The sequence below is a fragment of the Methyloversatilis discipulorum genome, from assembly GCF_018780585.1.
In the GTDB taxonomy this organism is placed as follows: Bacteria; Pseudomonadota; Gammaproteobacteria; order Burkholderiales; family Rhodocyclaceae; genus Methyloversatilis; species Methyloversatilis discipulorum_B.
This window is the reverse complement of the sequence record NZ_JADMJL010000016.1, coordinates 334,488-448,177: the sequence shown is the minus strand read 5'-3', so window position 1 is coordinate 448,177 and position 113,690 is coordinate 334,488. Positions and strand designations below refer to the sequence as shown.

Below are 113,690 nucleotides of genomic sequence, written 5' to 3'. Positions count from 1 at the left end.
CGCGATAGACCTGCAGCAGACCCGGCACGCCCAGCATGGAATCGGCGCGGAAGGCGAGCGGGTCGAGGAAGTCGTCGTCGATGCGCCGGTAGATCACATCGACGCGCTGCGGTCCCTGGGTGGTGCGCATGTACAGGTGCTCGTCGCGCACGAACAGATCCTGGCCCTCGACCAGTTCGACGCCCATCTGCTGGGCGAGGAAGGCGTGTTCGAAGTAGGCCGAGTTGTAGGCGCCGGGCGTCAGCACGATGACGGTCGGATCGAGCACGCCGGCCGGTGCGACCGCACGCAGATTGCTCAGCAGCATGTCCGGGTAGTGCTCGACCGGCGCCACGCGGTAGCGCGAGAACAGTTCCGGGAACAGCCGCATCATCATGCGCCGGTCTTCCAGCATGTAGGACACGCCGGACGGCACGCGCAGGTTGTCTTCCAGCACGTAGAACTCGCCGGCCCCGGCGCGCACGACATCGACGCCGGCAATGTGCGCGTAGATGCCGCCTGGCACGTCCACGCCCTGCATCTCCGGCCGGTACTGGCTGTTCGAGAGCACCTGCTCGGCCGGAATCTTGCCGGCCTTGATGATTTCCTGGTCGTGGTAGACGTCGTGCAGGAACATGTTCAGCGCCTTCACGCGCTGGCGCAGGCCGGCGGCCAGCTGCTTCCATTCCTGCGCGGGGATGATGCGCGGCACGACGTCGAACGGAATCAGGCGCTCCTTGCCCTCCTCCTCGCCATAGACCGCGAAGGTGATGCCGACCCGGTGGAACACCAGATCCGCTTCGGCACGCTTTTGCGCGATGCGCTCCGGCGGTGTTTCCGCCAGCCACTTCTGGTAGCCGGCGTAGTGAGCGCGCACCGTGCCGTCGGCGCCGTTCATTTCGTCATAGATCGAGGACGGGTTGGCCATGATCGGGTTGTCTCGTGTGATTGTTTGGCGCGTACCTGCATGCAGCGAAAAATGTGCCATGCCGGAAAACGGCGCCAGGACTGGAAACCTTCCGCTTCGAAGGGTTTTACGCACCAAGCGGGTGCGGAGCCCGGATTCATGTGGTGCAAGGGTCTGAAACGAAAACGCCCCGCACTGGGCGGGGCGTTTTTTTCAGACCGGTGAAGCGGCGATCAGATGCGTTCGATGATGCCGGCAATGCCCTGGCCACCGCCGATGCACATCGTGATCAGGCCATAGCGACCACCGGTGCGCTGCAGTTCATACAGGCACTTGACGGTCAGGATGGCGCCGGTGGCACCGACCGGGTGACCCAGACCGACGGCGCCGCCGTTCGGGTTCACCTTGGCCGGGTCCAGACCCAGTTCGCGCGTGCAGCACATGGCCTGCACGGCGAAGGCTTCGTTCGATTCGATCACGTCCAGATCGGAGGCCTTCAGACCGGCGCGCTGCAGCGCCAGCTTGACGGCCGGGATCGGGCCGGTGCCCATGATGGTGGGATCGACGCCGGCAACGGCGTAGGACACCAGACGGGCCAGCGGCTTGGCGCCGGCACGGGCGGCCGCACCGGCTTCCATCATGACGATGGCGGCAGCGCCGTCGTTGATGCCCGAGGCATTGCCGGCAGTGACCGAACCGTCCTTCTTGAACACCGGGCGCAGCTTGGCCATGCCTTCGAGCGACGCGTCGCGGCGGAAGTGCTCGTCGGTGTCGATGACGGTGGTGCCCTTCTTGGTCACCACTTCCAGCGGCGCGATCTGCGACTTGAAGTGGCCGGCGTCGGTCGCGGCCGCGGCCTTCTGGTGCGAGGCGACGGCAAAGGCGTCCTGCTCCTCGCGGTTGAAGCCGAACTGGCTGGCGATGTTTTCCGCGGTGATGCCCATGTGCACCGTGTCGAACGGGTCGGTCAGCGCGCCGACCATCATGTCGATCATCTTGGTGTCGTTCATGCGGGCGCCCCAGCGGGCGGCCGGCATCAGGTAGCCGCCACGGCTCATCGTTTCGACGCCACCGCCAACTGCGCAGTCGGCATCGCCGAGCTGGATCGCGTTGGCCGCCGACACGACGGCCTGGAAGCCGGAGCCGCACAGGCGGTTCACGCCCATGGCGCACGATTCCTTCGACATGCCGCCGTTGATCGCCACGACGCGCGACACGTACATGTCACGTGCTTCGGTGTGGATCACGTTGCCCAGCACCAGGTGCTGCGCTTCCTTCGCATCGACGCCGGCGCGCGCGAAGGCGGCCTTGACCACGTGCGCGCCCAGATCGCAGGCCGTGAAGTCCTTCAGCGAGCCGCCGTATGCGCCGATCGGCGTACGTGCAGCACCTACGATCACCACTTCTCTCTTGTCAGCCATCAGTACCACCTCCGTTGAAATCAGCTACCGACATAGCCAGCCAGCGTGAGCAGGCCGAGCAAAAGAAGACAAAATATAAGTGTGCGCCAAACAAGGCCGATCGCGCTTTGCATGAGATCAACATCGGCGTCGTCGCCCATGCCCAGTTCGGGCCGGTCCGCGACTTCGCCGAGTTCGAACAGCGGTGCGCCGAGCTTCACGCCGAGCGCCCCGCCGCCGCTGGCGAGCAGAATGCCCGCCGCCTGCTCAGGCCATTTTGCGGCCTGTGTGCGCCAGCAATGCACTGCGTCCTCGAAGTCGCCAACGATGGCGAAGGTCGCGGCAGTCATGCGCACAGGGATGAAATCCAGCCATTCGTAGATGTTCCGCGCGAAGCGGCCGAAGGCACCGAATTCGATGTTTTCGCGCCGAGCCCACGACCACGACAGGCGTTCGGTCAGGCGATAGAGCAAGGGGCCGGTCGGCCCTGGCAGCAGCGCGAACAGCGCCAGCGGTGCGAACACATGGCGATGCGCCGCCAGCAGGCCCTGCTCGATCGCCAGGCGGGCGATCTCCTCCTGCTTCATCCGGTCGGTGTTGCGCGACAGCCAGTTGCCCAGTTCGCGCCGCGCGGTGTCGGTGTCACCGGCACGCAGTGCGTCGGCGGTGGCCTCGAAATGGTGGCTGAACTGGCGGAAGCCCATGGTCACGTAGAGCACGATGACATTGAGCACCCAGCCGAGCACCGGGTTGATCCAGACAAGGAAAAGATAGAGGAACCAGACGGCCGCCACCGGCAGGCCGACGGCCAGCGACCACGCGACCACACCGTGGCGCGCCTCGCCGGCGTTCAGGCGCTGTTCGAACCAGGCCGCATAGCGGGCAAGAGGGCCTGCGACGACGCGCTCATAGGAAAGCGGTTTGTACTGCTCGATCAGCAGTGCGACGAAAAGAGACAGCCAGGTCATGTGATGCGTTATCGCCTTACGAGCACCCGGACGATATCACAGTGAAGCTTGCGGGAGCCTTGCAAGCCGTCATCCCGTCGAAACCGGCAGGTCCGGTCAGCCGGGTGACCGTCACCCCACCCGGCAGCTTCAGTCCTTCAGCAGGTGCTCGGCGAAGCTGACGATCATGCCGGCGGTGGCGCCCCAGATGTCGTAGCCCTGCCAGGGCATGGCCCAGAACTCGCGGGTGATGCCCTGGTGTTCGATGCTGCCGCGCCGCCGGTTGGCCGGATTGAGCAGGAAGGACAGCGGCGTCTCGAAGGCCTCGGCCACCTCGAAGGCGTCGAGCTGCAGCTGCAGCGGCGTGCGCAACAGCCCGACCACCGGGGTAACGCGAAAGCCGCTGGCGGTGATGTAGTAGTCCGGCAGGCGGCCGATCAGTTCGACCTGCTCCGGCGACAGGCCGATTTCCTCCTGCGCTTCGCGCAGTGCGGTCGCCTCGGGCGAGGTGTCGCCGGCATCGACGCGACCGCCGGGGAAGGCGATCTGGCCCGGGTGATCGTGCAGATGGGCGCTGCGCCGGGTCAGCAGCAGCGTCGGTTCGTCCCCGCCGACCACCACTGGCACCAGTACAGCCGCCGGCGTGAAACCGGCGAAGCGCACGTCTGGCTGCGCCGCCGGCAGAGACAGTCGGGTACGCAGGCGATCGATGTCGAAGCCTGCAGCGGGCGCGGTAAAGTCCATCAGAAGCGCTGCCTCAGGGTCATGACCTGTCCGTTGCGCTGCATGTCCATGCGGTTCAGGAAACTCATGCCGAGCAGCACCTGCGGCATTTCGGCGTCCATCACGGCCGCTTCGACATTGGCCTGGGTCACGCTGCCAAGCTTCACGCTGGCCAGCCGGACGCGCCAGGCGCGGACCACGCCATTGGCGGTCTGCACCCGCATCGCTTCGGCACGTGACAGATCGACGCCGGCACGGCGCGCCTGATTGCGGTCCATCGCGATCACGGTAGCGCCGGTATCGAGCAGGAATTTCATCGGCACGCCATTGATCGCCCCGTCGGCGGAGAAGTGTCCCTGCTGATCCGCGTTCAGGTGGATGACCGAGGCCGACGTTTCGGCACTGCGCTGCGACGCCACGTTCTCGCCGATGCGCAGCTGCACGCGCCGGCCGTCGATGTCGACCCAGGCTCGGTCGCCCTCGACCGACAGCAGCTTCACACCTTCCGGCGAACGGGCACCCGGTGCCAGCGTGCGCGGCGCGCCGCCGTCGATCACCAGCACCGCCTTGCCGCCGAACACACCGGCCAGCGAAACGTCGGCCGCATGCGCAGCGCTTGCGCCAGCAAGGACGGCGAGCGCGAGCGTGGCTAGAATGCGGCGAGGAGGTATTTCGATGAAACCCATTGCAGTGTTCCGTCACAGTCCGACCGAAGGACCCGGTCATTTTGCTACATATATCAACGGCCTGGGCCGTGAAATCCGCCTGTTCGCGATGGATTGCGGCGATCCGGTGCCCACCGATCCGTCGGCCTTCGCCGGCCTCTGCTTCATGGGCGGGCCGATGAGCGTGAACGATCCGCTGCCGTGGATTCCGCCGGTGCTCGAACTGATCCGCAAGGCGGTCGCCGCCGACATTCCGGTGATCGGCCACTGCCTGGGCGGCCAGCTCATGTCGAAGGCGCTTGGCGGCACCGTCGGCGCCAATCGCTGCAAGGAGATCGGCTGGCTGGACGTCCATGCCACCGACCCGGCAGCGGCCGAATGGTTCGGCGACCGGGCACGCTTTCCGTCCTTCCACTGGCACGGTGAAACCTTCACCGTGCCGACCGGCGCCACCCGTGTGCTGGCCTCCGCCGGCTGCGACAACCAGGCCTGGGCCATGGGCAAGCATCTGGCAATGCAGTGCCACATCGAAATGACCGAGGATCTGGTGAAGTCGTGGTGTACCGGCGGCGCCGACGAGATCGCCGAGGCAGCGGCCCAGCCGACAGTGCAGCAGCCGGCGGACATCCAGCGCGACCTGGAAGCGCGCATCGCGGCGCTGCACGCGGTGGCGGAAACCGCCTACGCGAAGTGGGTCAAAGGTCTGAAGGACTGAACCGGGGAAACAGGCCGCTATCGCAGGGCGCGGTAGCGGCAGCGCCTGAATCGGCGCTCAGTCGCGGAAATTGCCGAACTGCAGCGGGATGTCGGTCACCTGCTTGCGCAGCAGCGCGATGGCCTCCTGCAGCACGTCGCGCTTGGCGCCGGTGACGCGCACTTCCTCGCCCTGGATGCTGCCCTGCACCTTGAGCTTGCTGTCCTTCAGGATGCGCACGATCTTCTTGGCGGATTCGCTCTCGATACCCACCTTGAGCTTCAGTTCCTGCTTCATCTTGTTGCCGCTGATCTTCTGCGCGTCGCCGCGCTCGACCGAGCGCACGTCGATGCCGCGCTTGGCGAACTTGCCCAGCAGCACGTCATAGACCTGGTCGAGCTTGAAGTCGTCGTCGGCGAACAGCGTGAGCAGCTTGTCGCCCTGCTCCACGCGCGCGTCCGAACCCTTGAAGTCGAAGCGGTTGGTGATTTCCTTGTTCGCCTGGTCGACCGCGTTGCGCAGTTCGACCATGTCGATTTCGGAACTGATGTCGAAGGACGGCATGCTGAAAACCTCGTGTGCTGCGTGCGGGCGCCAAGCGGCGCCCGGTGATGCGGATCAGCCGAAATGGCAGACGTAGTGGTAGGGCTCGCCACTCACTTCGATGTCGAAGGACGAATTGCCCGGCACGTTGTAGGACTCACCCGCACCATAGGTCTTCCACTCGGTCTCCCCCTTCAGGCGCACGCGGCAGCTGCCCGCCACGCCTTCCATGATTTCCGGCGCGCCGGTATTGAAGGTGAGCGTGGCCGGCAGGATGACGCCGACCGACTTCTTGGTGCCGTCGGCGAACTGGATGCTGTGGCTGACGCACTTGCCGTCGAAGTACACATTGGCTTTCTTGACGACGCTGATGTTGTCGAACTGGGACATGTTCTTTTCCTGTTGTGATTACTTGCCGCGCTTGATGGCCGCGTTGGCGGCGATACGCATGCGCAGCGCGTTGAGCTTGATGAAACCGGCGGCGTCCTTCTGGTCGTAGGCACCCGCATCGTCCTCGAAGGTGGCGATGGTCGGGTCGAACAGCGAGTCGGTCTTCGAATCGCGGGCGACGACGATGACGTTGCCCTTGTACAGCTTGAGCCGCACCCAGCCATTGACCGTCTGCTGCGTGTGGTCGATCAGCGCCTGCAGCGCGCGGCGCTCCGGACTCCACCAGTAGCCGGTGTAGATGATGCTGGCGTAGCGCGGCATCAGGTCGTCCTTCAGGTGGGCGACTTCGCGGTCCAGCGTGATCGACTCGATGGCGCGGTGCGCGCGCAGCAGGATGGTGCCGCCCGGGGTTTCGTAGCAGCCGCGCGATTTCATGCCGACATAGCGGTTCTCGACCAGGTCGAGGCGACCGATGCCATGCTTGCCACCGATCGTGTTCAGCGTGGCCAGCAGTTCGTGCGCCGGCATGCGGGTGCCGTTGATGCTCACCAGATCGCCGCGCTCGAATTGGAGGTCGAGGTATTCGGCGGCGTCCGGCGCCGCTTCCGGCGACACCGTCCAGCGCCACATCGATTCCTCGGCTTCGGCCGACGGATCTTCGAGGTGACGACCTTCGTAGCTGATGTGCAGCAGGTTGGCGTCCATCGAGTAGGGCGAGCCACCCTGCTTGTGCTTCATCTCGATCGGGATGCCGTGCTTCTCGGCATAGGCCAGCAGCTTTTCGCGCGACAGCAGATCCCACTCACGCCACGGCGCGATCACCTTCACGTTCGGCATCAGCGCATAGGCGCCCAGTTCGAAGCGGACCTGGTCGTTGCCCTTGCCGGTGGCGCCGTGCGAAATGGCGTTGGCGCCGGTTTCGCGCGCGATGTCGATCAGGCGCTTGGCGATCAGCGGACGCGCGATCGAGGTGCCGAGCAGGTATTCGCCTTCATAGATCGTGTTGGCGCGGAACATCGGGAACACGAAATCGCGGACGAACTCCTCGCGCAGATCGTCGATGTAGATGTTCTCCGGCTTGATGCCCAGCTTGATCGCCTTGGCACGCGCCGGTTCGAGTTCCTCACCCTGGCCGAGGTCGGCGGTGAAGGTGACGATTTCGCACTGATACACATCCTGCAGCCACTTCAGGATGACCGAGGTGTCCAGGCCGCCCGAATAGGCGAGGACCACTTTCTTGATGTCGCTCATCGTTGCTCGTCTTTCAATAAGAGTCGTCGGTTCAGCTGCCGGACACACGTCCGAGCAGCAGGAATTCCATCAGCGCCTTCTGCGCGTGCAGGCGGTTTTCGGCTTCGTCCCACACCACCGAGTGCGGGCCGTCGATCACCTCCGCGCTCACCTCCTCGCCGCGATGCGCCGGCAGGCAGTGCATGAACAGCGAGTCGGCCTTGGCCACCTTCATCATGTCGGCATCGACCTGCCAGTCGGCGAAAGCGGCACAACGTGCCTCGTTCTCCGCTTCCCAGCCCATCGAGGTCCACACGTCGGTGGTGACCAGATCGGCACCGCGCGCGGCGTCCATCGGATCGGCGAAGCACTCGTGGTGGCTGCCGGCCACGCCTGCGCGCTCGGCCTCGACCTCGTAGCCCGGCGGGGTCGAAATGTTCAGCTTGAAATCGAAGATTTCGGCCGCCTGCATCCAGGTGTGGCACATGTTGTTCGAATCGCCGATCCACGCCACGGTGCGGCCGGACAGGTCGCCGCGGTGCTCGATCCAGGTGTAGATGTCGGCCAGCACCTGGCAGGGGTGGTATTCGTTGGTCAGGCCATTGATCACCGGCACGCGCGAATTCGCCGCGAAGCGCTCGATGATGGTCTGTTCGAAGGTGCGGATCATGACCACGTCACACATGCGCGAAATGACCTGGGCCGCGTCCTCGACCGGCTCGCCGCGGCCGAGCTGGGAGTCGCGCGTGTTCAGGTAGATCGCGCTGCCGCCCATCTGGTGCATGCCGGCTTCGAAGGACAGGCGCGTGCGCGTGCTCTGCTTCTCGAAGATCATGACCAGCGTGCGGTCCTGCAGCGGCCAGTACTGTTCGTAGCGCTTGAACTTGTCCTTGATCCAGCGGGTGCGCGCGAACACGTAGTCGAGCTCTTCGCGCGTCAGATCCTTCAGTTGCAGAAAGTGTCTGGGTTCAGTCATTTCATGCGGCGAGCTGAGCGCCCGCGAGGAAGTTGCGGATGATCGGCGACAACCGGTCGACCAGCTCGCGGCTGTCGGCGTCGGAGAAAACCAGCGGCGGCACGAGCCGGATGGTGCTGTCGGCCGTGACGTTGATCAGCAGACCGGCTTCGAGTGCCTGACCGACCAGCGCGCCGCAGGGGCGGTCGAGTTCGATGCCTATCATCATGCCGGCACCGCGGATGTCCTTGACGCCCGCCACATCCTTCAGCGCGTCACGGAAGCCGGCGCGGATCGCGTCGCCCTGACGCACGGCATTGCCGCGCAGATCGTCGCGCGCGACGACGTCGAGCGTGGTCAGCGCGGCGGCGCAGGCCAGGGGATTGCCACCGAAGGTCGAACCATGAGTGCCGGGCTTGAAAACACCGGCCGCCGGCCCGCGCGCCAGGCAGGCGCCGATCGGCACGCCCGAGCCCAGGCCCTTGGCCAGCGTCATCACGTCCGGCTCGATACCGGCGTGCTGGAAGGCAAACCAGCTGCCGGTGCGACCGATGCCGCACTGCACCTCGTCGACCATGAACAGCCATTGCTGCTGGTCGCACAGCGTGCGCAGTTCGCGCATGTAAGCCAGGTCGGCGGCATGGATGCCGCCCTCGCCCTGCACCGGCTCGAACAGCACGGCGACGATGTTGCGCGTGTGCTCGGCGATCGCCCGCACCGCGGCGATGTCGCTGAAAGGCACCCGGTGGAAGCCCGGCGTCAGCGGCTCGAAACCGGCCTGCACCTTACGGTTGCCGGTGGCCGACAACGTGGCCAGCGTGCGGCCGTGGAAGGCGTGCTCCATCACGATGATGCCCGGCAGTTCGACGCCGCGCTGATGGCCGTACAGACGGGCGAGCTTGATCGCCGCCTCGTTGGCTTCACAACCGGAATTGCAGAAGAACACTTCGTCCATGCCGGACAGTTCGGCCAGACGGTCCGACAGCTTTTCCTGTGCCAGCACGCGGTACAGATTGGAGCAGTGGATCATCTCCGCCGCCTGCCGCGACACCGCCTGAACCAGATCGGGATGACCGTGGCCCAGCGTATTCACGGCAACACCGGCCATCGCGTCCAGGTACTCGCGACCGTTCTCGTCATACAGCCGTACGCCCTTGCCGTGGGTGAAGGCGACCGGCTGGCGGCCGTAGGTATTCATCAGATGCGTCATCGAAACAGCTCCGTGACCCTGCTGCCGCATCGACGGCACGCCTGCTGGCGGCGTGATGCGGAAAACGAAAAAAGCACGGCGGCTCGCGCCGCCGTGCTTGATGAGAGGACGATTTTAGTTCAAAGCCCGCGCGCTGTGTAGCAGGCGCCGCTCATGTTGCGGCGCACATTGTCACCTCGCGCGGCAGACGGCGCAGCAGCGCGGTCGCCCGCCCCCCAGCCCGTACCGGGCTGCGAACATCCGTTGCGGCAGGGACTTAGCCGACCCCGCGGGCGGCACCGGGCCCGATCTGCGGGTCTGGCACAAAGCGTGCTAAGACCGAGCAGCCCATATAGATCTGTCGCAACTTGCGTTCGGCCTCTTCGGCACTCGCGCCCGGTATGGACAGGTTGTCGATCAGCACGCCGCCTCGCGTACGGATCCTGAAACCGAATCGGGCCATCTGAGCCCGAGGCGCCGGAGACGACACACTGCCAAGTACTTTGGACTGCCTGGATCTGAGGCTGGAATTGAGCATAAAGCGCCGTCTCCTCATAGGGATAGCGCGAGTATAGAAACAGAACATTAGCTTTACAACAGCTAAACCTTGTTTTTAAAGATAAAAAAGAGCCCTGTTTTACCTCTATAACTGAGCGAAGCACCACCCCGGCTGCAGCCGCACCACCTGCCATGTGCGACGCAGCCGGACCGAACACAGAACTGCCCGAGGCCACAGACCCGAACATGAGCGCGATTCCGCATGTACACGACGGCGACGCCGCAGCCCCTCTCCCGCCCGCCAACGACAGCCTGGTGCGCAAACAGATGGACGACCCGCGCCGCGCGCGCAGCTTCACGATCATCGGCGCCACGAGCAAGGGCCGCACCTTCCGCCCCAGCGACTGGTCCGACCGCCTGTGCGGCGTCATGTCCTCGTTCGGCAGCCAGCGCAAGATGCGCTACTCACCGTACGTGCGCCCCGGTTGCTGGATCACCGGCGAGAAGTGCGTGTTTGTCGATGCCCGCCTGTACGAACTCGAACCGCTTGCCTACAACTTCCTGATGCATTTCGCGCGCGACAACGATCTGCGTGTCGATTACGAAACCGGCGCCGCAGAGATCTGAAGCCCTGTCGGCGTGCGATTCGGACGTATGGCGGACCCCGTCCGGAATACGTCCGCCAGACATCCGCGCCGACGAAGAAGCATTGCCCATTGTCAGTGCCCGCAAGACACAGGCAATAAAAAAGCCGACCATCGGGTCGGCTTTTTTATTGCTGCGGCCTGGATGGCCGCCGGCGGGTCAGGCTGCGGAACTCAGGCCGCGGCGCCCATCGCCTTGATCGCACCGGACAGACGGCTCTTGTGACGAGCTGCCTTGTTCTTGTGGATGATGTTCTTGTCGGCGATGCTGTCGATCGTCGTCTGGGCCTGCACGAACACGGCTTGCGCAGCTGCCTTGTCGCCAGCCAGGATGGCCTTGCGAACGTTCTTGATGGCGGTGCGCAGCTCCGAGCGCTGGCTCATGTTGTGATCACGACGAACGTTCGCCTGACGGGCGCGCTTGCGTGCTTGTGCGGAATTGGCCATGTTCTTGCGGTTGGGTGTTCGGGAAAACGCGCGAGTATACGCACTATGGGTTGCCGGTGCAAGACCCAGTTCGGCGCATCGCGTGGCCGACAGCCCGCACGGCTCTGGTAAGGTGCGCGCTGTCTCTCCATACGCATCGCCTGATGAATCTGCTTCGTGCACTCGCGACCGTCAGCAGCATGACGCTGCTGTCGCGCATCCTCGGCTTCGTCCGCGATTTCTTCATCGCCCGGGCCTTCGGCGCTGGCGCCGCCACCGACGCCTTCTTCGTCGCCTTCCGTCTGCCCAACCTGCTGCGTCGCATGTTCGCCGAGGGCGCCTTCTCGCAGGCCTTCGTGCCGATACTGGGCGAATATCGCAACCGGCGCGGCGTCGACGACACGCGGGCACTGATCGACCACGTCGCGACCCTGCTCGCCCTGGTGGTCGCGGTCGTCACGGCGATCGGCATCGTCGCCGCGCCGCTCATCATATATATATCCGCGCCCGGCTTTGCCGCCGACGCCGACAAGTTCGACCTGACGGTGACGCTCACCCGCATCACCTTCCCCTACATCCTGTTCATGTCGCTGGTCGCCATGGCCGGCGGCGTGCTGAACACTTTCAGCCGCTTCGCGATTCCCGCCTTCACGCCGGTGCTGCTCAACCTAAGCTTCATCGGCATGAGCCTGTTCGCCGCGCCGTATTTCGATCCGCCGGTACTGGCGCTGGCCTGGGCGGTGTTCATCGGCGGCGCGCTGCAGCTGGCGCTGCAGGTGCCGGCGCTGATGCGCATCGGCATGCTGCCGCGGATGCGGCTCGACCTGCACGATCCCGGTGTGCGTCGCATCTTCAAGCTGATGCTGCCGGCGATACTGGGCGTGTCGGTGTCGCAGATTTCACTGCTGATCAACACCATCTTCGCCTCCTTCCTCGAAAGCGGTTCGGTGTCCTGGCTCTACTACGCCGACCGTCTGATGGAATTCCCGGCCGGCCTGCTCGGCGTGGCGCTCGGCACCATACTGCTGCCTTCGCTGTCGCGCAGTCACGCCGACGGCAACGGAGGCGAATTTTCCTCGCTGCTCGACTGGGGCCTGCGCCTGACGCTGATGCTTACGCTGCCGGCGGCGCTCGCACTGGGGCTACTCGCCACACCGCTGATTGCCACGCTGTTCCACCACGGCCAGTTCACCGCCCACGACGTGCTGGCGACGCGCGAGGCGCTGCTCGCCTACAGCGTCGGCCTGACCGGACTGATTCTTGTGAAGGTGCTCGCACCCGGTTTCTATTCGCGGCAAGACATCCGCACGCCGGTCAAGATTGCGCTCGGCGTGCTGGTGCTGACCCAGTTGATGAACCTCGTCTTCATCGGCCCGCTGGCACACGCAGGGCTGGCGCTGTCCATCGGGCTGGCATCGCTGGTGAACGCCGGTTTCCTCTACCACGGCCTGCGCCGCACCGGCGCCTACACGCCGGCACCCGGCTGGCGGAGCTTCTGGCTCAAGATGCTGTCTGCGCTTGCAGCGATGGGCGTGGTGCTGTACTTCGGCGCGCAGGTACCGGGTGACTGGTTGCAGATGGGCACGCTCAAACGCATCCTGCACCTGGGCTGGCTGGTGCCAGCAGGCGCCGGTGCCTATTTCGCCGTGCTGTTCGCACTGGGTTTCCGGCTGCGCGACTTTTCGCGTCGCGCGGCGTCCTGAACGAGGAGCTGACTAGATGAAACTGACGAGCAACACTTTTGCCGACGGTACCCGCATCCCGGGCAACAACGCGTTCTGCATCCCCGACGGCAAGGGTCACGCGCAACTGGGCGACAACCGCAACCCGCACCTCGCCTGGTCCGATCTGCCGGCCGGCACGCGTTCGCTGGTACTGATCTGCCACGACCCCGACGTACCGACCCGGCCGGACGACGTGAACCAGGAAGGCCGCACCGTGCCCGCCTCGCTGCCGCGCTGCGACTTCACGCACTGGATACTGGTCGACCTCGCACCGACCGGCGAAATCGCCGAAGGCGAGTTCTCGTCGGCCGTCACCGCCTGCGGCAAGCCCGGTCCGGCCGGTCCGCGCGGCACCCGCCAGGGCATCAACGATTACACTGCGTGGTTCGCCGGCGACGCGCAGATGACCGGCGACTACCATGGCTACGACGGCCCCTGCCCGCCGTGGAACGACGAAATCGTCCATCACTACGTGTTCACGCTTTACGCGCTGGACGTCGAACGCCTTCCGGCAGACGGCCGGCTTACGCTCGATGTCGTGAAACAGGCGATGCAGGGCCACGTGCTCGGCCAGGCGAGCCTGACCGGTCTGTACGCGCTGAACCCTTCAGTCCGCTGCTGAGCGCTTTTGCAGATAGGCGGCCGCCAGCACGGCGGCCATCAGCGCCCAGCCCAACGCCTGCGGGTTGCGCCAGTCGACAAGCCAAGCGATGACACTGCCGGCCACCGCAATCAGCGTGAAAACGCGCGCCTCGGGCAGTCGCGGCATCACGTCGAAACCGGCCCAGCGCGCAGCCAGACCGAACTGAACGGTCGGCAGCACGAACAGCAGGAAGGGGAAATCGCGGTAGCGACCATCGACCGCGAGCAACAGGCCGCCGCCGGCCAGGCCGAACAGCAGCACACGCACGGCGAACGCCATCGCAGGTCGTGCACGACCGGTCATCACGAAGGGCAACAGCGCCCACGCCAGACTGCCCGCCAGTGCTACCGCGCCCATGGCCAGCCACTCTGCAGGATTGCGGCAGGCGAGCAACAGGTATTCCCACTGCAGCCATCCGATCAGTCCCGCCAGTGCCCCGGACAGCGCGTAAGCCGCTGCAGCACCCGAACGACGCACGCGCGCGGCCAGTACGATCAGCACGCCGAGCGCCAGCCCGACCGCGCCAGCGGTCAGCGGCGTGGCACCGTCGTTGCGTTCGGCCAGCGCGCCATGCCAGCCGAACTTGGCGTGGCCGTGCGAATCGAGCACCCCCCAGTACCCGCCGACCGTACCTTCGAGCAGGCGCTTCCACGGCTGGTCATAGGCTTCGATCACGTTGTACTGCCAGCCGTGCGCCTGGGCCGCCAGCAGGAATTCGCGCAGATAGCGCGCCTGCTCGATCAGCCCCGGCCGCGCGCCGTCGCGCTGCTTGCCCAGACTGGGCCAGCCGGTCTCGCCGATCAGCAGCGGCTTGCCCAGTTCGACGGCCATCGTGTCCATCACCGCCGTCACGTGCGTGATCGCGTCGTCGATCGCCCGCGGCTCGTCCTCCCAGTAGGGCAGGATGTGCACGGTGGCGAAATCGACGCTGGCCGCGAGTGAACGGTGCTTGAGCCAGAACTCCCAGACGTCGGCGTAAGTCACCGGCACCTCGGTTTCGCGCTGGGCACGCTCGATGTAGCGGCGCATCGCATCCTCGGTCTGTTCGCGGCGCAACAACACCTCGTTGCCGACGATGAGGCCGCGCACCACGTCGCGGTGACGGTTGGCAAGCGCGATGGCCTGTGTCAGCTCGATGTCGTTCTTCTTCAGATCGCCGCCTATCCAGGCGCCCACCAGCACCTTCAGTCCGTGGCGACCGGCCAGCTCGGGAACGGCGGACAGCCCCTGATCGACCGAGTACAGACGCACGCAGTCGGTGATCCGCGCCAGCCGAGCGAGGTCGGCGTCGATGCGCTCGCGGCTCACCTGGAAATCGGGAATCAGCGGCGATTCGCCCGGCCGGTAATAGGGTGCGTACGACACGCACTGCAGACGGGCCTGGTCCGGCGGCACGTCGGCCAGCGGCTGCGGCTGGTTGGCGCGCCAGATCCAGAACGCGATCAGCGCCAGCGCGATCAGATGCGCCAGCGCATAGCGCGCCCAGCGCGGCGCGCGGTTCAGCGGTTCCATCATCGCGTCAGGCTGCCTGTGTCGCCGACGCTGCCGGCAGCGGCTTTTCCGGCAGCTGGGCGATGAACTGGCAGGCCAGCGCGGCGATGTAGGGCAGCGACTGCAGGCCCAGCATGGTCACCCACAGCAGCACCTCGACGCTGTCGCTGCCGCGCATGTAGAGCATGGCGCTGGCGGCCCCAATGAGCGACAGCAGCAGGTACATCTCCTCGCGTATCGGCTGGAAGAACTTGGCCAGACCGCCCTCCGCCTTGCCCTTCGCGGTGCGCAGGAAGACACCGCGCTTGTGCGTGATACCAGCGATGATGCCGCGCGCGATCGCGTGCGACAGGCCCAGGCTCACCAGCGACGCGCCGGCTATGTCGGCCCACGGACAGTCCATCGCGCGGCGGTACAGGATAGGCCCCATCGCCGCCTTGGCGACCAGCAGGCCGAGCACCGGCGCCAGCATGATGGTGACCGGCAGCGAGAACATCTTCGGCCAGATCAGCATCGCGGCCGTCCAGCCTATGGCGCCCAGCGCGAACAGGAACTGCAGCGCGTCGCCGAACCACGAGAACCAGCCGGTGATGAAGTGATAGCGCTGACCGGCCGAGAGCTTGCTCTTGCCGACCAGCGCCTTCCAGTGGCCCTTCATGATCTGCATCGCGCCGAAGGCCCAGCGGAAGCGCTGCGACTTCAGTGCGGCGAAGCTGGACGGCGTCAGACCACGGCCGAACACGCGGTCGATGTAGCGCAGTTCGTCGCCGTTCTCGAGCAGGCGCAGGCCCAGTTCGGTGTCCTCGCAGATGCACCACTCGGACCAGTTGCCCGATTCCTCCAGGCGCGAGCGGCGCACCAGCGTCATCGTCCCGTGCTGGATCAGCGCGTTGCGTTCATGACGATGATGCATGCCGATGCGGAAGAAGCCATCGAACTCCCAGTTGCACATGCGCTTGAAGAAATGGCGCTCCCACTCGCGGTGCGCCTGCGGTGCCTGCACCACGGCCACCTTGGGGTCGCGGAAATGCGGCACCAGTGCGCTGAGCCAGTCGGGGGTGACCACGTAGTCGGCGTCGACCACGCCGACCACCGCAGTGCGCGGATCGATCTGCTTCATCGCGAAATTCAGCGCACCGGCCTTGAAACCCGGCCACTGCGGCAGATGGAAGAAGCGGAAGCGCGGGCCCAACTCGGCCATGCGCGCCTCGACCGGCTTCCACAGCGCCTCGTCCTTGGTGTTGTTGTCGACGACGATGACTTCGAAATTCTGGTAGTCCATCGCCGCCAGACTGTCGATGGTGGCGATCACCATTTCCGGCGGTTCGTTGCAGCAGGCGAGGTGCACCGACACGAAGGGCTGCTGTTCCGGCGGCACCGGCTCAGCCGGCTTGTAGGCACGGCGCCAGCGCGGCTTGAAGAACACCTCGGCGAACTCGAATCCGTTGGTCAGCAGCACGCCCGCCGTCAGCACCACGCCGAACACGAGGCCTATCAGCGCCGTCAGGTCGCGCAAGGTGAAGTAGTAGTCGGCCGGCAGGCGGGCGGCGATGACGATGGCGGTGACGCAAGCCTGCACCAGTATGCACATCCAAAGCTGGCCGCCGATGCTCATGCCGCGCTGCGCCAGACAGAGCAGCAGCATCGGCACCAGCGCGAACACGGTGGCGACCAGCGCGTCATCAATCCAGCCGCTGTTCGGATCCACGCTGCCTTCGAGCGGGAACTTCAACTCGCGGTCGGCGTTGAACACGCCCCAGTAGGCGCCGGCCCAGCCCTCGATATCGATCTTCCATGGCTGGTCGTAGGCTTCGATCAGGAAGTAGTCGAGGTTCTTGCACAGCGCGCGATAGAGGAATTCGCGCACGAAGCGCGCCTGGTTCTCTTCCGACGCGACCGCCGCCTGGATGGTCGGCCCCTTGCTCGGCCAGCCGATTTCGGAAATCAGGATGGAGCGGCCGGGGAAGGCGTCCAGCAGCTCCTGGTAGCGCGCCATCGCGTAGTCGACCGCTTTGTCCACCGGCACGCCCTCGTGATACGGCAGCAGATGGACGGCGAGGAAATCGACGTGGTCCGCCAGTTCCGGATTCTTCAGCCAGACGTGCCAGGGTTCGGCGGTCGATACCGGCAGATCGGTCGCGTTGCGCACCTCGTCGAGGTAGGCATACATCTCGGGGAAGGTCAGGTCGTCGCGCAGCAATACCTCGTTGCCGACGATGATGCGGTCGATGTTCTCGTGCAGCCGGGCATCCGCCAGCACGGCACCGATCTCTCGCCGGTTCTTCACCTTGTCGCGGTCCAGCCAGGCGCCCGCGGTGACGCGCAGTTCGTTCTGCCCCGCCAGATCGGACACCTCCGGATTCTCGGTCGAGTTGTAGGTACGCACCCGGTGCGCGATGCCGCCGAGCTGCTTCATGTCCTGCTCGATCTCGGCGTAGCTCGGATACACGCCCTTGAGCGGCGTCTGGTCGCGCCGGTAAGGGCTGTAGGAAAAACCGTCGATGTAGTCCAGCGGCTCGACCACGCTGACCGGACGGTTCGTCACCGCCCACAGCGCGAAGTGCACCGCCGCCACGCCACCTGCGATCAGCAGGGCGATCATGACGCGGGCAAGGGAAATCTGTCTTTTCATGCGAGATCGGTGTCGGTCGTCCGGCTGGGCCGGGCGCAGCGTTTCCGGTAAGGTGAGGACTGCAGCCGGGCGCCGGATGACGGTGTCGATGCTGCAGCGCGGCGATGCTAACACAGCGAAAATCCGCGGTTCAGCCGTGACGGACAGTACCTACAGATGAATGCCTCGATGCCCACCACTTCCCTTGCTGTCGATCTGCGCAAACGCCTTGGCTGGCCGCTGCTCATCGCACTGCTGGTCACCGCCGCGGCCAGCGCCGGCCTGCGCTACGGCCTGATGGAATCCGACCTGCTGCACGGCCTGTGTGCTGGCGGCGCCGACGACTGGCGCTGCCTGGTGCGCCGCGTCGCGCCGCAGCTTTTCATGCAGGAGCGCATCGGCGTACTTGCGCTGGCCGCTGGCGCACTGGCACTGCTGCTGCGCTACGCCTTGGTGGCGCGCCTCGCCGTCGTCGCGGGCGCCGCCGGCCTGGTGCTTTACAGCGCCGATTTCGCCGCCGTCGGCCTGCTTGCCGGATTGCTCGTGCTGCTGGCGCGCGCACCAGCCTCTGTAAACACTGCGTAAACACAATGTCCCGAATTGTCCGGATCGCCCACCGCGCGGACGCGAGCCGCTAAGCTGAAGGGCATGAACGGACACACACCGAAACCGCGCATCCTCGTCGTCGACGACGACCCGGACCTGCGTGAACTGCTGCGCGACTACCTCGGCAAGCAGGAGATGGACGTGCGCACCGTCGGCGACGGCGACGCACTGCGCCTCGCGCTCGAACGCGACGGCTGCGACCTGCTCATCCTCGACGTGATGCTGCCGGGCGACGACGGCCTCGCGCTGTGCCGCGAAATCCGCGCCAAATCGCGCCTGCCCATCCTGATGCTGACCGCGCGCGGCGACGAACTGGACCGCATCATCGGCCTCGAGATGGGGGCCGACGACTACCTGCCCAAGCCCTTCCATCCGCGCGAACTGCTGGCGCGGGTGCGCAGCATCCTGCGCCGGGCACCGGAGCACCCGGATGGCGACGGCAGCGTGCGCGGCCTGAAATTCTCCGGCTGGACGCTCGATCTCGGCGCCCGCCATCTGGTCGACGAGGCCGGCGTCGTGACGCCACTGTCCAGTGGCGAATTCCGCATGCTCAACGCGCTGGCCGAGAACGCCAACCGCGTGCTGTCGCGCGACCAGTTGATGGACGTGCTGGCCGGCCGCGACGCCGGGCCCTTCGACCGCACGGTCGACGTGATGATCAGCCGCCTGCGCCGCCGGCTCGGCGACGACGGCCGCGAACCGCGCATCATCCGCACGCTGCGCAACGAGGGCTATGTGCTGAACGGCCCGGTGGAGAAGCTGCTTTGACATGGGCGTCGCGGCTGCTGCCGCGCACGCTGTTCGGTCAGATTCTGTGCGTGCTGCTGGGCGGCCTGCTGCTCGCCAATGCGCTCGGTCTGTGGCTGGTGGTCGAGGACCGCGTGCGCCTGTCGCGCCAGATGCGCAGCGACTACGCCGCCACGCGGCTGGCGGAGTCGGTCGCGCTGGTCGACGAAACGCCGGCAGCCGGCCGCGATCGGCTGCTGCGCATGCTCGAAAGCCCGAGCACCCGACTGTCGCTCGAGGAGCCGTGGTATGACGACGCGAAAGCGGTGCCGGACGATTTCGACGCCTTCGCGCAACGTGTCGGCGAACGGCTGGGCACGCGCTTCGAGCACCAGGTCGTCAGGCGCGAACAGGACATGCTGACGCCGCGCGACGATATGCACCCCATGCGCCCGCCGCCGCCGCCCAAGCTGGCGCGACTGCTGCCATCGCCACCGGCGATCGACGTGTCGACGCAGGCCAGGCTGAGCGACGGCAGCGTACTCACCTTCCGCTACTCGCCGCCGCCTCCGCCGGTGGACCGTCCGCTGCGCATCATCGTCGGCCTGCTGCTGGTGGCCCTTGCCGTGAGCCTGCTGTCGGTCTGGGTGGTACGTCGCCTGACCCGTCCGCTGGCGATGTTCGCCCGCGCCGCCGACGGACTGGCGCGCGATCTCGATCAGGCGCCGCTCGATACCGGCGGACCGCGCGAGGTGGCCGGTGCGGCCCAGGCCTTCAACCGCATGCAGGGCGCGCTTCGCGCGCTGATACAGACGCGTGCCCAGGCACTGGCCGGCGTGTCACACGACCTGCGACTACCGATCACCCGCGTGCGGCTGCGTCTTGAGCAGTTGCCGGACAGCCCGGTACGCGAAGCGATCGAGCGCGACCTGGCCGAGATGGAAACGCTGATCGACGATACGCTGGCCTTCCTGCGCGCCGGCGACAGCTCGGAAAGCGCCGCCCCGACCCGGCTCGACGCGCTGGTCGAGGGTGTGGCCGACGATATCGCTGCGCTGGGTGCGGACATCGAGGTGAGCGGCAGCCTGGCGCAGCCGGTCGTGCTGCGCCCGGCGCTGACGCGCCGCGCGCTCGCCAACCTGATGGACAACGCGCGCCGCTATGGCGGTGGCCGCGTCCGCGTGACGCTGTCGTCGACCGACGGCGAAGCGCGAATAGACATCGACGATGACGGACCGGGCATACCCGAAGCCGAACTCGAGCACGTATTCGAACCCTATGTGCGCCTCGAAGCATCGCGCGCCCGCCACACCGGCGGCAGCGGACTGGGGCTGGCCATTTCGCGCGCCGTCATCCGCGCCCAGGGTGGCGAGGTGACACTGTCGCGCCGCGCCGAGGGCGGCCTGCGGGCGCGCGTCGCGCTGCCCTTGCAAGGCCGGAAGCCGGCCGGTTAAGCCGGCCGACGGCGACGGAGCGAGCGCATTTCCTGTGCGAGCGGTCTGCTGACCGCGACAGAGCTCTCAAGAATCGCTCACGGAATTCCGTCGCTCATCCCACCGCGAGACGCGCTCCGCTCAGTTCCTCGCCTGCAGCGCCTGTACCGCCGGCGGATAGTTCTGCCCGGCCGAAGCGCGCAGCCAGCGCAGCGCCTCGTCCGCGTTGCGCGTCTGCCCGGCGCCGGTGTCCAGCATGACCGACAGCGCGTACTGCGCCTCCGCCTCGCCCTGCTCTGCCGCGACGCGGAACAGCCGCGCCGCCTCCGCCAGATTGCGCTGCACGCCGCGGCCGGCTTCATAGGCCCAGGCCAGCCGCGTCACGCCGCGCACGTCGCCGAAGTCGGCCAGCTTGCGGTACATCGCCGCCGCGTCGGCGTGCCGGCCCTCAGCCTCGAAACGGCGCGCCTCGGCCAGTTCGCGGTCGCGGATGCTGCCGCCCTGCGGGTCGTTCAGCGCGGCAAGGTGGGTGGCCGCTTCCTGATCACCTGCGTCGGCCGCAACCTTGAGCCAGTGGCGCGCGCCGTCGATGTCACGCTGGCCGAGCTTGCCGCCCTGCAGCAGAAGACCGAGGCGCAGCGCCGAGTTGCGGCTGCCCGCCTGGGCGCCGTTCTCGTACAGGCGACGCGCCTCGTGCGGATTCTGCGGTTCGCCCAGACCGTCCTCGGCGAGGATGCCCAGATTGAACCAGGCCTCGCCATTGCCGCGCTCGGCCAGCGCGGTCCAGATGCGTTTCGCGTCGGCGTAGTGCGCCATCTTGAATTCGGCGTAACCCTTGTACAGCCCCCAGGACGGTTTCTGCACCGCCTCGGCGATGTCGTCGTCGGTGATGGCCCATGCGCTCAGCGGCAGCAGGCCGGCAAGCAGCGTCAGGCACAGGCGGCGCAGCGATGGGGCAAGAGGGAATGCGGGCATATCGGTTCTCCGGGGCGGAAGCGCCCGTTCTGCAGGGCGTGCCTGTGACAGGCGCGGCGCAGTCTAAGTTACATCGCGCGCTCACGAATGCCGCTTGTTCGGGCATTTTCCATGGCAGGCGTCGAGCTGCGTCCGATTAGCATGCGCGTCTGCGGGGCGCGCCAGAACAGCGTGCAGTCCGTTTGCCCCGTCGTCCCACACGGACCGACTTCATGTCCCTGATCTCCTGTGCGTCCTTAGGCGCGCGTGTCCGCCGCGCCCTGCTGCTCGCGTGCTGTCTGTGCGGCACGGCACTGGCCGGCGAACTCGGCCACGACGATCTCGCCCGCCGCTTCCAGCCGCCGCTGCACGTACAGCCCAAGCTGGCCGACCTGCCGGTCTGGCCGATCACCAGCGAACTCGAACCGGAGGCCGGACCGGTTGGCTATGTGTTCGAGTCGATCGATCTGGCACCGATACCCGGCTTCGAAGGCACGCCGATGAACCTGCTGGTCGCCATCGACCGCAAGGGTGGCTTCATCGACGTCGAGGTGCTGCGTCAGCACGAACCGGTCTTCCTCAGCGGTCTGGGCGAAGCGCCGCTGAAGGAATTCGTGCAGCAGTACGCCGGCCGCAATCTGAAGCAGGAGATCACCGTGTCGTCGGCCTATGGCAATACGCGCGCCGGCGGCAGCGACAGCCGCGTCGTGCTCGATGGCGTGACCAAGGCGACCGCCTCGGTACGCATCGTGAACCAGACGGTGCTGGCGGCCGGCCTCGCGGTGGCGCGCGAGAAGCTCGGCTTCGCCGACCCCGGCGCGCGGGGCCCTGCCGCGCAGGCGCGCGCCGACGTCTTCGACAGGCTGGACTTCGTCACGCTGGTCAAGCGCGGGCTGATCGGCCACCTGCGCGTCAGCAACGCTGAGGCCGAAAAGCTGTTCGCCGGCACCGACGGCGAAGGCGCAGACGACGTCGCGCTGGCTGAACCGGACGCCACGCTGGTCGACCTCTACGTCGGCTACCTGAATACGCCGACGGTGGGCCGCGCCGTGCTCGGCGACGCCCGTTACGCCGATCTGATGAAGAAGCTGGAAGACGGCCAGCACGCACTGTGGATCGCCAGCGCAGGCCGCATCGCGATGCTGGACGAAGGCTTCGTGCCGGGTACGCCACCACCCAGCCTGTCGCTGACCCAGGGCGGGCTGCCGGTCGAAATGCGCGATCTGGTGTTCGAGCACCCGGCTCCCGCAGGCGCGCCGGCCTTCAATGCCTCCGGCGTGTTCCGCATCTATGCCCAGGCCGGGCTGGACCCGGCGCGGCCGATGCAGCTCACGCTGACGCTGACCCGCGCCAAGGGCATGATGCTGCCGCGCATCACGCACCAGACCGTGTCCTTCGACTACGCGCCGGACGCCGATCTGTTCGTTTATCCGCCGCAGCCGCTGCCGGAATGGCTGGTCGCCTGGCAGGGCCGGTGGCCCGACCTCGCAGCGATCGGCGTCGCGCTCGCCCTGCTCTGCGTGGTGCTGGCGAAACCGGACTGGATGGCGCGCGACGCCCGGCGGCTCGCGCTGTTCCGCAACGCCTTCCTGCTGTTCACGCTGGTGTTCATCGGCTGGCACGCGCAGGGCCAGCTGTCCATCGTGCAGATCACCGGCGCGATCAAGACGCTGTCAGCCGGATCGGACCTGTCGAGCTTCCTGTACGACCCGGTGTCGCTGCTGCTGATCGCTTTCACCGTCGTGAGCTTCTTCATCTGGGGTCGCGGCACCTTCTGCGGCTGGCTCTGCCCTTTCGGCGCGCTGCAGGAATTCGTCGCGATCGCGGCGCAGAAGCTGCGCGTCCCGCAGCTCCGGTTGCCGCGGCCGCTGGCGCGCGTGCTCGACCGCGGCCGCTACGCACTGCTGGCGGCACTGGTGCTGTCAGCCGCGCTGGCGCCGCGGCTGGCGGAAAGCATGGTCGAGGTCGAGCCATTCAAGACCGCGATCACGGTGGGCTTCGATCGCGCATGGCCCTACGTCGCGTGGGCGGTCGGGCTGCTGCTGGCGGGCGCCTTCAGCTACAAGTTCTTCTGTCGCTACCTGTGTCCGCTGGGTGCCGCGATGGCGCTGGGCGGCAAATTCAGGCGCTTCGACTGGCTCGTGCGCCGCGCCGAATGCGGCAAGCCCTGTCAGACCTGTCGCCACCGCTGCCAGTACGACGCCATCGAGCGCAGCGGCGACATCCGCTACGACGACTGTTTCCAGTGTCTGGACTGCGTTGGCATCCACGCCGACCCGCAGCGCTGCGCGCCGGTGCTGCTGTATGCGAAGAAGGGCCGCACGGTGACGCCGTTCCCCGTTCCGGTGCGGGCGGCGGACGTCACGAACTGAGCGTTCAGCCGCCCTGCTTCCAGCGCTCGGCCGCGCTGTCGTCGGATTCGCGCGCATCCACCCAGCGGCTGCCTTCCGGCGTGTCCTCGCGCTTCCAGAACGGCGCTTGGGTCTTCAGGTAATCCATGATGAATTCGCAGGCGGCGAAGGCTTCGCCGCGGTGACTGCCGGCGACGACGACCAGCACGATGCGGTCCGCCGGCTGCAGCGTGCCGACGCGGTGGATCACCCGCACGGCCAGGATGTCCCAGCGCGCCTTCGCCTGCGCGACGATGTCCTCCAGCGCCGCTTCGGTCATGCCCGGGTAGTGCTCCAGCGTCATCGCGTGCACGCCGGAACCGTCGTTCACGTCACGCACCAGACCGGTGAAGGTGGCGACCGCGCCGACGTCGGTACGGCCGGCCAGCAGCGCGTCGATTTCGGCGCCGATGTCGAAGTCGGCTTGCTGCACGCTCACGCTCATGCTCGTCTCCTCAGTGCCGACTCAGCCGCCGGTCACCGGCGGGAAGAAGGCCACCTCGTCGCCGTCGGCAACCGCGGCATCGGGCTCGGCCATGCGCTGGTTCACTGCGGCGCGCAGGTTCTTCATCTGCGCGAGCTTGTCCCAGTCGCCGCCGCGGCCGGCGATCAGCGCGCGCACCGCGGCCAGCGTGGTCGCGCTCTCGGGCAGTTCGATCGTTTCGCCGGGCGAACCCAGCGCTTCGCGCAGTGCGGCGAAATAGAGCACCTTGATCTTCATGGTTTTCAATAAAGCAGGGATTCGAAGGACAGGAAGGGCACAGTGTCGCCCCGCTTCACCACCTGGCCGGCGGTGATGTCGGCCAGCCCGCTGCCCCACACGGTGGAGGTCAGCACGCCCGAACTCTGGTTCGGAAACAGTTCCAGTCCACCGTCGGCGTTGCGGCGCACGCGCAGGAATTCGCGTCGGCGGTCGGGGCGTGGCCAGTCGAAATCGGCGCGCACCATGAAGGACTGCGGGGTGACGTCGGCCACGCCCATGCGACGCAGGATGAAGGGGCGCACCAGCAGCAGGAAGGTGACGAAGCTGGACACCGGATTGCCGGGCAGGCCGAGGAAGTCGGCATGACCGCCGTCGGCGCGCTTCACATGGCCGTGCGCCAGCGGCTTGCCCGGCTTCATCGCGATCTTCCAGCTGTCCAGCCCGCCTTCGGCAGTCAGCGCCGCCTTGATGTGGTCTTCCTCGCCGACGCCAACGCCGCCACTGGTCAGTATCAGGTCGCAGCTGGCCGCGGCTTCGCGCAGTGCGGCGCGCGTGGCGTCGAGGCGGTCGGGGACGATGCCCAGGTCCAGCACTTCGCAGCCCAGCGTTTCGCACAGCGCGCGCAGCGTGTAGCGGTTGGAGTTGTAGATGCCGCCCGGCGGCAGCGGCTCGCCCGGCATGACCAGTTCGTCGCCGGTCGAGAACAGCGCGACGCGCAGCCGCCGTACCACCGGCACGTCGGCCAGACCGATCGATGCGGCCAGCCCGACTTCCTGCGCGCGCAGTCGGGTGCCGGCAGCCAGCACGATGTCGCCTTCGCGGATGTCCTCGCCGGCGCGGCGTATCCACGCGCCGGCCTTCGGAATCTCGTCGAAACAGACACCGGCGTCGCTGGTCCGCGTCGACTCCTGCATCACGATGGCGTCGGCACCCGGCGGAACCGGCGCGCCAGTGAAGATGCGGGCACAGGTGCCGGCAGCCAGCGGCGCGCCGACGTGACCGGCCGGAATGCGCTGGCTCACTGGCAGGCAGCAGCCGGCCGCATCCAGATCGGCCAGACGCACGGCGTAGCCGTCCATGCTGGAGTTGTCGTGCGGCGGCACGGTGAGCGTCGACCGCTGGTCGGCGGCCAGCACGCGGCCGGCGGCGGCGAAGGTCGATACGGTCTCGGTATCGGATATCGGGCGCGCTGCGGACAGCAAACGATCGACCGCAGCGTCCAGCGAGAGCATTTCGTTCATCTGAATCCCTGGTGGCGAAGGATGAAGCCGGCGATGGCTTCCACGTCATTCAGGTCGAGCCGGGGCAGCGGAAGTTCCATCGGCTCGTCGGTGGCGACCGCCACCACATGCGGATTGTCCGGATACATCAGCGGCCGGCCGTAGGACGGACGGTGGATTTCCAGCTTCGGGATCGGCGAGGCCTTGTAGCCTTCGACCAGCAGCAGATCGCAGTCGCCCATCGCGGCGATCTGCTCGTCCAGCGTCGGTTCGGGACGGCCGCGCAGCTCGTGCATGAGCACCCAGCGGTTGTTCGACACCAGCATCACTTCGGTGCAGCCGGCTTCGCGCAGGCGGTGCGAATCCTTGCCCGGCTTGTCGATGTCGAAGCCCGCGTGCGCGTGCTTGATCAGCGACACGGTCAGCCCCTCCAGCACGAAGTGAGGAATCAGCTGCTCGATCAGCGTGGTCTTGCCGGAACCGCTGTAGCCGGCAAATCCGAAAACTTTCATGGGGTGGGCGGGCGCGGGAAAAACGCGATTATCGCCCGGAAGCGGGCCGGGCTGGCGGACCACGTCCGGAAACCGGACCTCAGGAGGTCGATCTCCGGACGCCGCCGGCCGGATGGAACGGTCGTGGCGCAGACCGCTCAGCCGGCGGTTCAGCCGTTGTTGCGGATGCGGGCAACCAGTGCGGCGGTGTACTCCTTGGTGCTGGCGCGGCCGCCCAGGTCGCCGGTGCGGACGTTGTCGATGTTCAGCGTTTCCGACACCGCCTTGCGGATGCGGTCGCCCTTGTCCTGCATGTTCACGTGATCCAGCATCAGCGCGGCGGCCAGCACCAGCGCCGTCGGATTGGCGATGCCCTTGCCGGCGATGTCAGGCGCCGAGCCATGCACCGCTTCAAAAATGGCCGCATCGGCGCCAATGTTGGAACCGGGCGCCATGCCCAGGCCGCCGACCAGACCCGCAGTCAGGTCGGACAGGATGTCGCCGAACAGGTTGGTCGTGACCAGCACGTCGAACTGCCAGGGGTTCATCACCAGCTTCATGCAGCAGGCGTCGACGATGACCTGTTCGAACTGGATCCTGCCCTTGTAGCGCTCCTCGTACATCTGCTCGGCCGTTTCCAGGAAGATGCCGGTCAGCGCCTTCATGATGTTGGCCTTGTGCACCACGGTCACCTTCTTGCGACCGAGCGCGATCGCGTGTTCGAAGGCGTATTCGAGAATGTGGCGCGCGCCCTGGCGGGTGTTCACACCGGTCGACATCGCCACAGCGTGCGGGTCGCCCTCGATCGGGATGAAGTGCTCGTAGCCCATGTACAGGCCTTCGAGGTTCTCGCGGCAGACGATGAGGTCGATGTTGTCGTAGCGGCCGCCCGGGATCAGCGTCTGTGCCGGACGGATGTTGGCGTAGAGCTTGAACTCCTCGCGCAGGCGCACGTTGATCGAGCGGAAACCGCCGCCGACCGGCGTTTCCAGCGGGCCCTTCAGTGCGAGCCGGGTGCGGCGGATGCTGTCCAGCGTCTTCGCCGGCAGCGGATCGCCCTCGCTCTTCAGCGCACCCATGCCGGCAGGCATCTCTTCCCACTCGAACGGAGCCCCCACCGCGTCCAGCGCCGCCAGGGCGGCTTCCATGATTTCCGGTCCGATGCCGTCACCGGGGATCAGTGTGGCGGGGATTTTCTGCGCGCTCATTCGGGGGTCTCCTGTAATGGTTCATTGTCTCCGGACCGCGCCGCCAGGTCGGCGACGCATCCGGAAATGTCCGGCCGCTGAAGCAAGAAACCTGCCTCGGCTTCGGGTCTGCCGGCCGACCCTGTATTCATCCGGCCTGCGCCGGTTCCAGCTTGCGCCAGACCGTGGCGCCGCCGCTGGCCTTGTCGATCTCGGCCAGCACGCGTTCGTGTTCGGCCATTTCCGCCTCGCTCGCCTGCACCCGGCGCAATGCACCACGCGGGCGCGCAGCCGCGGCGGCACGCACCGCGGAGGCCTCCGGTTCGAGGTCGATGATCAGGCTCTCCTGGCCCCGGGTCATCGCCAGATAGACCTCGACCAGCAGTTCCGCGTCGAGCAGCGCGCCGTGGAATTCACGGTGCGAGTTCTCGATGCCGAAGCGCTCGCACAGCGCGTCGAGGTTGGCGCGCTTGCCCGGGAACATGTCGCGCGCCATGCGCACGGTATCGATCGCCGGCCACACGCAGGTTTCGCGCAACGGCGGCCGGCCCACGATATTCAGCTCGTTGTCGAGGAAGCCGACGTCGAAGGCTGCGTTGTGGATGACCAGTTCCGCGTCGCGCACGAAATCGACGAATTCATCGACCACGTCGCGGAACTTCGGCTTGTCGGCAAGGAATTCGGTGGTGATGCCGTGCACCGCCACCGCGCCCTCCGGCACATCGCGTTCCGGATTCACGTACATGTGCAGCCGACGGCCGGTGCGCTTGCGCCCGACCAGTTCGACGCAGCCGATTTCGATCAGCCGGTCGCCGTTCTGCCACTCCAGGCCGGTGGTTTCGGTATCGAGGATGATCTGGCGAATCATGGGGAAAGGCGGCTCCTTGAGGCGGGCCGGATTGTACCGGCCAGAACTTGCAGTTCGCTGACAGCGATCAACGACGGGCCGGGATGGCCTCGCGCGCCAGCCGATCGGCGCGTTCGTTCTCCGGGTGACCGGCGTGACCCTTCACCCACTTCCATTCGACCTGATGCACGCCGGCTGCGGCGTCGAGCGCCTTCCACAGATCGACGTTCTTGACCGGATCGCCGGCGGCTGTTTTCCAGCCCTTGCGCTTCCAGCCGTGTATCCACTCGCTGATGCCCTTCTGCACGTACTGCGAGTCGGTATAGACCACCGCGCGCACCGGTTTCTTCAGTGCGTTCAGTGCCTCGATCACCGCCATCAGTTCCATCCGGTTGTTGGTGGTCGAGGGCTCGCCGCCCGACATTTCCTTCTCGTGCGCGCCGCTCTTCAGCAGCGCACCCCAGCCGCCCGGACCCGGATTGCCGCTGCAGGCGCCGTCGGTGTAGATGATGACTTCTTCCAATGAATGCTCCGTATTCGAGGTGGAGGTGGGTCACTGCCCCGCCGCCTTGTCCTTCTGCGCGCGCGGGCTGACGGTTGCCAGCGCGCGTGCGGCCGCCCGGCGGTCGCGCCAGGTCGGCATGATGAGTCGCATGCCGCGCACGCGCTTGATGCCCTGCAGCACATAAGCGCCGCCGAGAAAGGGCCACCAGCGATCGCCGGCGGTCTCCATGAAGTGCCAGCGCGCCAGCCACTTCTCGCTGAGTACCGGCGGGCAGTAACAGCCGAAGCAGCCGGCCTGGGTGTCCAGGCTGAGCAGCTTGAACCAGTCGCGCAGCCTGGGCACCGACAGCCAGTCGCCGTTCCACGGGAAAGGGTCGCGCTCGCGCAGGCGCCGACGTGCGCCCCACAGGCTGAACGGATTGAAGCCGGTCACCAGCACCTGCCCTTCCGGTACCAGCACGCGTTCGACCTCGCGCAGCACCGCGTGCGGATCGCTGGCGAACTCGAGCACGTGCGGCAGCACGACCAGATCGACGCTGGTCGCCGCGAACGGCAACTGCACCGGATCGCAGATCAGCGCCCGCGGCGGGCCCGGCTTCGCGTCCTCGCAATAGAGCTTGAACGGCATCCGGTTGGCACGCAGGTAGTCGTGTTCCAGCAGCCCGATCTGCACCGCGTTGTAGCCGAACACGTCGGCCACGATCTGGTCGACCCGCGCGTGCTCCCAGCGCTGGACGTATTGTCCCTGCGGCGTGTCCAACCATTCGTGCAGACCGGGAATCGACATGGGCAAGAGGCGTGGGGCAGGCAGATCGCGGCCGGTGCATTGTCAACGCAGAGCCCAGCCGCCAGAATCGGGCGGATGAAGATATATCCGATCCCCGCATTTGGCGACAACTATCTTTGGCTCGCCGCCGCAGGTGACCGGGCGCTGGTGGTCGACCCGGGCGATGCCGCCCCGGTGCTGGCCGCACTCGACGAACATTCGCTGCGCCTGGACACCATCCTGATCACCCACCACCACGCCGACCACATCGGCGGCCTCGGCGAACTGAAACGGCGCACCGGTGCCCGCGTGTTCGGCCCGGCCGACGAACGCATCGAGCACATCGACGAGGTGGTGCGCGAAGGCTCGCGCGTCGCCCTGCCCTCGCTGGCGGCCGCCTTCGCCGTGCTGGAAGTGCCCGGTCACACGCGCAGCCACATTGCCTACGTCGGCGGCGACCTGCTGTTCTGCGGCGACACGCTGTTCGCCGCCGGCTGTGGGCGGCTGTTCGAGGGCAGCGCGGAACAGATGTGGCACTCGTTGTCGCGGCTCGCCTCGCTGCCGCTGCATACGCGTGTCTATTGCGCGCACGAATACACGCAGGCCAATCTGCGCTTCGCGCTGGCAGTCGAACCAGACAATCAGGCGCTGCTGGCCCGCATCCGCCGCGTGGCGAAACTGCGCGAAGCGGGCCTGCCGAGCGTGCCGAGCGCGCTGGCCGACGAACTGGCGACCAACCCCTTCCTGCGCGCACGCGAACCGGCGGTCATCCGTGCGGCGGAAGCGCACGCCGGCCGCAGACTGGGCAGCCCGGTAGAGGTGTTTGCCGTATTGCGTGAGTGGAAGAACGTGTTCTGAAAAGCCCGCCTGCGCCGGTATCAGCCGACGACGGTCTCGGCCTGTCTGAAACCCACGCGATCGCGCCCGCCCGACTTCGCCGCGTAGAGCGCGAGGTCGGCTTCGGCGATCAGGTTCTGCGGACCGCCGACGCCGTTGCCCGGCATCAGGCTGGCCACACCGACGCTGATCGTCACATGGCCGGACGCCGCCGCCGCGTGCGGCAGCTGCAGCGCGCGGATCGCGTCGCACAGGCCTTCGGCCACGCTGCGCGCGCCGGACAGATCGGTCTCCGGCAACACCAGCGCGAACTCCTCGCCGCCATAGCGCGCCACCAGATCGCTCGGCCGACGCGACACGGCCTGCAATGCACTGGCCACCGTCTTCAGGCACTCGTCGCCTGCCAGATGACCGTAGGTGTCGTTGTACTGCTTGAAGTGATCGACATCGACCAGCACCAGCGACAGCGGACGCTTGTAGCGGGCCGCACGGCGCCACTCGCGCAGCATCGTTTCGTCGAAATGGCGACGGTTGGACAGACCGGTCAGGCCGTCGAGCGAGGTGAGGCGGGTCAGTTCCTGGTTGGCGGCGTCGAGCTTGCGCGTCAGCACCACCAGCGAGTAACGCATCTGCAGGATGCGCTGCATCGCACGCACCTTGGCGGCGAGCACCACTTCACTGATCGGCTTGAAAAGATAGTCGTCGCCGCCAGCGGTGATGCCCTGCACGAGATCGGTATCGGCCGTGCGCGCGGTGAGGAAGATAATGGGTGTCCATTCGCCCGACTGCTCGATGGCGCGGATGCGGCGCGCGACCTCGTAGCCGTCCATACCCGGCAGCACCACATCGAGCAGCACGATGTCCGGGTTGTGCTGGCGGAACGCTGCCACGCCGCTCTCTCCGTCGGTGGCGGCGATGGGCAGTATCCCCATCCGTTCGAGATGCTGGCTGACGACTGCAAGCCCTGTCTGGGAATCTTCGATGACCAGCGCTTTCATGGACACACCCTTTTTTTATTCGCCATCATAACCTTACAAAGCCGCAGGACAACACCGACGAACCCCGTCCGCGACGTGCGGTCAATCCGCACTCCTTCAACCCCACCCCGACAGCAAGGTTTGACGGTGCCCGCTCCGGCTGGCTAGCATTCGGGGTTTGGCTCTTTCGCCGCAATGCCGCATTTCATCGTTTCCCTGCTGCGCCGCTCGCTGCTCGTGCTGGCGGCCGCAACGCTCGCCGGCTGTGCGGCCACGGGCGTCGTGCCCGAGGAACCGGCCGAGCCCCCGGGCACCTCGGTCGGCACCCGCTCGGTCGAACGCCCGGCAGCACGTCGCACCCCGGACGCCTCCAGCCGCACGACGCCGGGCATCAAGCCGGGCAAGGCGGAGCCGATTCCCTTTCCGCAACCGACCGAAGTGATCGCCAACGAGGACGAAGCGATCAGGCCGATCGATCTCACCGTGCCGCCGGACGACCTGTGGGAACGCATCCGCAAGGGTTTCGGCATGGCCGATCTGGACCACCCGCTGGTGGCGGAGCACCAGGCCTGGTACCTCAACCGCCCCGACTACTTCCGGCGGATGACCGAGCGCGGCCGCCGCTACATGTTCCACATCGTCGAGGAAATCGAGAAGCGCGGCCTGCCGACCGAACTGGCGCTGCTGCCCATGGTGGAAAGTGCCTACAACCCGGAAGCGCTGTCGTCGGCGCGTGCCTCGGGGCTCTGGCAGTTCATCCCGTCGACCGGCAAGCTCTACGGCCTCGAGCAGAACGCGCAGCGCGACGACCGTCGCGACATCGTCGCCTCGACCGCCGCCGCGCTGGAGTACCTGCAGCGTATCTACGAAATGCACGGCGACTGGCACCTGGCGCTCGCCTCGTACAACTGGGGTGAAGGCGCCGTCGGTCGCGCGGTCATGCGCAACCAGGCGGCCGGCCTGCCGACCGACTACGCCTCGCTGAACATGCCCAACGAAACGCGGCACTACGTGCCCAAGCTGCAGGCGCTGAAGAACATCATCGCCCAGCCGGAACTGTTCGGCATCGAGCTCGATACGGTCGAGAACAAGCCCTACTTCACGCTCGTGGCCGAAGCGCCGACCATGGATCTGGCCACTGCGGCGCGACTGGCCGACGTACCGGTGGCCGAGATCAAGGCGCTCAATCCGCAGCACAAGCGACCGGTCATCCGCGCCGGCGAGGGTGGCGCGCAGCTGGTGCTGCCGTCGCACGCGGTCGACACCTTCATGTCCAATCTCAGCAACCGCGACGCCGATGCCGCACCCGCAGCCGGTGCGCCGTGGCGCACCTATACGCTGGGTCCGAAGGAAACGCTGACCACCGTCATCCGCCGCTTCGGCGTGACCGAATGGCGACTGCGCCGCTTCAACGGCCTGTCGCCGACGGCGAAGATCGGTCCGGGCACCACGCTGCTGGTGCCCGACGAGAACAGCAGCCTGTCGCTTGACGGTGCCGGCAACGCCGAGGAAGCGCCGCGCCTCGGTGTGGACAAACCGAAGTACAAGCGCGTCAAGCGGAACGGGCGCTGGGTGAACGTGCCGGTCGCAACGCCGTCCGGCAACAAGGCGGTGAAACCGGCGGCACCGAAGAAAAAGGCCGCGCCCGTCGCCAAGAAAAAGGCCGTCGTCCCGGTCAAGAAGACCGCAACGAAAAAGCCTGCGGCGAAAAAATAGCGGCGTGGACCAAATGCCGGGCGGGCCGGCGCGCGCTCAGCGCGCGAAGCCGGCCGACAACATCCGCGTCAGTTCGGCCGCCGGCACGGGCTGACAGCCCGCGGCGTTCTGACCGCACCACAGCGGCGAGAAATCGCCGCTTCCGGCCGCTTCGGCGCGCGCACGCAGCGGCGCCATCGCCGCTGCGGCGAGCGGAAACGCGGGCGCATCGGCACTGATCGGCCCCAGTTCGCGCATCGCCCGATTGACGATGCCGCGCGCCGGTCGCCCGGAAAACACAGTGGTCAGCGCGGTGTGTCGTGCCGCCTCGCTGCCCAGCGCCGCACGATGTACGGCCGAGGTCGTCGCCTCGGGGCAGCACAGATAGGCGGTGCCGACCTGCACCGCGCTCGCCCCCAGCGCCATCGCGGCCGCCACGCCCCGGGCGTCGGCAATCCCGCCGGCGGCGATGACCGGGCGCGACACCGCGCGCACCACCTGCGGCAGCAGCGCAAACGTGCCGAGCTGTTCGCTCAGATCGTCGGACAGAAAATGCCCGCGATGCCCGCCCGCCTCCAGCCCCTGCGCGATGATCGCGTCGGCGCCGTGCGCTTCGAGCCAGCGTGCTTCGGCCACCGTGGTGGCGGAGCCCAGCACGCAGGCGCCCCAGGCCTTGACCCGCGCCAGCAGATCGGCCGCCGGCAGCCCGAAGTGGAAACTGACGACCGCCGGACGAAAGGCTTCGAGCACATCGGCCATGTCGGCACTGAAAGGCATGCGCCCCGGCCCGGTTGTCACCTGCGCCGGATCGACACCGAACTCGGCGTAGTACGGCGCGAGCGCGGTACGCCAGCGCTGCTCGCGCACCGGGTCCGGCGACGGCGGCACGTGACAGAAGAAATTGACGTTGACGGGCCGATCGGTGAGCGCCTGCAGCGCGCTCAGCTGGTCGCGCAAAGCGTCCGTACCCAGCATGGCGGCCGGCAGCGAACCGAGACCACCGGCGTTCGACACGGCAGCGGCAAGCCGGTGATCCTGCACACCGGCCATCGGCGCCTGGATCAGCGGCAGGCGCAGGCCGGCGATAGCCAGACATGTCATCGTTTCCTCCTCGCGTCGATGGCCCTCAGTCCGGATACCAGCAGGCCACGGCCTGACGGCCGTCCTCGCCCGCCAGCGGCGGCAGATCGGTCGAACATCGCGCCTGCGCGCGCGGACAGCGCGGGTGGAAGGCACAGCCGGACGGCGGACTGGCCGGCGACGGCAGATCGCCCGCCAGCTTCTGCGGCTGCTGCGCGCCGTCGATGCGCGGCACCGCCGACAGCAGTGCCTGCGTATAGGGATGACGCGGCGCGCGCAGCACGCGATCGACCGGACCGCTTTCGACTATCCGGCCCAGGTACATCACCGCCACGTCGTGCGCCAGGTGCTCGACCACCGCGATGTTGTGCGTGATGAAGAGGTAGGCCAGCCCCAGTTCGCGCTGCAGCCGGCGCAGCAGATTCAGTATCTGCGCCTGCACCGACACGTCGAGTGCCGACGTCGGTTCGTCGCACACGATGAGCCGCGGCTGCACCGCGAGCGCGCGCGCGATGGCGATGCGCTGGCGCTGGCCACCGGAAAATTCATGCGGGTAGCGATCGGCCATGTCCGGCCGCAGGCCGACCTGCTCGAGCAGTGCGCGCACCGCCTCGTCACCGCCGGCGCGCTTCAGCGCGGACATGCCCTCGGCGATGATTTCGCCGACGCGCATGCGCGGGTTCAGCGAGCCGTACGGGTCCTGGAACACCATCTGCATCTGCGCGCGCAGTTCGCGCAATGCCGCACCCGACGCGGCGCCGACATCCTGAGCGCCCAGCGTCACGCTGCCGGCGGTCGGTTCGATCAGTCGCAGCACGGCCTTGCCGGCGGTAGTCTTGCCACAGCCGGACTCACCGACAAGCGCCAGCGTGCGGCCGGCGCGGATGTCCAGCGACACGCCATCGACCGCCCGCACATGGCCCACCGTACGCTGCAGGACGCCGCGGCGTATCGGGAAGTGCACCTTCAGTTCACGCACGCTCAGCAGCGGCTGCGCATCCTCCGCCGGCGCGGCTTCGGCGACACCGGCGGACGGGGCGACGTGCTGCGCATGCCGGCCCGCCTCCGCCCGGTCGTACAGGTGACAGCGCACCTGCTGGCCCTCGCCCGCCGTCTGCCAGGCCGGCGCCTCGTCGCGGCAGCGCGCCCAGGCCTGCGGACAGCGCTCGGCAAAGCGGCAGCCACCGAAATCAGTGGTCAGCGGCGGCACGGAACCGCGGATGGTGGCCAGTTCGCCGCGCCGCGCCGTATCGGGCAAGGCGGCGAACAGCAGCTGCGAGTACGGGTGCGCCGGTTGCGCGAAGAAGGCAACACGCGGCGCGCGCTCGATCAGCTGGCCGGCGTACATGACGCCCACCTGGTGAGCCATGCGCGCAACGACGCCGAGGTCGTGCGTGATCAGCAGCAGCGCCATCCCCTGTTCGCGCTGCAGCTTCGCCAGCAGGTCGAGCACCTGCGCCTGTATCGTCACGTCGAGCGCGGTGGTCGGCTCGTCGGCGATCAGCAGCTTCGGCTCGCCGGCCAGCGCCATCGCGATCATGACGCGCTGCTTCATGCCGCCGGAGAACTGGAAGGGATATTCGTCGAGCCGGCGCGCCGCGTCCGGAATACCGACCGCGGCCAGCAGCTCGAGTGCCCGCGCGCGCGCTGCCGCGCCGCGCAGACCGCGGTGCAGCGACAGCACCTCGCCGATCTGCTGCATCACGGTGAGCACCGGATTCAGGCTGGTGCCCGGCTCCTGGAAAATCATCGCCATGTCGCGGCCGCGCGCCTCGCGCATGTCGGCCTCGGTCAGCCCGGTCAGTTCGCGGCCGGACAGGCGCACGCTGCCGCCGGCGATATAGCCGACGTCGGGCAGCAAGCGCATCAGCGCGTTCGCCGTCATCGACTTGCCGCAGCCGGATTCGCCCAGCAGCGCCATCGTTTCGCCGGCGCGCACGTCGAAGTCGAGCGCGTCGACGGCGCGCGCGATGCCGGCCGGCGTATCCAGTTCGGCGGTCAGGCCGCGCACTTCGAGCAGGGGCGCATTCATGCTGCGGCCCTCTTCAGCGTGCGGCGCGCCCGCCACTGGAAGCGCGGATCGAAGGCGTCGCGCACCGCGTCGGCGAACAGGTTGGCGGCGAGCACCAGTGCCAGCATCAGCACGAAGGCCGCGGCCAGCGACCACCACACGACCGGCTCGCGCGACAGTTCGAGGCGCGCAGCGTTGATCATCGTGCCGAAGCTGTTCATCGAGCTGTCGACGCCGATGCCGATGTAGGACAGCACGGCCTCCGACAGCACGAGGCCGGAGAAATCCATCACCAGCGCGATCAGCACGATGTGCATCAGATTGGGCAGCACGTGGCGCGCCATGATGCGCGCGTCGCTGACACCGAAGGCGCGCGCCGCCTGCACGTAATCGAGTTCGCGCAGCTTCAGCGTCTCGGCGCGCAGCAGCCGGCACAGGCCGGTCCAGGAGGTCAGACCGAGGATGAAGCACAGTGCCAGCAGGCGCGCGTCGGCACGCTCGGCGGCTGTCTCGAACCACTCCGGGTGGGTGTCGATGATCACCTGCATCATCAGCACCATGGCGGCGATCAGCAGCACGCCGGGGATGGAGTTCAGCACGGTGTAGAGGTACTGGATCGCGTCGTCCCACCAGCCGCCGCGGAAGCCGGCGATCAGGCCGAGCGCGATCGCCAGCGGCAGCGTCACCAGCGTGGTCAGCGTGCCGATCAGCAGCGCGGTGCGCACCGACTTCAGCGACAGATAGAGCACGTCCTGCCCGACCTTGTCGGTGCCGAACACATGGTAGCCATCGGCCCAGGCCGCGATGACGCCGCCGAACACACAGAGCACGGCGGCGGTGACGAAGACCGCGCCCCAGGCGATCGGCCGTTCGGCCGACAGCCGTGGTCGCCACACCGTGCGACAGGTGTCGGCGTAGCTGCGCCGCTGCATCAGCGCAAGCAGGCCCACGACGAGGCCGGTGAACGCCGCCCACACCAGCAGTCCCGTGACCGCGCCCGACAGCGCCCGACTGCGCAGGTCGGCGTCGTGCTGCGACAGCTCGTCCAGGTGCGCGCCGCCGAACACCAGCCGCGGATAATCGCGCATCTGCACGCCGTCGCGCTCCATCGTTTCCTTGGCGAAGCCGTGCGTGGCCAGCGGCGCCGAATAGGTCTTTTCCTTGTTCAGCCTGAGGTCGGCGAACAGTGCATCGAGTGCCGACAGCACCTCCGGTGCGTACTGGATTTCGCTGCTGCCCTCCTTCGCCGGCAGGCGCGGCTGGTAGTGCAGCGAATCGAGCAGACCGACCGCGATGAATACCGCCAGCACGGTGACCGAGGCCATCGCCGCCGACGACTCGCCGACCCGGCGCCAGGCACGGCGCAGGTAGTCCTGGCTGCGGCAGTAGAGGGCCAGCAGCACGGCGCCGGCGACAAGCGCCCACAGCAGGAGGTCGGACCAGAGGAAGACCGGTTTCACACCAATAAGGTCGGCCATCAGTTCAGTCTCACGCGTGGGTCGACCAACGTGTACGAAATATCGGTCAGCAGCAGGCCGACGATGTAGAGCACCGAGCCGATGAACACCATCGAGCGCACCACCGCGAAATCCTGTGAATTGATCGCGTCTATCGTGTAGCTGCCCAGCCCCGGGATGCCGAAGAAGCTCTCCAGCAGCAGCGAGCCCATGAACAGCAGCGGGATCACGACGACCACACCGGTCAGGATGGGGATCATCGCGTTCTTCAGCACGTGGCGGAACAGCACGCGCAGTTCCGACAGCCCCTTGGCGCGGGCGGTGCGGACGTAGTCCTTGTTGATCTCTTCGAGAAAGAGCGTGCGGTACCAGCGCGCCGACGAGCCGATGCCGCCGACCACGCTGATCAGCACCGGCAGTATCAGGAACTTGCTGGCGTCCAGCCCCGGCGCATAGCCGGAAATCGGCACCAGGTTCCATACCTTGCTGACCAGGTACTGGCCGCCGATGATGTAGAACAGGCCGGAAATCGACATCGCCGCGACGCACAGCACGACGCCGCCGACGTCGAGCGCGGTGTTGCGGAAGAACACCAGCAGCAGCGCGAAGCTCACCGTGACGAACAGGCCGAGCAGGAAGGTCGGTATCGCGATGGCCAGACTGGGCCCCATGCGGTTGCCGATCTCCAGCGCGATGTCGCGGCCGTCGTCGGCGCGGCCGAAGTCGAACACGAACATGCGCATCGATTTGTCGAACAGTATCGTGTCGGTCGCCTTCGCCAGTCCGGCCGCCTGGGTGTTCCACACCAGCGGCCGGTCGTAGCCGCGCTCGGCCTTCCACTTCTCGATCGCCTCCGGCGTCACCCGCTTGGCGCCGAGCTGCATGCGCGCCATGTCGTCCGGCGAATTGACGACGAAGAACAGCACGAAGGTGATCAGGTTCACCCCGATCAGGATCGGAATGGCATAGAGCAGGCGGCGAATGATGTAGGCGATCATGCGCCAGTCCCCACTGCGCGCGCCTGTTCCGAGCGCTTCCAGTGGCGCCAGGCCGGCCACACCAGCGCGAGCAGCAGCGCGGCGAAAGCGAACAGCGGCCAGCGCACCGGACGGTTCCATTCGGCGCGCTTCGCCTCGCGCAGCGCCGGATCGATGCGGGTGTATTTCATCGTGTTGTTGGCAACGGTCGACGGTTTGCGGTTGAACACCCAGCTGTGTTCGAGGCCGTAGCTCTTCGGGTGGTAACCCCACACCCAGGGCGCGTCGTGGCGCAGCACTTCGAGCATGCGGTCGAGGATGGCCTGGCGCTCGGGGCCGTTGTCCATCGCCTTCATCCGCTCGAACAGGCGGTCGAATTCGGCGCTCTCGTAATTGGCCGCGTTCTCGCCCTGCACCTTCACCTTGGACTGCGGGCCATAGAGCAGGAAGAGGAAGTTCTCCGGGTCGGGGTAGTCGGCGTTCCAGCCCCAGAAGAAGAGCTGGGCCGCGCCCTTGCGTATCTTGTCCTGGAAGCGGTTGTAGTCGGTGCTGCGCACCACCAGCTGCACGCCCAGCTTGTCGAACTGCTTGGTGAGCCAGTCGATGCGCGCCTTGCTGCCGAGGCCGGTGCCGGTGGTGTCGAGGTTGATCACCAGCGGCTCGCCGGTCTTCGCATCGCGCCCGCCCGGCCAGCCCGCTTCGGCCAGCAGCGCCTTCGCCGTCTCGATCCGCTTGCGCCGCGGCTCGCCGTCTACCCAGTCATACATGTAGGCGTTCATCCCTTCACGGCCGTCGCGGTAGCCGAAGATGCCGGGCGGCAGCGGCGACTGCGCCGGCAGGCCGCGGCCGTTCTGGAAGATGGAAATGAATTCCTCCTGATCGAGCGCGATGCCGATGGCCTGGCGCAGCTTGCGTCCGCGCTCGCCCATGCCGCCGACCACCGGGTCCAGCATGTTGAAGCCCATGTACATGGTTGAGGTCGACACCGAGGTCTGCAGCCGTATGCCCTGCGCCTTCATGTCGTCGCTCAGGTTCACCTCGCCGGTCTGGCCGAACTGCACCGCCTGGTCGAAGGAGTCGGAACTGATGCCGGAGGCGTCGTAATAACCCTGCAAGAACTTGTTCCAGTACGGGATCTGCTCCTTCTCGCGGGTGAACACGACCTGATCGACCAGCGGCAGGCGCTTGTCGCAGTCGGCCAGCAACCCCGCCTCGCGATCGCCCGGCTCGCCTTCGCAGGGATAGGTTTCGTCGCGGAAATTCGGGTTACGCGTCAGCACCATGCGCGCGTTCGGATCGTTCTGACTCAGCATGTAGGGGCCGGTGCCGATCGGATACCAGTCCAGCGTCAGGTTGCGCTCGGCCATCCCCGGCTGCGCATGGAAGCGGTCGGCTTCCCAGGGCACCGGCGCGAAGAAGGGCATGGCCAGCCAGTACAGGAACTGCGGGTACTTGCCCTTGAGCCGTATGCGGTAGGTGTGACGGTCGACCACCTCGACGCCGGCCAGGTCGTGCTTGCGCAGATCCAGCCAAGTCCCCGGCGGCAGCGATTTCGCCGCCGCCTTCAGCGTGTCGCCGTATTCCTTCAGGCCGACGATGTAGTCGCTCATCAGCCCGAACACCGGCGAATGCAGGCCCGGGTGCGCCAGACGCTTGATCTGATAGATGTAGTCGGCGGCCTCCAGCTCGCGCGTGCCGGTCCGCTCGAAGTCGTACAGCGTACGCCGCTCTCCGGGACCGCCTTCGTGATAGAGGTAGTTGCCGGCGTCGTCGCGCGCCAGCGCCGGATGGGGCTGGTAGCGGATGCCCGGCTTGATGCGGATCTCATACACCGACTCGGCGATGTCGGCGGCCGGTGCATCGGCCGGCAGTGCGCGACCCGATGCGTCGTAGAAGCGCGGCACCGGCATTGCCTCGGCGGTCGCGGTGACCAGTTCGAACGGGCGCTTCAGGTAGTGGTACTGCAGCGGCGCTTCGTAGATCTGCGCCGTGAAGGTGATTTCGTTCTCGCTGTACGACTGCACCGGATCGAGATGCTTCGGCCGGTCGGTGAAGGCGGTGTAGAGAACGTTCTGCCCGCTCTCGGCCGCCGGGTAGGGGTCGTTCCACACGTCGCCGCAGGCGGCCAGCAGCAGCGTCGACGACAAGGCCAGCAGGCGGCGCAGGGAGCGGATCGACGGGCGCGGTCGGGTCATGGGCGCGATTGTAGGCGGCGGCGTTCGCTCTGTGAGCGGACCGGCGGAAAAAGGTTTCGCACGAACCCGCGGCCGCCATACGGGTCTAGGGTCTGTTGCCATTGAATCGCGGGCCGCACTCGATTCAATGGCAACAGACCCTATAGTCCATCCTGTGCAGAAACACGCATCCACCCTCCCGATATGGCAATGGCCGACTGGCGACGTCCCCTGCTGCTGTTGAGTACCGTGCTGCTGGCCGCCTGCAGCATGGTGCAGGTCGGCTACAACCAGCTCGACCGGCTGATCGCCTGGCGACTGGATGACTACCTGCCGCTGGACAGCACGCAGCGCGCCGCCGTGCAGCCGGCGCTGACGCGCTGGGTGGACTGGCACTGCAGCAGCCAGCTGCCGGGTTACGCCGGATGGCTGAGGCAGGTCGACGCAGATCTGCGTGCCGGTGCCGACGTGGCGCGCATCGACGCCCACATCGACACCGTGCTCGGCTTCGCCCGCACCGCCGCCAGCGAAGCAGCGCGCGAAATCGGGCCGCTGGTCGCCGGCGCGAAGCCGGAGCAGATCGCCGCACTGAAGCGCCGCTTCGAGCGCAATACCCGCGAATACGTGAAGGACTGGGTCGAGCCCCCTGCGGAAGACATCGTGCGCGAGCGCAGCACACGGCTGCGCGAACGGATCGAGAACTGGATCGGCCGGCTCACGCCGGCACAGCGCGACATCGTCGACCGCTGGGCGCGCGAGGTGCGCAGCCGCAGCGACGACAGTCTGGAAAGCCGCCGCCGCTGGCAGGCCGCGATGGCCGATCTGCTGGCACGTACCGACCTCGCGCCGGACGCGTTCAGAGGCGAACTCGAAGCGATGTTCGTCGCGCCCGAGCGGCACTGGACATCAGGCTACGCCCAGACCTTCCGCGACAACCGGGCGCGCGCCGCACAGGCCCTGAGCGAGCTGTCGGCTTCGCTGACCGACGCGCAGCGCCGGCACCTGCAGCGTGAGGTATCAAGCTTCGCCCACGAACTCGACGGCATCACCTGCCGCGCACCGACCACCCAGCAGGCCCGCTCATGACGACAACGCTGACCGACCACGCCATTCCGCTGTTCCCGCTGGGTACCGTGCTGTTTCCGGACGGCCTGCTGCCGCTGCGCATCTTCGAGGTGCGCTATCTCGATATGATCAAGAAGTGCCACCGCGCCGGCACGCCCTTCGGCGTCGTATCGCTGCTCCATGGCAACGAAGTGATGCGCGCCGGCGCGCCGGCGCCCGAGCGCTTCCACGCCATCGGCACGCGCGCGGTGATCACGCACTTCGCACAACCGCAGCCGGGTTTGTACGAGATTTTCACCCGCGGCAGCACGCGCTTTCGCGTCACCGCCAGTTCGCAGACACCGCACGGGCTGTGGATGGCCGACGTCGAGGACATCCCGGCCGACCCGCCCTGCGCCGTGCCGCCCGACCTCACCTATGTCGCGGCGGCTCTGGTGCGCGTGCTCGACGCGCTGACCGCCTCCGAATTCACGCCGTCGGATACGCCGAAGCATTTCGACGACGCCGGCTGGGTCGCCAACCGCTGGTGCGAACTGCTGCCGCTGCAGCCGGACGACAAGCAGCGGTTGATGGAAATGCGCGACCCGCTGCTGCGGCTCGAACTGGTCGGCGACGTGCTCGACCGCAGCAGTTTCGAGGGCTGAACCCGCCGCCTGCGGAACTGATCGCCCTCAGGCCACGATCATCGCGACCGCGGTCGCCATCAGCAGCAGCGCGAACAGCTTCTGCATCTGCCGCTCCGGCAGCCTGTGCGCGAGCGCAACACCGGCCGCCACCGTGAACAGCCCGCCCGCCGCAAGCGGCAGCCCCATGCTCCAGTCGACCTTGTGCGCCTGTGCGTAGCTCGCGAGCGCCACGACGGCACTGGGCGTGACCAGCGCCAGCGCGAGGCTCTGCGCCACCGTCTGCCGCTGGCCGAACAGCCGCACGAACAGCGGTGTCGCGACCAGCCCGCCGCCGACGCCGAGCAGGCCCATGCTGCTGCCGCCGACCACGCCGACCAGCGGAATCAGCGTGTCGCGCGGCCGCGGTGCAGCGCTCTGTGCCGACGGCGCCGAGCGCCACAGCAGCGACACCGACAGCGCCGCCATGAAGCCGCCGAACAGCATGCGCAGCAGCGTCGGGTCCAGCCGCGCCGCGAAATGTGCGGTGACGGCGGTGGTGGCGGTGGCGACCGCGGCAATCGCCAGCACGCGCGAGATCGGCACCGGGTGCCGGCGCTGGTAGCGCCACCAGCCGACGAGCAGATTGGGCACCATCATCACCAGCGCCGTGCCCTGCGCCAGCGCCTGGTCCATGCCGAAGGCGAGCGCCAGCAGCGGAATGGCGATGACGCCGCCGCCGATGCCGAACAGACCGCCTAAGAAGCCCAGCGCGGCGCCGAGTGGCAACGTGATCAGAAGGTCGTGGAAAGCCATCGCGGAGCAGGAAGACATCAATGGCAAGCATGCTATTCAAGCTATCGATAACTACAATGATCAGAAATTCAAACGATCATTGCTTTTAAAGTCATCAATGAAAGACGCCGCCGATCTGCTCTTCTTCAGCACGCTGGCCCGTCAGCCCAGCCTCGCCGCAGCCGCCCAGCAGCTGGGCGTGACGCCGCCCGCCGTGAGCCGGCGGCTGGCCGCGCTTGAAGCGAGGCTGGGTGTGCGCCTGCTCAACCGCACGACGCGCCGGGTCAGCCTGACCGCCGAGGGCGAGCGCTATCTCGAAGAGGGCGAACGCATCCTGCGCGACATCGACGCGCTCGAACGCTCGCTCGCCGCGAGCCGGGCGGTGCCGAGCGGCCTGCTGCGCATCAACGCCACCTTCGGTTTCGGTCGCCGCCATCTGGCGCCGGCAGTGTCCGAGTTCGCCCGGCGCTGGCCCGAAGTCGAGGTCGTGCTGCACCTGACCGACCGCCCGCTCGACCTCGAAAGTCATGGCATGGATCTGGCGATCCGCTTCGGTCCGCCGCCCGACACCCACGTGCATGCGCGACGCGTCGCCCGCAACCGCCGGCTGCTGTGCGCGGCGCCGTCCTATGTGGCCGCGTTCGGCGCGCCGGATACGCCACAGGCGCTGCGCGCGCATCGCTGCATCGTCATCCGCGAGAACGACGACGCCTTCAACACCTGGGTGCTGTCCGACGGCACGCGCGAAGTAAAGGTGAAGGTGGCCGGACCGCTCGGTACCAACCACGGCGAAATCGCGGTCGACTGGGCGCTGGACGGCCACGGCATCCTGCTGCGCTCGGAGTGGGACATCGCGCCGCACCTGCGCGACGGCCAGTTGCTGCGCCTGCTCGAACCCTGGGCCGGCACGGCGGCCGACATCCATGCCATCTGGCCACCGCACCACCAGCTGTCGGCGCGGGTACGCGCCTTCGTCGACTTCCTGGCCGATCGCTTCGCCGATTTCCGGCCCGGCGCGGATGAAAGCGTTACCGGCCGGTAACGGTTGCCGTCGGCTGCCGGTGCTAACCTCGCATACGTTGCACATCGAACACCACCACGCCCGCCTTTCGTGACCGTCGCACCGCTCCCCCTGATCGACCAGCTGATCGCCCGCCGCCGCCGCATCCCGGTGACGACGGCGCTCATCGTCGCCAACCTGGCAGTGTTCGCCGCCATGCTGCTGTCCGGTGCCGGGCTGTGGCATTCGGCCAACGGCATCCAGCTCGCCTGGGGCGCCAACTTCGGGCCAGCGACCAAGGACGGCGAATGGTGGCGGCTGGGCAGTGCGCTGTTCCTGCACTTCGGCCTGCTGCACCTGGGCATGAACATGCTGTCGCTGCTCGACGGCGGTCGCCTGGTCGAGCGCATGTTTGGCCCGCTCCGTTTCGTCGCGATCTATTTCGTCAGCGGCCTCACCGGTAACCTGCTGTCGCTGATCGTGCAGGGCGACCGCGCCGTATCGGGCGGCGCCTCCGGGGCCATCTTCGGCGTCTATGGCGCACTGCTCGCCTTCCTGTGGCAGCAGCGCGCCACGCTGGACCGGCGCGAATTCGTACGCCTGTTCTGGGGCGCCTGCCTGTTCGCCGCCGTCACCATCGTGCTCGGGCTGAACATTGCCGGCATCGACAACGGCGCCCACATCGGCGGCTTCGTCGCCGGCCTGCTGGCCGGCGCGGCGCTGGTGCGCCCGCTGGACGACAGCGCCGTGCTCGGCCGCTACCGCCAGCCGGTGGCCTCGGCCGGTCAATGGCTGGCCGGCCTCGGGCTGGCGCTGATGGTCGTCGTGCTGGTGATCGCAATCCCCGCGCCGCGTTACCGCTGGAGCGAAGAGGTGATGGCGCGCGACGAAATCCGCGACTTCATCGGCGCCGACCGCCGCATCGCCCACCGCTGGAACACGCTGATCGGCGACGCCCAGCGCAATGGCGCCAGTTTCGACGACCTTGCCGGGCAGATCGAAAGCGAGGTTGCTCTGCCCTACCAGCAGAGCTTCGAGGACCTGAGCGACCTGCATCTGAGTCCCGCCGCGCCGTCGGCGGCCACCTTGCGCGAATTGCGCCAGTACGCGGAAGCGCGCCGGGATGCTTCACGCGCGCTGGTCGAAGGCCTGCGCGCGCACGACATGGACGCCGTGCGCGACGCGCTCGAAGCGGCCAGCCGTGCCGGCGAGCGACCGCCCGCCGCGAGCCGCCCCGCCCCGGCTCGCTGATCGCCCGGAGCCTGCCGTGCCGCGCCGCTGGATCGCCCACCTCGACATGGACGCCTTCTTCGCGTCAGTCGAACTGCTGCGCTACCCCGAACTGCGCGGCCAGCCCATGGTGGTCGGCGGCGGTGCCCGGCATCAGCCGGAACGGCAGGCGGACGGCACGCGCCGCTTCGCCCGGCTGCGCGACTACGTCGGCCGCGGCGTGGCCACCACCGCCACCTACGAGGCGCGCGCCTTCGGTGTGCATTCGGGCATCGGTCTGATGAAGGCCGCTGCGCTGGCCCCGGACGCCGTGCTGCTGCCGACCGATTTCGACGAATACAAGCGCATGTCGCGGCTGTTCAAGCAGACGGTACTGGCGCAGGTGCCGGTGATCGAGGACCGCGGCATCGACGAAATCTATTTCGAACTGACCGACCAGCCGGGCGCGCAGGACGCCGCCGGCGACGACCCGCACGGCGGCGTGCGCGCGATCGCGAGCCACATCCAGCAGGCGGTGAATGCGGCGACCGGCCTCAGCTGCTCGATCGGACTGTCGCCGAACAAGCTGCTGTCCAAGATCTGTTCCGACCTCGAAAAGCCGCGCGGCCTGACGGTGATCACCGAAGCCGACATTCCCACCCGCATCTGGCCGCTGCCGGCCAAGCGCATCAACGGCATCGGCCCGAAAGCGAGCGCCCGGCTCGAATCGCTCGGCATACGCACCATCGGTGAGCTGGCCGCCGCCGAGCCGCACTGGCTGATCGAACAGTTCGGCCGCAGCTACGGCGCCTGGCTCGCCGACGCCGCGCGCGGGCACGACGAGCGCCCGCTCAGCTACAGCCGCGACCCGAAATCGATCAGCCGCGAAACGACCTTCGAACGCGACCTGCACGCGAAACACGACCGCGAGGAACTGGGCGGCATCTTCACCTGGCTGTGCGAGCGGCTGGCCGACGACCTCAGGCGCAAGGGCGTCGTCGCGAAATCGGTGGGCGTGAAACTGCGGCAGGACGACTTTCGCATCGTCACGCGCGAAATCACGATGGATGCCTATACGGCGGACGCGGTAGTCATCCGCCGCCACGCAGGTCTGTGCCTGAAACGGATGCCGCTTGAACGTCGGTTCAGACTGCTCGGCGTACGGGCCGGTCATCTGCTGTCGGCAGAGGATCTCGCTGACGCGCCCACCGGCCACGACGAAGGCCAGCTCGCGCTGCCGTTCTGAGCACGCCTGCGCAGCGCGGGTCAGGCGCCGATCCAGTGGGAGCAGAGTCTTGGCCTCGACGCAGTCCGCGGACTTCGATTCCAGCGGCTGTCGGGGTCAAGACCCCTCCCACAGAACCCGGCGCTGGCTCCAGCCACGAATCGGGCGCGATCCCTGTGGGAGCGGCCTTGGCCGAGACGCGGCCAGGGCCGCAGAGCTTCAGGTGCGCAGGAAGCGCGCCTCGAACTCCTCCGCCGGCACCGGCTTGCTGAACAGATAGCCCTGCCAGGCGTCGCATTCGCGGTCCTTCAGGAAGGCGAGCTGCTCTTCGGTTTCGACGCCTTCGGCGACCACGCGCATCTTCAGCGTGTGCGCCATCGCGATGATGGTGGCGGCGATTTCCATGTCGTTGCGGTCCTGCGGGATGTCGCGCACGAAGCTCTGATCGATCTTCAGCACGTCGATCGGGAAGCGTTTGAGGTAGGCCAGAGACGAGTAGCCGGTGCCGAAGTCGTCGATCGACAGCGCAACGCCGAGCGCCTTCAGCGCACGCAGGCGTTCTTCGGTCTGCTGGAGATCGTCCGCCAGCATCGATTCGGTCAATTCGAATTCGAGCCGTCCGGCCTGCAGACCGGACTCGGCCATCAGCACCGACAGGTACTGCGCCATGTCGGCGTGCTGCAACTGGCGCGCCGACAGGTTGACGGCGATGCTGAGCGCATGACCGGCATCCTGCCAGGCACGCGCCTGGGCGCACGCGGTGCGCAGCACCCACTCGCCGATCGGCACGATGAGGCCGCTTTCCTCGGCCACTGGAATGAAACGGGCCGGCGACACCATGCCCTCGTCCGGATCCATCCAGCGGATCAGCGCCTCGGCGCCGACCACGCGGCCGCTCGCCATGTCGATCTGCGGCTGGTAATGCAGACGGAATTCGCCGCGTTCGAGCGCGCGGCGCAGCCGCGTGTCCAGATGCAGTCTGTCCTGCGCGGCCCGGCTCATCGCCTCGGTGTAGAAGCGGAAGGCACCGCGGCCCGCTTCCTTGGCCTGATACATCGCGACGTCGGAATGCTGGATCAGCTCGGTCACCGTGGTGCCGTCTTCCGGATAGACGGCGATGCCGATGCTGGCGCCGATGTAGATGTCGCGTCCCTGGGCGAGGCGGAACGGCGCCTGCATCAGTTCGAGCAGCGAATGGGCGACGTGGGCGGCATCTTCGGGCGCGGTCATGCTCTCGATCAGCAGCACGAATTCGTCGCCGCCCAGACGCGCCAGCGTGTCTGCCTCGCGCAGACGCGCGCGCAGGCGCTGCGCGATGGCGCCCAGCAGTTCGTCGCCGACCGGGTGACCCAGGCTGTCATTGACGTTCTTGAAGCGGTCGAGATCGATGAACAGCAGCCCGACGTGCTCATGCTGCCGCTCGGCGCGCTCGATCGCATGCTGCACGCGCGACTGCAGCAGCAGGCGGTTCGGCAGGTCGGTCAGCGGGTCGTGGTGGGCCAGGTGATCGAGCTTGGCTTCGGAGCGCTTGAGCTGGCTGATGTCGGTCATCACCGCGACGTAGTGACTGGCCTGTCCGGATTCGTCACGCACCGTGCTGATGTTCAGCAACTGCTGGTACAGCTCGCCGCTCTTGCGCCGGTTCCACACCTCGCCCTGCCAGAAGCCGCTTTCCAGAACCGCACGCCACATCGCCTTGTAGAAGGACATGTCGTGACGACCCGACTGCAGGATGCGCGGATTGCTTCCCAGCGCCTCGAATTCGCTGTAGCCGGTGATGTCGGTGAAGGCACGATTGACGGCGACGATGCTGGCGTCCAGATCGGTGATGAAAACGCCGTCGCGCGTGCTTTCGAACACCGCCGCCGCCTGCCTCAGCGCGCGGCCGGCGCGCACCTTCTGCACGGCCAGTGCGGTGATGCGGCTGAATTCGACGATGAGCTTGAACTGCTCGTCATCGGGCAGGCCCGGTGCGTCGTGATAGACGGCGAAGGAGCCGAGCACGCGCCCGGCTTCGTCCTTGAACGGCACCGACCAGCAGGAGCGGAAACCGACGCGACGCGCGAGATCGACATAGGGCGTCCAGTACGGGTGGTCCAGCACATCGCCAACCAGTATGGGCTCACCGCTCCAGATCGCCGTGCCGCAGGAGCCGACGCCTTCGCCCGGCTTCAGCGCCTCGAGTGCCTGGTTGTAGTAATCGGGCAGGCTGGGCGCCGCCCCATTGCGCAGATGACCGCTGGCTTCGTCGAGCAGCACGATGGACACGCGCATGTCGGCCTCGATCGCCTGCATGCGCAGCGCGATCGTTTCGAGGATGGATTCCAGCGGCGCCACCTGCACCACACGGTCGAGCACCTCGGTGCGCGCCTCGTTCACGAGCGCAGCACGCTTGTTCGCCGTGATGTCGGTCCATGAACCCACGATGTCCGCCACCGGTGCGCCGGCCTCGCTGACCCGCCGCAAGTCGTCGCGTACCCAGATTTCGCGTCCGTCACCGCAGCGGAAGCGGTATTCATGGCTCAGGTGACCTTCACGCATCAGGGTCGCCATGCCGTCCAGCGCCCGCTCCCGATCCTGCGGATGAATGTGATCGATCCACCAGCCCGGCTGCATCGCCTCGGCGATCGGGTAGCCGAGGATTCGGCTGACGTTCTCGCTCACCCAGGTGGGGTGCGCCGCGCCATCCTGCACGCTGAGGCTGTACACAATGGTCGGGCTGGAGGCGAGCAGTTGCGCCATGCGCTGATTGGTGTCGCGCAGGCGTCGCTCCTCGCGCGCCAGCTCGGCACGACGGTGCACCTTCTCCAGCGTGGACGGCAGTTCGAACAGATAGCCTTCGTGCTGAACAAGATAGTCGTCGACACCGAGGTGCAGCGCACTGGACGCCAGTTCCTCGCTTTCGCGGCCGGCCATCATGACGACCGGCAACTGCAGCAGACGCTCCAGCCGGATGCGCCGTACCAGTTCGAGCGCGTCTGCCGGATGCGGACCGGCGTCGAGCAGCAGCACGTCGAATTCGGCTTCTTCGCCGGTGGCCGGCAAACGGGGCGCGACGTCGTCGATGCGGACGACGGCATCGAGCCGGATGTGCGGCGCATGCTTCAGCAGGTGACGGCGCATGCGCTCCAGTTCGTTTCCGCCGACGGCGGCCGACAGCACGCGTATCGGCCGGTCACGGCGCGCCTTCATCGAGCGCTGGCGCACCACAGCCGCGTCCATCACGCGCGGCAGGCGTTCCAGATACTGGTCGCGCTTAATCAGGTAGTCGTCGGCGCCCGCCTTCAGCGCGGCGATCGCCGCGTCGCCGTCGCCCGAACCGGTCAGCACGACGACGGCGAGCGGCCAGCCCTGTTCGCGCACGTGGGCGAGCAGTTCCAGCCCGGTGCCGTCGGGCAGCTTGAGGTCGGTCAGCAGCAGGTCGAACTGCCCGGATTCGAGCAGGCTGCGCGCATGCGCCAGCGTCGTCGCGATCTGCAGCTCGATGTCGCGCCCGCAGCGTGCCAGCGCCCGCTGCGTGAGATCGGCGTCGAACTCCGAATCTTCGGTGTAGAGGACGCGCATCAGACAGGGCGCTGGTTGAGTTCGCACCAGTAGCGTTCGATCTGTCCCGCCGCTTCGACGAAACGATCGAAATCCACTGGTTTGACGATGAAGGAATTGACGCCCAGCGCGTAGGCGTCGTGCAGATCGCGGTCTTCCGACGACGAACTGAGCACGACCACCGGAATGCGCCGGTACTTCGGATGCACCTTCAGGTGGCGCAGCACCTCGATGCCATTCACGCGCGGCAGGTTGATGTCGAGCAGGATCAGCGACGGCGGCGTTTCGCCAGCCTCCCAGCGGTCGATCAGGCCGATCGCCTCCTCGCCGTCACGGGCGACGCTGATCGGGTTGTGCAGATGGCTACGCGCGAAGGCGCGGCAGGTGAGGTCGATATCGACCGGATTGTCCTCGACCAGCAGTATGGGCAGCGTGAAGGGCTGCTGCTGATTGACCGCAGTGATCATGCAGGAAACTCCAGATTGAAGCAGGCGCCTTCGCCGGGCGCGCTTTCCGCCCAAACGCGACCGCCCATGCGCTGCATCGCCTTGCGCACCAGCGCCAGGCCAACGCCGGTACCGGCGAACTCTTCGCTGCGGTGCAGGCGCTGGAATATCTCAAAAATCCGCTCGTGGTACTTCATGTCGAATCCGATGCCATTGTCGCGTATCGACAGCACGATGCGCTCCCCTTCGCTTCGCGCACTCAGCGTGATGATGGGCGGCTTCGCGTCGCGGCTGAACTTCAGCGCGTTGTCGATCAGATTGCGCAACACCAGGTCCAGCCCCTGCCGGTCGGCGCGCACGATGAGCGACGGCACCTCGCCGACGATCTGCGCCGACGCTGCCGCGATCTCGTCGGCGCGACGGGTCAGCACGCTGCGCATCAGCTCGCCCAGATCGACGCGGCTCGCCTCCAGCGCGCGCCGCTCCATGCGCGAATAGGCCAGCAGGTCCTCGATCAGGGCGTGCATCTGCGATGCACCGTTGCGGATATTGCCGAGAAAACGTCGCCCCTGCTCGTCGAGCCGGTCACCGTAGTCCTCGATCAGGATGCGGCTGTAGCCGTCGATGCCGCGCAGCGGCGCCTTCAGGTCGTGCGACACGGCGTAGGAAAAGGATTCGAGCTCCTTCATCGCCGCGGTGAGCGCCTGCGTGCGCTCGCTCACCCGCTGTTCGAGGTCGCGGTTGAGCGCGCGCAGTTCGTCCTGCGCGTCGCGCAGTTCGGTGATGTTGCGCGCCATGCCGAGCACGCCGATCAGCGTGCCATCCTCGCTGCGCATCGGTACCTTGATCGTCTGCACGCGCAGGCATTCGCCGGTCACGTCCGAACTGACCGTGGATTCATGGATGCTGCGCAGCCCGGTGCGCACGGTTTCCTCGTCCTGCGCGCGGAAAAGGTCCGCCACCTCGGTCGGGAAGAAGTCGTGGTCGGTCTTGCCGGCGAGATCGGCCTCCGGCAGGCCGAAGAACTGTTCGACCATGCGGTTGCACGACAGGTAGCGGCCTTCGATGTCCTTCACCCATACGAAATCCGGCAGCGCCGAAAACAGCGTGCGCAGGTAGGTGCGTTCCTTTTCGACCGCCTTTTCCGCGCTGCGCCGCGCCGTCACGTCGACGTCCATGCAGACGAAGATCGGTTCGCCCTGCAGGCCCGGAATGGCAAAGGTGCTGGCCTCGACCTGGCGCAACGCACCACTGCGGTGGCGCACCGTGTATTCGAGCGGTCCGATGCGCACCTTGTCGCGCTCGACGCGCGCCAGCAGTTCGACGAAATCGCGAGCTTCGTCGCTGCCGAACATCAGTTCGTCGACGCCGCGCCCCAGTGCCTCGTCCATGCTCCATCCGTACAGCGTTGCCGAGGCGTGATTCCAGTACAGCACGCGACCGTCGCGATCGAACCACTGCACCGCCACGTTCGGCGCGTATTCCAGCGTCGCGCGCAGGCGTTCCTCCGACGCACGCAGCGCCTGTTCGGCCTCGACCGAGGCGCTCACGTCGAGCAGCATGCCGGTGTACTTGATCACCCGGCCGGCGGCGTCGGTGACGCATTCGGCCGACGGCTGCAGGTGGCGGACCGGTCCGCGCTCAGGGGCCGTGCGGTAGATCGTCGGCGTAAGGTGGGGCGCCGCCTCGGCCATCTGCCGCATGGCCTGCGCCACGCTCGGCCGGTCGTCCGGGTGAATGCAGGCGAGGTAGTCGTCGATCGGCGGGATGCCGGCAGCCGGATCGAGCCCGAAGAACTCGTACATCTGCTCAGACCACCAGCCGCGCCCGAGCGCCGGATAGAACTCCCAGCTGCCGAGGCGGGCGATGCGCTCCGCCGCCTGCAGACGATTGCGCTCCAGCTTGAGCGCCTGCTCCGCCTCGTGCCGCGACGTGATGTCCTGCACGACCGCGATGTGGTAGTCCGGCGCCTCACCGGGCGCCCACAGCGGCGTCACGCTGAAGTTCACCCAGACGATGTGACCGTCCTTGTGGACCAGGCGCTTGTCCATCGAGAACTCACGGATGTCGCCGCGCTTGAGCGCCTCCATGTGCTGCAGGTCGACCGCCAGATCGTCGCGATAGGTGATGCGCATGAAATCGAGCGCCAGCATTTCGTCGCGGCTGTAGCCGACGATGGCGCAATACTTCGCGTTCACGTCGACGAAGCGTCCCAGCCGGCTGTCGATGCGGGCGACACCGACGCCCGCCTGCTCGAACACGGCGCGCATGCGCGTCTCGCTGTCACGCAGCGCCGCATGCTGCGCCTGCAGTTTCAGCGCCATGTCGTTGATCGCACCACCGATCTGCGCCAGTTCGTCGCGGCCGTCGATGCTGACACGGGTATCGAGCCGCCCGCGGCCGACCTCGCGCACGGCTTCGACCAGCCTCTGCGTGCGACGGAACCAGATCAGGTGCAGGAACAGCGCCAGCAACAGCGCGGACAGCAGGATGGTCGCCGCATGGCGCCACAGTTCGAGTCGGCTCGCGTGCAGGCGCTGCGCCAGCGGCAGTTCGAGGTCGGTACGCACCAGCAGGCGGTGACCGGCCGCCAGCGTCAGCACCGCCAGCAGCGCGCGATCGTCGGCCGAACGCTCGATGCGCAAGGAACGGTCAGGGGACGTATTCAACTCAAGCAGCGGGTTGCCGGCCGGGTCCATCACCTTGTCGACCAGCGGCTGACCGACGTCGGCGCGCGCCAGCGAACCGACGACGCGCCCGCCGGGCGCGATCAGGTAGGCGTGCGTCAGGTTCGGGCGCAGGCCGAGTTCGGCCACCATGCGGCGCAACTGCGGAAGGTTGTCGTTGGCGATGTGCAGGTCGAGCACCGACTGCTCGACACCCAGGCGCTCGGTCAGCGACTGCGACTGTTCATACTCCACCAGCTGCCGGTATTCGCGCACCTGCAGAATGTTGTTCAACACGGCCAGCAGCAGCGCGAATACGGTCAGCAGCAACGGCACCAAGGTGCGCGACGGCAGCTTCATTGCGCGCCCTTCCCGTCACGGTCCGGTACCAGGCCGGGCACGAACAGGCGCGCCCAGTCGGGGTCGGCCATCATGCGGCCGCTGGCCTTCAGGTCGCTCGAAAGCCGCGCCAGACCCAGCGCCGGCGAATCGGTCGGTGAGGCGAGCAGTGCCTGGCTCTGCGCGTCGCTGTACATGTTCAGGCGGGACAGGGCCAGCGCGTACTCATCTACGGTGAGGTCGGCGCCGGCCGCCAGCGAATTCGCCGCCTCGGCCGGACGCGCCAGCATTTCGCGCCGCCCGGCTTCGAACGCACCGAGCAGCACCTGCACCTGATGCGGTCGAGCCTGCAGCGCGTCGGCGCGCACCACCAGTACATCGACGACCTCGCCTGTCATGTTGGCGCTGTCGAGCACGACGACGAAGCCGGCCGACGACAGTCGGGAGATGACCGGTTCGAAGGTGATCACCGCATCGACACGGCCCGCCTTCAGCGCCGATTCGTGCTCGATCACCGGCAGCGTGACCAGGCTTACATCGTCGCGCCGCAAGCCGCCTGCCTCGAGCAGGCGCTGCAGCATGATGGACGCCAGCGCGGTGTCTTCGAGGCCGATGCGCCCGCCTCCGAGGCGATCGGCCGAACCGATGCCGGGGCGTGCAAGCACCGCGTCGGCGCCCCTGGACAGGCTGAGCACCGCCACCACCCGCACGTCGATACCCGCCGCCGCCAGTTCGACCGCCTCCGGCAGCGTCAGTCCGGCCGCCTCGATCAGGCCGTTGCGCAACTGGCGCGCGCTTTCGCTGCTCGTCTCCAGCTCGACCACGCGCAGGTCCGATGCACTGAACAACCCGCGTTCGCGCGCCAGCACCAGCGGGTCGTAGCCCACCCACGGATTGAGACCGACGCGCAGCGGCAGCTGCGGCGCCTCGCCACAGCCGGCCAGCAGGGTCATCGCCACGCCCGCGACGAGCGCGCACAGGGCGGACACGACACGGCCGGGCAGACGGCCCGCAATCGGTTGTTCTGTCATGCTGCAGGTTCCGGGCGGCAGGAATGTTGGCGGCAACTCGGCAGGGCGGCGTCGCTCGCGCGTCCGCAATTCTTTATGCTCGTCGCGCCGTCCCGGCGCAGCCACGTGCCCGCTGCCGGACGCACGAATCGATGGTCAGCAGACCCTACCATGACCTGCAGTGTGCAACGGCTGCCCCAGATCAATCTTTAGTGCGGACGGTCGGGCGTCAGGTCGCCGCCAGCAATGCACGCGCCGCCGCCAGGGCGGCATCGTAGTCGAAGGCGGCAATGCAGCGCAGCAGGTTGGCGCCATCCGGGCCCAGCGCCTGCAGGATGGCCGCCGATTCGCGCGCCAGCGCGCCGGCACGGGTGTCGCCGGCTTCGAGCAGCGGCAGCAGGCGCTCGACCACCGCCCTGGCCTCGCCGGCACACGGCCGCGGCGGCGGTTCCGAAGCCGCGTCGCCAGCGCCGAGCCAGCGCAGCAGCAGCGTGTAAAAGGCTTCCGGCTCGACCGGTTTGGCGATGAAGTCGTCCAGTCCTGCCGCCGCACAGGCGGCGCGGTCGTCGGCAAAGGCGTTGGCGGTGACCGCGACGATGTGCACATGCGCCCAGCCGGGAAGCGCGCGCAGACGGCGTGTGGCGTCGGTGCCGTTCATGCGCGGCATCTGCAGATCCATCAGCACCAGGTCGTAGCGCTCGCCGGCCGCGCGCTCCAGCGCCTCGACGCCGTCGGCGGCGACGTCTGCCTGCAGGCCCGCGTCGCGCAGCAGCGCCAGCAGCACCTCGCGGTTGATGTCGTGGTCTTCGACCAGCAGGATGCGTTTGCGGCCGAAATCCCGTTCCAGGCGCGCCCGCGCGTCGACCACGAACGGCACCGCCAGATCGGCCATGTCGGCCACCACGCCGAGCCGGGCGGTAAACCAGAAACGGCTGCCGCGCCCCGGCTCGCTGCTGACACCGGCATCGCCGCCCATCAGGCGCGCCAAACGGCGTGTGATCGACAGCCCCAGTCCGCTGCCGCCGTACTTGCGCGTGGTCGATGCATCGGCCTGCTCGAAGGCGCTGAACAGGCGGGCGAGATCGTGCGCCTCGATGCCGATGCCGGTGTCGCTGACCTCGAAGCGCAGCAGCACGCTGTCGTCGCCACGCTCGACCACGGCGACGCTCAGCGTGACGCTGCCCTGCTCGGTGAACTTGACCGCATTGCTGAGGTAGTTCAGCAGCGCCTGGCGCAAACGGGTGACGTCGCCGCGCAGCGTCGCCGGCACGCCGTCGTCCGTCTGCACGCGCAGGGCCAGGCCGCGTTCCTCGGCGCGCTCGATCATCATCGAGCGCGCCTGTTCGAGCAGCCCATCGAGGCGGAAGGCGGCCGCTTCGAGCACCAGCTTCTCCGCTTCGACGCGCGACAGGTCGAGCACGTCGTCGATGATGTGCCGCAGATGTTTGGCCGCCGCACCGATCTTCTGAGCGTGCTCGCGCTGCGAGGCGTCGAGCGGCGATTTCCACAGCAGGTGCGTCAAGCCGATGATGGCATTCATCGGCGTACGCATCTCGTGGCTCATATTGGCGAGAAACTGGCTCTTCGAGCGGTTCGCCGCTTCGGCCGCCTCCTTGGCGACGGCCAGTTCGGCGGTGCGCGACTGCACCTGCTCCTCCAGATGCGTGCGGTGGCGGCTCAGTTCGAGTTCCATCCGCCGACGTTCGGTCACGTCCTGCACGGTGCCGCGCAGGCGCACCACACGGCCGTGCTCGGTCACCGGCGTGCCGAGCACGCGTACCCACTTCTGGCGCCCGGCCCGGGTGGACATCTGCGCCTCGATATCCCACGGCTCGCCCCGCTCGACCGCGCCTTCGATGACCGCCTCGATGCGCAGCCGGTCCTGCTCGCGGAAAAACTGCAGGGCGCTGGCCAGCGTGTCGACCGACGCCGGATCCGCCTCGTGAATGCGCGCAACCTCGTCGGTGGCGCTCAGACGACCGCTTTCGAGATCGACCGCCCAGGCGCCGATGTGCGCCAGTTCGCCGATCTGGCGCAACAGCGTCTCGCGTTCCTCCTGCGCCTGCATTGCAGCGACCCGCTGGCTGAGGTCGGCGAGGACGCAATGCGTGCGCTCGAAATTTCCCCGCGCATCGACTTGCACGCGCCCGACCAGCCAGACAACGACGGCGTGGCCGTCGCGATGCTGCAGTCGCAGTTCGGCCTGTATGCGCTCGTCGCGCTTGAAACGCTCGAAGGTGGCCGCGAATTCCGCGCGCTCGGCCGGCATCCAGAAGTCTCCGAAAGCGCGGCCCAGCAGTTCGCCCTCGCGATAGCCGAGCAAGGCGCACAGCATGGGATTGACGTGAATGTAACGGCCCTGCGCGTCGAGCGACTGGTAGGCCACCGGGAAATGTTCGAACAGGGTACGGAATCGCTCTTCGCTGTCGCGCAGCGCACGCTCGGCGTTGAGCCGCTCGGTGATGTCGCGCGCCACGCCGTACATGCCGATCACGTGCCCGCTGGCGTCGCGCAGCGGGCCCTTGGTGCTGAGGAAGATGCGTTCGCCGTCGGCGGTCGGCAGGTGCTCCTCGAAGCGCACCACCTGCCCGCCGGACATGACGATGCGGTCGTTGTCCATCGTGCGGCGCGCCACCTCCGGCGCCAGCAGCTCGGCGTCGGTGCGGCCGAGCATGGATGTCTCGGGAATGCCGAGCAGGCGCACGACTTCCGGATTGCTAACCAGGTAGCGCCCTTCGCTGTCCTTGGCAAACACCGGGTCGGACGAACTTCGGACAATCGCATCGAGCAGCGATTCGGCACGCGCGCGGGCCGTCAACGACACGTTCTCGCGCTCGAGCGCGTCGAGGGCGCGCCCGGTGAGGCGGCGCATCAGCAGATATAGCGCGCCGGCGGTGACGGCAACGAAGGCCCAGCCCTTGAAGGTGCTGGCCAGCGCAAACCGCTTCGGATCGTCGGTCAGCGCGAGCAGCAGTTCGTCCGACAGCAGTATCCACAGCGACGCGATGCCGGTGTAGGCGAGCACCGTCATCCGCATGCCCCAGATCGCGTCGCTGCGTGCCTGTCCCGACGGGGACGCGGCGGACCACTCAGACCGGGTCGGCATGTCGCCTCGCGATGTCGATGAAATCGGAATAACGCTCGATGAACACGTCGACGACGTCCGGATCGAAATGCGTGCCGCGCCGCTCGACGATGTGGGCCCGGACCTCGTCGGCCGGAAACGGCGACTTGTAGACGCGGCGCGACATCATCGCGTCGAACACGTCGGCCACCGTCATCAGCCGTGCCGCCAGCGGGATCGCCTCGCCGGCCAGCCCGTCGGGGTAGCCGCTGCCATCCCAGTGCTCGTGGTGCCAGTGCGCGATGTCGCGCGCCAGAGCGAGGAAGGCGGCCGGTTTCACCTCGTCGCGCTCGGCAAACTCGATGGCGCGCGCCCCCATCTCGGCGTGCGTCTTCATCACCGCCCACTCGTCGGCGTCGAGCTTGCCGCGCTTTTGCAGTATGTGGTCCGGAATGCCGACCTTGCCGATGTCGTGCAGCGGCGCCGACTGGGTGAGCAGGTCGATCCAGGCCGGCGTCAGTACCGGCGCGAAGCGCGGGTTGCCTGCCAGCGCCTCGGCCAGCACCCGTACGTAGGCCTGGGTGCGGCGGATGTGGCGTCCTGTCTCGTGGTCGCGCGTCTCGGCCAGATTGGCCAGCGCACGGATGCTCACCGCCTGGATCTGCTCGTTCTCTTCCATGCGCCGGCTGACTTCGGCCTCCAGCCAGGCGTTCTGATCGCGCATCAGGTCGCGCGCCAGCTTGGCCTGCAGATGGGCGCGCACGCGCGCAAGCAGCACGGCCGGCTTGATCGGCTTGGAGATGTAGTCCACCGCGCCCATGGCCAGCCCGGCTTCCTCGTCGCCGGCCTCGGTCAGCGCCGTGACGAAGATGACCGGAATCCCGCTGGTCACGGGATCGTTCTGCAACCTCTCGAGAACCGTGTAACCGTCCATGCCGGGCATCATCACGTCGAGCAGGATGAGCGACGGCGCATCGCGGTCGGTGGCCAGCCGCAGCGCGGCGACACCGTTCTTCGCCGCCTTCACGCGATAGCCGGCATTGCGCAGCAGGCCGTCGAGCACTTCCAGGTTTTCCGACATGTCGTCGACGATCAGTATCGTCGTGCTCGCAGGGTCCAGTCGCTGGTGCAAGGTAATGATTTCCGCGTGCGCTTTGTAACATGCGGAGACTGCACCGGTTAGGTGCGGCCGACAACATCTGTGTGCGCAAACAGATCGGAAACGCAGGAATTTTTACAGTCTGCCCGCCACGGCGGCCGGTGGCGGACGGACCGTTGCGGTCAGGCAGTCATTCGGCGGGCGGCTTCAGCGCGAAACTGAGGGTGGCGAAATGTTCGACCAGATCGACCTTGCCATCGCCATCGCCGCGTGCGACGTATTCGGCGCGGATCACGTTGAGGCCCTGGTTGCGCACCGTGACGGTCGCCAGCCCGTCGGCATCAGTCCGCGCCGGGGGGCCGTCCGGGTCATTGACCAGGTCCGGCCACACCTCGACACCGGGCAGCGGCCGCCCTTCGTGCAGCACGCGCACCGTCAGCGCGTCTCCGCTGCGCTGCGGAAAGCGCTTCCCGACGGCCACGATCTGGAACGCCATGCCGGCCACCGGCTGCATTTCACCGGCCGGCGCCGCCAGAAGATGCGTGCCGTACTTCAGGTAACGGCCGGTGGTGGTGGCGCCGGGCACCGTGTCCTTCGTCCCCGCCATCCACTTGCCCGAAGGCAGGCGCGACCAGTGGCCGTTGTCCATCGTCGTCGCCAGCACGGCGGCCGCGGCGTCGGCGCTGACGAACACCATGGGCTCGGCCGGCACGGTACGCACCACCGCCGGACGACCGGCCGCGTCGAAGGCCTGCAGCGCCGTGATGCGGTCACGGCGGCTGAACACCTCGACGTCCTCGGCGCCTTCGCCGTAGACCAGCGCCAGCCGACTGGCACGCTGGGCGAACCAGATGCCGTGCGCCCAGCCGGGCGTTGCCATCGTCAGCAGCAGCAGCGCCGCCACCATGCGGAATGCGTTCATCGCGCTCCCCCCGCTCAGAAATCGACGGTGGCCGACAGCAGCAGCATGCGCGGCGCACCCTGCACCAGGCTGCCGTACTGCGACACGCCGGCCCAGTAGTTGCGATCGAAGGCATTGCGCAACTGGGCGCGGAAGACGGTTGCGCGGCCGGCCACCGTGGTGCGGTAGCGCGCGCCGAGGTCGACGGTGGTCCAGTCCGGCACGCGCAGCGTGTTGGCGCGGTCGACGTACTGGCTGCCGGTGTGCATCACGTTGCCGGTCAGCGTCACGCCGGGCAGGAAGGTTGCGTCCCACTCGGCGCCGAGGTTGGCCATGAAGGACGGCACGCCGACCGCCGTGCGGCCCAGCGTCGCAGCAGAATTGGTCTGCGTCAGATCGGCGTCGAGCAGCGTCACGCCGCCGAGCAGACGCAGGCCGGGCGCGGCTTCGCCGGACAGCGCCAGTTCGACGCCGCGGTTGCGCTGTTCGCCATCGACCGCGAACACGGTGCCGGTCAGCTGGCCGCTCGGCTTGGTGATCTGGAAGGCGCTCAACGTGGCGATGACGCCGCCGATCTCGGCCTTCACGCCCACTTCGTTCTGCCGCGCCTTGTACGGTGCGAACACCTCGCCCGCGTTGCTGGCCGACGGCGGCGCGATGTCGCCGCGGCTCAGACCCTGGATGTGGTTGGCGTACAGCGCCACCCGCTGCCACGGCTTGACGACGATGCCGACCAGCGGCGTCAGCGCACTTTCGTCGTAGGCCGTCGTCAGCGCGCCGTTCAACGGGTTGAAGTTGTCGGTTTCCACCCGCTGGCGGCGCACGCCCAGCGTGAGCTGCAGGCGCTCGTCATACATCGACAGCGTGTCGGACAGCGCGAAACCGCTCAGTTCGGTGACCGACACGCGCGGCACGTCGCCCGCCAGCTGCACGTCCTGCGCCGGGCTGTCGAAGGGCGCGTACAGATTGGACAGCACCGCGGTGCCGTTGGCCGAAATGCGCCCGAGGCGGTCACGGTAGGTGCTGACCTGCGCACTCACCACGTGACGCACCGGGCCGGTTCCGAAGCGCGCGCGCAGGCCCGCTTCTGCGGTGCTGCGGTCGACGTCGAAGCGGAAGCGCTGCGGCACCGTGCTCGTATCGCCGGCCGCATTCAGTACGGTCGGATTGCCGAACAGGCGATCGACCCGCGTGCGTCCGCCACCGACGCCGGCAAACAGCGTGAGCTGCTCGCTCGCCGCGTACTCGACGCGGGCCAGCACCGACTGGTCCTCGGTTTCGAAACGCTCCCAGCGCTGCGACACGTTGCGCCGTCCGTCGGGCGCTGACGGCACCGCCACGCCAGCGCCGAGGAATGGACGGCGCGACGGCGCGTCGATGTCCTCGCGCTGATCGACGATGTCCAGCGTGGCGCGCAGCCTGTCGCCGCTGTAGTCGAGCGCCAGCGCGCCGACGGTTGCCGCGCGAGACTGCTTGTCGATGCCGGTGTCACCGTCATGCACGCTGCCGTTGAAACGGATGCCGAGGCGACGATCCGGCCCGAAGCGGCGGCTCAGGTCGAGGTGGCCGCCGTACTGCGCATTCGGCGACGCGCTCGCGGTGAAGCGCGTGAGGTCGTCGGCGCCGGCGCGCTTGGGCACGATATTGATGGTGCCGCCCACGCTGCTGGCCGGCGACATGCCGTAGAGCAGCGCGGTCGGCCCCTTGATCACCTCGATGCGCTCGGCGTAGTCGACCCGCACGCGGTAGTTCGGCGCCACGCCATGCACGCCGTCGAAGGCGATCTCGCCCGAATTCTGGTCGCCGATCGGAAAGCCGCGGATGAAGAAGGTGTCGAGGATGTCACCCGGGTGGCCGGAGATGCGGATCGACGGGTCGTTGCCGACGACGTCGGCCACGCTGACCGCCTGCCTGTCCTCGATCATGCCGACGCTGTAGCTGCTGACGCTGAATGGCGCGTCCATCACGTCGGCGTTGCCCAGCATGCCGAGGCGTCCGCCGCGCGCCATCTGGCCGCCCGCCTGCAGGGCCGGCAGCGGATGGAGGGATTCGGCCTCGGCGCGCACGCGCACCGCGTCCAGCACCGGCACCTCGCCGCCGGCCGACGACGGACGCGCGGCGCCCCTGCGTACGGCGTAGCCGCCCCCGCGCGCGACAGCCTCGAAACCGGTATCGGCCAGCAGCGCCTGCAGTGCGCCCTCGACGGTGTAGTCGCCCTCCAGCCCGCGCGAACGTACGCCAGCCAGCTGCGCCGCTTCGTAGGACACATTGACGCCGGCAATACGCGCGTAGCGGTCGAGCGTCGTGGCCAGCGGACCTGCAGGCAGGCTGAAATGCAGCACGCCGGCCGCCGATGGCGCGGCAGCCTCCTGCGCACGGACAGCATGCGGCAGTGCGGCCGCCGTCATGGTCAGGCCCAGCAGGGCGATACGCAACGCGGCAGCGAGCGTCTTCAACGGGGGATGCGCGCGCGCCGGCGACGCGTAAGCGGAAAGAGGAGCATTCATGACGGTGTTCGAGTCCGGTTGGAAGAAGCGCCACCCAAACGGGCGCCTTCACTGCAGAGGCCGGACGAGACCGCGCATCCCCTCACTTCAGTCGAAAATTTCTTGGGCGGCCGTGTTCAGCCTGTCCGGTCCGCCTCGACGATGACCCAGTAGCGGGTGCGGTAGCGCACGACCACCGGCTGCACCTGCGCCAGGAAGCGCAACGCGCGCTCGGTGTCGCGCACGTGGAACACGCCGGACACGCGCCAGTCCGCGATCTGCGGATCGCAGACGATGCGGCCGCTGCGGTAGCGCGACAGTTCGGCCAGCAGGTCGGCCAGCCGCATGTCGCGGCCGGTGATGACGCCATCCGTCCACGCATCGTCATCCGCATCCGCCGCGACCGGCCGCGAGGTGCCTGTCGGGCCGAGCACACTGCGCTCGCCGCTGTGGATCACGACGGTCTCGCCGCCGTCGGCCGGATGCACCTCGACTGCGCCCTCCTGCACGCTGACCCGCACCTCGGAGCGCTCCAGCCGCACGACGAAACGGGTGCCCAGCGCGCGCAAGGTGCCGAAGGGCGTGCTGACCCAGAACGGGCGCTTCGCGGCAGCGCCTGCATCGTCGCCGGTGGTGATCATGATTTCGCCACGGCGCAGCACCAGCACACGGCGCTCAGCGGAGAAATCGGCGCTGATCGCGCTGTCCGTGTTCAGCATGACGACGCTGCCGTCGGCCAGACGCAGCGTGCGCTGTTCGCCGACTCTCGTGCTCGCGTCCGCCAGCAGACGCTGCCAGGGCGTGGTCTCGCGCACCACCCATCCGCTCGCCAGCGCCACGCCGGACAGCGACAGCACGCGCAGGGCGCGTCGTCTGCCGACCGCGGCCCCGCGGCGCCCGGCCTCGGCCGCCTGCAGCACGTCCTGCGCCAACCTTGCCGGCAGGCCGGAGAAGTCGCTGCGCAGCGCCGCCACCCTGCCCCACGCCTGCGCGTGGCGCGGATCGGCATCGAGCCAGCGCGCGAAGGCCTGCTTCGCCGCCGGCGTCGCGGTGTTGTAGTCCAGCCGCACCGACCACGCGATCGCGGCGTCGACGATGTCGTCCGGCAGACGCTCGCTGGCCGCGGCAGACAGTCCGCCGCTCACGATTCGAAACGCAGCGCGTAACAGTGGCGCAGCGCGCGGGCGACGTAGCGCTCGGCGGTGGCCAGCGACACACCGAGCCGGCTGGCGATCTGCGGGCAGCTCAGGCCTTCGAGCTGCGCCCACAGGAAGGCCGTGCGCACCTGAGGTTTCAGGCTGTCGAGCATGCGGTCGATCTCGATCAGCGCCTCCAGCACCAGCGCGCGATTTTCGGGCGACGGCGCTTCGGCTTCCGGCAGCACCGCCAGCGTATCGAGCCAGGCGCGTTCGAGTGCGCGCCGGCGCCAATGGTCAATCACCAGGCCGCGCGCGATGGTCGACAGATAGGCGCGCGGCTCATGGGCACGCACCGGCTGCTGCCGCGTCAGCACGCGGATGAACACGTCCTGCGCAATATCGGCGGCCTCCATTGCGTCGCCCAGCTTGCGGCGCAGCCAGCCCTGCAGCCAGCCGTGATGACCCCTGTAGAGATCCTCCGCCTCCCGCTGCAGCTCACATTCGACAGTCCGCACTGCGCACTCCCCTCGCGCCCGGTCCGCGGCTGCAGACAGGCATCAATGCAATTGATAATTGTTCGCATTGTAGAGAGGGAGGGCGCGGGCGGCAATCGGCGACAGAGAACGGCGACCGGAAAAGAAAAACCCCGGAGCAGGTCCGGGGTTATCTGTCGCTTCACGCGCCCGCAGGGCGGTGCATCACTCCCATTCGATCGTCGCCGGCGGCTTGCCCGAGATGTCGTACACCACCCGGTTGATGCCCCGCACCTCGTTGATGATGCGGTTGCTGACGCGGCCGAGCAGGCTGTGCGGCAGTTCGGCCCAGTGGGCGGTCATGAAGTCCTGGGTCTGCACCGCGCGCAGCGCGACGACCCATTCGTAGGTTCGACCGTCGCCCATCACGCCGACCGACTTCACCGGCAGGAAGACGGCAAAGGCCTGGCTGGTGAGGTCGTACCAGCTCTTGCCGGTCTGCGGGTCGATGGTGGCGCGCAGTTCCTCGATGAAGATGGCGTCGGCGCGGCGCAGCAGGTCGGCGTACTCGGCGTGGATCTCGCCGAGGATGCGCACCCCCAGACCCGGCCCCGGGAAGGGGTGGCGGTACACCATGTCGCGCGGCAGGCCGAGCGCCACACCCAGTTCGCGCACCTCGTCCTTGAACAGTTCGCGCAGCGGTTCCAGCAGCTTGAGGCCCAGCTGTTCCGGCAGGCCGCCCACATTGTGGTGGCTCTTGATCGTGGTGGCCTTCTTGCTCTTGGCGCCGCCGGATTCGATCACGTCCGGGTAGATGGTGCCCTGGGCGAGGAAGGTGGCGCCCTTGTGGCCACCGTCGCCCGCCTTCAGCTTGGCCGCTTCCGCCTTGAACACCTCGACGAACTCGCGGCCGATGATCTTGCGCTTGGCTTCCGGGTCGGACACGCCCTTCAGGTGGCCGAGGAACTGGTCGGCCGCGTCGACATGGATCACCCGCGCGTGCAGGCGACCGGCGAACATGTCCATCACCATCTTGCCTTCGTTCAGACGCAGCAGGCCGTGATCGACGAACACGCAGGTGAGCTGGTCACCGATGGCGCGGTGGATCAGCGCAGCCGCCACCGACGAATCGACGCCGCCGGACAGGCCGAGAATGACCTCTTCGTCACCGACCTGTTCGCGGATGCGCTCGACCGCTTCGGCGATGTAGTCGCCCATGATCCAGTCGCCCTTGCAGCCGCACACGTCGAGCACGAAGCGGCGCAGCAGGTCGGCGCCGCGCGCGGTATGGGTGACTTCCGGGTGGAACTGCACGCCGTAGAAACGGCGCGCCTCGTCCGCCATGCCGGCGATCGGACAGCTGTCGGTCGACGCCATCACGACGAAGCCCGGCGGCAGTTCGGTCACCTTGTCACCATGACTCATCCACACCTTGAGCATGCCGTGGCCCTGCTCGGTGCGGAAATCCTCGATGCCGTCGAGCAGCTTCGTATGGCCGCGGGCGCGCACTTCGGCATACCCGAACTCACGCACCGTGCCCGCCTCCACCTTGCCGCCCAGCTGCTGCGCCATCGTCTGCATGCCGTAGCAGATGCCCAGCACCGGCACGCCCAGATCGAACACCGCCTGCGGCGCACGGTCGGTCGATTCCTCGTAGGCCGACATGTGGCTGCCGGACAGGATGACGCCCTGCGCGCCAAAGCCGCGCACGAAATCGTCGCTCACGTCGCACGGATGGATTTCGCAATACACGTGCGCCTCGCGCACGCGGCGCGCGATGAGCTGGGTGACCTGGGAGCCGAAATCGAGGATGAGGATCTTGTTGTGCATGGGGTATTCAGGAATCAGGGGACAGGGGCTGGGGACTAGGGGGAGTCCGCGAGGCGCGACGAGAGGGAGGCTTGCAAACCTCTGATCATCCGGCCGAGTTCATCGGCGTCCTTCAGCGTAACGTTCATTCGTTGCGCATCCACGTAATCAAGGCGATGCGAAAGAAGGAGCTGGGTTTCGATCTCGGCAAGAGAGCCGGCAGCGATCGACAGAAAACGCAGGAAATCACGCGTGGAGCTTCTTGCATGGCCTTCTGCGATATTCGAGGGGACCGAAACGGCGGCACGTCGCAACTGGCTCACCAGCGCGAAGCGCTCGCCTTCGGGGAAACTCCGGCTCAGGGAATAGACAGCAAGGGCAAGATCCATTGCTCGTTGCCAGACCAGCAAATCGCGATAGCTGCGCACCTCGCTCATCCAGCCCCGGCCCCTCCAGCCCCTGGCCCCTGTTCCCCAGCCCCTCAATCAACGTGATAGTTCGGCGCTTCCTTGGTGATCTGCACGTCGTGCACATGCGACTCGCGGATGCCGGCCGAGGTGATCTCGACGAACTGCGCCTTCGAGCGCATTTCGTCCACCGTGGCGCAGCCGCAGTAGCCCATCGATGCGCGCAGGCCGCCCATCAGCTGGGTGATCACGTTCACCACCGGGCCCTTGTAGGGCACGCGGCCTTCGACGCCTTCCGGCACCAGCTTGTCGGCGTTGGACGCCGGGTCCTGGAAGTAGCGGTCGGCGGCGCCCTGCTGCATCGCGCCGAGCGAGCCCATGCCGCGGTAGGACTTGTAGGAACGACCCTGGAACAGTTCGATCTCGCCCGGGGCCTCTTCGGTACCGGCCAGCAGACCGCCCAGCATGACGGCGTTGGCGCCGGCGGCGACTGCCTTGGCGATGTCGCCGGAGTAGCGGATGCCGCCGTCGGCGATCATCGGCACGTCGGTCGAGGCGAGTGCGGTGGCGACGTTGTCGATGGCGGTGATCTGCGGCACGCCGACACCGGCGACGATGCGGGTGGTGCAGATCGAACCGGGACCGATGCCGACCTTGACGCCGTCGGCGCCGGCATCGACCAGCGCGCGCGCAGCGTCGGCGGTGGCGATGTTGCCGCCGATCACGTCGATGTGCGGGAAGGTGCGCTTGACCCAGCTCACGCGGTCGAGCACGCCCTGAGAATGGCCGTGCGCAGTGTCGACGACGATGACGTCAACGCCTGCTTCGGCCAGCGCTGCGGCGCGGTCTTCGGTGCCTTCGCCGACACCGATCGCAGCGCCGACACGCAGTCGGCCGTGCGCGTCCTTGGCGGCGAGCGGGTGTTCGGTCGACTTCAGCATGTCCTTGACCGTGATCAGCCCGCGCAGCGTATCGTTCTCGCCCAGCACCAGCACGCGTTCGAGGCGGTTCTTGTGCATCAGCGAACGCGCTTCGTCGAGCGACGCGCCTTCGCGCACGAACACGACGCGCTCGCGCGGCGTCATGATGCGCGAGACCGGCTGGTCGAGATTGGTTTCAAAACGCAGGTCGCGGTTGGTCACGATGCCGACCACGCGCTCGCCATCGAGCACCGGGAAACCGGAAATGCGATGGCTGCGTGTCAACCCGTGCAGCTCGCGAACCGTCATATCGGGAGAGATGGTGATCGGGTCCTTCAGGACACCGGCCTCGAAACGCTTCACCTTGGCCACTTCGGCTGCCTGCTGCTTGGCGGTGAGGTTCTTGTGGATGATCGCGAGGCCGCCTTCCTGGGCCAGCGCGATGGCCAGCCGGGCTTCGCTGACGGTGTCCATTGCGGCGGACAGCAGCGGAAGATTGACGCGGATGTTGCGGGAGATACGGGTACTGAGACTGACGTCGCGCGGCAGCACATTGGAGTGCGCCGGCACGAGGAGCACGTCGTCGAAGGTCAGCGCCTTCTGGATAACACGCATGACTACTTTCCCAACTAGCAAAAACGTATTATACGCCGGTCGACGCAGCCGTCTGCACCCGGCCCTGAAAGCCGCGCCAGAAGGCGCTCAATCGAGGAGTTGTGAAGTGCTCGTCCGTATCGCCGCAGCCGTGCTGCTCAGTGTTCCGCTCGCCTGCGCCGCCCAGGTCTACCAGTACAAGGACGCCCAGGGACGCACCGTTTTTTCCGACACCCCGCCGCCGGGCGCCAACGCGACGAAGAAGAACATCAATCCGCCGCCGCCGTCCGGCGACAGTTCGGGTTCGGTGCAGGAGAAGCTGCAGGAGTTCCAGAAACGCCGCGACGAACGGCTGGAATCGGAAGCCAAACAGGCCAAGGAACAGGCCGAGAAAGACCGGATGGCCGAGAACTGCACCCGGGCGCGCAGCAAGCTCGCGGCGCTGCAGTCGGGCCAGCGCATCGTGCGCTTCAACACCCAGGGCGAACGCGAATTCCTCGACGACGCCGGGCGGGCGAAGGAAATGGAAGAAGCGCAGAAGTCGGTGTCGGAGTGGTGCAAGTAAGGACGCGGATCAGGCCGCCGGTTCGGCCTCACCGCCGCCCTTCTTGAGCACCTTGCCCTCGGCGGCGCGCTGTCGCCGCACTTCCTTCGGGTCCGCGATCAACGCGCGGTAGATTTCCACGCGGTCGCGATCACGCAGCACCTGGTCGGCCTTGACCAGCTTGGAAAAGACGCCGAGCTTGTTCTTCGCCAGATCGATGTCCGGATACTTCTGCAGCAGTCCGGACGCCTCGACTGCCTGCTGTGCGGTGGCACCTGCGGCCAGTTCCATCGTCACGATGTCCTGCCGCTCGGGCAGCGCATACGCAACCTGCACGTGGATCTTGTCGCTCATCACTGCGTTCCCTGCCCGTACTGGCGATCGGCCTGCTTCACGAAGGCGTCGACAAAGGTGTTGGCGATATGGCTGAACACCGGCCCGACCACCTTCTCGATCAGCCGGCTCGAAAACTCGTAATGCAGGTTGAACTCGACCTTGCAGGCGACCTCGCCCAGCGGCGTAAACAGCCAGGTGCCGTCCAGCCTGTTGAACGGTCCTTCGACCAGGCGGATGGTCATGCTGCGCGGGAACACCTTGTCGTTGGCGGTGACGAAGTGAGCCTTGACGCCGTGGTAGTTGATGTCGATACGCGCGCGCGTCAGCACCTCGGTGCGCTCGATCAGCTGGCTGCCGCCGCACCAGGGCAGGAACTGCGGATAGTGTTCCACGTCATCGACGAGGCGGAACATCTGTTCGGCACTGCGCTCGATGAGCACGGTTTTTCGGACTTCGGCCATGTCATCAGAAGGTAAAATCGCAATTCTATCCGCGGCGGCGCACCCGACGCAGCCCCGATTTCATTTCAGCACGCCCCTCACCGGTTTCACTTCATGAGCATTGCCGACAACAAGAAGGCCTTTCACGACTACTTCATCGAGGAACGCTTCGAAGCGGGCCTCGTGCTCGAAGGCTGGGAGGTGAAAGCGATCCGCGCCGGCCGCACGCAGCTGAAGGAAGCGTACGTGGTGCTCAAGGGCGAGGAGGTGTACGTGATCGGCATGCACGTATCGCCACTGCCGACCGCCTCCACCCACATCAAGCCCGACCCGACGCGCAGCCGCAAGCTGCTGCTGCACGCGAACGAGATCAGCAAGCTGATCGGTCTGGTCGAGCGCGCCGGCTACACGCTGGTGCCGCTGAACCTGCACTACACCCGCGGCCGCATCAAGCTGGAGATCGGTCTGGCCAAGGGCAAGAAGCAGTTCGACAAACGCGAGACCGAGAAGAAACGCGACTGGGAGCGCGAAAAGGCGCGCCTGATGCGCGACCGCGTCTGAGCGGAACGATCAGGCTTCCGCCAGTTCCGGCAGCGTCGTCCGCGCGTCGTATCCGGTGCGGGCGATGTGCTCGGCCAGCATGGTGTCCATGGTCGAGGCGTGGTGCTCGAACCACACTGGCAGTTCGCGCACCAGCGTACGCACGATGCCCGCATCGCCGGCCGCCGCCAGGCGTCTGACCTCGCGCAGCACCTCGAGCACGCGCTCGTGTTCGCCACGATGGCAGTGCAGCGGCGGAAAGTCGGAAGCCTCCATCCACACGTCCTCCTGCGCGAAATGCGCTTCGGTGTGCGCCACCAGTTCATCGAGTACCGGCAGCGCAGCGGGGGCCGTCGCATCGTCAAGACGGGCCAGCAGTTGCATGAATTCGCGGTGGATGTCGTCCATCGGCGCCAGGCCGAGTACGTGTTCCTGCTTCAGTTCGAGTGCGGACATGGCGGCTCCTTTCGTGGATGGCGCGCACTGTGCCCGCCGGGCGGACGGTGCACCTTGATCCAGATTAGGTTTGCGCCGTGTCGCGGCCGCCACAATGGCGCCGCGGCGCGGAGGCGCCGGGGCCGGCGGTGCTAAAGTGCGGCCAGATCACGAGAACACGACATGAGCCAAGAAGCCCCCACCCACATCGCCCACATCGGGCTTGGCGCCAACCTGGCGGATCCGGAAAAGCAGGTACGCGCAGCGCTCGACGAACTGGCCGCCACGCAGGGCATCGTGCTCGAACGGAAATCGTCGCTCTACCGCACGGCGCCGATCGGCTACGACAACCAGCCCGATTTCATCAACGCCGTTGCGCGCGTACGCACGACGCTGGAACCGCAGGCCCTGCTCGACGCCCTGCTCGACATCGAGCGCACGCACGGCCGCGTGCGCGAATTCCTGAACGCGCCGCGTACGCTGGATCTCGATGTGCTGCTGTACGAGGACCGCGTGATCAACACCGACACGCTGAACGTGCCGCACCCACGCGCGCACCTGCGCGCCTTCGTGCTGCTGCCGCTGCTGGAGGTGTCGCCGGACGTAGTGATTCCGGGCATCGGACCGGCGAACGCCTGGCTCGCCCACTGTCAGGACCAGCCCATCCAGCGCGTCGCCGAGTAAGTCGGACGCCGCCGTCGATGGTGCCCCTGTCGGACCGCCGCAGTCGCGGCCAAGGCCGCTCCCACAGGGAGAGGCGCCCGAGCCGCGGCCGGAGTCCGAGCGACGGTTCTGTGGGAGGGGTCTTCTGACCCCGACAACGGCCTGCATCGAAGCCTGCGGCAGCGGCGCGATCGCCGTCACTTGCCAATGCCGCAACTGACTGCCGCCCGGCGGGCCGCCGGATCAGCAACTCAGATGCAGGGGCTCAGAAGCCCTGGGCGAACACGCGCTGCGCCCAGATCAGGGCGGCCAGCGTCTTGGCGTCGGTTAGTTCGCCACGCCAGACCGCCGACATTGCGGCTTCCAGCGACAGCGCGGTGACTTCGAGGAACTCACCTTCGTCGAGCGAAGCGCCGACGTGGCGCAGCCCACGGGCGAGGAAGATTTCGATGCGTTCGTCAGAATAGCCGATGCAGGGGTGCATCGTGCCCAGGTGTTCCCAGCTGTCGGCCTCGTGGCCGGTTTCCTCGCGCAGTTCGCGGATGGCCGTCTGTTCGATCGGCTCGCCCGGATCGATCTTGCCAGCCGGAAATTCGAGGAAGACGCGCCGCGGGCCGTAGCGGAACTGACGCTCGAACACCATGCGCCCGTCCGGCAGGATGGCGATGATGACGACGGCGCCCGGATGCTTGATGTACTCGCGGATCGCCTGCTTGCCGTCCGGCAGGCGGACCTGATCCTGATAGACCTTGAGCAGGACACCGTCGTAGACCTGACGGCTGTCCAGCGTGCTTTCGGTCAGGTCCTCCGCCATCCGTCGCTTACTTCAGCGCCTGGCCGAGGGCCGACGCACACAATGCGAGCAGCGACTGCGGCATCAGGCCGATCAGCGCGATCGCCAGCGCATTGACCGACAGCAGCGCGCGCATTTCGGTCGAGGCGACCAGCGGGCTGTTGTCGAGCGGCTCGTCGAAGTACATCAGCTTGACGACGCGCAGGTAGAAGAAGGCGCCGATCAGCGACAGCAGCACGGCGAACACCGCCGTGTAGATGTAGCCGGCCGCGACGACCGCCTGCAGCACGGCAAGCTTGGCAAAGAAGCCGATGAAGAACGGAATGCCGGCCATCGAGAACATGACCATCATCAGCACCGCGGCGAACCACGGACTGCGACGGTTCAGGCCCTTCAGGTCGTCCAGCGTCTCCGCTTCGACGCCAGCGCGCGTCAGCACCAGCAGCGTGCCGAAGGCGGCCGAGCTCATCAGCACGTAGGCGATGGTGTAGAACATCGCGCTGCCGAAGGCGTAGGACAGGTGGATGTCACCCGAGGCACGCAGTTCGATCACGCCGCTGACCAGGCCGAGCAGCATGAAGCCCATGTGCGAAATGGTCGAGTAGGCCAGCATGCGCTTGACATTAGTCTGCGCGATGGCGACCACGTTGCCGAGCGCGATCGACAGGATGGCGAGCAGCATCAGCATCTGCTGCCACTCCACCGCCAGCGTCGGCAGGCCGTCGACCAGCAGGCGGATCGCCATTGCGAAACCGGCCAGTTTGGGCGCCGAGCCGATCAGCAGCGTGATCGCCGTCGGCGCGCCGTGATAGACGTCGGGAATCCACATGTGGAAAGGCACGACACCGATCTTGAAGGCCAGGCCGGCGACCAGGAAGACCAGGCCGAAGCGCAGCACCTCCATATTGGTCGCGGGGTCGGACAGCTTGCGGGCGATGGCGGAAATTTCCAGCGTGCCGGTCGCACCATAGATCATCGACATGCCGTACAGCAGCAGGCCGGAAGCCAGCGCACCGAGCACGAAGTACTTCATCGCCGCTTCGGTCGACCGCGCCGATTCGCGGTCCAGCGCGACCAGCGCGTAGATCGCCAGCGACAGCAGTTCCAGGCCCAGGTAGAGCGTCAGGAAGTGGTTGGCCGAAATCATCACCTGCATGCCCAGCGTCGCAAACAGCACCAGCAAGTAGTACTCGCCACGCTCCAGACCGCGTGCCATCAGGTAATCGCGGCTATAGACGACGACAGCGAACACGGTGATGTAGAGGCAGCTCTTCAGCACGTCGGCGAGACGGTCATCGACGAACATGCCGCTGAAGGTGAGCGTGGTGTCCGGCCCGGCAGTGCCGACCTGGATGGCGAAGGCGCCGGCCAGCGTCGCCAGCGTCAGCACATAAGGCAACCAGCCCTGGCGTTCGGACTTGAAGAGGTCTGCGAGCAGCACGACGCAGGCCATCACCAGCACGAAGATTTCGGCCGATGCGGGGAAGAAGTCAGGCAGAGGGAAGTTCATTCTTTTGGTCCGTCAGAGCTTGCCGGCTGCGACATGGTCGAGCAGCTGGTTCACGGTCGCATGCATGATTTCGGTCACCGGCTGCGGCCAGATGCCCATGGCCAGCGTGCAGACGGCCAGCACGCCGAGGATGAGCATTTCGCGCGCATTGATGTCGCTCAGTTCGGCGACATGGCTGTTGGCGACGTCGCCGAACACCACGCGCTTGTACATCCACAAGGTGTAGGCCGCGCCGAGGATCAGCGTGGTGGCGGCGGCAAAGCCGGTCCAGAAATTGAACTGGATGGCGCCGAGCACGACCATGAATTCGCCGATGAAGCCGGAGGTGGCCGGCAGGCCGGCGTTGGCCATCGCGAACAGCAGGAACAGCGCGGCGAACTTCGGCATCGTATTCACGACGCCGCCGTAGTCGGCGATGTTGCGGGTGTGCATGCGGTCGTACAGCACGCCGATGCAGAGGAACATCGCGGCCGACACGAAGCCGTGCGAAATCATCTGCACCAGGGCGCCTTCGATACCCAGCGGATTGAAGATGAAGAAGCCCAGCGTGACGAAGCCCATGTGCGAGATCGACGAATAGGCGACCAGCTTCTTCATGTCGGTCTGCGCCAGCGCGACCAGGCCGATGTAGATCACCGCGATCAGCGACAGGCCGATCACCACCGGCGCGAAGTGCTGGGCAGCATCCGGCACGATGGGCAGCGAGAAGCGCAGGAAGCCGTAGGCGCCGAGCTTCAGGCCGATTGCCGCCAGCACGGCCGAACCGCCGGTCGGCGCCTCGACGTGGGCGTCCGGCAGCCAGGTATGCACCGGCCACATCGGCACCTTCACCGCGAAGCTGGCGAAGAAGGCCCAGAAGATCAGCGACTGCGCGGTCATCGCCAGCGGCTCACGGTGCCAGTCGAGGATGGCGAAGCTGCCGCTCTTGTGGAACAGGTAGAGCAGCGCGACCAGCATCAGCAGCGAGCCGAGCAGCGTGTAGAGGAAGAACTTGAAGGCCGCATAGACGCGGTTCTTGCCGCCCCACACGCCAATGACCAGATACAGCGGGATCAGCGACGCTTCGAAGAACACGTAGAACAGGATGCCGTCGAGCGCCGAGAAGATGCCGTTCAGCAGGCCCGACATGATCAGGAACGCGGCGAAGTACTGCGAGGGCTTGTATTCGATCACCGTCCAGCCAGCCATCACCACCAGTACGGTGATGAAGCTGTTCAGGATGACGAAGGGCATCGAGATGCCATCGACGCCGAGGTGGTAGTTGATGTTGTAGTCGCGCACCCAGGGCATCAGCTCGACGAACTGCATGCCGGCACTGGCGGTATCGAAGCCGGTGTAGAGCGGAATCGTGACCAGGAAGCCGAAGATGGCCGTGACCAGCGCGATCAGTTTCGAGAAGGCCACATTGCGGCCGTCGCCACTGGCGAGCACGAGCAGACCACCGGCAATCGGCAGCCATACGGCAAGACTGAGAAGGGGAATATCGGTCATTTCTTTGTTTGTTCAGCCGACACGTTCACCGGTCAGGGCAACCGCGTCTGGCACTCCCTCTGAATTCACGCCACGGGCGGCACCCTCACCGCCCGCACCACATCACTTGAAGCCCAGTCTCCACAGCAGCAGGAGACAGACACCGATCACCATTGCAAACGCGTAGCGGTAGATGTACCCGGTCTGTATGCCGCGGGCGAGGCGCGCAAACGCGCCGACAGCCGAGGCGGAACCGTTGATCAGCACACCGTCGATGATCGTGCGGTCGCCCGCGGCCCACAGGCCGCGACCCAGCAGACGGGCGCCACCGGCGAAGACGATCTCGTTGAAGCGGTCGAAGTAGTACTTGTTCTCGAGCACCACATTGATCGGGCGGAAGATCGGCGCGATACGGCCCGGCAGCGAGGGCATCGCGATGTACATGACCCAGGCCAGCACGACGCCACCCAGCGCGAGCCAGAACGGCAGCGCGGTGAAACCGTGCATCGCCATGCCGGCCGCCGAGTGGAAGTGCTCGCCAACCTTGGCCAGCACGTCGTGCTCCGGCAGCACGGTCACGACGCCGTCGAACCAGTCGCCGAACAGCATGGGCTGCACGGTGAAGTAACCGATGAACACCGACGGGATGGCCAGCAGCGCCAGCGGCACCCACACCACCCACGGCGACTCGTGCGGCTTCTCGCCCGGCGCGAGGCCATGGTGCTCGTCGTGGTGGTCATCGTCGTGATGATCGTCGCCGTGCGCAGAGTGATCGTCGTGCGCCTTGCCGAAGTTCTCCGGGCCGTGGAACACGCGGAAATACATGCGGAAGGAGTAGAAGGCGGTGATGAACACACCGGCGACCACGCAGAAGTAGGCGTAACCGGCACCCGGGATCGTCGAGAAATGCACCGCCTCGATGATCGAGTCCTTCGAGTAGAAGCCGGACAGGAAAGGCACGCCGATCAGCGCCAGCGAACCGAGCAGCGAGGTGAACCAGGTGATGGGCATGTACTTCCACAGGCCGCCCATGTTGCGCATGTCCTGGTCGTGGTGCATGCCCATGATGACCGAGCCGGCACCCAGGAAGAGCAGCGCCTTGAAGAAGGCGTGGGTCATCAGGTGGAACACCGCGGCCGAGTAGGCCGACACGCCCAGCGCCACCGTCATGTAGCCGAGCTGCGACAGCGTCGAGTAGGCAACCACGCGCTTGATGTCGTTCTGGATGATGCCGAGGAAGCCCATGAACAGCGCGGTCGTCGCGCCGATCACCAGCACGAAGGACAGCGCGGTTTCCGACAGTTCGAACAGCGGCGACATACGGGTGACCATGAAGATGCCAGCCGTCACCATCGTCGCCGCGTGGATCAGCGCCGAAATCGGGGTCGGGCCTTCCATCGAGTCGGGCAGCCAAACGTGCAGCGGCACCTGGGCCGACTTGCCCATTGCGCCGATGAACAGGCCGATACACACCGCGGTCAGCAGCGGCCAGTCGGTGCCGGCGACGGTCATGGTGACCAGCTCTTCGCGCTTGGCGAACACCTCGGCGTAATTGAGCGTGCCGGCGTAGGCGGCGATCAGGCCGATACCGAGCAGGAAGCCGAAGTCACCGACGCGGTTGACCAGGAAGGCCTTCAGGTTGGCGTACACCGCGGTCGGGCGCTTGAACCAGAAACCGATCAGCAGATAGGACACCAGACCCACCGCTTCCCAGCCGAAGAACAGCTGCACGAAGTTGTTGCTCATGACGAGCATCAGCATCGAGAAGGTGAACAGCGAAATGTAGGAGAAGAAGCGGTTGTAGCCCGGATCTTCGGCCATGTAGCCGATGGTGTAGAGGTGCACCATCAGCGACACCGAGGTGACGACCAGCATCATCATCACGGTCAGCTTGTCGATCTGGAAACCGATTTCCATCTTCAGATCGCCACTGGTTGCCCAGGTGTAGAGCGCACCATTGAAGCTGTTGCCGGCCTGCACGTCCTGGAAGATGACCCAGGACGCGACCAGTGCCACGGCGACGCCGAGGATGGTGACGCTGTGCGCGACCCAGCGCGGAATGACGCGGCAGAACAGGCCGGCGATGATGGCGCCGAACAGCGGCGCGAGCGGGACGAGCAGATAGAGCTTTTGCATCGATGTCATGTCGCTCAACCTTTCAGGCTGTCCAGATCATCGACGTGGATGGTGTTCAGGTTGCGGAACAGCACCACGAGGATGGCCAGCCCGATCGCGGATTCCGCGGCGGCTACGGTAAGGATGAAGAAAACGAAGATCTGGCCGGACGGGTCGCCGAGGTAGTGCGAGAAGGCGACGAAATTCATGTTCACCGCCAGCAGCATCAGTTCGATCGCCATCAGCAGCACGATGAGGTTCTTCCGGTTCAGGAAGATGCCGACCACGCTGATCGCGAACAGCACGGCGCCCAGCATCAGGAAATAGGAAAGGGGCAAGGAGGTCATGTCGTGCGCTTCTTTTCTCAGTCTTTCTCGGCCGGCATCGACACCAGGCGCACGCGGTCTTCACGGCGCACCGCGATCTGCTTGGCCGGTTCCTGGAACTTGGTGTCCTTGCGCTTGCGCATGGTCAGCGCGATGGCCGCGATGATGGCGACCAGCAGGATGACCGAGGCCAGTTCGAACGGATACACGTACTCGGTGTAGATCAGGCGCCCCAGTTCCTTGGTGTTGCTGTAGCCAGCGGCGGCGGCCTCGGGCGCCGGCATGCGGTCAGCCGAGAAGTACTTGGCGCCCAGCACGGCGAACATCTCGGCCAGCATCAGGCCGGCGACGATGAGGCCCGGCACCAGATTGGCCCAGAAGCCCTCGCGCATCCGCTCGATGTTGATGTCCAGCATCATCACGACGAAGAGGAAGAGCACCATCACCGCGCCGACATAGACCAGCACCAGCGCGATCGCGAGGAACTCGGCCTGCAGCAGCATCCAGATGCCACCGGCGGTGAAGAAGGACAGCACCAAGTAGAGCGCCGCGTGCACCGGATTGCGCGCAGTGATGACGCGCAGCGACGCGGCCACCAGGATGGCGCTGAGAAAGAAGAAAACTGCGGTCTGGAAATCCATCATCGGTTCGTTCTTGTCCGTTCCCTTGAGCCCTGCCCGCTCGCGCGGGCCCGGCCATCAGCGGTACTTCGAGTCCGCTTCCCTGTCCTTGGCGATCTGCGTTTCATAGCGGTCGCCGACGGCCAGCAGCATCTGCTTGGTGTAGTACAGGTCACCGCGCTTTTCACCGTGGTACTCGAGTACGCGCGTCTCGACGATGGCATCGACCGGACAGGCTTCCTCGCAGAAACCGCAGAAGATGCACTTGGTCAGATCGATGTCGTAACGCGTGGTACGGCGGGTGCCGTCGTCACGCTGATCCGACTCGATGGTGATGGCCATCGCCGGGCACACCGCCTCGCACAGCTTGCAGGCGATGCAGCGTTCCTCGCCGTTCGGATAGCGGCGCAGCGCGTGCAGGCCGCGGAAACGCGGCGACTGCGGCGTCTTCTCTTCCGGAAACTGCAGGGTGATCTTGCGCGCGAACAGGTGACGGCCGGTCAGCGCCATGCCCTTCACCAGTTCGGTCAGCATCAGCCCGCCGAACAAATCTCTCATCGAACCCATAACGCGTCCCTTACTTCCAGATCGACAGCGGAGACATCATCCAGCCGCCGATGAACACGAGCCACACGATGGTGACCGGGATGAAAACCTTCCAGCCCAGACGCATGATCTGGTCATAGCGGTAGCGCGGGAAAGTCGCGCGCAGCCACAGGAAGAAGAACAGGCAGAAAGCGCTCTTCGCCGCCAGCCAGTGGAAACCGTCCGGCAGGAAACCGACCGGCGACAGCCAGCCGCCGAGGAACATGATCGAGGTCAGCGTCGCGATCAGGATCATGTTCGCGTATTCGGCCAGGAAGAACAGCGCGAACGCCATGCCCGAATACTCGATCATGTGACCGGCGACGATTTCCGATTCGCCTTCCACCACGTCGAACGGCGAGCGGTTGGTTTCGGCCACGCCGGCGATGAAGTAGACGATGAACATCGGGAACAGCGGCAGCCAGTTCCACGACAGCACGCCCAGGCCCATGTTGGCGAACATGCCCTCGCCCTGCCCGCGCACGATGTCCGACAGGTTCAGGCTCTGCGACACCATCAGCACGGTCACCAGCGCGAAGCCCATGGCGATTTCGTAGGCGACGATCTGCGCCGCCGAACGCAGGCTGCCGAGGAAGGCGTACTTCGAGTTCGACGCCCAGCCGGCGATGATGACGCCGTACACACCCATCGACGTGATGGCCATGATGTAGAGCAGGCCGGCGTTGATGTCGGCCAGCACCAGACCGTCGTTGAACGGGATGACCGCCCAGGCGGCCAGCGACGGCGCCAGCGCCAGCACCGGTGCGAGCACGAACAGCGTCTTGCTCGACGCCGACGGCAGCACGATTTCCTTGAACAGCAGCTTGAGGCCGTCGGCGATCGGCTGCGCCAGACCGCCCAGTGCCTTGATGCCGAAGAAGGTGACGCGGTTCGGACCGTTGCGCACCTGCATCCAGCCGATGATCTTGCGCTCGGCCAGCGTCAGGTAGGCGACACAGCCCATCAGCGGCAGGATGATCGCGAAGATCTTGACCAGGGTCCAGACCGGCACCCAGGCGGCGCCGAGCAGGTCCTGCACGGGTTGCAGCAGCGCGTCCATTACAGGGCCTCCACGTTCAGGATGCCGGACAGCGTGCCCAGCGGCGCAGTCTGCGGCCAGCCGGCCGACACGCGCACGCAGCCCGCAGGCACCGTGTCGTCCAGCGCAAGATCAAGTTCGCTCGACCAGGCCGAACCGCGCACGCGAACACGCTTCGCCTCGGTCAGGCCGGACGCCGCGGCGGTCGCTGCATTCATGCGGGCGGTCGGCGCGGCGGAATCGCGCGCGGCAGCCAGTGCCGGCGCCCGGCGCACCACAGCGTCGTTGCGATAGATCGGGAAGTCGGCGATGCGCTGCAGGCCGCTCACCGCGGACGGACGCGCGAACGCGACATCGCTCGCCGTGTTGTCCAGCTTGTACTCGGGCAGCCAGCCATTCGCACCGGCCAGCGCTTCGTCGCGCACCGCTTCCGACGAATCGAATTTGAAGCCGCCCAGTTCGAGCATGCTGCCGAGCACGCGCAGCACCTTCCACGCCGGACGGGTTTCACCCTTCGGACGCACGACCGCGTGGAAGCTCTGGATGCGGCCTTCGACACTGACGAAGGTGCCGGAGGTTTCGGTGAAGGGCGACACCGGCAGCAGGCAGTCAGCGTAGTCCAGACCGGTCTTGAACGGCGACATGACGATGACCGTGTCGGCGCCCTTCAGCGCTTCGACCGCCATCGGCGCGTTGGCCGCGTCGAGTTCGGGTTCGGTGTGCAGCAGCACGTAGGCGCGCAGGCCGCCGAGCAGCATCTGCTGCGCATTCAGGCCGGATTGCGCACCGACGGCGGCAGCGCCGACGCTGTTCGCGGCTTCGCCCAGATAACCCAGCGTGGCGCCGGTCAGCCGCGACAGTTCCTGTGCCAGCGCATGCAGGCCGGCAGCGTCCGGATGCTGCTGGACGACGGAACCGAGGAAGACGGCGCGCGCACCGTCGTCGCACAGGCTCTGCGCGATGCGGCGGGCCGCATCCGAAACCTCGGCCGACTCGGCACCCACCGGCACCGCGACGCCGCGGATTTCGGCAGCGGCCTTCACCAGCGCGGCCAGTTCGCCGGCCAGTGCCGACGGCGCGACGGTGACGCGGGCGAAGGTGGTCATCAGCCAGTCTTCGTTGCTGACGCCGAGCGCACTGACGCGGGTGCCGCGACGGGCCGCCTGACGCAGGCGCTGCGCCATCAGCGGGTGATCCTTGCGCAGGAAGCTGCCGACGACCAGCGCCGCATCGAGCTTCGACACATCGGCCACCTTCATGCCCAGCCAGGGGATGCCGGCGAGCTTGCCGTCGAGGCCGAAATCGGTCTGGCGCAGGCGGTGATCGATGCTGCCGCCACCGAGGCCGCGCATCAGCTGCGCGCCCAGATACAGCTCTTCGGTCGTCGAGTACGGGGCGGCCAGCATGCCGATCTTCGCGGCGCCGTGTTCGTCGGCGACGCGCTTCAGGCTGTTGGCCGCGTATTCGAGCGCGGTCTGCCAATCGACCTCGATCCACTTGCCGTCCTGCTTGATCATCGGCGTGGTCAGGCGATCGTCGCTGTTCAGCGCTTCGTAGGAGAAGCGGTCACGGTCGGAAATCCAGCACTCGTTGACCTCTTCGTTCTCCAGCGGCAGCACGCGCTTCACTTCGTCGTGCTTGACCTGGACGACGAGGTTGGTGCCCAGGCTGTCGTGCGGACTTACCGTCTTGCGGCGCGACAGTTCCCAGGTACGGGCCGAATAGCGGAACGGCTTGGAGGTGAGCGCACCGACCGGGCACAGGTCGATCATGTTGCCCGACAGCTCGGAATCGACGGTGTGACCGACAAAGGTCATGATTTCCGAATGCTCGCCGCGGTTGGCCATGCCCAGTTCCATGACGCCGGCGATTTCCTGGCCGAAGCGCACGCAGCGGGTGCAGTGGATGCAGCGGGTCATGTCGGTCGAAATCAGCGGACCGAGATTCTTGTTCATCACCACCCGCTTCTCTTCCTGATAGCGGGAGGCCGACGCGCCGTAACCGACGGCGAGATCCTGCAGCTGGCACTCGCCGCCCTGATCGCAGATCGGGCAGTCCAGCGGGTGATTGATCAGCAGGAACTCCATCACGCCCTTCTGCGCGGTGATGGCCTGGTCGGAATGCGTCTGCACCTTCATGCCGTTGGTGACCGGCGTGGCACACGCGGGCAGCGGCTTCGGCGCGCGCTCGACCTGCACCAGACACATGCGGCAGTTGGCGGCGATGGACAGTTTCTTGTGATAGCAGAAGTGCGGAATGTGCAGGCCCAGACGGTTGGCCGCATCCATCACGGTGCTGCCGTCCGGCACTTCCAGCTTCTGGCCGTCGATCTCGATCTCTAGCATGCTGCGTGTTCCACGTAAATGCGGCTGCCTTCGCGCTGCACGTCCACCGGGACGAGGCAGTGCTTGTGCTCGACGTGATACTCAAATTCGGACCGGAAGTGCTTGATGAAGCTCTTCACCGGGAAAGCGGCGGCGTCGCCCAGCGCGCAGATGGTGCGGCCGGCGATGTTGCTGGCGACGTTGTCCAGCGTGTCGAGGTCGTCCGGGCGGCCCTGGCCGTGCTCGATGCGATGCACCATGCGGTACAGCCAGCCGGTGCCTTCGCGGCAAGGCGTGCACTGGCCGCAGGATTCCTCGTGATAGAAGTAGGACAGACGCTCCAGCGACTTCACCATGCAGGTGGTTTCGTCCATCACGATGACCGCGCCCGAGCCCAGCATGGAGCCGGCCTTGGAGATGGAGTCATAGTCCATCGTGCAGTCCATCATGATGTCGGCCGGCAGCACCGGTGCCGACGAGCCGCCGGGAATGACCGCCTTCAGCTTGCGGCCGCCGCGCATGCCGCCGCACATTTCGAGCAGCGCCGCGAACGGCGTGCCGAGCGGAATTTCATAGACGCCCGGGCGATTGACGTGGCCGGACACCGAGAAGATCTTGGTGCCGCCGTTGTTCGGCTTGCCCAGCGCCTGGAAGGCCTCACCGCCGTTGTTGATGATCCACGGAATGGCCGCGAAGGTTTCCGTGTTGTTGATCGTGGTCGGCTTGCCGTACAGGCCGTGACTGGCGGGGAAAGGCGGCTTGAAGCGCGGCTGCCCCTTCTTGCCTTCGATCGATTCGAGCAGCGCAGTTTCTTCGCCGCAGATGTAGGCGCCCCAGCCATGGTGCGCGAACAGATCGAAATCGAAGCCCTTGCCCAGGATGTTCTTGCCGATGAAGCCGGCGGCACGGGCTTCGGCCAGCGCCTCCTCGAAGCGCTGGTACAGCGAGAACACCTCGCCGTGGATGTAGTTGTAGCCGCGGGTGCAGCCCATCACGAAGCCGGCGATGGCCATGCCCTCGATGACCAGATGCGGGTTGTAGCGCAGCAGGTCGCGGTCCTTGAAGGTACCCGGTTCGCCTTCGTCCGAGTTGCAGACGACGTACTTGTCCATCGGGAACTGGCGCGGCATGAAGCTCCACTTCAGGCCGGTCGGGAAACCTGCGCCGCCACGGCCGCGCAGGTCGGATTTCTTCACCTCGGCGATGATCTGGTCCGCCGTCATGCCGGATTCGAGAATCTTGCGCAGCGCCGAATAGCCGCCGCGCTTGATGTAGTGCTCGATGCCCCAGGTGTTGTCGCCGTCCAGGCCGGCGAGCAGGATGGCTTGCGGGTTCTCGGGGGCGTTCATTTCAGCTCGTCCAGCAGTGCGTCGATCTTCTCGCGGCTCATCCAGCTGCACAGACGCGTGTTGTTCACGATGATGGCCGGCGCGTCGCCGCACACACCCATGCACTCGCCCTCCTTCAGCGTGAAGCGGCCGTCGGCGGTGGTTTCGTTGAAACCGATGCCGAGCTTCTCCTTCACGTACTCGGCCGCCTGCTCGCCGCCGGACAGCGCACAGGGCAGGTTCGTGCAGACGGTGATCTTCCAGCGACCGACCGGCTTCACGTCGTACATGTTGTAGAAGGTGGCCACTTCCATCGCCGCCATCGGCGGGATGTTCAGATGCAGGGCCACGGCCTCGATCGCTTCGGGCGACAGCCAGCCGTTCTGTTCCTGCGCAATGCGCAGGCCGGCCATCACGGCGGAGATCGCCTGGCCTTCGGGGTACTTCGCGACTTCGCGGTCAATCGCCGCGCGCGAAGCGTCACTCAGCGCAAAACTCATTCTGTCCATGCTCACCGGTTACTCGCGGTCACTGAGCGGTCGCTCAACGGTCAATCTCGCCGAACACGATGTCCATCGTGCCGATGATGGCGACGACGTCGGAAATCATGTGTCCGCGGGACATTTCATCCATCGCCGCCAGGTGTGCGAAACCGGGCGCGCGGATCTTCAGGCGGTAGGGCTTGTTGGCACCGTCCGACATCGCGTAGATGCCGAACTCGCCCTTCGGGTGTTCCACCGCGGCATAGCACTCGCCTTCCGGCACGTGGATGCCTTCGGTGAACAGCTTGAAGTGGTGGATCAGCTCTTCCATATTGCCCTTCATCGCTTCGCGCGACGGCGGTGCAACCTTGTGGTTGGGGCTGATGACCGGACCCGGGTTCTTGCGCAGCCAGTCGATGCACTGACGGACGATGCGGTTGGACTGGCGCATCTCTTCGATGCGGACCAGATAGCGGTCGTAGCTGTCGCCGTTGGTGCCGACCGGGATATCGAAATCCATGCGGTCGTACACTTCATACGGCTGCTTCTTGCGCAGGTCCCAGGCAATGCCCGAGCCGCGCAGCATCGGACCGGTGAAACCCAGCGCCTTGGCGCGCTCAGGCGTCACGATGCCGATATCGACCAGTCGCTGCTTCCAGATGCGGTTGTCGGTGAGCAGGGTTTCGTACTCGTCGACATAGCGCGGGAAGCGATTGGTGAAATCCTCGAGGAAGTCGAGCATCGAACCGCTGCGGTTCTCGTTCAGCCGCTTGATCGCGTCGGCGTTCTTGAACTTGTTCGCCTGGTACTGCGGCATCGAATCCGGCAGGTCACGATAGACGCCGCCCGGACGGTAGTAGGCCGCGTGCATGCGCGCACCCGACACCGCCTCGTAGGCGTCCATCAGATCTTCGCGCTCGCGGAAGGCGTACAGGAACACCGTCATCGCGCCGACGTCGAGCGCGTGCGCGCCGAGCCACAGCAGGTGGTTCAGGATGCGGGTGATCTCGTCGAACATGACGCGGATGTACTGCGCGCGCTCCGGCACGTCGATCTGCAGCAGCTTCTCGATCGCCATGCAGTAGGCGTGCTCGTTGCACATCATCGACACGTAGTCGAGACGGTCCATGTAGGGCACGCTCTGCACCCAGGTGCGGGTTTCGGCCAGCTTCTCGGTCGCGCGATGCAGCAGACCGATGTGCGGATCGGCACGCTGGACGACTTCGCCATCCAGCTCGAGCACCAGGCGCAGCACGCCGTGGGCCGCCGGATGCTGCGGCCCGAAGTTCATCGTGTAGTTGCGGATCTCAGCCATGGCCGACGTCCCCGTAGTTTTCTTCGCGCACGACGCGCGGTGTGACTTCGCGCGGTGCGATGGTGACCGGCTGGTAGATGACGCGCTTGGTTTCCGGGTCGTAGCGCATTTCGACGTGACCGGAAATCGGGAAGTCCTTGCGGAACGGGTGGCCGACGAAACCGTAATCGGTCAGCAGGCGACGCAGGTCGCCGTGTCCGGCGAACATGATGCCGAACAGGTCGAAGGCTTCGCGCTCGAACCAGTTGGCCGCCGGCCACACGTCGTTCACCGAGGCGATGACCGGAAAGTCCTCGTCCGACACGAAGGCGCGCAGTCGCAGGCGCAGGTTGGCGGCAATCGACATCAGATGCACCACGACCGCGTAACGCGCGCCCGAAGAACGGGTCGCGTGCGTCGACAGATCGAGGCCGCACAGGTCGATCAACTGCTCGAACGGCGTGTCGGCGTGATCGCGCAGTGCGAGCGCGATGTCGTGGTAATCGTCGGCGCCGACCTCGATGGTCAACTCGCCCAGTTCGACGGAGGCAGTGCGGATCTTGTCGCCGAACTGCGCCGTCAGCGCGTCGCGCAGGGATTCAATGCGTGTGCTCATGACGTTCAGCGCGCGATGGTGCTGGTACGGCGGATCTTGTTCTGCAGCTGCATCAGGCCGTAGATCAGCGCCTCGGCCGTCGGCGGACAGCCCGGCACATAGACGTCGACCGGCACGATGCGGTCGCAGCCGCGCACCACCGAGTAGGAGTAATGGTAGTAACCACCGCCGTTGGCACAGGAGCCCATCGACAGCACCCAGCGCGGCTCGGGCATCTGGTCATAGACGCGACGCAGCGCCGGCGCCATCTTGTTGCACAGCGTGCCGGCCACGATCATCAGATCGGACTGCCGGGGGCTCGGGCGAAACACGATGCCGAAGCGGTCGAGGTCGTAACGCGAAGCACCCGCCTGCATCATTTCGACAGCACAGCAAGCCAGACCGAAGGTCATCGGCCACAGCGAGCCGGTGCGGGTCCAGTTGATCAGCTTGTCGAGCTGAGTCGTGACGAAGCCTTCCTGAAGAACGCCTTCAATGCTCATCGATCAATCCGTCGTAATAACTTAATTGGGCAGACGCCCGACCGCCTGGCAGGATTACTCCCAGTCCAGCGCGCCCTTCTTCCATTCGTAGACGAAACCCACGACCAGAATGCCGAGGAAAATCATCATCGCGACAAAACCGAACATGCCGATCTCTTCGAGCACGATGGCCCACGGGAAGAGGAAGGCGATTTCCAGGTCGAACAGGATGAACAGGATGGCCACGAGGTAGTAGCGCACGTCGAACTTCATGCGCGTGTCTTCGAACGCTTCGAAGCCGCACTCGTAGGGGGAGAGCTTGTCGGGGTCCGGGCGGCTGGGGCCGACCAGCTTGCCGGCGATCATCGGCACGAAACCGAAACCGATGCCGATGAGAATGAACAGAAGGATCGGAAAGTATTCGATCAACATGACGGGTTATTCATGCGTGAAATCATTTCCGGCGGCACGGGGAGTAATCCGGGGCCGGCTCACGGCGCACCACCGATCGGCTGCGCACCACGTTGCACTGCAGCGTGAAACGCGCGGAGTATAGCGCGTTTCACGATCAATGCGGACTTACTTGGGAATATCCGCCGCCTTGGAATCAGGCTGGGCGGGCGTTGCAGCCGGTTGTTGCGGTGCATCAGGTGTAGCGGGAACGGTGACAGTCTTGGCCGCATCGATGACCGAACTGGCACCCGATTTCGGCTGATTGGTCGCCATATAGCTCAGTGCAAGGCTGGTGCAGAAGAACACGGCAGCCAGCGCAGCGGTCGTGCGGCTGAGGAAGTTCGCCGAACCGGACGAACCGAAAAGGCTGCCCGAAGCACCGCTGCCGAAGGCGGCACCCATGTCGGCGCCCTTGCCATGCTGCAGCAGCACGAGAACGATGACACCGATGCCGACCAGCACGTGGACCGACAGCACAAGCGAAAAAACGATACCCATCAAATCACCTCAGGATGCTGCAGCGGCCACGATGGCGAGGAAATCCCCGGCCACCAGCGACGCACCGCCAATAAGTCCACCATCGATATCCGCCTGACCGAAAAGCTCGGCGGCGTTCTGCGGCTTGACACTGCCGCCGTAAAGAATCGTCGTGCGCGCGGCGACGTCGGCACCACACCATGCAGCCAGTCGCCCGCGGATGAAGGCATGCACCGCCTGCGCCTGCGCCGGCGTCGCCGTCTTGCCGGTGCCGATGGCCCACACCGGTTCGTAGGCGATCACGCAGGCAGCCAGTGCCGCTGCACCACCGCGCTCGAACACCGCCTTGAGCTGACGCTCGACCACGGCTTCGGTCACCCCGCCCTCGCGTTCGTCCAGCGTCTCGCCGACACACAGGATGGGCTGCAGCTTGACGGCAAGCGCGGCGTCGACCTTGGCGGCAACACGCCCGTCGGTGTCGCCGAACAGCGCGCGCCGTTCAGAGTGACCGACGATGGCGTAGCGACATCCGAAGTCGTTCAGCATCGCACCGGACACCTCGCCGGTATAGGCACCGACCGCGTGCTCACTCAGATCCTGTGCGCCCCACGCAATGGCCGAACCTTCGAGCAGCGACTTCGCCTGCTGCAGATAGGGGAAGGGCACGCACACCGCCGACGGACATCCCGGCCCGCCTGCCTCGCGCAGCGCACCGAGCAGTGCAGCATTGGCGTCCAGCCCGCCATGCATCTTCCAGTTGCCTACGACCAGTTTTCGCATCGCCAAAACGCTCGCGCGCCAAAAGCAAAACCCCGGATTCTAGCGCATCGCAGCGCAAAAATCCGGGGCTCGGCAGATGACGGGGCCAGGGTCTGTGGATATTGAATCGCGGGCCGCGTTGCGCTCCTTGCCGAGGATCAGCCGAAGCGGCCGGTGATGTAGTCCTCGGTTTCCTTCTTCTGCGGCTTGATGAAGATCTGATCGGTCAGGCCGAACTCGACCAGCTCGCCCATGTACATGTAGGCGGTGTAGTCGGACACCCGCGCCGCCTGCTGCATGTTGTGGGTGACGATCAGGATGGTCACCTTGTCCTTCAGCTCGGTCACCAGCTCTTCGATGCTGGCGGTGGCGATCGGGTCGAGCGCCGAAGTCGGCTCGTCGAACAGGATGATTTCCGGATCGGTCGCCAGCGCGCGCGCGATGCACAGGCGCTGCTGCTGGCCGCCGGACAGATTGGCGCCCAGCTCGTCCAGGCGGTTCTTCACTTCGTCCCACAGCGCCGCACCGCGCAACGCTTGCTCCACCCGCTCGTCGATCACCGAGCGACGCTTCTCGCCGCGCACGCGCAGACCGTAGGCCACGTTCTCGTAGATCGACTTGGGGAAGGGATTGGGCTTCTGGAACACCATGCTGATGCGCATGCGCACCTCGATCGGATCGACGTCGTCGTCGAGCAGATTGGTGTTGTCCGGGTGCAGCAGGATCTTGCCGTCGTAGCGGTTGCCCGGATACAGATCGTGCATGCGGTTGAAACAACGCAGCAGCGTCGACTTGCCGCAACCGGACGGGCCGATCAGCGCGGTCACCTTCTTCTCATGCACCGGCATGTTGATGCCCTTCAGCGCATGGAAGGCACCGTAGTGGAAATTCAGGTTCTTGACTTCGGCCTTGGCAGCGGAGCGCACATCGGTCGCAGTGGTCATGGTCGGATTCTCTTAAAGGTTGTATGCGGTGCGGATGATCGGCTTACCACTTGATGTTGCGGCGCAGGCGGTAGCGCAGCCAGATCGCGACGCCATTCATCGCCAGCGTCATGAAGACCAGGATGAAGCCGGCCGCAGCGGCATTGACCTGGAAGGCCGCTTCCGGACGCGAGGTCCAGTTGAACATCTGGATCGGCATCACGGTGAAGGGCGCGGTCAGCCACTCGAAGTTGATGAACGGGAACACGTCGGTCACCGGCGCCGGCGGCAGGAAGGCGATGAAGGTGAGCGCGCCGATGGTGATGATGGGCGCCGTTTCGCCGATCGCTCGCGCCATGCCGATGATGACGCCGGTCAGGATGCCCGCGCTCGAATACGGCACGATGTGATCGCGCACCGTCTGCCAGGTCGTTGCACCGCAGGCGTACGCGCCTTCGCGCACCATCTGCGGAATCGCGCGTATCGATTCGCGCGTCGCCACGATGACCACCGGCAGGATGAGCAGGCCGAGCGTCAGGCCGGCCGACAGGATGGACTGACCGAAGCCGAACTTGTAGACGAACAGACCCAGCGCCAGCAGGCCATACACGATGGACGGCACGCCGGCGAGGTTGGTCACGTTGATTTCGATGATGTCGGTGACCCAGTTCTTCGGCGCGTACTCTTCCAGATAGATGCCGGCTGCCACGCCCAGCGGCACCGCCGAGAAGGCGGTCACCAGCATCACGAGTATGGTGCCGACCCAGGCCGACAAGATGCCGGCGCTGCCGGCACGACGCGACGGGAAATTGGTCAGGAAGTCATAGTCGATGCGCGCCGCCCCCTTGATCGCCATGTCGGCGAACAGCACGGTCAGCGTGAGCACGCCGACCATCAGCGCGAGCAGCCCGAGCAGGCCGAACAGCATGTCCCAGCGCTTGTGGCGCGCGATGATGGCCCGGATGGCCTGGATGTCCTGTTGGTTCATGGATCAATAGACCTCGCGGAAGCGCTTGCGCAGGTAGTAGCCGAGCAGGTTGAAGCCAAGGGTCATCAGCATCAGCGTCAGACCGGCGGCGAAGATGGTCTGGTAACCGATGGAGCCGTGCGGCAGGTCACCGAGGGCCACCTGCACGATGTAGGAGGTGATGGTTGCGCCCGGCTCGGCCGGATTGAAGGTCAGGTTGGGCTGCATGCCGGCCGCCACGGCGAGAATCATCGTCTCGCCGACCGCACGCGAAATGCCCAGGATGTAGGCCGAGGCGATGCCCGAGGTCGCTGCCGGCACCACGGTGCGCAGCGCCGTCTGCAGGCGCGTCGCACCCATCGCGTAAGAACCTTCGCGCAGGCTCATCGGCACCGCGCGCATCGCGTCCTCGGACAGCGAACTGACGTAGGGGATGATCATGATGCCCATCACCAGACCGGCCGACAGCAGGCTGAAACCGGGCAGTTCGGGGAACAGGTACTGCAGCGCCGGCGTCACCACCATCAGCGCGAAGTAACCGTAGATGATGGTCGGCACGCCACCCAGCAGTTCGAGAATGGGCTTGGCGATCTCACGCGTCTTGAACGAAGCGAACTCCGACAGGTAGATCGCGATGATGGTGCCCAGCGGCAGCGCGACAGCCAGCGCGACGAAGGAACTGGTGAGCGTGCCCGACAGCAGCACCATGATGCCGTAGTGCGCATCGTCGAACAGCGGGGTCCATTGCGTGTCGGTCAGGAAGTCCCACAGCGACACGTGCTCGAACAGCGTCAGCGATTCGCTGACCAGGATGTAGACGATGGCTATCGTCGTCAGGACGGAGATCGACGCCGCAGTGAACAGGATGAATTCGATCACCCTTTCCTTCACGTGGCGGGACGCGCGCTTGCGCAGGCGATCGCTGACCGCATCGGGCGCAGTCGACGGAGGAGCTGACATGGTCTGGGCGTGGGCGGTCATGTTGGGGCGCTCATTTTACGGGTCGCCATCCACCGCCGTGCGGAAGATGACAAAAAGCCCCGGGATGAACCCGGGGCCCTTGCAGCGGAATCCTTATTCCTTCGGATCGCGCTTGAGCAGGTCGGACACCTTGACGCCCACTTCCGAATGACCGCCGAAGGCCGTACCGGTCTTCTTCTTCGTGAAGTTCTCCAGCGCGTGCTTGTAGTCCGCGTCGGTCAGCGGCACGTACTTCACTTCCTTGGTCAGCGCGGCGGCGTTCTTCAGGTAGAACTCGACGAATTCCTTCACTTCCGGCTTGTCGACCGAAGCGGCATTCACGTAGATGAAGATCGGGCGCGACAGCGGCTGGTAGTCGCCCGAGATCACCGCTTCCAGCGACGGCTCGACCGCCTTGCCAGTCTTCGGATTGACCACCGGCACGGCCTTCAGCTTGTCCTTGTTCTCGACGTAGTAGGCGAAGCCGAAGTAGCCGAGTGCGCCGGTGTCACGCGACACGCCCTGCACCAGCACGTTGTCGTCTTCCGACGCGGTGAAGTCACCACGGCTGGACTTGGACTTGCCGACGATGGCTTCGGTGAAGTAGTCGAAGGTGCCGGAATCGGCGCCCGGGCCGAACAGCTTCAGACCGGTGTCGGGCCAGGCAGCGTTGACCTGGTTCCACTTCAGGATCTTGCCCTGAGCGGCCGGTTCCCACATGGTCTTCAGCTCGGCAGCGGTGATCTGCTTCAGGAAACTGTTCTTCGGGTTCATCACCAGCGTCAGCGCATCGAAAGCGACCGGCAGTTCGATGTACTTGATGCCGGCTGCCTTGCAGTCAGCCATTTCCTTGTCGAGGATGGGACGCGAGGCGTTCGACACGTCGATCTCGCCGCGGCAGAACTTCTTGAAACCGCCGCCGGTGCCGGAAATGCCCACGGTCACCTGGACGGTGCCCTTCTTCGCCTTCTGGAATTCTTCCGCGACCGCTTCAGTGATCGGGAAAACAGTGCTCGAACCGTCGATCTTGACCAGGGTCGGGGCTGCCAGGGCGGATGCGGAAGCAAACAGGGCGCCGACAGCGGCGGTCAGGGTGGCGATCTTGCGTACGTTCATCAGGACTCTCCGTAAGGTTGCGTCGTGTTGCGATGCGACGAAGCGCAGTTTATGAATGCTTTGTTACACCCATGTGAAGGTGAAACAATTCATCCAGCCACCCCAAGACCGTCGTCAAACGGCCTGCAGAGCCTGATCCAGATCGTCGATGATGTCGTCGATGTGCTCGATGCCGATCGACAGTCTGACCATGTCTTCCGACACGCCCGCCCGCTTCAGCTCGTCGGGCGACAATTGGCGATGGGTGGTCGAGGCCGGATGGCAGGCCAGCGATTTGGCGTCACCGATATTGACCAGCCGGGTGATCAGCTTCAGCGCGTCCTGGAAGCGCGCCCCGGCTTCGCGCCCGCCCTTGACGCCGAAGGTGAGCAGGCCGGAGGCCTTGCCGCCGAAATAGCGCTGCACCAGCCCGTGGCTGGGGTGGTCCGGCAGGCCGGCGTAATTGACCCATTCGACCTTCGGATGCGAGCTCAGGTGGCGGGCGACTGCGGTCGCGTTTTCGCAGTGCCGGTCCATGCGCAGCGCCAGCGTCTCCAGCCCCTGCATGATCAGGAAGCTGTTGAACGGCGAGATCGCGGCGCCCATATTGCGCAGCGGTACCGTACGCGCGCGACCGATGTAGGCGGCCGGCCCGAGCGCTTCGGTGTAGATCACGCCGTGATAGCTCACTTCCGGCTCGTTCAGCCGACGGAAGCGGGTCTTGTGTTCGGCCCACGGGAAGCGGCCGCCATCGACGATGATGCCGCCGATGCTGGTGCCGTGACCACCCATGTACTTGGTCAGCGAATGCACGACGATGTCGGCGCCGTGCTCGATCGGCCGCGTCAGATAGGGCGACGGCACCGTGTTATCGACGATCAGCGGCACGCCGCCCTCGTGCGCCACCTTGGCGAACGCGGCGAAATCGACCACGTTGCCGAGCGGGTTGCCGATCGATTCGCAGAACACCGCCTTGGTGCGCGCATCGATCTTCGCCCCAGCGGCGGCCGGATCGGCCGCATCGACGAAACGCACCTCGATGCCGTACTGCGGCAGCGTGTGCGCGAACAGGTTGTAGGTGCCACCGTACAGCGCCGACGTGGCGACGATATTGTCGCCCGCCTCGGCGATGGTCATGATCGCGTAGGTGATCGCCGCCTGGCCGGACGCCAGCGCCAGCGCTGCGATACCGCCCTCCAGCGCGGCGACGCGCTGCTCCAGCACGTCGCTGGTCGGGTTCATGATGCGGGTGTAGATATTGCCCTTGACCTTGAGGTCGAACAGGTCGGCCCCGTGCTGGGTATCGTCGAAGGCGTAACTGGTGGTCTGGTAGATCGGCACCGCCACTGCCTTGGTGGTCGGATCGGGCGAATAGCCGGCGTGAATGGCGAGCGTGTCGAAACGCATGTTCATGTCCTCCCTGGGGTTGAGGGCCGAAATCTACACGCGGACGGCATCGCGCACAAAAGCGGTGCAGCAAAGAAAAATGCCGCCCCGCGGACGCGGTGGCGGCATTCGGGGGAGAAGTCTGCCGGTCAGGCGGCCATTGCCGACTCGACCACCTGCGCCAGACGCTGGGCCAGCCGGCCGACTTCGGCGGCGTCCTGACCTTCGACCATCACGCGCAGCAGCGGCTCGGTGCCCGACGGACGCAGCAGCACGCGGCCACGCTGCGCCAGTTCGCTTTCGACCTCGATCCGGGTCTGGTCGATGATGGGCGCCTTCTTCCAGTCGAAACCGGGGCGCAATTTCACGTTCACCAGCTTCTGCGGGTAGAGCTTGAGACCGGAACAGGCCTGCTCCAGGCTGATGTCCTGCGCACGCAGCGCGGCCAGCACCTGCAGCGCCGCGACGATGCCGTCGCCTGTGGTGTGGCGGTCGAGATCGATGATGTGGCCCGAGTTCTCGCCGCCGAGGCGCCAGCCCTGCTGGTGCAGCGTTTCCAGCACGTAGCGGTCGCCCACCTTGGCGCGCGCCAGACCGACCCCCATTTCGTTCAGCGCGTGCTCGAGCGCCAGATTGGTCATCAAGGTGCCGACCACGCCGTTCAGCCGCCCTTCGCGCAGGCGCTGGGCAGCGATGACGTAGAGCAGTTCGTCGCCGTCGTAGATGCGGCCGGAGGCGTCGCACATCATCAGGCGGTCGGCGTCGCCGTCGAGAGCGATGCCGATATCGGCGCCGGTCGCGCGCACCGCCTCGGACAGCGACTTCGGCACCGTGGCGCCGACGCCGTCGTTGATGTTCATGCCGTTCGGACTGCAGCCGACGGTCACCACCTCGGCACCCAGTTCGTGGAACACCTTGGGCGCAATGCTGTAGGCGGCGCCGTGCGCACAGTCGAGCGCGATCTTCAGGCCGCGCAGGTCCAGTTCGGTCGGGAAGGTGCTTTTGCAGAACTCGATGTAGCGGCCGGGCGCGTCCTCGATGCGACGTGCCTTGCCGAGGCGGGACGACTCCATGCAGCCCATCGGTTCGTCGAGCAGCGCCTCGATCTGCAGTTCGACCTCATCCGGCAGCTTGGTGCCGCGGGCGGAGAAGAACTTGATTCCGTTGTCTTCGAAGGGGTTGTGCGACGCGCTGATCACCACCCCCGCCTGCAGGCGCAACGCGCGAGTGAGGTAGGCGACGGCCGGCGTCGGCACCACCTTGGCCAGCACGGTATCGACACCGGCCGCCGCAAAACCGGCTTCCAGCGCGGCTTCGAGCATGTAGCCGGACACCCGGGTGTCCTTGCCGATCAGCACCGCCGGGTGCTCGCCTGCAGGCAGATGCTCGGTGGCCACCAGCGCGCGGCCGGCGGCGTAGCCGAGTCGCATCACGAAATCCGGCGTGATCGGGGCCTGACCGACCCGACCGCGTACGCCGTCCGTACCGAAATAGCGTCTCGACATCTGCACCGTCTCCTGTTCTATCTTCCGTGTTCGAAAATGCCCGCCACCTGCCAGACCGCGATCGCGTCGCGGGTGGCTGCGACGTCGTGCACGCGCACCATGTGCGCACCCCGCGCGACCGACGCCAGCGCGGCCGCCACGCTGGCCGCCACCCGATCGGTCACCGGTCGCCCGGTCAGCCGTCCCAGCACCGACTTGCGCGACAGACCGACGAGCAATGGATAACCATAATCGGCCAGCGCACGCAGTCCCTTGAGCAGGGTCAGGTTGTGTTCGGAGGTTTTTCCGAAGCCGAACCCCGGGTCGAGCATGATGCGTTCGCGCGCGATGCCGGCATCTTCCGCGGCGCGGGCCTGTTGCAGAAGGAAATCAGTCACTTCCGCGCACACATCGGCATAACGGGGATCGTTCTGCATGGTCTGCGGCGTGCCCTGCATGTGCATGATGCAGACGCCCGCATCGGTGGCCGCCACCGCCTCGACCGCACCGGGTGCGCGCAGGCCGTTGATGTCATTGACCAGCGTAGCGCCGGCCGCCAGTGCCGCACGCATCACTTCCGGCTTCCAGGTGTCGATGGACAGCGGCACGCCCAGACCGGACAGTGCCTCGATCACCGGCACGACGCGGCGGATTTCCTCCTCCGCCGGCACCGGATCGGAGCCGGGACGCGTCGATTCGCCACCGATGTCGAGCACGTCGGCGCCGTCGGCGATGAACTTCTCCGCCTGGGCGACGGCCCGGGCGACGTCGAAGGCAATGCCGTCACCGGAGAAGGAGTCGGGCGTGGCGTTGATGATGCCCATCACGAGCGGGCGATCGAGCGAGAGACGGTAGGGGCCGCAGTGCAAGGTCGTGTTCATGGTCGTCACAAATGAAAACCGGAGGCAGCGCCTCCGGTCGTGGGTTGAATTGCAGCCGGTGTCAGGCCGGCGCTGCGGCGTTCGCTGCCGCTCCCGGTGCGCCGCCATCGGACGACGCCTTGGGCGGACGCGAGGTGGGCTTGGGCGGACGCACCGGGCGATCGTTCATGATGTCGTCGATCTGGTCGGCATCGATGGTTTCGAAGTCGAGCAGTGCCCGGGTCATCGCCTCGACCTTGTCGCGGTTGTCTTCCAGCAGCTTGCGGGCAACGGCGTAGCGCTCGTCGATGATGCTGCGAATTTCCGCATCGACGTGCTGCATCGTCGTTTCCGACATGTTGCGGTGAGTGGCGACCGAGCGGCCGAGGAATACCTCGCCCTCCTCCTCGCCATACACCATCGGGCCCATCGCATCGGACATGCCCCACTGGGTCACCATCCGGCGCGCCAGATCGGTCGCGCGCTGGAAGTCGTTGGCGGCGCCGTTGGTCATCTGGTTCATGAAGATCTCTTCGGCGATGCGGCCGGACAGCATCATCGAAATGAGCTGCAGGCAGTAGTCCTTGTCGTAGCTGTAGCGGTCCTTCTCGGGCAGCGACATGGTCACGCCCAGCGCGCGACCGCGCGGGATGATGGTGACCTTGTGCACCGGGTCGCACTTGGGCAGCAGCATGCCGACGATGGCGTGGCCGGACTCGTGATAGGCGGTGTTCTTCTTCTCTTCCTCGTCCATCACCATGGTGCGGCGTTCGGCGCCCATGATGATCTTGTCCTTGGCGCGCTCGAAGTCCTCCATATCCACCACGCGCTTGTTGCTGCGCGCAGCGAACAGCGCCGCTTCGTTCACCAGATTGGCGAGGTCGGCGCCAGAGAAACCGGGCGTGCCGCGCGCGATGATTTCAGCCTTGACGTCCGGCGCCAACGGCACCTTGCGCATGTGCACGGCGAGGATCTGCTCGCGACCGCGGATATCCGGCAGCGGCACCACGACCTGACGGTCGAAGCGGCCCGGACGCAGCAGCGCCGGATCGAGCACGTCCGGACGGTTGGTCGCGGCGATGACGATGATGCCGGTCTGGCCTTCGAAGCCGTCCATTTCGACCAGCAGCTGGTTCAGCGTCTGTTCGCGTTCGTCGTTGCCACCGCCGAGGCCGGCACCGCGCTGGCGGCCGACCGCGTCGATTTCGTCGATGAAGATGATGCAGGGTGCCTGCTTCTTGGCCTGTTCGAACATGTCGCGCACGCGGGCCGCGCCGACGCCGACGAACATTTCGACGAAATCGGAACCCGAAATCGAGAAGAACGGCACCTTGGCTTCGCCGGCGATGGCCTTGGCCAGCAGCGTCTTGCCAGTACCCGGCGAGCCGACCATCAGCACGCCCTTCGGAATGCGGCCACCGAGCTTCTGGAACTTGGACGGATCGCGCAGGAACTCGACCAGCTCAGCCACCTCTTCCTTCGCTTCGTCGCAACCGGCGACGTCGGCGAACGTGACGGTATTGGTAGACTCGTCGAGCATGCGCGCCTTGGACTTGCCAAAGGAGAAGGCGCCACCACGGCCGCCACCCTGCATCTGGCGCATGAAGAAGATCCAGACGCCGATCAGCAGCAGCATCGGGAACCACGACACGAAGATGCTCATCAGGAAGCTCTGTTCCTCTTCCGGCTTGGCGACCACCTTGACATTGCTCTTCAGCAGGTCGCTGATCAGCCAGATGTCCTGCGGCGGTGCGTAGGAGGTGATGCGCTTGCCGTCGGCGGTCTGGGCGTTCAGCGAACGGCCCTGGATTTCGACCTTGGTGATCCGGCCGGCCTTCACCTCTTCGAGGAATTCCGAATACTCGACCATGCCTTGCGTGGCCTGGCGCTGATTGAACTGGTTGAACACCGTCATCAGCACGATGCCGATCACAAGCCAGATCGCAAGATTTTTGAACATGTTGTTCAAGGCATTTCCTCTGTATTCCCGGAACCGGATTGACCGGTCCGATCAATGCAACATCACGAAGCGACCACCGACAGACCGGAAACGGCCGCGTATGTTCCGCGCCCGCGCCTGTATGTCACGCAGCAGGCTGTCCACGCCTGCCACGACACAGAAGATACACCTCTGCACTGCGGTCGCGGGAACTGTCGGGCTTGCGCACGGCCACCGACGTGAAAAGTTGTTCCATTTCGCGTCTGAGCTCGTCGAAACCCGAGCCCTGGAACACTTTTACGAGCATGTCACCGCCGCTCTTGAGGTGTTCGCGTGCGAATTCGAGTGCCAGTTCGAGCAGATGAATGGATCTCGCCTGATCGGTGACCGCGATTCCGGAGAGGTTGGGGGCCATATCGGACAAAACAAGGTCCACCCGACGACCCTCCAGCGATTCCACCAGTTCGGCCAGCGGCTCGTCCTCACGGAAATCGCCGAGGATGAAATGCACGCCGTGCACCGGCTCCATCGGCAACAGGTCTATCGCCACCACCCTGCCGGCCGCACCGACCTTCTTCGACGCCACCTGCGACCAGCCGCCGGGCGTGCTGCCGAGGTCCACCACCACCTTGCCCGGCCCGAGCAGACGGTCCTTGTCGTCGATCTGCATCAGCTTGAACGCGGCACGCGAGCGAAAGCCCTGCGCCTGCGCCTGCTTTACATAAGGGTCGTTGATGTGGTCGTGTACCCACTGGCGGCTGGTTTTGTTCTTGGCCATGACTTAGCTTAGACTTGCGCGCCTTTCTGGAAGAACGCCATGTTGACCCTGACTCCCGATGAACGCCGCGCGCTGCGCGCGCAAGCCCACCCGCTAAAGCCGGTCGTGATGATCGCGCAGAACGGCTTGACCGCTGCGGTACTGAAGGAAATCGAACTGGCGCTCAAGTCGCACGAGCTGATCAAGGTACGCGTGTTCGACGCAGACCGTGAACAGCGCGACGCCTGGCTGGCGGAAACCTGCGAAACGCTGGGTGCCGCGCCGGTGCAGCGCATCGGCAACATCCTGGTGCTGTACCGCCCCAACCCCGAACTGCACGTGCCGGCCGAACCGGTAAAGCCGGTGCGCAAGAGCGCTGCCAAGACGTCGGCCGCCAAGCCCGGCAAGCCGGTGCCGACGCGCAGTGCGCCGGCCAAGCCGGTGGCCAATCGCCGCGGCGTCGCCCGCAACAGCACGAAACCGCTCAAGCCGCGCGCCCGCCCGACGCGCTGAGCCCCGGCGCTGCGCTCAGACGTAGCGCACGTCCACGATTTCGTACTCGCGGATGCCGCCCGGGGCCTGCACTTCGGCCACGTCGCCGGCGTACTTGCCGATCAGCGCACGCGCGATCGGCGAATTCACCGAAATCATGCCCGCCTTAAGATCTGCCTCGTCGTCCCCGACGATCTGGTAGGTCACCGGTTTGCCGGCTTCCACGTCTTCCAGATCGACGGTTGCACCGAACACGATGCGGCCGTCGGCGTCGAGCGCCTTCGGATCGATGATCTGGGCGTTCGAAAGCTTGCCTTCGACTTCGGCAATCCGGCCTTCGATGAAACCCTGACGCTCCTTCGCCGCATCGTACTCGGCGTTTTCGGACAGATCGCCGTGCGAACGCGCTTCGGCGATCGCGGCGATGACGTTGGGACGATCCACGGTTTTCAGTCGGTGCAGCTCGGCCTTGAGCTTTTCGGCACCGTTGACGGTAAGAGGTACGCTCATATCGTTCAGTTGATCTGCGCGTGCAGGGCCTGCAGCGCATAGGTTTCGAGTTCGGAAATGCGCATGCCTGCACACGCGGCACGCGCGCCTTCGACGGTGGTGAACAGCGTGACGCGGCTGGCGAGCGCGCTGGTGCGGATCGAGCGCGAATCGTTGATGGCGCTGCGCTTTTCATCCACCGTATTGACGATGAAGGTGATTTCATCGTTCTTGATCATGTCCACGATATGCGGACGGCCCTCATTCACCTTGTTCACCGGGGTGACCGGCAAACCGGCGGCGGCGATGGCTGCGGCGGTGCCGCGGGTAGCAACCAGCGTAAAGCCCAGCTCGTGCAGCTCGCGCGCGACCTCGATCGCCTTGGCCTTGTCGGCCGGCTTGACCGAGATGAAGGCGCGACCGCCGGTCGGCAGCCGCACGCCGGCGGCGAGCTGACTCTTCACGAAAGCTTCGCCGAAAGTGCGACCGACACCCATCACTTCGCCGGTGGACTTCATTTCCGGACCGAGGATGGTGTCCACACCGGGGAATTTCACGAACGGGAACACCGCTTCCTTGACCGAGAAGTAAGGCGGCACGACTTCGTGCGTCACGCCCTGGTCGGCCAGCGAGCGGCCAGCCATGCAGCGTGCGGCGATCTTGGCCAGCGGCAGGCCGCAGGCCTTGGACACGAAGGGCACGGTGCGCGAAGCACGCGGGTTCACTTCGAGCACATACACGGTGTCGCCGGACGCGTCGCGCTGGATCGCGAACTGCACGTTCATCAGGCCGACCACGTTCAGGCCGCGCGCCATCAGTTCGGTCTGGCGGCGCAGTTCGTCGCACAGTTCCGGCGTCAGCGAGAACGGCGGCAGCGAGCAGGCGGAGTCGCCCGAGTGCACGCCGGCCTGTTCGATGTGTTCCATGATGCCGCCGATGATCACCTGCTGGCCATCGGAGAAGGCATCGACGTCCACTTCGGTGGCGTCGTTCAGGAAGCGGTCCAGCAGCACCGGCGAGTCGTTGCTCACCTTGACCGCCTCGCGCATGTAGCGCTCGAGGTCCGACTGCTGATGAACGATTTCCATCGCGCGGCCGCCCAGCACGTAGCTCGGGCGCACCACCAGCGGGTAGCCGATTTCGGCCGCCAGGCGCACCGCCTGGTCTTCCGCACGCGCGGTGCGGTTGGGCGGCTGCTTCAGGCCGAGGTCGTTCAGCAGCTTCTGGAAGCGCTCGCGGTCCTCCGCAGCGTCGATCATGTCCGGCGTGGTGCCGATGATGGGCACGCCGTTGGCCTCCAGGTCGCGCGCCAGCTTCAGCGGCGTCTGGCCACCGAACTGCACGATGACCCCGACCGGCTTTTCGATGGCGACGATTTCGAGCACGTCTTCCAGCGTCAGCGGTTCGAAGTAGAGGCGGTCCGAGGTGTCGTAGTCGGTCGACACCGTTTCCGGGTTGCAGTTGACCATGATGGTTTCGAACCCGTCCTCGCGCAGTGCGAGGGCCGCGTGCACGCAGCAGTAGTCGAATTCGATGCCCTGGCCGATGCGGTTCGGACCGCCGCCCAGCACCATGATCTTGCGTGCCGAGGTCGGATTGGCTTCGCACTCGTCTTCATAGCTGGAGTACATGTAGGCGGTGTCGGTGGCGAACTCGGCGGCGCAGGTATCGACCCGCTTGAACACCGGACGCACGCCGAGGGTCTGGCGGTGCAGACGCAGCGCGGTTTCGTCGCACTGGAACAGACGCGCCAGGCGACGGTCGGCAAAGCCCTTGCGCTTCAGATCGCGCATCGTCGCGGCGTCCACGCTCTTCAGGCTGCGACCGAAGAAGGCGCGCTCGGTCAGGATGATGTCCTCGATCTGCGCCAGGAACCACGGGTCGATCTTGGTCAGCTGATGCACCTCGTCCAGGCTCATGCCGTTGCGGAAGGCCTGGCCGACGTACCAGATGCGCTGCGGACCCGGCAGCGCCAGTTCGCGCTCCATCTCGTCCTGGTCGGTCTCGATCTCGTCGAAGCCATAGACGCCGACTTCGAGGCCGCGCAGCGCCTTCTGCATCGACTCCTGGAAGCTGCGGCCCATGGCCATCACCTCGCCCACCGACTTCATCTGCGTCGTCAGGCGGTCGTTGGCCTGCGGGAACTTCTCGAAGGCGAAACGCGGAATCTTGGTGACCACGTAGTCGATCGACGGCTCGAAGGACGCCGGCGTGGCGCCGCCGGTGATGTCGTTCTTCAGCTCGTCGAGCGTGAAGCCGACCGCCAGCTTGGCGGCGATCTTGGCGATCGGGAAGCCGGTCGCCTTGGACGCCAGCGCCGACGAACGCGACACGCGCGGGTTCATTTCAATCACGATCATGCGGCCGTCGGCCGGGTTGATCGAGAACTGCACGTTGGAGCCGCCGGTATCGACGCCGATCTCGCGCAGCACCGCGATCGAGGCGTTGCGCATGATCTGGTATTCGCGGTCGGTCAGCGTCTGCGCCGGTGCCACGGTGATCGAGTCACCGGTGTGCACGCCCATCGGATCGAGGTTCTCGATCGAACAGACGATGATGCAGTTGTCGGCGCTGTCGCGCACGACTTCCATCTCGTATTCCTTCCAGCCCAGCAGCGATTCCTCGATCAGCAGCTCGTTGGTCGGCGACGCTTCGAGACCGCGCTTGCAGATCTCGACGAATTCCTCGTGGTTGTAGGCGATGCCGCCGCCGCTGCCGCCCATCGTGAAGGACGGGCGAATGATGGCCGGGAAGCCGATGCTGGCCTGGACCTGCAGCGCCTCTTCCATCGAGTGGGCAATGCCGGAGCGCGCCGAACCGAGGCCGATCTTGGTCATCGCCTGCTTGAACTTCTCGCGGTCCTCGGCCTTGTCGATCGCTTCCTGCTTGGCGCCGATCAGTTCGACCTTGTACTTGTCGAGCACGCCGTGGCGGGCCAGATCGAGCGCGCAGTTCAGCGCGGTCTGGCCGCCCATGGTGGGCAGCAGCGCGTCCGGGCGTTCCTTCTCGATGATCTTCTCGACCATCTGCCAGGTGATCGGCTCGATGTAGGTCACGTCGGCCATGCCGGGGTCGGTCATGATCGTGGCCGGGTTGGAATTCACCAGCACGACGCGGTAACCCTCTTCACGCAGCGCCTTGCAGGCCTGGGCGCCGGAGTAATCGAACTCGCAGGCCTGGCCGATCACGATGGGACCGGCGCCGATGATCAGGATGGATTGGATGTCTGTACGTTTGGGCATTTGTCTTTGAGGGGTCAGGGACTAGGGATCAGGGACTAGGGGACACATCACGGCGGCTTCGCCGCCGCATGCTCTCTAGCCTCTAGCCCCTCTTCCCTAGCCCCTCCTCCATCATCTTCACGAATCGATCGAACAGGTAGGCCACGTCGTGCGGGCCCGGGCTGGCTTCCGGGTGGCCCTGGAAGCAGAAGGCCGGGCGGTCGGTCCAGGCCATGCCCTGCAGGCTGCCGTCGAACAGCGACACGTGGGTGACCCGCACATTGGCCGGCAGCGTGGCCGGATCGACCGCGAAGCCGTGGTTCTGGCTGGTGATCAGCACACGGCCGGAATCGTTGTCCTTGACCGGGTGGTTGGCGCCGTGGTGGCCGAACTTCATCTTCAGCGTCTTCGCGCCCGCAGCGAGGCCCATCAGCTGGTGGCCGAGACAGATGCCGAAGGTCGGAATCCTGCGGTCGAGGAAGGTGCGGATCGCGGCGATCGCGTAGTCGCAGGGCTCCGGGTCGCCCGGGCCGTTGGACAGGAACACGCCGTCAGGATTCATCGCCAGCACCTTCTCGGCCGGCGTCTGCGCCGGCACCACGGTCAGACGGCAGCCGCGGCTGGCCAGCATGCGCAGGATGTTGCGCTTGACGCCGAAATCGTAGGCGACGACGTGGAAAGGCGTGGCGTCCGGCTTGACGAAGCCCTGGCCGAGTTGCCACTCGCCCTCGGTCCATTCGTAGGGCGCGGTCGCGCTGACCACCTTGGCCAGGTCCATGCCTGCGAGGCCGGCGAATTCGCGCGCCTTGGCCACCGCTTCGGCGGCGTCGACCTTGCCGGCCATCAGACAGGCGCTCTGCGCACCCTTTTCACGCAGCAGGCGGGTGAGCTTGCGGGTATCTATATTGGCGATGCCAGGAATGCCCTGCTCGCGCAGGTAGGCATCCAGCGTCTGGTGACTGCGGAAGTTGGACGAGCGCAGCGGCAGGTCACGGATGACGAGGCCGGCAGCGAACACGCGGCCGGCTTCGACGTCCTCGACATTGACGCCGGTATTGCCGATGTGCGGATAGGTCAGCGTGACGATCTGGCGGGTATAGCTCGGATCGGTCAGGATTTCCTGATAGCCGGTGAGCGCGGTGTTGAAAACCACTTCACCGGTCGTGACCGTTTCCGCCCCTATGCTTTTGCCGTGAAAGACCGATCCATCGGCGAGTGCGAGCAGCGCGGGCGCATGGGCGGACACGTAGTAACTCCTGAATTTCTGATCGGGGGACGGCGGCGCGCGCGTGCGCCACATATGCGAAGCGGGAGGCGCCGTTCGAGGCGTCTCCCGCTGAGTGTGCGAATTATACCTCGGGGTGGTGCGGCGCGCAATTTTGGTGCGCTGAGGCGCGCTGCAGCCGGCTCAGGCCATCTCAGCCACGCTCGCTCGGCCACTGAAAAGCGCGTCGCCCAGACGGGACAGTTGCTGGTCAGCGTCCTTGTGCAGCGTCGCCAGATCGGAAAGATCGCCGCCGCGTGCGGCATCTTCGAGGCGCGTCACGCTCACCTCGGCACCGGCAGCGCCGAAAACCGACAGCGAGCCGCGCAGTCGATGGCAGATGCGCGCCGCCCCGTCGCCGTCCTGCGCCTGCACGCAGACGCCAAGACCGCGACGCAATTCCGGCAGTTCGCCGAGGAACACGTCGATCACGCGCAACACCATGGCACGGTCGCCTTCCAGCGTTGCCAGCGTATGTTCGAGATCCATCACCGGATCGGCCGCATCCGGGCGTTCGCGCATCAGACCATTCACGTCGGTGATCGCGGTCTGCGACAAGCCGTCGTCCGGTCGCGCCAGCACCCGTTCGAGCGCCGCCAGCAGATCGTCGGCCTTGACCGGCTTGCTCACATAGTCGTCCATGCCCTCGTCCAGGCACAGTTCGCGGTCGCCCTTCATCGCATTGGCGGTCATCGCGATGATGGGCAGGTGCTCGACGTGGTCGGTGTCGATGACCCAGGAGCGGCGCTGCTCGCGCGCACGGATCGCACGCGTGGCTTCGATGCCGCCCATGACCGGCATCTGCACGTCCATCAGCACGACGTCGAAGTTCTCGCGTTCGAGCAGATCCAGCGCTTCCTGCCCGTTGTTGGCAACGGTTACCTTGTAGCCGGCACGCTCCAGCGTGCGCACGGCCACCAGCTGGTTGACCGGATTGTCCTCGGCCAGCAGCACGCGCCGGCTCGGACTTTCGCCCAGGCCCTCGTGCGCCAGCGAGCGCTCGATGTCCAGGTCGCCGATGGCCAGCGCGAAATCGTCCAGTTCGTGCACCTCGTCCGGGCGACTGCTCAGCGCCTCACCCAGCGCAGACGCCAGTTCGTGGGCCGAGAACGGCTTGTGCAGACGGCCGCGTACGCCCAGCGTGCGGGCGTGCGCGTTGTCGGCGGCCTGATTGGCACCACTGAACATCATCACCACCCGATTCAGCCGGTTCGGGCCTTCGCAGAAACCGGACACGAAATCGAAGGCATCGGCGTCGGGCAGCGTGCGATCGACCAGCAGGATGTCGAAGGGCCGGCCGCTCTCGTGCGCCTGCTTGAGCGCCTGCCTCGCCGCCTGCACGGTGCCGACCGCCAGCGCCGATGCACCCATGTCGCCCAGCATCGCGGCGACCACGCCGCGGCTGGGCGGATGATCCTCGATCAGCAGTACGCGCAGACCGGTGAAACGGTGGAAGTTCGGCGACAGCCCGGCCTGCTCGACCACCCGGCAGCGCATCGTGAAATGGAAGGTCGACCCCTGTCCCGGCGCGCTCTCCAGCCACAGCCGGCCACCCATCAGCGTGGCCAGGCGATTGCAGATGGCCAGTCCGAGGCCGGTGCCGCCGAAGCGGCGCGTGGTCGAGGTATCGGCCTGGGCGAAAGCTTCGAACACCAGCGCCTGCTTGGTCGCGTCGATGCCGATGCCGGTATCGCGCACCCACAGGTGCAGTTCGGCTTGGGCACCGGCCGCTGCCGGGATGCCGACCGCCTCGCAACCGACCTCGATCTCGCCGCGCTGGGTGAACTTGACCGCGTTACCGATCAGATTGACCAGTATCTGGCGCAGCCGGCCGGGGTCGCCGAGCACACGAACCGGCAGATCCGGGGCGATGCGGCAGTACAGCTCCAGACCCTTCTGCTGGGCACCGATGGCCAGCCCGCGGGCGGCCTCGCCGACCAGTTCGCCGGGCGAGCACTCGACTTCCTCGATCGCCAGCTTGCCGGCCTCGATCTTCGAAAAATCGAGAATGTCGTTGATGATGACCAGCAGCGCATCGGCCGAGGTCTTGATTGCATTGACGTATTCGCGCTGTTCGCTGTCCAGCGTGGTGTCGAGCATCAGCGCCGACATGCCCATGATGCCGTTCATCGGCGTGCGGATTTCGTGGCTCATATTGGCCAGGAAATCGCTCTTGGCGCGGCTGGCCGCCTCCGCCTTCTCCTTGGCACGCAGCAGTTCGACCTCGGCCTGACGGCGCGCATCGAGCTGGCCGATCAGTCCGGACACGCTGCCCACGCGGCCGCGCTCGTCGCGCTCGGTGGCGGTTGCTTCGATGCGCATCCACACCATGCCGCCATCGACGCGTCGCATCCGCACATCGATGGCCGGCTGACCCGACGCCCCGGCCAGGCGGTCCTCCAGCCAGGCATCGAAGCTGCCGAGATCATCTTCGTGCAGGATGTCGCGCCAGACCGCCAGCAGGTCCGGCAATTCGGCCTGGCTGTAGCCCAGCGACTGCCGGCATTCGGCCGACACGACGAAGTGTGCGCTGGACGGTATCCATTGCCAGGCGTGGCGCGATGCGTCCGTTCCGCCTGCCGATTCGAGCAGGCGATCGATCTCGCGCAGCGCTCCGGCCAGCGCCGAAGGTTCGGACTGAGCCGACAGCCAGGCGCCGACAGTCTTGTCGTCAAGCGACGACAGACCGAGCTGTTGCAGCAGTGTATTCAGCGCTGGATGCATGAATGACCTGAACCGGATCCTGCAGAATTAACGACACACACCCGCAGCACTGAAGCGCCACTGCAGCCGTTGCGATTCAGCGCAGTCCGAGCACGTCCTGCATGTCGTACAGACCGTTGCTGCGCTCGACCAGCCAGCGCGCGGCGCGCAGGCTGCCCAGCGCGTAGGGCATACGGCTGGCCGCCTTGTGCGTGATCTCGACCCGCTCGCCGATGCCGGCGAACAGCACCGTATGATCGCCGACGATGTCGCCGCCGCGCACGGTGGCGAATCCTATGGTGTTCGCATCGCGCTCGCCGGTATGCCCTTCGCGACCATAGATCGCGCAGTCCGCCAGCGAACGACCCAGCGCATCGGCCACCACCTCGCCCATGCGAAGCGCGGTGCCGGATGGCGCATCGACCTTCATCCGGTGGTGCGCCTCGATCACCTCGATGTCGTAGCCGCTGTTCAGGATGCGCGCCGCGACGTCGAGCAGCTTGAACACGGCATTGACGCCGACCGCCATGTTCGGCGCGAACACGATGGCCAGTTCCTTCGACGCCTCGGTCAGCTGCGCACGCTGTGCGTCGCTGAAGCCGGTGGTGCCGATGATCATCTTGACGCCCAGGCGCTTGCATACCTCGAGGTGAGCCAGCGTGGCTTCGGGGCGGGTGAAGTCGATCAGGAAATCGGCGCCGGCGAGCGCTGCCTCGACATCGCCGCGGATCAGCACGCCGCTCCGGATGCCGAGGAAGGCGCAGGCGTCCTCGCCGATCGCCGGCGAGTCCGGACGATCGAGGGCGGCGACCAGCGTCGCCCCCTCGTCACGCGTGGTGGCTTCGATCAGCATGCGGCCCATGCGGCCGGATGCCCCCGCGATCGCTATGCGCATCGGTGACATGAAATCCTTTCAGTTCGCTGTGTGCGGACGCTCGCAGCGCCCGGTTTCACTTCTTCTCGGGTGCCGCAATCTCGCCCAGATCGAGCGTGCGCGTACGCGGCTCCGGTGGCTGGATCTCGCCATCTTCCGCAGCGACCACGTCGCCGCCCACGCTGACCAGCTTGTCGTCCTCGAAATAGACGATGAGCCGGCGCTGCTGCGTGTCTTCCGGTTTGTTGCCCGGCTTGAAGTAATAGACGTAATCCCAGCGGTCCGGGTGGAACACGTCGGCCAGCATCGGCGAACCGAGCACGAAGCGGACCTGCTCGCGGCTCATGCCCGCCTTGAGCTGACCCACCATGTCCTGGGTGACCAGATTGCCCTGACGGATGTCGATACGGTAGGGATTGAGCTTGCTGGTGACGTCGAGCGCATCGGGCACCTCGAAGCTGCTGCAGCCGGCAATCAACGGAACAAGCGCTAGACAGACGCGGCTCAGGGTGGCAAAGGGAGCGAGGGACATCGCGGGCAGGACTCGGGTGATGATCGGGCGACCGCAGGCGGAACGCCGGGCCGGACGCGAAAGTCTATATTATAGCGACCTTGCCATAGCCTCCAGACGACCCGGATGAGCGCAAATTCCCAGAACCTGAAGAACATCGGCCTCAAGGCCACGCTGCCGCGACTGAAGATCCTCGAGCTTTTCCAGCGTGCAGACGTGCGCCACATGAGCGCCGAGGACGTCTACAAGGCCCTGCTGCAGGAGGACATGGACATCGGCCTCGCCACGGTCTACCGCGTGCTGACCCAGTTCGAGCAGGCCGGTCTGCTCGAACGCCATTTCTTCGAGTCGGGCAAGGCGGTATTCGAACTGAACGAAGGCCACCACCATGATCATCTGGTGTGCATCCAGTGTGGCAAGGTCGAGGAGTTCTACGACGCCGAGATCGAACGCCGTCAGATCAAGGTGGCCAAGGAACGCGGCTTCACCGTACACGACCACGCGCTGACCATCTTCGCCGACTGCTCGACCGAAGCCTGCCCGAACAAGCGCAAGACCACGCCCCGCGGCTGAGTCCAGCCGCGCCCACCCTCGCCGCCGCCCGGCGGCTTGCCCATGGATGCCCTGATCGCCTCCACCGCGCTGGTCGCGCTCGCCGAAATCGGCGACAAGACACAGCTGCTGTCCTTCGTGCTGGCGGCGCGCATGCGCCGGCCACGTGCCATCTGCCTCGGCATACTGGTAGCCACCGTGCTGAACCACGCGCTGGCCGCCTGGCTCGGCGCGCTGGTCGCTTCCGTCCTGTCGCCGGAGGTGCTGCGCTGGATCGTCGGCCTCGCCTTCATCGGCTGCGGGCTGTGGGCGCTGGTGCCGGACAAGCTGGAGGAAACCGAAGTCGGCAGCGCGCACGGCGTGTTCCTGACCTCGACCCTGCTGTTCTTCATGGCCGAAATGGGCGACAAGACACAGCTGGCGACAGTGGCGCTGGGCGCCCGCTTCGAGGACGCCTATGTCTGGGTGGTCGCCGGCACGACGCTGGGCATGATGATCGCGAACGTACCGGCGGTGTATATCGGCCAGAAACTGGCGCAGCGGCTGCCGGTGAACTGGATACGGCGCATCGCCGCCGGCCTGTTCGTCGCCACCGGCGTGATCACGCTGGCGGTCGGGCTGAACTGATCAGGCGCCGAGCATTTCGCGCGCGTGCGCGCGGGTGGTGTCGGTGATCACTTCGCCGCCCAGCATGCGGGCAATCTCGTCAACGCGCGCCGGCGCATCCAGCGGCGTGACCGAACTGCGCGTCTGCCCGCCCTCGCTGCGCTTGGCGATCGACCACTGCCAATCCGCCCGCGCCGCCACCTGCGGCAGATGGGTCACGCACAGCACCTGACGTGCCTCGCCCAGACGGGCGAGCTGACGCCCGACCACCTCGGCGACGCGACCGCCGATGCCGACATCGACCTCGTCGAACACCAGCGTCGGCGTGCCGCTGCGCGCGCTGGCGATGACCTGGATGGCCAGTCCGATGCGTGACAGCTCGCCGCCCGAGGCCACCTTGGCCAGCGGTGCAAGCGGCTGCCCCGGGTTGGCAGCGACATGGAATTCGACCTCTTCGAGGCCGGTGGCCGACGGCTGATCGAGCGGTTTCAGCACCACTTCGAAGCGCCCGCCCTGCATCGCCAGCTCGGACATTGCCGCGGTCACCGCCTCTGACAACTGCTTTGCCGCCGGCCGGCGCGCATCGGACAGTTCCTTGGCCGCCTCGACACAGGCCGCCCGTGCAGCATCGCGCGCCGCTTCGAGCGCGGCCGGGTCGGATTCCGCCTCCAGCCGCTGCAGCCCTTCCTGGCTGTCGGCCAGCAGCTGCGGCAGTTCGTCCGGATCGACGCGGTATTTGCGCGCGCAGGCCAGCACCGTCGCTATGCGTTCGTCGGCACGCGCCAGGGCGGCCGGGTCGGCATCGATGCGATGCGCGTAGGCGCGCAGCGCGCGCGCCGCCTCGTCGACCTGTGTGGCGGCCGACTCGATCAGGCCACGACATTCGCCGAGCGAGGCGTCGAAGGCTTCCAGTCGGCCGAGCAGCGACGCGATGTGCGCCAGTTGCCCGTCGAGCGCCGCCTCGCCCTCCTCGATCAGCGCCAGCGCCTCGGCCGAGCCTTCGAGCAATTGTGTGGCGTGCGCCAGTCGGCCGTGATCCTGTTGCAATTCGGCCCATGCCTGCGGTTCGAAGGCCAGCGCCGTCAGCTCCTCGACCTGCCACTGCAGCCGCTCGCGCTCGCGCTCGGCGGCATCGCGGTCCTGCAGAGCGCGCGCCAGCGCCTGTTCGCGCTGCTGCCATTCACGATGCAGCCGGCCGACGGTCGCCACCTGCGCGGTCAGACCGGCATGCTGGTCGAACAGGGCACGCTGCGCCGTTTCGCGCATCAGCGCCTGATGGGCGTGCTGACCATGGATGTCGACCAGTTGCCCGCCCAGATCGCGCAACTGGCTCACGCTGGCAGGCGCGCCGTTGATGTAGGCACGCGAACGTCCGCCGGCGTCGATGACGCGACGGGCGATCACCATGCCCTCTTCCAGCTGGAAATCCTGTTCCTTCAGCCAGCCAGCGACGGCACTGTCGGCGGCACAGGAAAACTCGGCCGACAGTTCCGCCCGGTCACAGCCGGCGCGCACGACCGAGGCATCGGCCCGGCCACCGAGCAGCAGCCCCAGCGCATCGACCAGGATGGACTTGCCGGCGCCGGTCTCGCCGGTCAGCGCGCCGAAACCGGACGCGAAGTCGAGTTCGAGCCGGTCGACCAGGATGAAGTCGCGGATGAAAAGACGTTCGAGCATGAAACGAAAGGGACTCAGACGTGAGGTTCAGACTTCCTTGGGCGCCTCGCTCCAGCGCAGCTTTTCGCGCAGCATCGAGAAGTAGCTGTAGCCGGGCGGGTGCAGCAAGGTAACGCGATACGGTGAACGCTCGATGCGCAGCACGTCGTCGCCCTGCAGATTGCAGTGCTCCTGGCCGTCGAAGTGCGCCCGCGCGTCGTGCCGCGAGAACAGGCGTACCTTCAGCACGGCCGAATCGCCAAGCACGATGGGGCGCGACGACAACGCGTGCGGGCACAGCGGCACGATGAGCATGCCGCCGAGCGATGGATGCAGGATGGGTCCGTTGGCCGACAGCGAGTAGGCGGTCGAGCCGGTCGGCGTCGATACGATGAGCCCGTCGGAACGCTGGCTGTAGACGAATTCGTCGTCGACCCGCATTTCGAACTCGATCATGCGGCCGAGGTCGCCCTTCGAAATGACCACGTCGTTGAAGGCGAACGCGGAGAACACCTCGGCCCCTTCGCGCAGCACCGAAGCCTGCATCAGCGCGCGACGCTCCGGACGGAACTGGCCCTGCATCAGCGATTCCATCGCCGCCAGCATGTTGGAGCGGGCGACGTCAGTCAGGAAGCCGAGACGGCCCTGGTTGATGCCGACCAGCGGCACGTCGTGCGGCGCCAGCTTGCGCGCGGCGCTGATCAGCGAACCGTCGCCGCCGACCACCACCGCCAGCTTCGCTCGGCGGCCCAGGGTATCGAAATCGGCCACCTCGAAGCGGTCGTCCGGCAGCACTTCGGCCGATGCCTGCTCGATCAGCACCTCGCGCCCGGACTCGCTCAGCCAGTGCGCCAGCGCGCGCAGTGACTCGGCCACTTCGGCGCTCTGGTACTTGCCGATCAGCGCGACGCAGCCAAAGGCCGGGGATTCGTTTTTCATCGGCGAATTAAACCACAAAGCCCCGACCCGTCATCGACGGCACGGCGGTGTGACGACGGCTGTGTCAATATCGGTGCGCTGACGGCGCCAACATGCTGGCGCTGCTCTAGAATCAGTCTCCGCAACCGCATCAGGATCCGTATCCCGCCACCCGCACCATGCTTGAAGATCGTTCGAGACTGCTGCTCAAGACCCTGGTCGAGCGCTACATCGCCGACGGCCAGCCGGTGGGTTCGCGCACGCTGTCGAAGTACTCCGGCCTCGATCTGTCGCCGGCGACCATACGCAACGTCATGTCCGACCTCGAGGACATGGGCTACATCGCCAGCCCGCACACGTCGGCTGGCCGCATCCCGACGCCGCGCGGCTACCGCTTCTTCGTCGACACGCTGCTGTCAGTGCAGCCGCTTGAGCCCGGCCAGATCAGCGAACTGAAAGGCGAGCTGCGCCCGGCCGATCCGCGGCTGCTGGTCAATCAGGCGTCGCAGCTGCTGTCGCAGCTCACCCGCTTCGCCGGCATCGTGGTCGCGCCACGCCGCCAGTTGCCGCGCATCCGGCAGATCGAGTTCCTGAGCCTGTCGGACAAACGCATCCTGCTCATCATCGTGACCGACACCGGCGAGGTGCAGAACCGCATCCTGCTGACCGAACGCAACTTTTCGCCGTCGGAGCTGGTCAGTGCGGCCAACTACCTGAATCAGCACTACGTCGGCTTCGATTTCGACGAGATCCGCGGCCGGCTGCAGGCGGAACTGAAGCAGTTGCACGGCGATCTGACCACGCTGATGTCGGCTGCGTTGCAGGCCGGCAACGAGGCCTTCTCCGACGACAAGGGGCAGTACGTCATCACCGGCGAGCGCAATCTGCTCGAAGTCGACGATCTCGCGTCCAACATGTCGCGACTGCGCGAGCTGTTCTCGTTGTTCGATCAGCGCACGCAACTGGCCAGTCTGCTCGACCTGTCGCAGCGGGCCGATGGCGTGCAGATCTTCATCGGCGGCGAATCCGGTCTGGCCCCGCTCGACGAATGCAGCGTGGTGACCGCGCCGTACGAGGTGCAGGGTCAGGTAGTGGGCACCGTGGGTGTGATCGGACCGACGCGCATGGCCTACGAGCGCGTGATTCCGATCGTCGACGTCACCGCCAAACTGCTGTCGAGCGCCCTGAGCCAGACCTGACAACCCGTCTCCACCGGGACGGATCACAACAAGAAAACCGGATATGTCCCGCTTCGTCGAAGAACCGCCTTATTCACACGGCCAGATGCCGCGCACCGGCGTGCTGCTGGTCAATCTGGGTACGCCGGACCAGGCCGATGCGCCCTCACTGCGCCGCTACCTGAAGGAATTCCTGTCCGATGACCGCGTGGTCGAGGTGCCGAAGCCGCTGTGGTGGCTGATACTCAACGGCATCATCCTCAATGTGCGCCCGAAGCAGTCGGCGGAGAAGTACGCGACCGTGTGGACCGACGAGGGCTCGCCGCTGCGTGTGCATACCGAAAGGCAGACCAAGCTGCTGCGCGGCTGGATGGTGGCCGAGGGGCAGCGCGACATCGAGGTGCGGCACGCGATGCGCTACGGCAGCCCGGCCATTGCCGACGTACTGCAGCAGATGAAGGCCGACGGCTTCACGCGCATCCTGATGGTGCCGATGTACCCGCAGGGCGCCTCCAGCACGACCGGTTCGGTGGTGGACGAAATGGCGCGCGCGCTGCTGCGCTGGCGCAATCTGCCGGAAATGCGCTATGTCCGCGCTTTCGCCGGTGACCGCGCCTATATCGACGCGCTGGCCGCCAGTGTGCGCGAGCACTGGCAGAGAAACGGCCGTGCCGACAAGCTGGTCATGTCCTTTCACGGTGTGCCGCACTTCCACCTGGAAAAGGGCGATCCCTACCACTGCGAGTGTCACAAGACCGGCCGCCTGATCGCCGAGGCGCTCGGTCTGGCGAAGGAGGACTATCTGGTCACCTTCCAGTCGCGCTTCGGTCGCGCCCGCTGGCTCGAACCGTACACGCAGCCGACACTGGAAAAGCTGGCCGAGGGCGGCCTGCGCAGCGTCGAGGTGATGTGCCCCGGCTTCGTCGCCGACTGTCTGGAAACGCTGGAGGAAATCGCGGTCGAGAACCGCGACGCCTTCATCGGTCGCGGCGGCAAGCAGTTCAGCTACATCCCCTGCCTGAACGAGCGACCGGACTGGATCGCCGCGCTGGGCGGCATCGTGCGCCGCGAACTGGGCCACTGGTGGGACGAAGCCGGCCGGCCGCCCGCCGACCTTGCGCTGCAGGCGCGCAACGCGACGGCGATGGGCGCGAAGCAATGAAAAAAGGCGACCTCGCGGTCGCCTTTCTTTTGCGTGCTGCTGCGTTCAGGCCGCAGCGCGCGTCGGCACGATGTTCTCGTCGTTCTTCGCCTTGCGCGGACGGCCGCGCCGCGAAGCACCCGGATCGAACTGGCCATCGAGCTTTTTCAGCGCATCCTTGCGCGCCTTCAGCGCCATCTTGAACGCACCTTCCTCGCCGTACTTGTTCACCGAGAACTTGACCCGCTTGCGACGACCGGTCGGCAGCGGCCACGAAGCCACCCAGAACCAGCGCTGCTTGTCCTCCGGCATGTCACGGGTTTCGGAAGCGCAATAGCGGCACACGCCGACCACGCCGGAACGGTTGTTCTTCTTGACGATGCTCGAATACTCGCGCAACGAGAAGGGCGGAAATTTCGAAATGATGTCGTCGCGAAACTGCTTGGCGGCGGCAAAGGCCTTCTGCTTGCCGCCGAAGACACCATCGCTGAAGTGCTTCCGGTGTATCACTCCGCGTCGCTGTATGGTCACGAGCCAGCCATGCGTACGGCTGGCTTCGTTGTCCACGCGGCTGATGCCATAAACTGAATTGCGGCTCAAGGTCGGTCTCCTTCCGAT

General features: G+C 66.4%; 103 protein-coding genes (1 of these 103 only partly in view). 23 read left to right on the top strand and 80 right to left on the bottom strand.

Features of this window, described 5'->3' with window-relative positions:
* The 5 genes from IV112_RS08165 to IV112_RS08145 form a co-directional block, all read right to left on the bottom strand.
* Positions 1 to 907, bottom strand: partial view of a circularly permuted type 2 ATP-grasp protein gene (locus IV112_RS08165; protein ID WP_304002689.1) — the 5' portion only. It extends 515 nt beyond the left edge of the window; only the first 907 of its 1,422 coding nucleotides appear in the window; it begins with the start codon at positions 905 to 907; its stop codon lies beyond the left edge, outside the window.
* Between the two features lie 212 nt (positions 908 to 1,119).
* On the bottom strand, positions 1,120 to 2,307 hold the full coding sequence (gene bktB, locus IV112_RS08160) for a beta-ketothiolase BktB (protein WP_304002687.1): 1,188 nt from the start codon (positions 2,305 to 2,307) through the stop codon (positions 1,120 to 1,122).
* 20 nt (positions 2,308 to 2,327) lie between these two features.
* Positions 2,328 to 3,254 carry a CobD/CbiB family protein gene (locus IV112_RS08155; protein ID WP_304002685.1) on the bottom strand — a complete coding sequence of 309 codons (927 nt, stop codon included), beginning with the start codon at positions 3,252 to 3,254 and terminating at the stop codon, positions 2,328 to 2,330.
* A 129-nt stretch (positions 3,255 to 3,383) separates the two neighbouring features.
* The gene (locus IV112_RS08150; protein ID WP_304002683.1) at positions 3,384 to 3,977 is read right to left on the bottom strand and encodes a CoA pyrophosphatase; all 594 of its coding nucleotides are present in this window, start codon (positions 3,975 to 3,977) and stop codon (positions 3,384 to 3,386) included.
* A complete protein-coding gene (locus tag IV112_RS08145) occupies positions 3,977 to 4,642 on the bottom strand; it encodes a retropepsin-like aspartic protease family protein (protein WP_304002680.1) in 666 nt (221 codons plus the stop codon). The genes IV112_RS08150 and IV112_RS08145 overlap by 1 nt, the downstream gene beginning before the upstream one ends.
* Here IV112_RS08145 and IV112_RS08140 point away from each other — a divergent pair.
* Positions 4,632 to 5,336, top strand: coding sequence for a type 1 glutamine amidotransferase (locus tag IV112_RS08140; protein ID WP_304002677.1), 705 nt, complete (start codon positions 4,632 to 4,634; stop codon positions 5,334 to 5,336). The two genes, IV112_RS08145 and IV112_RS08140, sit on opposite strands and share 11 nt — an antisense overlap.
* Before the next feature lie 57 nt (positions 5,337 to 5,393).
* Here the strand turns inward: IV112_RS08140 and IV112_RS08135 are convergent, their stop codons facing one another.
* Genes IV112_RS08135 through IV112_RS08115 form a run of 5 tightly spaced genes read right to left on the bottom strand, consistent with a single transcriptional unit; the run spans position 5,394 to position 9,643 of the window.
* Entirely contained in the window at positions 5,394 to 5,879 is a 486-nt protein-coding gene (locus IV112_RS08135) for a YajQ family cyclic di-GMP-binding protein (protein ID WP_304002675.1), read from the bottom strand.
* Positions 5,880 to 5,933: 54 nt separating this feature from the next.
* Positions 5,934 to 6,248 carry a pyrimidine/purine nucleoside phosphorylase gene (locus IV112_RS08130; protein WP_008062806.1) on the bottom strand — a complete coding sequence of 105 codons (315 nt, stop codon included), beginning with the start codon at positions 6,246 to 6,248 and terminating at the stop codon, positions 5,934 to 5,936.
* 18 nt (positions 6,249 to 6,266) lie between these two features.
* Positions 6,267 to 7,499, bottom strand: a complete 1,233-nt coding sequence (locus IV112_RS08125; RefSeq protein ID WP_304002671.1) for an argininosuccinate synthase — start codon at positions 7,497 to 7,499, stop codon at positions 6,267 to 6,269.
* Positions 7,500 to 7,530: 31 nt separating this feature from the next.
* A complete protein-coding gene (gene argF / locus IV112_RS08120; protein ID WP_304002669.1) occupies positions 7,531 to 8,454 on the bottom strand; it encodes an ornithine carbamoyltransferase in 924 nt (307 codons plus the stop codon).
* Position 8,455: 1 nt separating this feature from the next.
* A complete protein-coding gene (locus IV112_RS08115) occupies positions 8,456 to 9,643 on the bottom strand; it encodes an aspartate aminotransferase family protein (protein WP_304002666.1) in 1,188 nt (395 codons plus the stop codon).
* Between the two features lie 723 nt (positions 9,644 to 10,366).
* On the opposite strand from IV112_RS08115, the gene IV112_RS08110 reads away from it, so the two are divergent.
* The gene (locus tag IV112_RS08110) at positions 10,367 to 10,747 is read left to right on the top strand and encodes a DUF3579 domain-containing protein (protein WP_304002662.1); all 381 of its coding nucleotides are present in this window, start codon (positions 10,367 to 10,369) and stop codon (positions 10,745 to 10,747) included.
* A 191-nt stretch (positions 10,748 to 10,938) separates the two neighbouring features.
* Here IV112_RS08110 and rpsT read toward each other — a convergent pair whose 3' ends face one another.
* Positions 10,939 to 11,211: a 30S ribosomal protein S20 gene (gene rpsT / locus IV112_RS08105; protein ID WP_019917602.1), complete on the bottom strand. Its 273-nt coding sequence runs from the start codon at positions 11,209 to 11,211 to the stop codon at positions 10,939 to 10,941.
* A gap of 143 nt (positions 11,212 to 11,354) precedes the next feature.
* Here rpsT and murJ point away from each other — a divergent pair, with 143 nt between their 5' ends.
* Together murJ and IV112_RS08095 are read left to right on the top strand one after the other, a co-directional pair.
* Positions 11,355 to 12,893, top strand: coding sequence for a murein biosynthesis integral membrane protein MurJ (gene murJ, locus IV112_RS08100; protein ID WP_304002660.1), 1,539 nt, complete (start codon positions 11,355 to 11,357; stop codon positions 12,891 to 12,893).
* 16 nt (positions 12,894 to 12,909) lie between these two features.
* A complete protein-coding gene (locus IV112_RS08095) occupies positions 12,910 to 13,536 on the top strand; it encodes a YbhB/YbcL family Raf kinase inhibitor-like protein (protein ID WP_304002657.1) in 627 nt (208 codons plus the stop codon).
* Here the strand turns inward: IV112_RS08095 and IV112_RS08090 are convergent.
* The gene (locus IV112_RS08090; protein ID WP_304002655.1) at positions 13,522 to 15,072 is read right to left on the bottom strand and encodes a glucan 1,3-beta-glucosidase; all 1,551 of its coding nucleotides are present in this window, start codon (positions 15,070 to 15,072) and stop codon (positions 13,522 to 13,524) included. The genes IV112_RS08095 and IV112_RS08090 overlap by 15 nt on opposite strands.
* A gap of 4 nt (positions 15,073 to 15,076) precedes the next feature.
* Positions 15,077 to 17,650 (bottom strand): glycosyltransferase, encoded by a 2,574-nt coding sequence (locus tag IV112_RS08085; protein ID WP_304002790.1) that lies wholly within the window; start codon positions 17,648 to 17,650, stop codon positions 15,077 to 15,079.
* A 198-nt stretch (positions 17,651 to 17,848) separates the two neighbouring features.
* On the opposite strand from IV112_RS08085, the gene IV112_RS08080 reads away from it, so the two are divergent.
* From IV112_RS08080 to IV112_RS08070, 3 genes are all read left to right on the top strand, one after another.
* On the top strand, positions 17,849 to 18,244 hold the full coding sequence (locus tag IV112_RS08080) for a hypothetical protein (RefSeq protein ID WP_304002652.1): 396 nt from the start codon (positions 17,849 to 17,851) through the stop codon (positions 18,242 to 18,244).
* 63 nt (positions 18,245 to 18,307) lie between these two features.
* Positions 18,308 to 19,033, top strand: a complete 726-nt coding sequence (locus IV112_RS08075; RefSeq protein ID WP_304002650.1) for a response regulator — start codon at positions 18,308 to 18,310, stop codon at positions 19,031 to 19,033.
* Positions 19,030 to 20,445, top strand: coding sequence for an ATP-binding protein (locus IV112_RS08070; RefSeq protein ID WP_304002647.1), 1,416 nt, complete (start codon positions 19,030 to 19,032; stop codon positions 20,443 to 20,445). Before IV112_RS08075 ends, IV112_RS08070 begins: the two co-directional genes overlap by 4 nt.
* A gap of 120 nt (positions 20,446 to 20,565) precedes the next feature.
* Here IV112_RS08070 and IV112_RS08065 read toward each other — a convergent pair whose 3' ends face one another.
* Positions 20,566 to 21,399 (bottom strand): tetratricopeptide repeat protein, encoded by an 834-nt coding sequence (locus IV112_RS08065; RefSeq protein ID WP_304002644.1) that lies wholly within the window; start codon positions 21,397 to 21,399, stop codon positions 20,566 to 20,568.
* Positions 21,400 to 21,611: 212 nt separating this feature from the next.
* Between IV112_RS08065 and IV112_RS08060 the strand changes: the two genes are divergently transcribed.
* On the top strand, positions 21,612 to 23,750 hold the full coding sequence (locus tag IV112_RS08060) for a 4Fe-4S binding protein (protein ID WP_304002643.1): 2,139 nt from the start codon (positions 21,612 to 21,614) through the stop codon (positions 23,748 to 23,750).
* A gap of 4 nt (positions 23,751 to 23,754) precedes the next feature.
* On the opposite strand, the gene moaE is transcribed toward IV112_RS08060, so the two are convergent.
* The 8 genes from moaE to IV112_RS08020 all read right to left on the bottom strand — a co-directional run bounded on the left by moaE (position 23,755) and on the right by IV112_RS08020 (position 29,507).
* Entirely contained in the window at positions 23,755 to 24,213 is a 459-nt protein-coding gene (gene moaE, locus IV112_RS08055; protein WP_304002642.1) for a molybdopterin synthase catalytic subunit MoaE, read from the bottom strand.
* A gap of 21 nt (positions 24,214 to 24,234) precedes the next feature.
* Positions 24,235 to 24,489, bottom strand: coding sequence for a molybdopterin converting factor subunit 1 (gene moaD, locus IV112_RS08050; protein WP_304002640.1), 255 nt, complete (start codon positions 24,487 to 24,489; stop codon positions 24,235 to 24,237).
* A gap of 5 nt (positions 24,490 to 24,494) precedes the next feature.
* On the bottom strand, positions 24,495 to 25,712 hold the full coding sequence (locus IV112_RS08045; protein WP_304002637.1) for a molybdopterin molybdotransferase MoeA: 1,218 nt from the start codon (positions 25,710 to 25,712) through the stop codon (positions 24,495 to 24,497).
* Positions 25,709 to 26,203: a molybdopterin-guanine dinucleotide biosynthesis protein B gene (gene mobB, locus IV112_RS08040; protein WP_304002635.1), complete on the bottom strand. Its 495-nt coding sequence runs from the start codon at positions 26,201 to 26,203 to the stop codon at positions 25,709 to 25,711. The genes IV112_RS08045 and mobB overlap by 4 nt, the downstream gene beginning before the upstream one ends.
* A gap of 149 nt (positions 26,204 to 26,352) precedes the next feature.
* Positions 26,353 to 27,390 carry an isocitrate/isopropylmalate family dehydrogenase gene (locus tag IV112_RS08035; RefSeq protein ID WP_304002632.1) on the bottom strand — a complete coding sequence of 346 codons (1,038 nt, stop codon included), beginning with the start codon at positions 27,388 to 27,390 and terminating at the stop codon, positions 26,353 to 26,355.
* A gap of 127 nt (positions 27,391 to 27,517) precedes the next feature.
* Complete coding sequence (gene dnaQ / locus IV112_RS08030; protein ID WP_304002630.1) at positions 27,518 to 28,237, bottom strand: DNA polymerase III subunit epsilon; 720 nt, start codon at positions 28,235 to 28,237, stop codon at positions 27,518 to 27,520.
* Positions 28,238 to 28,304: 67 nt separating this feature from the next.
* Positions 28,305 to 28,739 (bottom strand): ribonuclease HI, encoded by a 435-nt coding sequence (rnhA, locus tag IV112_RS08025; protein ID WP_304002628.1) that lies wholly within the window; start codon positions 28,737 to 28,739, stop codon positions 28,305 to 28,307.
* A gap of 30 nt (positions 28,740 to 28,769) precedes the next feature.
* Entirely contained in the window at positions 28,770 to 29,507 is a 738-nt protein-coding gene (locus tag IV112_RS08020; protein ID WP_304002625.1) for a class I SAM-dependent methyltransferase, read from the bottom strand.
* Between the two features lie 75 nt (positions 29,508 to 29,582).
* Here IV112_RS08020 and gloB point away from each other — a divergent pair, with 75 nt between their 5' ends.
* Positions 29,583 to 30,344: a hydroxyacylglutathione hydrolase gene (gene gloB / locus IV112_RS08015; RefSeq protein ID WP_304002623.1), complete on the top strand. Its 762-nt coding sequence runs from the start codon at positions 29,583 to 29,585 to the stop codon at positions 30,342 to 30,344.
* A 20-nt stretch (positions 30,345 to 30,364) separates the two neighbouring features.
* On the opposite strand, the gene IV112_RS08010 is transcribed toward gloB, so the two are convergent.
* Positions 30,365 to 31,321, bottom strand: a complete 957-nt coding sequence (locus tag IV112_RS08010) for a GGDEF domain-containing response regulator (protein WP_304002621.1) — start codon at positions 31,319 to 31,321, stop codon at positions 30,365 to 30,367.
* A gap of 174 nt (positions 31,322 to 31,495) precedes the next feature.
* Between IV112_RS08010 and IV112_RS08005 the strand changes: the two genes are divergently transcribed.
* A complete protein-coding gene (locus tag IV112_RS08005) occupies positions 31,496 to 33,016 on the top strand; it encodes a transglycosylase SLT domain-containing protein (RefSeq protein WP_304002618.1) in 1,521 nt (506 codons plus the stop codon).
* A gap of 36 nt (positions 33,017 to 33,052) precedes the next feature.
* On the opposite strand, the gene IV112_RS08000 is transcribed toward IV112_RS08005, so the two are convergent.
* From IV112_RS08000 to IV112_RS07980, 5 genes are read right to left on the bottom strand one after another with little or no spacing between them, the layout of a single operon-like run.
* Positions 33,053 to 34,096: an NAD(P)H-dependent flavin oxidoreductase gene (locus IV112_RS08000; protein ID WP_304002616.1), complete on the bottom strand. Its 1,044-nt coding sequence runs from the start codon at positions 34,094 to 34,096 to the stop codon at positions 33,053 to 33,055.
* 25 nt (positions 34,097 to 34,121) lie between these two features.
* Positions 34,122 to 36,143, bottom strand: coding sequence for an ABC transporter ATP-binding protein (locus IV112_RS07995; protein WP_304002614.1), 2,022 nt, complete (start codon positions 36,141 to 36,143; stop codon positions 34,122 to 34,124).
* Positions 36,104 to 37,564: an ABC transporter permease gene (locus tag IV112_RS07990; protein ID WP_304002613.1), complete on the bottom strand. Its 1,461-nt coding sequence runs from the start codon at positions 37,562 to 37,564 to the stop codon at positions 36,104 to 36,106. The genes IV112_RS07995 and IV112_RS07990 overlap by 40 nt, the downstream gene beginning before the upstream one ends.
* Complete coding sequence (locus IV112_RS07985; protein ID WP_304002611.1) at positions 37,564 to 38,541, bottom strand: ABC transporter permease; 978 nt, start codon at positions 38,539 to 38,541, stop codon at positions 37,564 to 37,566. The genes IV112_RS07990 and IV112_RS07985 overlap by 1 nt, the downstream gene beginning before the upstream one ends.
* Positions 38,538 to 40,715, bottom strand: coding sequence for an ABC transporter substrate-binding protein (locus IV112_RS07980; RefSeq protein ID WP_304002609.1), 2,178 nt, complete (start codon positions 40,713 to 40,715; stop codon positions 38,538 to 38,540). Before IV112_RS07980 ends, IV112_RS07985 begins: the two co-directional genes overlap by 4 nt.
* Before the next feature lie 189 nt (positions 40,716 to 40,904).
* Between IV112_RS07980 and IV112_RS07975 the strand changes: the two genes are divergently transcribed.
* Both IV112_RS07975 and IV112_RS07970 read left to right on the top strand, forming a co-directional pair.
* On the top strand, positions 40,905 to 41,780 hold the full coding sequence (locus IV112_RS07975; protein WP_304002606.1) for a DUF6279 family lipoprotein: 876 nt from the start codon (positions 40,905 to 40,907) through the stop codon (positions 41,778 to 41,780).
* Entirely contained in the window at positions 41,777 to 42,403 is a 627-nt protein-coding gene (locus IV112_RS07970; RefSeq protein WP_304002605.1) for an LON peptidase substrate-binding domain-containing protein, read from the top strand. Before IV112_RS07975 ends, IV112_RS07970 begins: the two co-directional genes overlap by 4 nt.
* A gap of 27 nt (positions 42,404 to 42,430) precedes the next feature.
* On the opposite strand, the gene IV112_RS07965 is transcribed toward IV112_RS07970, so the two are convergent.
* Entirely contained in the window at positions 42,431 to 43,195 is a 765-nt protein-coding gene (locus tag IV112_RS07965; protein ID WP_304002603.1) for a sulfite exporter TauE/SafE family protein, read from the bottom strand.
* Positions 43,196 to 43,274: 79 nt separating this feature from the next.
* On the opposite strand from IV112_RS07965, the gene IV112_RS07960 reads away from it, so the two are divergent.
* From IV112_RS07960 to IV112_RS07950, 3 genes are all read left to right on the top strand, one after another.
* The gene (locus IV112_RS07960; RefSeq protein WP_304002601.1) at positions 43,275 to 44,198 is read left to right on the top strand and encodes a LysR family transcriptional regulator; all 924 of its coding nucleotides are present in this window, start codon (positions 43,275 to 43,277) and stop codon (positions 44,196 to 44,198) included.
* 69 nt (positions 44,199 to 44,267) lie between these two features.
* Entirely contained in the window at positions 44,268 to 45,407 is a 1,140-nt protein-coding gene (locus tag IV112_RS07955; RefSeq protein WP_304002599.1) for a rhomboid family intramembrane serine protease, read from the top strand.
* 16 nt (positions 45,408 to 45,423) lie between these two features.
* Positions 45,424 to 46,611, top strand: coding sequence for a DNA polymerase Y family protein (locus tag IV112_RS07950; protein ID WP_438362230.1), 1,188 nt, complete (start codon positions 45,424 to 45,426; stop codon positions 46,609 to 46,611).
* Positions 46,612 to 46,809: 198 nt separating this feature from the next.
* Here IV112_RS07950 and IV112_RS07945 read toward each other — a convergent pair whose 3' ends face one another.
* From IV112_RS07945 to guaB, 13 genes are all read right to left on the bottom strand, one after another.
* A complete protein-coding gene (locus tag IV112_RS07945; RefSeq protein ID WP_304002597.1) occupies positions 46,810 to 50,154 on the bottom strand; it encodes an EAL domain-containing protein in 3,345 nt (1,114 codons plus the stop codon).
* Positions 50,154 to 50,600, bottom strand: coding sequence for a response regulator (locus IV112_RS07940; RefSeq protein ID WP_304002594.1), 447 nt, complete (start codon positions 50,598 to 50,600; stop codon positions 50,154 to 50,156). The genes IV112_RS07945 and IV112_RS07940 overlap by 1 nt, the downstream gene beginning before the upstream one ends.
* A complete protein-coding gene (locus tag IV112_RS07935; protein ID WP_304002592.1) occupies positions 50,597 to 53,605 on the bottom strand; it encodes a PAS domain S-box protein in 3,009 nt (1,002 codons plus the stop codon). Before IV112_RS07935 ends, IV112_RS07940 begins: the two co-directional genes overlap by 4 nt.
* Positions 53,602 to 54,615, bottom strand: coding sequence for an ABC transporter substrate-binding protein (locus tag IV112_RS07930; protein ID WP_304002588.1), 1,014 nt, complete (start codon positions 54,613 to 54,615; stop codon positions 53,602 to 53,604). Before IV112_RS07930 ends, IV112_RS07935 begins: the two co-directional genes overlap by 4 nt.
* Positions 54,616 to 54,823: 208 nt before the next feature.
* On the bottom strand, positions 54,824 to 57,700 hold the full coding sequence (locus IV112_RS07925) for a PAS domain S-box protein (RefSeq protein ID WP_304002586.1): 2,877 nt from the start codon (positions 57,698 to 57,700) through the stop codon (positions 54,824 to 54,826).
* Positions 57,684 to 58,790, bottom strand: coding sequence for an HD-GYP domain-containing protein (locus IV112_RS07920; RefSeq protein ID WP_304002584.1), 1,107 nt, complete (start codon positions 58,788 to 58,790; stop codon positions 57,684 to 57,686). Before IV112_RS07920 ends, IV112_RS07925 begins: the two co-directional genes overlap by 17 nt.
* 157 nt (positions 58,791 to 58,947) lie before the next feature.
* Positions 58,948 to 59,679 (bottom strand): DUF4198 domain-containing protein, encoded by a 732-nt coding sequence (locus IV112_RS07915; protein ID WP_304002581.1) that lies wholly within the window; start codon positions 59,677 to 59,679, stop codon positions 58,948 to 58,950.
* Positions 59,680 to 59,693: 14 nt separating this feature from the next.
* Positions 59,694 to 62,165: a TonB-dependent receptor gene (locus IV112_RS07910; protein ID WP_304002579.1), complete on the bottom strand. Its 2,472-nt coding sequence runs from the start codon at positions 62,163 to 62,165 to the stop codon at positions 59,694 to 59,696.
* A 116-nt stretch (positions 62,166 to 62,281) separates the two neighbouring features.
* A complete protein-coding gene (locus IV112_RS07905) occupies positions 62,282 to 63,289 on the bottom strand; it encodes a FecR domain-containing protein (RefSeq protein ID WP_304002578.1) in 1,008 nt (335 codons plus the stop codon).
* Entirely contained in the window at positions 63,286 to 63,798 is a 513-nt protein-coding gene (locus IV112_RS07900) for a sigma-70 family RNA polymerase sigma factor (RefSeq protein ID WP_304002576.1), read from the bottom strand. Before IV112_RS07900 ends, IV112_RS07905 begins: the two co-directional genes overlap by 4 nt.
* Before the next feature lie 183 nt (positions 63,799 to 63,981).
* Positions 63,982 to 65,586, bottom strand: a complete 1,605-nt coding sequence (guaA, locus tag IV112_RS07895) for a glutamine-hydrolyzing GMP synthase (protein WP_304002573.1) — start codon at positions 65,584 to 65,586, stop codon at positions 63,982 to 63,984.
* A gap of 35 nt (positions 65,587 to 65,621) precedes the next feature.
* A complete protein-coding gene (locus tag IV112_RS07890; protein WP_304002571.1) occupies positions 65,622 to 66,002 on the bottom strand; it encodes a four helix bundle protein in 381 nt (126 codons plus the stop codon).
* A 44-nt stretch (positions 66,003 to 66,046) separates the two neighbouring features.
* Positions 66,047 to 67,507 (bottom strand): IMP dehydrogenase, encoded by a 1,461-nt coding sequence (gene guaB, locus IV112_RS07885; protein ID WP_304002569.1) that lies wholly within the window; start codon positions 67,505 to 67,507, stop codon positions 66,047 to 66,049.
* A gap of 106 nt (positions 67,508 to 67,613) precedes the next feature.
* Here guaB and IV112_RS07880 point away from each other — a divergent pair, with 106 nt between their 5' ends.
* A complete protein-coding gene (locus tag IV112_RS07880; RefSeq protein ID WP_304002568.1) occupies positions 67,614 to 68,051 on the top strand; it encodes a DUF4124 domain-containing protein in 438 nt (145 codons plus the stop codon).
* Between the two features lie 9 nt (positions 68,052 to 68,060).
* Here IV112_RS07880 and IV112_RS07875 read toward each other — a convergent pair whose 3' ends face one another.
* Together IV112_RS07875 and IV112_RS07870 are read right to left on the bottom strand one after the other, a co-directional pair.
* Positions 68,061 to 68,384, bottom strand: a complete 324-nt coding sequence (locus IV112_RS07875; RefSeq protein WP_304002566.1) for an RnfH family protein — start codon at positions 68,382 to 68,384, stop codon at positions 68,061 to 68,063.
* A complete protein-coding gene (locus tag IV112_RS07870; RefSeq protein ID WP_304002564.1) occupies positions 68,384 to 68,827 on the bottom strand; it encodes a type II toxin-antitoxin system RatA family toxin in 444 nt (147 codons plus the stop codon). The genes IV112_RS07875 and IV112_RS07870 overlap by 1 nt, the downstream gene beginning before the upstream one ends.
* Before the next feature lie 93 nt (positions 68,828 to 68,920).
* Between IV112_RS07870 and smpB the strand changes: the two genes are divergently transcribed.
* On the top strand, positions 68,921 to 69,367 hold the full coding sequence (gene smpB, locus IV112_RS07865) for an SsrA-binding protein SmpB (protein WP_020165267.1): 447 nt from the start codon (positions 68,921 to 68,923) through the stop codon (positions 69,365 to 69,367).
* 9 nt (positions 69,368 to 69,376) lie between these two features.
* On the opposite strand, the gene IV112_RS07860 is transcribed toward smpB, so the two are convergent.
* Positions 69,377 to 69,802: a hemerythrin domain-containing protein gene (locus IV112_RS07860; RefSeq protein ID WP_304002561.1), complete on the bottom strand. Its 426-nt coding sequence runs from the start codon at positions 69,800 to 69,802 to the stop codon at positions 69,377 to 69,379.
* Between the two features lie 162 nt (positions 69,803 to 69,964).
* Between IV112_RS07860 and folK the strand changes: the two genes are divergently transcribed.
* A complete protein-coding gene (gene folK / locus IV112_RS07855) occupies positions 69,965 to 70,465 on the top strand; it encodes a 2-amino-4-hydroxy-6-hydroxymethyldihydropteridine diphosphokinase (RefSeq protein ID WP_304002559.1) in 501 nt (166 codons plus the stop codon).
* A gap of 244 nt (positions 70,466 to 70,709) precedes the next feature.
* Here the strand turns inward: folK and IV112_RS07850 are convergent, their stop codons facing one another.
* The 26 genes from IV112_RS07850 to IV112_RS07725 form a co-directional block, all read right to left on the bottom strand.
* Entirely contained in the window at positions 70,710 to 71,258 is a 549-nt protein-coding gene (locus IV112_RS07850) for an NUDIX domain-containing protein (RefSeq protein ID WP_304002557.1), read from the bottom strand.
* 7 nt (positions 71,259 to 71,265) lie between these two features.
* Complete coding sequence (gene nuoN, locus IV112_RS07845) at positions 71,266 to 72,747, bottom strand: NADH-quinone oxidoreductase subunit NuoN (RefSeq protein WP_304002553.1); 1,482 nt, start codon at positions 72,745 to 72,747, stop codon at positions 71,266 to 71,268.
* 12 nt (positions 72,748 to 72,759) lie between these two features.
* Positions 72,760 to 74,238: an NADH-quinone oxidoreductase subunit M gene (locus IV112_RS07840; protein WP_304002551.1), complete on the bottom strand. Its 1,479-nt coding sequence runs from the start codon at positions 74,236 to 74,238 to the stop codon at positions 72,760 to 72,762.
* 102 nt (positions 74,239 to 74,340) lie between these two features.
* Positions 74,341 to 76,362 (bottom strand): NADH-quinone oxidoreductase subunit L, encoded by a 2,022-nt coding sequence (nuoL, locus tag IV112_RS07835; RefSeq protein ID WP_304002548.1) that lies wholly within the window; start codon positions 76,360 to 76,362, stop codon positions 74,341 to 74,343.
* Positions 76,363 to 76,367: 5 nt separating this feature from the next.
* A complete protein-coding gene (gene nuoK / locus IV112_RS07830) occupies positions 76,368 to 76,679 on the bottom strand; it encodes an NADH-quinone oxidoreductase subunit NuoK (protein ID WP_020165274.1) in 312 nt (103 codons plus the stop codon).
* Between the two features lie 17 nt (positions 76,680 to 76,696).
* A complete protein-coding gene (locus tag IV112_RS07825; protein WP_020165275.1) occupies positions 76,697 to 77,299 on the bottom strand; it encodes an NADH-quinone oxidoreductase subunit J in 603 nt (200 codons plus the stop codon).
* Positions 77,300 to 77,356: 57 nt separating this feature from the next.
* Positions 77,357 to 77,836, bottom strand: coding sequence for an NADH-quinone oxidoreductase subunit NuoI (nuoI, locus tag IV112_RS07820; RefSeq protein WP_198291215.1), 480 nt, complete (start codon positions 77,834 to 77,836; stop codon positions 77,357 to 77,359).
* Between the two features lie 19 nt (positions 77,837 to 77,855).
* Entirely contained in the window at positions 77,856 to 78,923 is a 1,068-nt protein-coding gene (nuoH, locus tag IV112_RS07815; RefSeq protein ID WP_019917529.1) for an NADH-quinone oxidoreductase subunit NuoH, read from the bottom strand.
* Complete coding sequence (nuoG, locus tag IV112_RS07810) at positions 78,923 to 81,247, bottom strand: NADH-quinone oxidoreductase subunit NuoG (protein WP_304002543.1); 2,325 nt, start codon at positions 81,245 to 81,247, stop codon at positions 78,923 to 78,925. Before nuoG ends, nuoH begins: the two co-directional genes overlap by 1 nt.
* Complete coding sequence (nuoF, locus tag IV112_RS07805; protein WP_020165279.1) at positions 81,241 to 82,575, bottom strand: NADH-quinone oxidoreductase subunit NuoF; 1,335 nt, start codon at positions 82,573 to 82,575, stop codon at positions 81,241 to 81,243. The genes nuoG and nuoF overlap by 7 nt, the downstream gene beginning before the upstream one ends.
* Positions 82,572 to 83,054 (bottom strand): NADH-quinone oxidoreductase subunit NuoE, encoded by a 483-nt coding sequence (gene nuoE, locus IV112_RS07800; RefSeq protein ID WP_020165280.1) that lies wholly within the window; start codon positions 83,052 to 83,054, stop codon positions 82,572 to 82,574. Before nuoE ends, nuoF begins: the two co-directional genes overlap by 4 nt.
* A 43-nt stretch (positions 83,055 to 83,097) precedes the next feature.
* A complete protein-coding gene (locus IV112_RS07795) occupies positions 83,098 to 84,351 on the bottom strand; it encodes an NADH-quinone oxidoreductase subunit D (protein ID WP_304002540.1) in 1,254 nt (417 codons plus the stop codon).
* Positions 84,344 to 84,946 (bottom strand): NADH-quinone oxidoreductase subunit C, encoded by a 603-nt coding sequence (locus IV112_RS07790; RefSeq protein WP_304002538.1) that lies wholly within the window; start codon positions 84,944 to 84,946, stop codon positions 84,344 to 84,346. Before IV112_RS07790 ends, IV112_RS07795 begins: the two co-directional genes overlap by 8 nt.
* A gap of 5 nt (positions 84,947 to 84,951) precedes the next feature.
* Positions 84,952 to 85,428 (bottom strand): NuoB/complex I 20 kDa subunit family protein, encoded by a 477-nt coding sequence (locus IV112_RS07785; RefSeq protein WP_008058281.1) that lies wholly within the window; start codon positions 85,426 to 85,428, stop codon positions 84,952 to 84,954.
* Between the two features lie 54 nt (positions 85,429 to 85,482).
* A complete protein-coding gene (locus tag IV112_RS07780) occupies positions 85,483 to 85,839 on the bottom strand; it encodes an NADH-quinone oxidoreductase subunit A (protein WP_019917521.1) in 357 nt (118 codons plus the stop codon).
* Between the two features lie 147 nt (positions 85,840 to 85,986).
* Positions 85,987 to 86,358 (bottom strand): preprotein translocase subunit SecG, encoded by a 372-nt coding sequence (gene secG / locus IV112_RS07775; protein ID WP_019917520.1) that lies wholly within the window; start codon positions 86,356 to 86,358, stop codon positions 85,987 to 85,989.
* A gap of 9 nt (positions 86,359 to 86,367) precedes the next feature.
* On the bottom strand, positions 86,368 to 87,117 hold the full coding sequence (gene tpiA / locus IV112_RS07770; RefSeq protein ID WP_304002531.1) for a triose-phosphate isomerase: 750 nt from the start codon (positions 87,115 to 87,117) through the stop codon (positions 86,368 to 86,370).
* Positions 87,118 to 87,254: 137 nt separating this feature from the next.
* Positions 87,255 to 88,040 carry a phosphate ABC transporter ATP-binding protein PstB gene (gene pstB / locus IV112_RS07765; RefSeq protein WP_304002529.1) on the bottom strand — a complete coding sequence of 262 codons (786 nt, stop codon included), beginning with the start codon at positions 88,038 to 88,040 and terminating at the stop codon, positions 87,255 to 87,257.
* A 43-nt stretch (positions 88,041 to 88,083) separates the two neighbouring features.
* Positions 88,084 to 89,007 (bottom strand): phosphate ABC transporter permease PstA, encoded by a 924-nt coding sequence (gene pstA / locus IV112_RS07760; RefSeq protein ID WP_304002526.1) that lies wholly within the window; start codon positions 89,005 to 89,007, stop codon positions 88,084 to 88,086.
* Positions 89,008 to 89,010: 3 nt separating this feature from the next.
* Complete coding sequence (pstC, locus tag IV112_RS07755; protein ID WP_020165286.1) at positions 89,011 to 89,967, bottom strand: phosphate ABC transporter permease subunit PstC; 957 nt, start codon at positions 89,965 to 89,967, stop codon at positions 89,011 to 89,013.
* 93 nt (positions 89,968 to 90,060) lie between these two features.
* On the bottom strand, positions 90,061 to 91,062 hold the full coding sequence (locus tag IV112_RS07750; RefSeq protein ID WP_304002524.1) for a PstS family phosphate ABC transporter substrate-binding protein: 1,002 nt from the start codon (positions 91,060 to 91,062) through the stop codon (positions 90,061 to 90,063).
* A 114-nt stretch (positions 91,063 to 91,176) separates the two neighbouring features.
* Positions 91,177 to 92,448 carry an O-acetylhomoserine aminocarboxypropyltransferase/cysteine synthase family protein gene (locus tag IV112_RS07745; protein ID WP_304002522.1) on the bottom strand — a complete coding sequence of 424 codons (1,272 nt, stop codon included), beginning with the start codon at positions 92,446 to 92,448 and terminating at the stop codon, positions 91,177 to 91,179.
* Between the two features lie 128 nt (positions 92,449 to 92,576).
* Entirely contained in the window at positions 92,577 to 93,932 is a 1,356-nt protein-coding gene (gene glmM, locus IV112_RS07740; protein ID WP_020165289.1) for a phosphoglucosamine mutase, read from the bottom strand.
* Positions 93,933 to 93,949: 17 nt separating this feature from the next.
* Entirely contained in the window at positions 93,950 to 94,792 is an 843-nt protein-coding gene (gene folP, locus IV112_RS07735; protein WP_304002520.1) for a dihydropteroate synthase, read from the bottom strand.
* 61 nt (positions 94,793 to 94,853) lie between these two features.
* Entirely contained in the window at positions 94,854 to 96,740 is a 1,887-nt protein-coding gene (ftsH, locus tag IV112_RS07730; RefSeq protein WP_304002518.1) for an ATP-dependent zinc metalloprotease FtsH, read from the bottom strand.
* A gap of 115 nt (positions 96,741 to 96,855) precedes the next feature.
* Positions 96,856 to 97,488, bottom strand: coding sequence for an RlmE family RNA methyltransferase (locus IV112_RS07725; protein ID WP_304002516.1), 633 nt, complete (start codon positions 97,486 to 97,488; stop codon positions 96,856 to 96,858).
* A 39-nt stretch (positions 97,489 to 97,527) separates the two neighbouring features.
* Between IV112_RS07725 and IV112_RS07720 the strand changes: the two genes are divergently transcribed.
* Entirely contained in the window at positions 97,528 to 97,980 is a 453-nt protein-coding gene (locus IV112_RS07720) for a YhbY family RNA-binding protein (RefSeq protein ID WP_304002515.1), read from the top strand.
* A 15-nt stretch (positions 97,981 to 97,995) separates the two neighbouring features.
* Here the strand turns inward: IV112_RS07720 and greA are convergent, their stop codons facing one another.
* From greA to IV112_RS07690, 6 genes are all read right to left on the bottom strand, one after another.
* On the bottom strand, positions 97,996 to 98,469 hold the full coding sequence (greA, locus tag IV112_RS07715) for a transcription elongation factor GreA (protein WP_020165293.1): 474 nt from the start codon (positions 98,467 to 98,469) through the stop codon (positions 97,996 to 97,998).
* Positions 98,470 to 98,474: 5 nt separating this feature from the next.
* Complete coding sequence (carB, locus tag IV112_RS07710) at positions 98,475 to 101,690, bottom strand: carbamoyl-phosphate synthase large subunit (RefSeq protein WP_304002512.1); 3,216 nt, start codon at positions 101,688 to 101,690, stop codon at positions 98,475 to 98,477.
* A gap of 82 nt (positions 101,691 to 101,772) precedes the next feature.
* Complete coding sequence (carA, locus tag IV112_RS07705; protein WP_304002511.1) at positions 101,773 to 102,915, bottom strand: glutamine-hydrolyzing carbamoyl-phosphate synthase small subunit; 1,143 nt, start codon at positions 102,913 to 102,915, stop codon at positions 101,773 to 101,775.
* A 162-nt stretch (positions 102,916 to 103,077) separates the two neighbouring features.
* A complete protein-coding gene (locus IV112_RS07700) occupies positions 103,078 to 105,657 on the bottom strand; it encodes a response regulator (protein WP_304002508.1) in 2,580 nt (859 codons plus the stop codon).
* A 76-nt stretch (positions 105,658 to 105,733) separates the two neighbouring features.
* On the bottom strand, positions 105,734 to 106,531 hold the full coding sequence (gene dapB, locus IV112_RS07695) for a 4-hydroxy-tetrahydrodipicolinate reductase (protein WP_304002506.1): 798 nt from the start codon (positions 106,529 to 106,531) through the stop codon (positions 105,734 to 105,736).
* 55 nt (positions 106,532 to 106,586) lie between these two features.
* Positions 106,587 to 107,042 carry an outer membrane protein assembly factor BamE gene (locus IV112_RS07690; protein ID WP_304002503.1) on the bottom strand — a complete coding sequence of 152 codons (456 nt, stop codon included), beginning with the start codon at positions 107,040 to 107,042 and terminating at the stop codon, positions 106,587 to 106,589.
* A gap of 105 nt (positions 107,043 to 107,147) precedes the next feature.
* On the opposite strand from IV112_RS07690, the gene fur reads away from it, so the two are divergent.
* Complete coding sequence (gene fur / locus IV112_RS07685) at positions 107,148 to 107,594, top strand: ferric iron uptake transcriptional regulator (protein WP_019917499.1); 447 nt, start codon at positions 107,148 to 107,150, stop codon at positions 107,592 to 107,594.
* 42 nt (positions 107,595 to 107,636) lie between these two features.
* On the top strand, positions 107,637 to 108,200 hold the full coding sequence (locus IV112_RS07680) for a TMEM165/GDT1 family protein (RefSeq protein ID WP_304002500.1): 564 nt from the start codon (positions 107,637 to 107,639) through the stop codon (positions 108,198 to 108,200).
* Here the strand turns inward: IV112_RS07680 and recN are convergent, their stop codons facing one another.
* Both recN and IV112_RS07670 read right to left on the bottom strand, forming a co-directional pair.
* Positions 108,201 to 109,856, bottom strand: coding sequence for a DNA repair protein RecN (gene recN, locus IV112_RS07675; protein ID WP_304002497.1), 1,656 nt, complete (start codon positions 109,854 to 109,856; stop codon positions 108,201 to 108,203).
* Between the two features lie 27 nt (positions 109,857 to 109,883).
* Positions 109,884 to 110,774 (bottom strand): NAD kinase, encoded by an 891-nt coding sequence (locus IV112_RS07670; RefSeq protein WP_304002496.1) that lies wholly within the window; start codon positions 110,772 to 110,774, stop codon positions 109,884 to 109,886.
* A 158-nt stretch (positions 110,775 to 110,932) separates the two neighbouring features.
* On the opposite strand from IV112_RS07670, the gene hrcA reads away from it, so the two are divergent.
* A complete protein-coding gene (gene hrcA / locus IV112_RS07665) occupies positions 110,933 to 111,952 on the top strand; it encodes a heat-inducible transcriptional repressor HrcA (protein WP_020165302.1) in 1,020 nt (339 codons plus the stop codon).
* Positions 111,953 to 111,995: 43 nt separating this feature from the next.
* On the top strand, positions 111,996 to 113,093 hold the full coding sequence (hemH, locus tag IV112_RS07660; protein WP_304002494.1) for a ferrochelatase: 1,098 nt from the start codon (positions 111,996 to 111,998) through the stop codon (positions 113,091 to 113,093).
* A gap of 45 nt (positions 113,094 to 113,138) precedes the next feature.
* Here hemH and IV112_RS07655 read toward each other — a convergent pair whose 3' ends face one another.
* Positions 113,139 to 113,672, bottom strand: a complete 534-nt coding sequence (locus IV112_RS07655) for an AP2 domain-containing protein (RefSeq protein WP_304002491.1) — start codon at positions 113,670 to 113,672, stop codon at positions 113,139 to 113,141.
* Positions 113,673 to 113,690 lie beyond the last annotated feature (18 nt).

Bases quoted from the DNA above. Each gene is read 5' to 3' on its own strand.
- bktB (WP_304002687.1), bottom strand. From the start codon at position 2,307: ATGGCTGACAAGAGAGAAGTGGTGATCGTAGGTGCTGCACGTACGCCG.
- IV112_RS08155 (WP_304002685.1), bottom strand. From the start codon at position 3,254: ATGACCTGGCTGTCTCTTTTCGTCGCACTGCTGATCGAGCAGTACAAA.
- IV112_RS08150 (WP_304002683.1), bottom strand. From the start codon at position 3,977: ATGGACTTTACCGCGCCCGCTGCAGGCTTCGACATCGATCGCCTGCGT.
- IV112_RS08140 (WP_304002677.1), top strand. From the start codon at position 4,632: ATGAAACCCATTGCAGTGTTCCGTCACAGTCCGACCGAAGGACCCGGT.
- IV112_RS08145 (WP_304002680.1), bottom strand. From the start codon at position 4,642: ATGGGTTTCATCGAAATACCTCCTCGCCGCATTCTAGCCACGCTCGCG.
- IV112_RS08135 (WP_304002675.1), bottom strand. From the start codon at position 5,879: ATGCCGTCCTTCGACATCAGTTCCGAAATCGACATGGTCGAACTGCGC.
- IV112_RS08130 (WP_008062806.1), bottom strand. From the start codon at position 6,248: ATGTCCCAGTTCGACAACATCAGCGTCGTCAAGAAAGCCAATGTGTAC.
- IV112_RS08125 (WP_304002671.1), bottom strand. From the start codon at position 7,499: ATGAGCGACATCAAGAAAGTGGTCCTCGCCTATTCGGGCGGCCTGGAC.
- argF (WP_304002669.1), bottom strand. From the start codon at position 8,454: ATGACTGAACCCAGACACTTTCTGCAACTGAAGGATCTGACGCGCGAA.
- IV112_RS08115 (WP_304002666.1), bottom strand. From the start codon at position 9,643: ATGACGCATCTGATGAATACCTACGGCCGCCAGCCGGTCGCCTTCACC.
- IV112_RS08110 (WP_304002662.1), top strand. From the start codon at position 10,367: ATGAGCGCGATTCCGCATGTACACGACGGCGACGCCGCAGCCCCTCTC.
- rpsT (WP_019917602.1), bottom strand. From the start codon at position 11,211: ATGGCCAATTCCGCACAAGCACGCAAGCGCGCCCGTCAGGCGAACGTT.
- murJ (WP_304002660.1), top strand. From the start codon at position 11,355: ATGAATCTGCTTCGTGCACTCGCGACCGTCAGCAGCATGACGCTGCTG.
- IV112_RS08095 (WP_304002657.1), top strand. From the start codon at position 12,910: ATGAAACTGACGAGCAACACTTTTGCCGACGGTACCCGCATCCCGGGC.
- IV112_RS08090 (WP_304002655.1), bottom strand. From the start codon at position 15,072: ATGATGGAACCGCTGAACCGCGCGCCGCGCTGGGCGCGCTATGCGCTG.
- IV112_RS08085 (WP_304002790.1), bottom strand. From the start codon at position 17,650: ATGATCGCCCTGCTGATCGCAGGTGGCGTGGCGGCGGTGCACTTCGCG.
- IV112_RS08080 (WP_304002652.1), top strand. From the start codon at position 17,849: ATGCCCACCACTTCCCTTGCTGTCGATCTGCGCAAACGCCTTGGCTGG.
- IV112_RS08075 (WP_304002650.1), top strand. From the start codon at position 18,308: ATGAACGGACACACACCGAAACCGCGCATCCTCGTCGTCGACGACGAC.
- IV112_RS08065 (WP_304002644.1), bottom strand. From the start codon at position 21,399: ATGCCCGCATTCCCTCTTGCCCCATCGCTGCGCCGCCTGTGCCTGACG.
- IV112_RS08060 (WP_304002643.1), top strand. From the start codon at position 21,612: ATGTCCCTGATCTCCTGTGCGTCCTTAGGCGCGCGTGTCCGCCGCGCC.
- moaE (WP_304002642.1), bottom strand. From the start codon at position 24,213: ATGAGCGTGAGCGTGCAGCAAGCCGACTTCGACATCGGCGCCGAAATC.
- moaD (WP_304002640.1), bottom strand. From the start codon at position 24,489: ATGAAGATCAAGGTGCTCTATTTCGCCGCACTGCGCGAAGCGCTGGGT.
- IV112_RS08045 (WP_304002637.1), bottom strand. From the start codon at position 25,712: ATGAACGAAATGCTCTCGCTGGACGCTGCGGTCGATCGTTTGCTGTCC.
- mobB (WP_304002635.1), bottom strand. From the start codon at position 26,203: ATGAAAGTTTTCGGATTTGCCGGCTACAGCGGTTCCGGCAAGACCACG.
- IV112_RS08035 (WP_304002632.1), bottom strand. From the start codon at position 27,390: ATGAGCGCGCAGAAAATCCCCGCCACACTGATCCCCGGTGACGGCATC.
- dnaQ (WP_304002630.1), bottom strand. From the start codon at position 28,237: ATGATTCGCCAGATCATCCTCGATACCGAAACCACCGGCCTGGAGTGG.
- IV112_RS08020 (WP_304002625.1), bottom strand. From the start codon at position 29,507: ATGTCGATTCCCGGTCTGCACGAATGGTTGGACACGCCGCAGGGACAA.
- gloB (WP_304002623.1), top strand. From the start codon at position 29,583: ATGAAGATATATCCGATCCCCGCATTTGGCGACAACTATCTTTGGCTC.
- IV112_RS08010 (WP_304002621.1), bottom strand. From the start codon at position 31,321: ATGAAAGCGCTGGTCATCGAAGATTCCCAGACAGGGCTTGCAGTCGTC.
- IV112_RS08005 (WP_304002618.1), top strand. From the start codon at position 31,496: ATGCCGCATTTCATCGTTTCCCTGCTGCGCCGCTCGCTGCTCGTGCTG.
- IV112_RS08000 (WP_304002616.1), bottom strand. From the start codon at position 34,096: ATGACATGTCTGGCTATCGCCGGCCTGCGCCTGCCGCTGATCCAGGCG.
- IV112_RS07990 (WP_304002613.1), bottom strand. From the start codon at position 37,564: ATGGCCGACCTTATTGGTGTGAAACCGGTCTTCCTCTGGTCCGACCTC.
- IV112_RS07985 (WP_304002611.1), bottom strand. From the start codon at position 38,541: ATGATCGCCTACATCATTCGCCGCCTGCTCTATGCCATTCCGATCCTG.
- IV112_RS07980 (WP_304002609.1), bottom strand. From the start codon at position 40,715: ATGACCCGACCGCGCCCGTCGATCCGCTCCCTGCGCCGCCTGCTGGCC.
- IV112_RS07975 (WP_304002606.1), top strand. From the start codon at position 40,905: ATGGCCGACTGGCGACGTCCCCTGCTGCTGTTGAGTACCGTGCTGCTG.
- IV112_RS07970 (WP_304002605.1), top strand. From the start codon at position 41,777: ATGACGACAACGCTGACCGACCACGCCATTCCGCTGTTCCCGCTGGGT.
- IV112_RS07965 (WP_304002603.1), bottom strand. From the start codon at position 43,195: ATGTCTTCCTGCTCCGCGATGGCTTTCCACGACCTTCTGATCACGTTG.
- IV112_RS07960 (WP_304002601.1), top strand. From the start codon at position 43,275: ATGAAAGACGCCGCCGATCTGCTCTTCTTCAGCACGCTGGCCCGTCAG.
- IV112_RS07945 (WP_304002597.1), bottom strand. From the start codon at position 50,154: ATGCGCGTCCTCTACACCGAAGATTCGGAGTTCGACGCCGATCTCACG.
- IV112_RS07940 (WP_304002594.1), bottom strand. From the start codon at position 50,600: ATGATCACTGCGGTCAATCAGCAGCAGCCCTTCACGCTGCCCATACTG.
- IV112_RS07935 (WP_304002592.1), bottom strand. From the start codon at position 53,605: ATGAAGCTGCCGTCGCGCACCTTGGTGCCGTTGCTGCTGACCGTATTC.
- IV112_RS07930 (WP_304002588.1), bottom strand. From the start codon at position 54,615: ATGACAGAACAACCGATTGCGGGCCGTCTGCCCGGCCGTGTCGTGTCC.
- IV112_RS07925 (WP_304002586.1), bottom strand. From the start codon at position 57,700: ATGCCGACCCGGTCTGAGTGGTCCGCCGCGTCCCCGTCGGGACAGGCA.
- IV112_RS07915 (WP_304002581.1), bottom strand. From the start codon at position 59,679: ATGAACGCATTCCGCATGGTGGCGGCGCTGCTGCTGCTGACGATGGCA.
- IV112_RS07910 (WP_304002579.1), bottom strand. From the start codon at position 62,165: ATGAATGCTCCTCTTTCCGCTTACGCGTCGCCGGCGCGCGCGCATCCC.
- guaA (WP_304002573.1), bottom strand. From the start codon at position 65,586: ATGCACAACAAGATCCTCATCCTCGATTTCGGCTCCCAGGTCACCCAG.
- IV112_RS07890 (WP_304002571.1), bottom strand. From the start codon at position 66,002: ATGAGCGAGGTGCGCAGCTATCGCGATTTGCTGGTCTGGCAACGAGCA.
- guaB (WP_304002569.1), bottom strand. From the start codon at position 67,507: ATGCGTGTTATCCAGAAGGCGCTGACCTTCGACGACGTGCTCCTCGTG.
- IV112_RS07875 (WP_304002566.1), bottom strand. From the start codon at position 68,384: ATGAGCGACAAGATCCACGTGCAGGTTGCGTATGCGCTGCCCGAGCGG.
- IV112_RS07870 (WP_304002564.1), bottom strand. From the start codon at position 68,827: ATGGCCGAAGTCCGAAAAACCGTGCTCATCGAGCGCAGTGCCGAACAG.
- smpB (WP_020165267.1), top strand. From the start codon at position 68,921: ATGAGCATTGCCGACAACAAGAAGGCCTTTCACGACTACTTCATCGAG.
- IV112_RS07860 (WP_304002561.1), bottom strand. From the start codon at position 69,802: ATGTCCGCACTCGAACTGAAGCAGGAACACGTACTCGGCCTGGCGCCG.
- folK (WP_304002559.1), top strand. From the start codon at position 69,965: ATGAGCCAAGAAGCCCCCACCCACATCGCCCACATCGGGCTTGGCGCC.
- IV112_RS07850 (WP_304002557.1), bottom strand. From the start codon at position 71,258: ATGGCGGAGGACCTGACCGAAAGCACGCTGGACAGCCGTCAGGTCTAC.
- nuoN (WP_304002553.1), bottom strand. From the start codon at position 72,747: ATGAACTTCCCTCTGCCTGACTTCTTCCCCGCATCGGCCGAAATCTTC.
- IV112_RS07840 (WP_304002551.1), bottom strand. From the start codon at position 74,238: ATGACCGATATTCCCCTTCTCAGTCTTGCCGTATGGCTGCCGATTGCC.
- nuoL (WP_304002548.1), bottom strand. From the start codon at position 76,362: ATGACATCGATGCAAAAGCTCTATCTGCTCGTCCCGCTCGCGCCGCTG.
- nuoK (WP_020165274.1), bottom strand. From the start codon at position 76,679: ATGACCTCCTTGCCCCTTTCCTATTTCCTGATGCTGGGCGCCGTGCTG.
- IV112_RS07825 (WP_020165275.1), bottom strand. From the start codon at position 77,299: ATGGATTTCCAGACCGCAGTTTTCTTCTTTCTCAGCGCCATCCTGGTG.
- nuoI (WP_198291215.1), bottom strand. From the start codon at position 77,836: ATGAGAGATTTGTTCGGCGGGCTGATGCTGACCGAACTGGTGAAGGGC.
- nuoH (WP_019917529.1), bottom strand. From the start codon at position 78,923: ATGGACGCGCTGCTGCAACCCGTGCAGGACCTGCTCGGCGCCGCCTGG.
- nuoG (WP_304002543.1), bottom strand. From the start codon at position 81,247: ATGCTAGAGATCGAGATCGACGGCCAGAAGCTGGAAGTGCCGGACGGC.
- nuoF (WP_020165279.1), bottom strand. From the start codon at position 82,575: ATGAACGCCCCCGAGAACCCGCAAGCCATCCTGCTCGCCGGCCTGGAC.
- nuoE (WP_020165280.1), bottom strand. From the start codon at position 83,054: ATGAGTTTTGCGCTGAGTGACGCTTCGCGCGCGGCGATTGACCGCGAA.
- IV112_RS07795 (WP_304002540.1), bottom strand. From the start codon at position 84,351: ATGGCTGAGATCCGCAACTACACGATGAACTTCGGGCCGCAGCATCCG.
- IV112_RS07790 (WP_304002538.1), bottom strand. From the start codon at position 84,946: ATGAGCACACGCATTGAATCCCTGCGCGACGCGCTGACGGCGCAGTTC.
- IV112_RS07785 (WP_008058281.1), bottom strand. From the start codon at position 85,428: ATGAGCATTGAAGGCGTTCTTCAGGAAGGCTTCGTCACGACTCAGCTC.
- IV112_RS07780 (WP_019917521.1), bottom strand. From the start codon at position 85,839: ATGTTGATCGAATACTTTCCGATCCTTCTGTTCATTCTCATCGGCATC.
- secG (WP_019917520.1), bottom strand. From the start codon at position 86,358: ATGGGTATCGTTTTTTCGCTTGTGCTGTCGGTCCACGTGCTGGTCGGC.
- tpiA (WP_304002531.1), bottom strand. From the start codon at position 87,117: ATGCGAAAACTGGTCGTAGGCAACTGGAAGATGCATGGCGGGCTGGAC.
- pstB (WP_304002529.1), bottom strand. From the start codon at position 88,040: ATGACCACTGCGACCGATGTGCGCTCCGCTGCCAAGGCCGAAGTCAAG.
- pstA (WP_304002526.1), bottom strand. From the start codon at position 89,007: ATGAACCAACAGGACATCCAGGCCATCCGGGCCATCATCGCGCGCCAC.
- pstC (WP_020165286.1), bottom strand. From the start codon at position 89,967: ATGACCGCCCACGCCCAGACCATGTCAGCTCCTCCGTCGACTGCGCCC.
- IV112_RS07750 (WP_304002524.1), bottom strand. From the start codon at position 91,062: ATGAACGTACGCAAGATCGCCACCCTGACCGCCGCTGTCGGCGCCCTG.
- IV112_RS07745 (WP_304002522.1), bottom strand. From the start codon at position 92,448: ATGCGTTTCGACACGCTCGCCATTCACGCCGGCTATTCGCCCGATCCG.
- glmM (WP_020165289.1), bottom strand. From the start codon at position 93,932: ATGTCGAGACGCTATTTCGGTACGGACGGCGTACGCGGTCGGGTCGGT.
- folP (WP_304002520.1), bottom strand. From the start codon at position 94,792: ATGAACACGACCTTGCACTGCGGCCCCTACCGTCTCTCGCTCGATCGC.
- IV112_RS07725 (WP_304002516.1), bottom strand. From the start codon at position 97,488: ATGGCCAAGAACAAAACCAGCCGCCAGTGGGTACACGACCACATCAAC.
- IV112_RS07720 (WP_304002515.1), top strand. From the start codon at position 97,528: ATGTTGACCCTGACTCCCGATGAACGCCGCGCGCTGCGCGCGCAAGCC.
- greA (WP_020165293.1), bottom strand. From the start codon at position 98,469: ATGAGCGTACCTCTTACCGTCAACGGTGCCGAAAAGCTCAAGGCCGAG.
- carB (WP_304002512.1), bottom strand. From the start codon at position 101,690: ATGCCCAAACGTACAGACATCCAATCCATCCTGATCATCGGCGCCGGT.
- IV112_RS07700 (WP_304002508.1), bottom strand. From the start codon at position 105,657: ATGCATCCAGCGCTGAATACACTGCTGCAACAGCTCGGTCTGTCGTCG.
- dapB (WP_304002506.1), bottom strand. From the start codon at position 106,531: ATGCGCATAGCGATCGCGGGGGCATCCGGCCGCATGGGCCGCATGCTG.
- IV112_RS07690 (WP_304002503.1), bottom strand. From the start codon at position 107,042: ATGTCCCTCGCTCCCTTTGCCACCCTGAGCCGCGTCTGTCTAGCGCTT.
- fur (WP_019917499.1), top strand. From the start codon at position 107,148: ATGAGCGCAAATTCCCAGAACCTGAAGAACATCGGCCTCAAGGCCACG.
- IV112_RS07680 (WP_304002500.1), top strand. From the start codon at position 107,637: ATGGATGCCCTGATCGCCTCCACCGCGCTGGTCGCGCTCGCCGAAATC.
- recN (WP_304002497.1), bottom strand. From the start codon at position 109,856: ATGCTCGAACGTCTTTTCATCCGCGACTTCATCCTGGTCGACCGGCTC.
- IV112_RS07670 (WP_304002496.1), bottom strand. From the start codon at position 110,774: ATGAAAAACGAATCCCCGGCCTTTGGCTGCGTCGCGCTGATCGGCAAG.
- hrcA (WP_020165302.1), top strand. From the start codon at position 110,933: ATGCTTGAAGATCGTTCGAGACTGCTGCTCAAGACCCTGGTCGAGCGC.
- hemH (WP_304002494.1), top strand. From the start codon at position 111,996: ATGTCCCGCTTCGTCGAAGAACCGCCTTATTCACACGGCCAGATGCCG.